The organism is Streptomyces sp. CC228A, assembly GCF_021390935.1.
In the GTDB taxonomy this organism is placed as follows: domain Bacteria; phylum Actinomycetota; class Actinomycetes; order Streptomycetales; family Streptomycetaceae; genus Streptomyces.
In genome coordinates, this window is record NZ_JAJPUI010000011.1 from 54,141 (window position 1) to 169,107 (window position 114,967).

Here is a 114,967-nt window from a genome sequence, read left to right on the forward strand (position 1 = left end):
GGGACACGTCCGACCCGGCGGCGTTCGCGGCCCGGCTCACCGCCGTCGACGGCCGCCGCATCGCCCAGGGCCGCGACTTCGGCCCCGACGGGCGCCTGAAGGGCGCGCAGGTGCTGCACCTCGACGAGGCGAACGCCCGCGCCCTGGCGGCGGCCCTCGCCGACACGGCGTTCAGCGTCCGCTCCGTCGAGTCCAAGCCGTACCGCCGCTCGCCGTACGCGCCGTTCCGGACCACGACCCTCCAGCAGGAGGCCAGCCGGAAGCTCGGCTTCGGCGCCAAGGCGACGATGCAGGTCGCGCAGAAGCTGTACGAGAACGGCTTCATCACCTACATGCGTACGGACTCCACGACGCTGTCCGACACGGCCGTCGCCGCGGCCCGTGCGCAGGTCACGCAGCTGTACGGCGCCGACTACCTGCCCGACGCGCCCCGCACGTACGCGGGCAAGGTCAAGAACGCGCAGGAGGCGCACGAGGCGATCCGCCCCTCGGGTGATCGTTTCCGCACGCCCGCCGAGACGGGTCTGACCGGCGACCAGTTCCGGCTGTACGAGCTGATCTGGAAGCGGACCGTCGCCTCCCAGATGAAGGACGCCGTCGGCAACTCGGTCACGGTCAAGATCGGCGGCCGGGCCGCGGACGGCCGCGACGCCGAGTTCAGCGCCTCCGGCAAGACGATCACCTTCCACGGCTTCATGAAGGCGTACGTCGAGGGGGCCGACGACCCGAACGCCGAGCTCGACGACCGCGAGCGCCGCCTCCCGCAGGTCGCCGAGGGCGACGCGCTGGCCGCCCAGGAGATCACGGCGGACGGCCACGCCACCAAGGCCCCGGCCCGCTACACCGAGGCCACGCTGGTCAAGGAGCTGGAAGAGCGCGAGATCGGCCGCCCGTCGACGTACGCGTCGATCATCGGCACGATCCTGGAGCGCGGCTACGTCTTCAAGAAGGGCACGGCGCTCGTCCCGTCGTTCCTCTCCTTCGCCGTGGTCAACCTGCTGGAGAAGCACTTCGGCCGGCTCGTCGACTACGACTTCACCGCGAAGATGGAGGACGACCTCGACCGGATCGCCCGCGGCGAGGCCCAGGCCGTGCCGTGGCTGCGGCGCTTCTACTTCGGCGAGGGCGAAGGCGCGAGCCCGGGCGGCGCCGCCGACGCCGGCAACGGCGACGGCGACCACCTGGGCGGCCTGAAGGAGCTCGTCACCGACCTCGGCGCGATCGACGCCCGCGAGATCTCCTCCTTCCCCGTCGGCAACGGCATCGTGCTCCGCGTCGGCCGCTACGGCCCGTACATCGAGCGCGGGGAGAAGGACACCGAGAACCACCAGCGCGCCGACGTCCCGGCCGACCTCGCACCGGACGAGCTGTCCGTCGAGTACGCGGAGGAGCTGCTGGCCAGGCCGAGCGGCGAGTTCGAGCTCGGCCACGACCCGCAGACCGGGCACATGATCGTCGCCAAGGACGGCCGCTACGGCCCGTACGTGACGGAGATCCTGCCGGAAGGCACGCCGAAGACCGGCAAGAACGCCGTGAAACCGCGCACCGCGTCGCTCTTCAAGTCCATGTCGCTCGACACGGTGACCCTGGAGGACGCGCTCAAGCTGATGTCGCTGCCGCGCGTCGTCGGCACCGACGCCGAGGGCGTGGAGATCACCGCGCAGAACGGCCGCTACGGGCCGTACCTGAAGAAGGGCACCGACTCGCGCTCCCTGGAGAGCGAGGAGCAGCTCTTCACGATCACGCTGGACGAGGCCCTCGCGATCTACGCCCAGCCGAAGGCGCGCGGACGGGCCGCCGCCAAGCCGCCGCTGAAGGAGCTCGGCAACGACCCCGTCAGCGAGCGCCCCGTGGTGGTCAAGGACGGCCGCTTCGGCCCGTACGTCACGGACGGCGAGACCAACGCGACGCTGCGGTCCGGGGACAGCGTGGAGACGATCACCCCGGAGCGGGGCTTCGAGCTGCTGGCGGAGAAGCGGGCCAAGGGACCGGCGAAGAAGACGGCGGCGAAGAAGACCACCGCCAAGAAGACGCCGGCCAAGAAGACCGCGGCGAAGAAGGCCACCGCGAGCAAGACGGCGGCCAAGAAGACCACCGCCAAGAAGACGGCCACCGCCAAGACGGCCACTGCGGCGAAGAAGACCGCGACGAAGACCGCCGCCAAGAAGACGGCCGCGGCCAGGTCCGCGGGCTCCGAGGACTGACGCGGTACGGCGCCCCGGTGCACGCCGGGGCGCCCGCCACGGGGCGCCCGCCACGGAGCCCCCGCGCCTGAGCCCGCCGCCGTACCCGCCCGAGGGGCGGCGGAGCCCGCCGCCGGTGCACGCCGGGGCCCCGCCGCCGTACCTGCCCGAGGCGGCGGACGGCGCCGGGCTGTCAGCGGGGCCGGATAGGCTGAGGGGATGACGCGAGCCGAGCAGCCAGCCGAGCAGCAGACGGGCCCCGGCGCCCCTCGGGCGCCGACACCGGCGCCGACGCCGCGCTGACCGCGGACTCCCGCGAGCGCGCGGTACGGGCGCTTCTGCGCGACCAGCCGTTGCGGAGACTGTGGAGCGCCCAGGCCGTCAGCGGCACCGCCGACGCCCTCGCCCTGCTCGTCCTGGTGATGCTCGCCGTGCGGGCCGCCGTCACCCAGGAAGCCTTCGGCCCCGGTCTGCGGGGCGCCGCCTTCGCGGTGGCCGCCGCCTTCGGCGCCCGCGCCCTGTCCACTCTGCTCTTCGGCGCCGTGCTTCTCGGCCCGATGACCTCGTTCATCGCACCCGGCGGGCCGCTCGACCGGCGCTGGACCATGATCACCGCTGACGGGCTGCGGGTCGCCCTGCTGGTCGTCGCGCCCCTGTGGATCGTCTGGACTCCCGGTCTGGCGCTTCCCTTCGTCCTCCTCACCGTCTTCCTGAACGGCGCCGCCGAGCGGTTCTGGACCATCGCCAGGGAGAGTGCCGCTCCCGCGCTGCTGCCCGCGCCGCCCCCCGAGGGCGCCGCCGTGCGGCCGCTCCCCGACCACCTGGGCGCGCTGCGCGGGCTGTCACTGCGCACCGCCTTCGCGTGCATCCCGGCCGCCGCGGCCGTCCTGCTCGCCGCGTCCGTCGCCGGCAGGCTCCTCGGGCTCGCCGTGGACTGGTTCCAGGTCCACCAGGCCGCCCTGCCCTCGTACGTCGCGGCCGGCCTCTTCGCCGCGTCCGCGTCCCTGGTGTCCGCCCTGCGGCTGCCCGGCACGCCGACCCCCGGCCCCGCTCCCCGCTGGAGGGCTGCGCCGCCCGACCACCGGGGCGGGCGCCGAGCGGGGCCGCACGGGGGCCGTACCGCTGCTCGTGCCGCCTGCGCCGCAGTCGCCGGAGCGATCGCTTCCGCCGCGTCGATCGCCGTGCTGCACGCCGGTGAGCTGGACGGCGGCCCCGCCGCGTACGCCCTGCTCGTGCTCGCGCTCGTCGGCGGTACGGGGCTCGGCATCCGCGGTGCACGCTCCGTCCTGCCCGCCCTCTCCCGCCGCCGGCTGCTGGCCCTCGCCCTCACGGCGACGGGGGTGGCGCTGCTCGCCATGGGCCTGGTCCCGGACACCACGACGGTGGTCCTGCTGGCGCTCACGGCCGGTGTCGCCGCCGGTGTCGCCGCGCACACCGGCCACACCCTGATCGACCAGGAGACGGAGGAGTTCCGCAGGCCCCGCGTGACCGAGCACCTCCAGGCGGTCGTCAGGCTGGCCATCGGGCTCGGCGCGCTGACCGCGCCGCTGCTCGCCGCCGCCATCGGCGCCCACCGCCTGGCGGTGGGAAGCCTGGTCTTCGCGCACGGCGGGGCGGCCTTCACCCTCATGCTGGTCGGTGCGCTGCTGCTGCCCGTCGCCGCACTGGTGCTGGCCAGGACCGACGACCGGTCCGGAGTGCCGCTCCGCCGGGACCTGCGCGACGCGCTACGCGGCTCCGACCCGGTGCAGGCCCCGGCCCCGACCGGCTTCTTCATCGCACTGGAGGGCGGTGACGGCGCCGGGAAGTCCACGCAGGCCGCCGCCCTCGCCGACTGGATCAGGGCCAAGGGCCACGAGGTCGTCGTCACCAGGGAGCCGGGCGCCACTCCCGTCGGCAAGCGCCTGCGCTCGATCCTGCTCGACGTGTCGTCCGCCGGACTGTCCCACCGCGCCGAGGCCCTGCTGTACGCCGCCGACCGCGCCGAGCACGTCGACTCCCTGGTCCGCCCCGCCCTGGAACGCGGCGCGGTCGTCATCTCCGACCGGTACATCGACTCGTCCGTCGCGTACCAGGGTGCGGGCCGCGACCTGTCCCCGACGGAGATCGCCCGCATCTCGCGGTGGGCCACCGGCGGACTCGTCCCGCACCTCACCGTCCTGCTCGACGTGTCGCCGGAGACGGCGCGGGAGCGGTTCACCGAGGCGCCGGACCGGCTGGAGTCCGAGCCTGCCGACTTCCACCAGCGCGTACGGGCCGGCTTCCTGGCCCTGGCGGCCGCGGACCCCGCCCGGTACCTCGTCGTCGACGCCAGCCAGGAGCCCGAGGCGGTCACCACCGTCGTACGGCACCGGCTCGATCAGATGCTGCCGCTGTCCGAGGCCGAGGTGAAGGCCCAGGAGGAGGCGCGCAAGGCCGCCGAGGAAGAGGCCCGCCGCAAGGCGGAGGAGGAGGCCGCCCGCAAGGCGGAGGAGGAGCGCCTCGAACGCGAGCGGCAGGAGCAGCTCGCCCGGCTGCGCGCCGAGGAAGAGGAGCGCAAGCGGCGCGAGGAGGAGGAAGCCCGGCGCCGCGAGGCCGAACGGCAGGCCGAGGAGGCCCGTCGGCGCGCGGCCGAGGCCCGCCGCCTCGCCGAGGAGGAGCGGCGGCGGCGCGAAGCCGAGGAGAAGGCGCGCCAGGAGGAGCAGGAGCGGCTGCGCAAGGAGGCCGAGGAGGAGGCCCGGCTGCGGGCCGAGGCCGAGGAGCGCCGCCGGGAGAAGCAGCGCAAGGCCGAGGAGGCGCTGCTGCGCGCGGAGGAGGCACGTCGCCAGGCAGCGGCGGAGGCCGAAGCCGCGGCGGCCGCAGCGGCGGCGGCGTCGGCGCCGCCCGTGTCCCCGCACGAGGTCACGGTGCCGACGCCGGTCGTGGACCCGAACGAGCTGACCGTGCCGACGCCGGTCGTCGACCCGAACGAGCTCACGGTGCCCACGCCGGTCGTCGATCCGAACGACGTCACCCAGACCGTGCCGACACCCAGGTTCGACTTCCGCAAGGATCCCGAGGACCCCGCAGGCCCCGCAGGCACCGAAGAAGCCCGGGACGGCTCGGCGGACGCCCGGGCCGCGGAGGATCCGCGCGGTGCCCGCGCCGCCGCACCCGGCACCGGGCCCGACAGCGCACGGGGCCGCCGCGTCGACATGCGCAAGGACGACGCGCGGCCTGCCGGCGCCGTCGGGGAAGCCCGCGACCCGGGACCGACCGCACGGCCCGACGACGAGCCCCAGCGGCCCGACGACGAGACCCAGCGCATCAACCTGCGCAAGGACGACTGGCCGGCGGGCGACCCCGCCGAGACGGCCGTCCTGCCGCCCGTACGGGGCGAGGCCCCGGCCGACCGGGTGCCGCGCGGCTTCTTCCGCGACGAGGCGCACCCGGCGGCGGGCAGCGGGGACAGCGCGCCCGGCGGCGACGACCGGACGCGTGAACTGCCCCGCGTCGGCCACGAGGGCCGCCCGGGGAGGCCCCGCCCCGACTGGGCGGAGGAGACGCCGCTGGACGACCTGCCGACCCTCGCCGACGAACTGCTCGGACCGCACGACGGGGACGACGACCCGGGCAGCCCCCGCAGGGGCGGTGGCCGCCGCTGAGGCCGGGACTGTCAGACCCCTGCCCCACAATGGGAAGCCACGCACGACCCGCAGCCGAGACACGCCCAGGAAGGCGGTGACCCGTGTCCGTATGGGACGACCTGGTCGGCCAGGACCGCATCCGGGCCCAGCTCGCCGCGGCCGCCCGGGACGCGGACGCCCTCGTCACCGCAGAGGCGAAGGGCGAGGCGCCGCTCGACGTCTCGAAGACGACCATGACGCACGCCTGGCTGTTCACGGGCCCGCCCGGCGCCGGCCGGGACACCGCCGCGCGGGCCTTCGCCGCCGCCCTGCAGTGCGTCAGCCCCGACCGGGCCCTCGGCGGCGAGCCCGGCTGCGGGTTCTGCGAGGGCTGCCACACCGCGCTCGTCGGCACCCACGCCGACGTGGAGGTCGTCCGCACCGACCTCCTCTCCATCGGTGTGAAGGACACCCGGGACCTGGTCCGGCGGGCCCAGCTCTCCCCGGCCGGGCGGCGCTGGCAGGTCATCGTGCTGGAGGACTCCGACCGGCTCACCGAAGGCGCGGCGAACGTGCTCCTCAAGGCGGTGGAGGAGCCCGCGCCCCGCACGGTGTGGCTGCTGTGCGCGCCCTCCCTGGAGGACGTGCTGCCCACGATCCGCTCCCGTTGCCGCCACCTCACACTGCGCACCCCGCCGGTGGCCGCGGTAGCGGAGCTGCTGGTACGGCGCGACGGCATCGAGCCGGAGGCCGCCGCGGCCGCCGCCCGCGCCACCCAGGGCCACATCGAGCGGGCGCGCCGACTCGCCACGGACGAGGGCGCACGCGCCCGCCGCGCCGCCGTGCTGAAGGTGCCGCTGCGCGTCCAGGACGTCGGCGGCTGCCTCAAGGCGGCGCAGGAGCTCATCGACACCGCCGCCGACGACGCCAAGCAGCTCGCCGAGGAGGTCGACACCAAGGAGACCGACGAGCTGAAGGCCGCGCTCGGCGCGGCGCAGGGCGGCCGGATGCCGCGCGGCACGGCAGGGGTGATGAAGGAGCTGGAGGACCGCCAGAAGCGCCGCAGGACCCGCACCCAGCGCGACACCCTCGACCTGGCCCTGCGCGACCTGACCGGCTTCTACCGGGACGTCCTCGCCCTCCAGCTCGGCTCCGGCACGGCGATGGCCAACGAGGACGTGCGGGACGCCCTCGACCGGGTCGCCCGCGAGTCGACGGCCGAGAGCACGCTGCGCCGCATCGACGCGGTCCTCGCCTGCCGCGAGGCCCTCGACCGGAACGTGGCCCCGCTGCTCGCGGTGGAGGCGATGACCATGGCCCTGCGCGCGGGCTGAAGCGGCGCGCCGCGTTCTGCGACGGCTCTGCGAGCGAGGTCCCGTCGGCATGCCGCGGGGGCACGGTCGCACGGTCGCGTGCGGGGCCGGTGGACGGGGTAGCACGGTGGCGTGCGGGGGCCGGTGGACCCGGGCGCCTGGTGGGCCGGGACGCCTGGTGGACCGGGGTGCTCGGTGGACTGGGACGCCCGGTGGGCCGGGGTGCTCGGTGGCGGGCGGGGCCGGTGGCCGGTGGGCCGGCCGGGACGCCTGGTGGACCGGGGTGCTCGGTGGCGGGTGGGGCCGGTGGGCCGGATCGCCTGGTGGACCGGGGTGCTCGGTGGGCAGGGACGCCTGGTGGACCGGGACGCCCAGTGGACCGGGACGCCCTGTGGCGGGTGGCGGCCGGTGGAGCGAGGCGACTCAGGGGCCCGGGCGGTCGCGGCCCTTCTCGGCGCGGAGGCCCGCCGCGCCGACCCGCTGATCCCGGCGACGCGCCCGGGCCTTATGCCGCCGATCCCGGCGACGCGCCCGGGCCCTACCCCGCCGGTCCCGCGGCCCCCGCCGACGCAAAGGCAGGCGTCCCCACCCCGCCGGCGCGGAGCCGACGGGCCGCCTCACCCGAACGGACGCCGAAAGCCAACAGCGCGTCAGTGCGCCGTTACGCTCCGGGCATGCCCACACGTCGCCTGCTGCGCACCTCCCTCCTGACGGCCGCCGCGTTCGGACTGCTCCTCGCGGGCTGCGCCGGCAGCTCCCCGGCTCCGACCGCGTCGGCGTCCGCGCCGGGACCCGCCCCGGCCGCCGCGCCCGCCGCCGCACTCAGGCCGTACTACGAGCAGCGGTTGGCCTGGCGCGACTGCGGGGCGCCCGGCTTCCAGTGCGCCACCCTCAAGGCCCCGCTCGACTACGCGAAGCCGCAGGGCGAGCAGGTGCGGCTGGCCGTCGCGCGGGCCGCGGCCACCGGCCCCGGCAAGCGGCTCGGCTCGCTCCTCGTCAACCCGGGCGGCCCCGGCGGCTCCGCGGTGGGCTACCTCCAGGGGTACGCCGGCCTCGCCTACCCGGCGCCCGTGCGCGCCCGGTACGACATGGTCGCCGTCGACCCCCGCGGGGTCGCCCGCAGCGAGCCCGTCGAATGCCTGGACGGCCCGGCCATGGACGCCCACACACAGGTCGACCAGACACCGGACGACACCCGTGAGCAGGACCTGCTCGCCGCCGCGTTCAAGAAGTTCGCGGCGGGCTGCGCCCAGCGGTCCGGGCGGATGCTGCCGCACGTCTCCACGGTCGAGGCGGCCCGCGACATGGACATCCTGCGGGCGGTGCTCGGCGACGAGAAGCTCACCTACGTCGGCGCGTCGTACGGCACGTTCCTCGGGGCTACGTACGCCGAGCTCTTCCCGTCCCGGGTGGGCCGGCTGGTCCTGGACGGGGCGATGGACCCGTCGCTGACCGCCGAGGAGCTGAACCGCGACCAGACCGCCGGCTTCGAGACGGCCTTCCGCTCGTTCGCCGCCGACTGCGTGGAGCGCCCCGACTGCCCCCTCGGTACCACGTCCCCCGAGGACGCCGGGACCCGCCTACGCCGGTTCTTCGCGGCCCTGGACCGCGCCCCTGTCCCCACCGGGGACGCCCGCCCCCTCGGGGAGGCCCTCGCCACCACCGGGGTGATCACCGCCATGTACGACGAGGCGGCCTGGCCGCAGCTCCGCGAGGCCCTGACGCGGGCCATGGGCGGCGAGGGCTCCGCGCTGCTCGCCCTGGCCGACGCCTACTACGAGCGGGGCAGCGACGGCACGTACTCGAACCTGATGTTCGCCAACGCCGCCGTGAACTGCCTGGACCAGCCGCCGGCCTTCCGCAGCACGGCCGCGGTGAGCGCCGCCGTGCCCGCCTTCGAGAAGGCGTCCCCGGTCTTCGGCAAGGGCCTTGCCTGGGCGTCCCTGAACTGCGCGTACTGGCCCGCCGAGGCCACCGGCACCCCGCACCGCATCACCGCCGACGGCGCGCCCCCGATCCTCGTCGTCGGCACGACCCGCGACCCGGCCACCCCGTACAAGTGGGCCCGCTCCCTCGCCGCCCAGCTGTCGTCCGGCACCCTCCTGACGTACGAGGGCGACGGCCACACCGCCTACGGCCGCGGCAGCGACTGCGTCGACACCGCCGTCAACCGCTACCTCCTGGAGGGCACTCCGCCCCCCTCGGACAAGCGCTGCCGCTAGCCGGCGGGGCCCCGCCGAAAGGGTGTGCACGAGCACCCCCGCCACCTGTGTAGACTTGGGGTCGCCGCCGCACCCGCCACGGGTGGAAGCGGCGCGCCACCTTAGCTCAGTTGGCCAGAGCAACGCACTCGTAATGCGTAGGTCGCGGGTTCGAATCCCGCAGGTGGCTCAGCCAAAGGCCAGGTCAGATGCTTTCTGACCTGGCCTTTCTGCATGCCCGTGGAGTGCCGCGCGGCCACGTGCCGTGGGGCGGCACGCGCGAGGGCGGTCGCCGAGTGGTCCAACGCTCGGCCCGCCCGCCGCTTTTCGCCGCCCGCCGCCGGGCCGCCGGCCTTCCCGTCCTCGCCGCCGCGGCGGTCGGTGTCGTGGGCGTGGCCGTGCCGGGCACGCTGCCGCTGAGGGGCCGCGTCGACCCCGAGCTGCTCAGGCGCCACTGACGGCGGCTGTCGGAACGCGGCTGGCAGCGCGACTCGGTGTATGGCCGCCTCCGGCCCCGACCCGCCGCGGCCGGGGAGCCGGGCTCAGAGGGGTGTGGCCGCCCTGAGGATGAAGAAGAGGGTGACCGCCGCGTTGGCGGAGGACAGCGCGGAGGCCGTCGTGCCCGCGGCGGCGGCCCAGGCGGCCAGGCCGGCCGCGGTGAAGACCGGGGGCCACACCCGGGCCGAGGGGGCCGGGCCGAGGAGGGCGGCGACCCGGCGGGGGACGGGGCCGGGGGCCGCGAAGCCGGCGAGGCCCGCGGCGGGGGCGCCGGGGGAGACGAGGGCCGCCTTGCCGACGGCGCGGGCGACCACGCGGCGGCTGCCCACGGCCGCGGCGGCCTCCTCGTCGGCCCAGCGTTCCGCGGTGTAGGCGACGGCCGTGTGCAGCGGCCGCAGGAACGGGTTCGCGCGGGCCGCGAGGCGGACGGCCAGCAGGAACCGGTGGTGGCGGGCCGTCAGGTGGGCCCGCTCGTGGGCGAAGAGGGCGCGCCGCTCGGCGCTGTCGAGGGCGGCCAGCATGCCGGTGGAGACCACGACCGTGTCTCGTGCGCGGTTCCCCGCGGCGGGCAGCGCGTAGGCGTACGGGACGGTGTCGGGCAGCACCGCCACGGCCCGTCGGGAAGCCCCGCGAGCGCCGACCGGGCCCGCAGCCGCACCCGGTGGTGGTGCCAGGCGAGTCGGGCGCAGGCCGCGACCACCGCGATCAGGGCCGGGATGGCGGCCTTGCCCGCGACCTCGTCGTACGGCACGGCTTCCCGTACCTCCGGGTCGGACCAGCCGTCGGGCAGGGGGTTGCCGGGGAGCTGGGCCGTGCCGACGACCATGAGCAGCAGCAGGCACAGGGTGCTGCACACCGCCAGGACGGCCGCCGCGCCGGTCAGCAGCCAGGTGGCGGCGCGCGGGTGGAGGTGCTGTTCGGCGAGCCGGGCCATGGGCCAGGCAGTCAGGGGGAGGACGAGGGGCAGGAAGACGAAGACGCCCATGGCCGTCAGTCTTCGCCCTCGTCCGTCGACTGCGCCAGCAGCCCCCGCAGCAGGCGCTCGTCGCCGCGGGGCAGCGCGGTGACGAAGCTGGTCAGGACCGCCTCGCGGTTCTCCTCGGCGTCGAGGACGCGGCGCATGCGCAGCGCCGCCAGACCCGACGGGTCGACGACGGCGGTCCACCGGAAGGCGCGGCCCGCGCGTTCGCGGGTGACGACGCCCTTGGCGTGCAGGCGGGTCAGGATGGTGATCACGGTGGTGTAGGCGAGGCCGCTGCCGAGGCGTTCCTGCACGTAGGCGACGGTGACCGGCTCCGGCGCCCGGTACAGGACGTCGAGGACCGCGTTCTCCAGTTCCCCCTGGGCGCGCCTGCGGCACTGCCGGCCGTCACCGTCACCGTCACCGTCGTACTCCGTCATGCTGATGCCCTTCCTCCCGCCGACCGCCCGCCATCGTACTGAGGCCGCGGCCGGCGGGCGGGCCGCCGGGCGGGTCAGCGGGTGCCGAAGCGGTGCAGGAACAGGGCGAGGGACAGGGCGGTACGGGACAGCTCGCCGGGCGCCACGCTCTCGTCGGGCGCGTGGATCAGGCAGCTCGGCTCCTCCACGCCCAGAAGCATGATCTCCGCCTTGGGGAACAGCTCGGCGAGGGTGGTGCACAGGGGGATGGAGCCGCCCGCGCCGAGGAGGGACACGTCCTGCCCGTACGCCTCCCGCATGGCGTCGGCCAGGGCGGTGTGGGCGGGCCCGCCGGTCTCCGCCAGGAACGGGGCGTTGGCCTGGCCGCGTTCGATCTCCAGCCTGGCGCCCCACGGTGCCTCCTGCCGCAGGTGCTCGACCAGCGCGTCCTGGGCGCGGACGGGGTCGGTGCCCGGCGGGACCCGCAGGCTGAGGCGGGCCGACGCCCGCGGCGGGACGGCGGCGACCGAGCCCCGCACGGGCGGGCAGTCGATGCCGAGCACGGTGAGGGCGGGGCGCGCCCACAGCAGGTCGGCGACACCGGCACCCCCGCCGAGCAGGTCCACGCCGTCCAGGACCCGGGCGTCGCGGCGGAACTGCTCGGCAGGGTAGGCGCGGCCCGGCCAGGTGCCGTCCTGGTCCAGGCCCCTGACGGCGGTCTGGCCGTGGGCGTCGCGCAGCGTGGACAGGAGCTGGATCAGGGCGGCCAGCGCGTCCGGGGCGGCGCCGCCGAAGACGCCCGAGTGGGCCGCGGAGGCCAGGGTGCTCACGGTGACCACCACTTCGGTGACCCCGCGCAGGCCGATCGTGACGGACGGGACGCCCTCCGCCGCGTTGCCCGTGTCGCAGACCAGCACCGCGTCGGCGCGGAGGTCCTCGGGGTGGCGGCGGGCGTGGTCCTCCAGGCCGCCGGTGCCCTGCTCCTCGGAGCCCTCGCACACCACCTTCAGGTGCACGGGCAGGTCGGCGCCGCATGCGTGCAGCGCGCGCAGGGCGGTGAGCTGGGCGAGGATGTTCCCCTTGCAGTCGGCGGCGCCGCGGCCGTACCAGCGGCCGTCGCGCTCGGTCAGGGTGAAGGGCGGCGAGTGCCAGGCGTCCTCGTCGGGGGCCGGCATGACGTCGTAGTGGGAGTACAGCAGCACGGTGGGCGCCCCGGCGGGGCCGGGGCGGTTGCCGAGGACGGCGAGGCTGCCGTCGCTGGTCTCGGCGAGCCGCGCGTCGTCGAAACCGACCTCGGCGAAGGCGTCCCGCACCCACTCGGCCGCCCTGCGGCAGTCCTCCGGGGGGTGGCTGCGGGGGTCGGCGACGGACGGGATGGCGACCAGGTCGGCCAGGTCGCCGCGCAGGCGCGGCATCAACCGGTCGATCTGGGACGCGAGTTGGTCGCGCATGGATGCTCCGGTGTGGTCCGGTGGGATCTCTGGGACGGTCGTTCGCGGGGCGGTTGTTCGTGAAGGGGGCGTTCGCGGGGCGGTTGTTCGTGGTGGGGTCGTTCGCGGGGCGGGCTGCGGGCTGCGGGCTGCGGGCTGCGGGCCGGCCCCGTACGGGCTGCGCCCCTGCCCGCCCGCGGCCCGTGGCGCCGACCGCGCGGCCCGCGGCCCGCGGCCCGTGGCGCCGACCGCGCGCCGCGGCCCCGCTCCGTGCGCGCACGGAGCGGGGGCCCGGGGGTGTCAGGCCTTCGCGGCCGGGGCCGGCTCCTCGGCCGCGGGGGGCAGTTCCCGCAGGCGGCTGACCGGCGACTTGACCAGCGCCACGACCACGGCGGCCGAGAACACGGCCGCCACGGTGAGGGCGTTCCGGTCGCCCAGCCAGCCGGTGAGCAGGCCCGCCGCGAGACCGCCGAGTGCGCCGCCGCCGAAGAGGAGCGTGCGGAAGCAGGCGGTCATGCGGCTCATCATCGACTGCGGGGTGGTGGTCTGCCGCACGCTGACGATGATGACGTTGGCGATGCCGAGGCCCAGGTACGTGGTGAAGAAGGACACCGTGACCATCGCCACCACCACGGGCGTCGGCCCGCCCGCCAGCACGATCAGCATCGGGCCCAGCAGCAGCGCCGTCTGGGCCACGAAGTAGACCCGCCCGATCGGGAAGCGGCCCACCACCTTGCGGGAGACCAACGCGCCGATGAGGCCGCCGATGGAGGCCGTCGCGAAGATCCCGCCGAGGATGGACGAGCTCAGGTCGAGCACCTTCGACCCGTAGATCAGGAACATGGTCCAGACCGTGATCATGGAGAAGTTGCAGCAGAAGCCGACGAGCGCGAGCCAGCGCAGGATCGGCTTGCCGAACACCCACTGGAGCCCTTCCTTCAGCTCCACCCCGACGTGGCGCTTCGCCGTCGGCTCGGGCCGCTCCTCGCGGGTGCGGACCAGCAGCAGCATGACGGTCGACACCAGGTACGAGAACGCGTTCACCACCAGCGCCACCGGCGCGGTCATCGCCGCGACCAGGACACCCGCCATGCCGGGGCCGGCGACGTCCGACACGGACTGGCTGACGCCCATCTTCTGGCTGGCCTCGACGTAGTGCCGGGGGTCCTTCACCAGCGTGGGCACGAAGGGCATCCAGCTCACGTCGAACAGGCACGACGCGACGCCCAGCGCGCAGGCGATGACCAGCAGCAGCGGCATGTTCAGCACGTCGAGCCAGTGCAGCACCGGGATCAGCGCGATGAGCACCATGCGGACGACGTTCGTGCCGAGCATGACGTTGCGCCGGCGGGACCGGTCCACCCACACGCCGAACACCAGCGCCAGCCCCAGGTACGGGACCAGTTGCAGGAACCGCAGGACACCGACCTGCTCGTCGCTGGCGTTGAACGCGTAGAGCGCGGTCAGCGGCAGGGCGAGGTTGGTGACCTGGGTGCCGAGCAGCGAGATGGTCTCGCCGAACCAGAACTTCATGAAGTCCGGGTTGTGCCACAGGCTCGGCAGCGGCTCCTCCGGCGCGGCGCCCTCCGCCGGGTCCTTCTGCTCCTGCTCAGCCGTCGACAAGGGTCCTCCTAGGCACGGGGCTCCTCACCGTCGGCCGTTCCGCCGCCGTCCGGGGTGCCGGGGGCGCCGTACAGGTCGTCCCGGATGATCCCGTACAGGGCGGGCAGCCGCTCGCCGGTCCAGATGGAGTGGTGGGTTCCGGGGATGGTGTGCTCGCGCAGCCCCGGGATGAGCCGCTTCCACTGCATGTCGGCGGCCACCGACTGCTCCGCCATCACGTGCACCGCGCGCCCGTCGTAGCGGCCCTGGACGTCGATGGCGTAGAAGCCCTCCAGGTGGGCCCGGAAGACCTCGTACTGGCCGGACAGCAGGTAGGAGTCGAACTCCTCGGGCAGGATCCCCGACTCCTCCACGGCCTTGAACACGAGGTCGGGCTCGACATCGGCGGGCCAGCCGGCGAACAGCGTCCTGAGCTCGGCCGGCACCTCCTCCAGGCCCATCATGTCGCGGACGAAGCGGATCAGGATGTCCCGCTCCGGCGGGAGCGGCATCACCACGGGCAGGCCCGAGTCCACCATGATCAGACGGGACACCTCGGCGCCGCCCGCGGTGAGCCGCTTGGCCATCTCGTAGGCGAGCAGCCCGCCCAGGGACCAGCCCAGCAGCCGGTATTCGCCACTGGGCCGGAAGGCGCGGAGGATCTCGGTGTACTCGTCGGCCAGGTCCGGCAGCGACCGCACCGGGGCGCGGTCGTTGTCGAACCCGGGCGCCTCGAAGCCGTACACCGGCTGCTCGTCGCCGAGCAGCCGGGACAGGCCCGCGTAGGAGTACGCCGAGCCGGAGACCGCGTGGACGCAGAAGACGGGCACGCGGTCGCCCTCGGTCTGGAGGGGGACGAGGCGTTCCAGGTCAGGCACCGGCCTTCGCCTCGATCCGCTCGTCGATGACGGCCGAGATGCCGCTGACGGTGGCGTTGCCGTAGAGCAGCCGCACACTGATGCGGATCTTGAAGTGCTTGTTGATCCGGCTGACGACCCGCAGGGCCTGCAGCGAGTTCCCGCCGATGTCGAAGAAGCTGGCGTCGGCGCCGACCCGGGGCAGCGACAGCACCTCGGCGAAGGCCCGGGCGACCTCCTCCTCGGTGGGCGTCGACGGCGCGACGAACGCCCGCTCGTCGTCGTCCTTCGGGTCGGGCAGCGCGTTGCGGTTGATCTTCCAGCCGTCGTTGTTCATCGGGAACTTGTCCAGCGCCATCCACGCCGTCGGCACCATGTAGTCGGGCAGCGACCCGCCCAGGTGCTTGCGCAGCTCGTCGACGGACGGCGGCTCGCCCACCGAGGTGTAGTACGCGACGAGCCGGTTCTCGCCCTGCCGGTCCTTGCGCATCAGCACGACGGCCCGCAGCACGCCCGGGTGGGACTGGAGCACCGTCTCGATCTCGCCGAGCTCGATGCGCAGACCGCGCAGCTTGACCTGGTTGTCCATGCGGCCGAGGAACTCGATCTGCCCGTCCTCGGTCCACCGGACCAGGTCGCCGCTGCGGTAGACCTTGCTCTCCGGGTCGAACGGGTCCTGGATGAAGCGCTCCGCCGTCATCTCCGGCTGGTTCAGGTAGCCGCGGGCGAGCCCGCCCTCCGCGCCGCCGATGAGCAGCTCGCCGTAGACGCCCTTGGGCACCAGGTTGCTCTGCCGGTCCACGACGTACACCTGGCGGTTGAGCTGGGGGCGGCCGATGGGCGGCGGGGTGGTCCACTCCTTCTGCTCGACGTGGTACTCGGTCTGGCCGATCGCGCACTCCGTGGGGCCGTACAGGTTCAGGTACTTGCGGCCCGGCAGGTTCCACTTGTTGACGAGCTCCGGCGGCAGCACCTCGGCGCCGCCCATCACGTACTTCAGGTCCGGGTACGGCTCCGCCTCCATCACCGACTGCATGGCCGGCGGCAGACCGGCGTACGTCACCTTCTGGTCCCGCAGCAGCGCGGTGAGCGCCTCGGGGGACTGGGCGTCCTCGGGGTGGACGGCGACGACGCGCGCACCGACCAGGAAGGCCGTCCAGATCTCGCCCTGCGACATGTCGAAGTTCAGGGCGGGAAGCTGGAGCAGGCGGTCCTGCGGGCCGAAGTCGAACGAGCGGCGGTACGCCTCGCAGAAGAACGACACGGCGCGGTGGGCGATCATCACGCCCTTCGGCGTGCCGGTGGAGCCGGAGGTGTAGAGGACGTACGCCAGGGACTCGCGCGTGGTCCACTCCTCCAGCGGCTCGTCGGCGGGCAGCGCCTCGATCTCCGGCCAGTCGGTGTCGATCAGCACCCGTGCCCAGCCGTTCGGCTCCGGCAGCCGGTCGGCCAGCGGGGAGCGCGTCAGGACGATGGGCGCCGCGGTGTCCTGGATCATGTAGTCGAGGCGGGTCGCGGGCAGCTTCGGGTCCATCATCGCGAAGGCGCCGCCCGCCTTCAGGATGCCGACCATCGCCACGTACGCGTCCACGTCCCGGTCGATCACCGTGGCGACGACCTGGCCGTGCGTGAGGCCGAGGTTCCGCAGGTGCCGGGCCAGCAGGTCGGCGCGCCGGTCGAGCTCGCCGTAGGTGAGCTCGTTCCCGCGGCACACGACGGCCACCGCGTCCGGGGTCTCGCGGGCGATCCTGGCGAAGCCCACGTGCAGCGGGTCCTCGGCGTACTCGGCGGGCTCGCCCTTCCCCAGCGCGAACAGCTCGTCGCGCTCGGCGTCGGTGAGCAGCGGCAGCTGCGAGACCCGCAGCGAGGGGTCCTTCACCGCGGCGGTCAGGACGGTCTCCATGTGCCCGAGCAGGGCCTGTATCCGCCACTCGTCGAAGAGGTCCTTCGTGTACTCGACGACCGCCTTGAGGCTGTCGTCGGTCTCGACGAAGTCGATGGCCATGTCGAAGCGGGAGGCGGCGGCCGGCACGTTGAGCGGCTCGCTCTCGGTGCCCGCGAAGCTGACGCTGCCGCCGGAGTTGGCGGCGCCGAGCAGCTGCATGGACACCTGGAAGAGCGGGTTGCGGCCGGCGACGCGCACCGGCTGGACCCGCTCCACCACCAGGTGGAACGGCACCTCCTGGTGCTCGTAGAGGTCCAGGTTGGCGTCGAGGGTCCGCTCCAGCAGCTCGGTGAACGTCGGGTCGCCCGACACGTCCGAGCGCAGCACCACCATGTTGACGAAGAGGCCGACGACGTCCTCCAGGTCGGCGTCGACCCGGCTGAGCATCGGCACGCCGATGGGGATGTCCTCCTGGCCGGTGTAGCGGCTGAGGACCACGTTCAGCGCGGACGCGAGCACCATGTACAGCGAGGCGCCGTTCTCCTTGGCCAGGGCGCGCGCCTTCTCCAGCAGTTCCGTCGGGTACTCGCGGACGGTGGAGCCGCCGCCGCGGCTGGGGGTGGCGGGCCGCGGCCGGTCCGTGGGGAACTCCAGCGTCGGCAGGTCGGCCAGGCGCTCCGCCCAGAAGTCGAGCTCCTCCTTGAGGACCTCGCCCTGCATGTGGGCGCGCTGCGCCCGCGCGTAGTCGAGGTAGCGGGAGCCCTCGCCCTGGAACTCCGGCTCGCGGCCGGCGAGCAGCGCCTCGTAGGCGAGGGTCAGCTCGGCGTTCACCACGCCGGACGACCAGCCGTCGGTGACGATGTGGTGCAGGTTCTGCACGAACACGTGCTCGTCGTCGGCCAGCTTCAGCACGGAGTAGCGGTAGAGCGGCCCCTCCTGGAGGTCGAAGGGCCTGCCCGACAGCTCGCGCAGGGTCTCCTCCACGACGGCCTGCTGCTCCTCGGGGGGCAGGCCGGTGTGGTCGACGACCGGGAGCTCGACCTCGGAGGGCGGGTTCACCACCTGGTAGGGCGTGCCGTCCTCGGCGTGGAAGGTCACGCGCATGGCCTCGTGCCGGGCCACGACCAGCGTGAGGCTGCGGCGGAGCAGGTCGGTCCGCAGCGGGCCGCGCAGCCGTGACGCGAGCAGGATGTTGTAGGCCGTCGCGCCGGGGGTCAGCTGGTCGAGGAACCAGAGCTGCTCCTGGCCGAAGGACAGCGGCGCTTGGTTACGGGCATCTGAGGACGTGGTCATGTGGGGCGACTCTCTGATCGATGGAACGGCAACCCGATGAAAAGCCACACGGTGGAACGGTCACGCGGTGGAACGCGGTGGAACGGTCACACGGTGGAGCGGCGCCGCAGGGTTCGGCGGCGCGTGGGACGGCGGCGCGGGCGGACCGCGCCACGGGGGCAGCGCGACGGCGGGCACCGCGGCGGCCCCGCCCCGGCAGGGGGAGGCCGACCGCGTTCCCGCGTGGTGGAGCGTCAGGTGGAGGGGCGGCCGGCGCACCGGCCGGCCCGCTCACGCCTTCTTGGTGATGAACGTGTCGTTGACGACGTAGCCGTCGAGACCGTGCTCTTCGCCGTACTTGATGAGGTCACTGGTGGTGTTGATGAACCCGCGGCCGTTGAAGTTCAGCGAGGTGTTGCAGAGGACGCTGAATCCCGTGATATCACGGAAGGCCTCCAGCAGACCGGCGATTCCGGGATTCCGCTCGCGGGTGACCGTCTGCGTGCGGGCGGAGCCGTCGATGTGGGTGACCGCCTTCAGCGCGTCGGTGGTGACGCGGTTGAAGAACAGCATGAACGGGTCCTGGACGGCGCCCACGAACCACTTGTCCGCGTCCTCCTCCAGGCAGATCGGGGCGATGGGGCGGTAGCCCTCGCGGCCCTTGATCTTGTTGAGCCGGACGGTGGTCTCCTCGGTGAACGGGGCGGCCAGGATGGAGCGGTTGCCGAGGGCGCGCGGGCCCATCTCGTAGCGTCCGCGGGCCCAGCCGATGATGTTGCCCTGCTCCAGGAAGCGGGCCACCTCGGCGGCGACCAGGGGGCGGGTGTCGTACTTCGCCGGGTCCGGCGTGACGTCCTCGACGAAGTGCTCGCCGGCGTACACGTCCCAGTCGATGGTCGCCTGGCCGGTGTAGAAGTGCTGCGCGTCGATCGCGGTGCCGAGGGCCGCTCCGCTGTCGTTCGGGCACGGCGGCACGAAGACCGACTCGAACAGGCCGCTCTCGCGGAAGCGGGCGTTCCACTCGCAGTTGAGGCCGCAGCCGCCGGAGATCTGCAGCGGCAGGCCCTCGGTGAGGTTCTTCTGGGCGTAGTCGAAGAACCGCTCGAAGATGGCGTCCGAGTGCTTGCGGGCGGCGTTGCGGTACGCCTGCGAGTCCACCCCGGCGTTGTAGAGGTGGGACCACTTCAGCTCGTCCTTGGACACGCCGAGGACGATGCCGTCCTGCTTGAGGATGAAGTCGATGACCTCCTGCTCGGCCTTGGTCGTCGGGCCCTCCTCGGCGAAGGCGGTGAGCGCCATCTGCTTGCCGGCGTGGCTGTAGTTGAAGTAGCCCTTGCCGGTGGGGTGCTTGGGGTCGGCGAGCGCGAAGAGGTAGGCGTACTTGTTGCCCGGGTCGGTCATCACGTGCTTGAGGTGGGTGACCTGGCCCGCCTCGTCGATCCGGTAGAAGTCGCCGATGTTCCCCTCCCACACGAGCGCGTAGTGGGGCTTGCCCGCGGTGTCCGGCGCCATGCCGTACGCCGTCATGATGTGCGACCGCTCGTGGGTCGACGAGAAGATCCGCACGTCCTTGCCGAACCACTTGCCCGGGTCGTCCTGTATGGAGCCCTCGCCCACGCCGAAGTAGCCGGCGCGCAGCTTCGGTTCGACGGAGTGGAAGCCCTTGACCCAGCCGCTGAGCGAGATGACGTCGGGCTGCCGGTCCAGCATCCCGGCGGCCCTGGTGATCACCTCGGCCGTGAGCCGGTCGTACCGCGGGAAGCTGTCCTTCTCCGCCTCCAGGGCGAAGAGCAGCTTGCCGTCCTCGATCGCGACGACTCCGCCGTCGTGTCCCTCTTTGAAACCCAGGATCAGCATGGGTGAGTGAGCCTTTCTTCCGGGAAATCGGGTTACTGAGTCGCCTGCTGCTCGCCCCGAGGCGAGCCGACGGCGGGTACGCGGCCGAGCACAGGCCCCAGGACGCGATCGAGGTCGGTCAGGGCACGTGACCAGACGTGCGGTGACGGGACGTAGTGGTTGTAGTAGCTGGCCCCTTCGGCGGGCGGCCCGAAGACCGCCACCGCCGGCGGCCGACTGCCGGCCGGCGGGCCGTCCTCCCGCGGCAGGACGAAGCCGTCGCGGTCCAGCCGCAGGGACCCGCCGGGCCCGTGCGCGGCCCAGGCGCGCAGCGAGTCCCCGACCGGGTCGGACCCGGGGCCGGCGGCGGGCCCCTCCAGGTTGGCCCTGACGACGAGGTCGGCGTGCAGGGAGTGCGGGGTGTCCAGCAGCGTCGAGGCGAGGGTCCAGCCGCCGCCCTCCGCCCGCTCCAGCGCCGGGTCCGGGCCGGGGCCGGGCACCACGACGCCCGCGTCCATCAGCTTGAGCAGCTCGTCGATGCGCTCCTTCTGCGGGCCGATGACCGTGCGGTTCACCAGCGCGGTGTAGGCGCCCATGAAGTAGCGGTGGGACTCCTCGGTGAGCCCCGGCGGGTCCAGGGCCGCGCGCAGGCCCTCGCGGTGGTCCCGCAGGACCTCCAGGGCCTCCTTGACGCGGCTCGCCCCCAGCCCCCTCCTGGCCTCGGCCAGGTCCGCGCGGGCCCGCTCCCGCAGCCGCCGCGCGTAGTCCTCGTACGTCGTGCAGCGCTCGGGTCCCTCGTGGTGCGCGGAGAGCTGCCGCTCGACGGCCGCGACCTCCTCCGCCGTCGCCCCCGCCAGCCGGCCCAGGGCCTCGCTGCGGATCAGCGGCTCGACGTCCCGGCGGAAGTCCAGCCGCCGTCGGCGCTCCCTCCCGCAGCCGGGCCACGGCCTCCCGGGTCAGGTGCGCGGCCGGGGCCGGCCGCCGCTCCCGGGTGGTCGTCGGCCGGGCACGGGGCAGCCACCCCGTGCGGTTGACCAGGACGATGCGCGGCTCCCGCCCGGAGGGCCTGTACCCTCGCCGGTGAACTCGCCGCCGCGCCCCACCGTCAGGGCGGCGATGACGTCCATCGCGGTGAGGCCGGTGCCGAGCAGTGCCGCGGTCGCGCCGGCCGGGACGCCCTCCACCTGGTCGGGCAGCGGGTACGGCACGTCGACCAGGTCGCCTGCGGGCGCGGGCGCCTGCGGGGCGGTCAGCCCGTGGCCGGTGGTGACCACGGCGAGGTCGACGTCGAGGCGCGTGCCGTCCGCCAGGGTGACCGCGGCCCCGCCCGAGGCGCCGCCGGAGGGCTCCACCGTGCGCGCGGCCGTGGCGACGTGCCGGACGGTCAGGCGCTGCGGCAGCCGCCCGAGCAGGTCCTCGGCCGCCCACTGGAGGTATTCGGCCAGCAGCCGGCGCGGCAGGAAGTCGTCGAAGGCGGCGGGCACGCCCTGGCCCTCGCACCAGGTGAGGAAGTCGGGGCCGGGGGTCACCGGCGCGCCCGGGACCATCTGCGCGTCCGAGAAGATGGTCAGCTGGGAGGCGATGGTGTTGAGCAGCAGGTAGTCGGGCTGCTTCGCCGGGTGGACGCCGCTGCCCAGCTCGCCCGGCTCGACGAGCACCAGCTCCACCGGGGGGCCGTCGTCCCGCGTGTGGCTGATGACCCGTTCGAGGACGGACAGCCCGCGGGGCCCGACGCCGACCACGGCGATGCGCAGCGGCTGCGCGGTGGGGTCCTCGGTCACCAGCGGCTCGTCTCGCCGAAGAAGTCCGGGACCTCCGTCGCGAGGCCCTGGGCGCGGGCGGTGTCGTGGACGAACTGCCCGACCGCCAGGTCGAGTACGCCGAGGCCGAAGGGGGAGAAGACCAGTCCGCGCTGCCCCTGGGGCTGCGTCCGGCCGCGCAGCACGTCGGCGAGGGTGCCGCTGACGAAGTCGCGGTTGCCGACGGCCTGTTCGGCGAGGTGCGGCGAGGTGTTCGCCTTCATGCAGTGCTCGACGTCGTCGAAGTAGTTCTCCGCGGCGAGGATGACCGACGGCTGGAAGTCCCGCAGCGAGATGTTCAGGACGACCTGCCCGGGGTGCAGGTTCCGGCTGATGTAGGGGGTGCCGGCGGTGGTGGTGGTCACCACGGTCTGCGCGGCCAGCGCGTCGTCGAGGCGTTCGACGGGGCGTGCGTCGATGCCCAGCTCCTCCGTCGCGTACCGGACGAGGCTGGCCGCGGAGTCGGCGTGCAGGTCGTGGACGGCGAGGGTCTCGACCGGGTACGCGGTGGCGGCCAGGTACCGCAGCACCGTACGGGCGATCACGCCGGCGCCGATGAAGGAGACGTGGCCGGTCGGCGGGACGTGCCGGGCGAAGGCGCGGGCGGCCACGGCGGCCGAGGCGGCGGTGCGGGCCGCGCTGATGCTGGCGGCCTCCAGGAGGGCCTTCGGGTAGCCGGTGGCGTAGTCGTTCAGGACCAGCACGGCGGAGGCGCGCGGGATGCCCTCGTGCACGTTGTTCGGGAAGCTGGAGATCCACTTGATGCCGACGGTGTGCTGCTCGGCGAGCTCGATCGCGGCCGGCAGGGCGATGATCCGCGCCTCGGGCTTCTCGGGGAAGCGCAGGAAGTAGCTGTCCGGGTTGACCGTCCGGCCCGAGTCGTGCGCCAGGTAGGCGTCCTCGACCAGCTGGACGATCCGGTCCGCGGAGGTGTCGAGGATGTCCTTGACGGCCTTGCCCGGTATCAGGTCAAACGAGAACATCGAGCTCCCCTATCTGTGACTGCTCGTCAGTGCTTGCCGCCTCGGTGAGCCCCCGGCCGACCACCCAGTCGTCGTCGTACACGGAGGCCAGGTACCGCTCGCCCAGGTCGGGGGCGATGGCCACCACCGTCGCGCCGGGCGCGATGGACGCCGCCTTGCGGCGGACCGCCGCCAGCACCGTCCCGGTCGACCCGCCCGCCAGCAGTCCCGTGTTCCTGGCCAGCCAGCGGCACTCGCGCACGGTCTCCCACTCGGGCACCAGCACGACCTCGTCGGGGACCTCGCGGTCCAGGATCGGGGGCCGCTGGCTGGTGCCGAGGCCGGGCACGTGGCGGATTCCGGCGACGTTCTGGAAGTTCATCGAACCGACCGTGTCGACGGCGGTGATCCGGGTGTGCGGGCTGCGGCGCCGGAAGTAGTCGACGCAGCCCATCAGCGTGCCGCCGGTGCCCACCCCGAGGAACAGGTGGTCGACGCGGTCGAAGGATTTCAGCACCGACGGCGCGGTGGTCTGCTCGTGCGCGGTCGGATTACCCGGGTTCTCGTACTGGTTGAGCCAGTGCAGATGCGGGTCCGCGGCGAGCCGCTGCCTGATGTACGCGAGACGGGTCCCGAGGAATCCGCCGTTGTCGTCGCGCTCGTCGACGATCACCACGTCCGCGCCCAGGGCCCGCATGACGGCGACCGAGGTCGCGTTCGTGTTGGGGTCGGTGACGCAGGTCAGGCGGTACTTCTTCGCGGCGCAGATGGTGGCCAGGGAAATTCCGAGATTCCCCGACGTCGATTCGATGACGTGCAGGTTCGACAGGTCCGCGCCGGAGTGCTCGACCGCCTGGATCAGCCCTCTGGCGGTCTTCATCTTGATGGAGCCCCCGGCGTTGAAACCCTCGACCTTGACGAAGAGCTGCTCGAGGCTTTCCAGACCGTTCACGCGGAGGAAGACATCGTCCAATATGAGGTCGTACACGGTGTCTGCAATCAACGTCATTCCCGGAGGTGGTAGGAATCGTGCCGCCTGGAGCGGGTGGCTGCCGGCGGGACCGGGGGAATCGGCTTTTCGCTCAGTGCGGCCGTTCCGACCCCCTGTGGAGGTGGGCGTGCAGGTCCTGCAGGGCGCCGACCTCGAATTCGAGCCGGTTCCTGGTGCGGATGGCCCGGACCATGGCGAGCAGGGCCGAGGGCGTGGTGACGCAGGGCACGGAGTGCTGGGCGGCCGCCGTGCGCAGCGCCCGGTCGACGCCGCGGTCCGTGCCCGTGGCCAGGAGGCTGACGGCCAGGCTGACCTCGCGGCTCCTGCACCACTCCCGCAGCGCGGCGGGGTCGCCGTCGTGGCGGACGTCCGCGGTGAAGCCGGCCTCGTGCAGCAGGGCGTGGCTCTCCGGGTCGGCGGCGGTCTCGAAGCCCATGCCGCGCAGGGTCCGCAGCGCCGGGACGACGCGCGGCACGTGGCACTCCGCCGCGGAGACGTAGATCCGGCCGGACAGCGGGGGCGGGAAGCCGCCCGCGGTGAGTGCCTTGGCGTAGGCGATGTCGAAGCTGGGCCCGATCCCCATGACCTCGCCGGTGGACTTCATCTCCGGTCCGAGCCGGCTGTCCACACCGTCCCCGTCCAGGGTGCGGAAGCGGTGGAACGGCAGCACCGGTCCCTTGACCGCGCGCGGCGCGCCCGCCCGCTGCCCCGCCCCGTCGCCGTGCGCCGGCAGCAGGCCCTCGGCCCGCAGGCCGGCGATGGTGGCGCCCAGCATGATCCGCGTGCCGGCCTTGGCGAGCGGGACACCGGTCGCCTTGGACACGAAGGGGACGGTCCGGCTCGCCCGGGGATTGGCCTCCAGCAGGTAGTAGGTGGTCCCCTTGAGCGCGAACTGCAGGTTCAGCATGCCCCGCACGCCGAGCGCGGCGGCGATGGCCTCGGTGTGCCGGCGGACGGTGTCGATGTCCTGGGCGTCGAGGGTGTAGGGCGGCAGGACGCAGGACGAGTCGCCGGAGTGCACGCCCGCCTCCTCGACGTGCTCCATCACCCCGCCCAGGTAGACCTCCCGGCCGTCGCAGAGCGCGTCCACGTCGATCTCGATGGCGTCTTCCAGGAACTCGTCGACGAGCAGCGGGTGCTCGCGGGAGACGTCGGCGGCGCGCCGCACGTAGGCGTCGAGGGCCTCCCCGTCGGGGACGATCTCCATGCCGCGCCCGCCCAGCACGTAGGAGGGGCGGACCAGCACCGGGTAGCCGATGCTCTCGGCGACGTCCCGCGCCTGGTCGAGGGAGCGGGCGATGCCGTGGCGCGGCGCCGTCAGTCCGGCGCCGGCCAGCACCTCGGCGAAGGACTCGCGGTCCTCGGCCAGGTGGATGGCCTCCGGGGCGGTGCCCGCGACGGGCAGGCCGGCCGCGGCCAGCCGCCGTACGAGCTTCAGCGGGGTCTGGCCGCCCAGCTGCACCACCACGGCCGCGACCTCGCCGCAGGCGCGCTCCGCGTCGTAGACCTCCAGGATGTCCTCGAAGGTCAGCGGTTCGAAGTAGAGGCGGTCGGAGGTGTCGTAGTCGGTGGAGACGGTCTCCGGGTTGCAGTTGACCATCACCGTCTCGTAGCCGGCCTCCCGCAGCGCCATGGCGGCGTGGACGCAGGAGTAGTCGAACTCGATGCCCTGCCCGATGCGGTTGGGGCCCGAGCCGATGATGAGCACCTTCGGCCGCGGCTCCGGACGGGCGGCCACCTCGGACTCGGCGTCCGGGTCGGCCTCGTACGCGGAGTAGTGGTACGGCGTGGTCGCGGCGAACTCGGCGGCGCAGGTGTCCACCGTCTTGTACACCGGCCGCACCCCCAGCCGGTGGCGCAGCGCCCTGACCTCCTCCTCGCCGCCGAGCTCCGGGCGCAGCGCGGCGATCTGCCGGTCGGAGAAGCCGGAGCGCTTGGCGCGGCGCAGCAGGCCGGCGTCGGGCTCCGGGGCCTCGGCCAGCTCCCGGCGCAGCTCGGTCAGGGCGAGGACCTGGTCGACGAACCAGGGGTCGATGCCGGACGCCTCGTGGACCTCCTGCACGGTGGCGCCGAGGCGCAGCGCGCGTTCGACGGTGTACAGGCGGCCGTCGTGCGGGGCCGCCAGCGCCTCCAGGGCGGCGGCCGGGCCGTCGGCCCCGGCCTCCTCGGGGCCGGTCCAGAAGCCGGCCTCCGCGGTCTCGGCGGAGCGCAGGGCCTTGCCGAGGGCCTCCGCGAAGTTGCGGCCGATGGCCATGGACTCGCCGACGGACTTCATGGTGGTCGTGAGGACCGGGTCGGCGGTGGGGAACTTCTCGAAGGCGAAGCGGGGGACCTTGACGACGACGTAGTCGAGCGTCGGCTCGAAGCTGGCGGGGGTCACCCCGGTGATGTCGTTGGGGATCTCGTCCAGGGTGTAGCCGATGGCCAGCTTCGCCGCGATCTTGGCGATCGGGAAGCCGGTGGCCTTGGAGGCCAGCGCGGAGGACCGCGACACCCGCGGGTTCATCTCGATCACGACGAGCGCGCCGGTCCTGGGGTTGACCGCGAACTGGATGTTGCAGCCGCCGGTGTCCACCCCGACCGCGCGCAGCACGGCGATGCCGACGTCCCGCATGTGCTGGTACTCGCGGTCGGTGAGGGTCATCGCCGGGGCCACGGTGACGGAGTCGCCGGTGTGCACGCCCATGGGGTCGACGTTCTCGATGGAGCAGACCACGACGACGTTGTCGTTGCGGTCCCGCATGAGTTCGAGCTCGTACTCCTTCCAGCCGAGCACGCTCTCCTCGATCAGCACCTCGCCGAGCGGGCTCTCCTTCAGTCCGGCCGCGGCCAGGGTCTCCAGCTCCTCGGGGGTCCGGGCCGTGCCCGAGCCGAGGCCGCCCATCGTGTACGACGGGCGGATCACCACGGGCAGGCCGATCTCCTCGACGGTGGCGCGCACCTGCTCCATCGACCGGCAGACGGCGCTGCGAGGGGTCTCCGCGCCGACGGACGCGACGATGTCCTTGAACCGCTGGCGGTCCTCGCCCCGGGCGATGGCCTCGACGTCCGCGCCGATCAGCTCGACGTCGTACTTCTGCAGCACGTTCCGCTCGTGGAGGGCGACGGCGCAGTTCAGCGCGGTCTGCCCGCCGAGGGTGGCCAGGATGGCGTCCGGCCGCTCCTGGGCGATGATCTTCTCCACGAACTCCGGGGTGATCGGCTCGATGTACGTGGCGTCGGCGAACTCGGGGTCCGTCATGATCGTCGCCGGGTTGGAGTTGACCAGGCTGACCCGGATGCCCTCCTCGCGCAGGACCCGGCAGGCCTGGGTGCCGGAGTAGTCGAACTCGCAGGCCTGGCCGATCACGATCGGCCCGGAGCCGACCACCAGTACGTGCTTGATGTCCTCGCGGCGCGGCATCAGCGGGCCCCTCCCATCAGGTCGACGAACGCGTCGAAGAGCGCGGCCGCGTCATGGGGGCCGGCCGCGGCCTCCGGGTGGTACTGGACGGAGAAGGCGGGTACGTCCAGGCAGCGCAGCCCCTCCACCGCCCCGTCGTTGGGGCAGTGGTGGGAGACCTCCGCGGGCCCGTAGGGGGTGCCGAAGCGCTCCCCCGCCTCGCCCTCCACGGCGAACCCGTGGTTCTGCGCGGTGATGGAGACGCGGCCGTCGGCCGCGCTGACCACCGGGATGTTCACGCCGCGGTGCCCGTAGAGCATCTTGTACGTGCCGCGGCCCAGGGCCCGGCCGAGGATCTGGTTGCCGAAGCAGATGCCGAACAGCGGGATGCGCCGCTCCAGCACCCGGCGGGTCAGCTCCACCACTGCGGCCATGGCCGCCGGGTCGCCCGGTCCGTTGGACAGGAACACCCCGTCCGGCTCGGTCTCCAGGACCTGGTCCAGGGAGCTGGACGGGGGCAGCACGTGCGTCGCGATCCCCCGGTCGGCCAGCATCCGCAGCGTGTTCGTCTTCACCCCGAGGTCGAGGGCCGCCACCCGGAACCTGCGGGTCCCCGCCGCCTCGTGGACGTACGGCCGTACGGTGCCGACCCGGGAGGCCAGTTCGGCGCCGGCCATCGGGGGAGCGGACAGCACCTGCTGGGCCATGGCGTCCCGGTCGGCCAGGGCGTCCCCGGAGAACACGCCGGCGCGCATCGAACCCGCGGCCCGGATCCGCCGGGTCAGGGCCCTGGTGTCGACCTCGGCGATGGCGACGACCCCCTGCCGGGCGAGCTCGTCCCCCAGTTCGCGCCGCGAGCGCCAGTTCGACGCCGTGCGGGAGGGGTCGCGCACCACGTAGCCGGCGACCTGGATGCCGGCGGACTCGTCGTCCTCGTCGTTCCACCCCGTGTTGCCGATCTGCGGGGCTGTCTGGACGACGATCTGACCGTGGTAGGACGGGTCGGTCAAGGTTTCCTGATAGCCCGTCATGCCGGTCTGGAAGACCAGTTCGCCCAGGGTGCGCCCGTGCGCTCCGAAGGCCCTCCCCCGAAACACCGAGCCATCTTCCAGGACCAGCGCAGCCTGCGCCGCGGACGCACTCACGGTTCTCCCTCCGAGCTCCGACAGCCGGGCCCCGAGGCGTCAGGGCCGGACACAGCAGGGTCTGAATCAGCAGGGTCTTGAAACGGCAAGAGCTTGAATCGGACAGGTGTACCTAGGCGGTGGCGCATCGGGGACGGCCACGGAGCGTGCCGTGGCGGGCCGCGTCGCTCAGCGGGCGGCGGCGGAGACCGGCCCGGCGACGTTCCAGCCGACGTCGTGCAGCGACTGGACGGCACTGGCGGAGGGCGAGGCGGACAGGCCGCCCGAGGCGGGGGCGGCCGCGGCGGGGCCGGCGGTGAACGCCGAGACGAGCAGAGCGGAGAGTACGCAGAAGGAGGAAGGGGCGGAAAGAATCATCATTCTGTTGCGGCTCATGATTGTCCTGAATTCATCGATAGGAGGTCTGGACGATCGCTCGGCAGTTATGGACATTCACCGTCATGGCATGCCGCTGGGCAGCCCGCACCGCGGAATGGGATGGGGCGTGCCGGGGCGCTTCGTCGACGGCGCCCGGGCCGCTCTCGGGGGTGCTCCCCCTCGCCTGCTGGCGTTTCCGGCACGTGGGGTGCCGGATCGCAGGTGGCAGGCGTGTCAGCCGACGGCGCGGCAGGGACACGCGGTTCCGTGCACACGGGCACGGAAGCGCTGAAATCGGCCATCGTGCGCCGAAAATCTACGCGACATCAGAGGTCCCCCGCAGACGTGATCTGGTTCGTGCGTTTCGCCTCGGTCCCCCGCCTCGGCGTCCCTCAGGGAGTCTTCATTACGGATCGATGAAGCAAAAGGTCCTTGATGGTTCAGGTAATCGCATTGCTAAGATTGGAAGTGTGCGATGAGGCGCAAGAGCTGACAAATGGGGCTCTTGGGGGGGTGGGCCCGGGGGAGTGCTGAGATGGCAGGCTTGACCGATGAAGTCGCTCCGGGGGCCGGTTCCGGTTCCGGCCGGGAATCGGACGCCGCGTCCGATGGTGCGGAACCCTCCGCTCCCCCCTCGCTCTGGGCGGTCGCGGAAGCACTCGACCATCTGTCGTGCCAGGTCCGGCAGCAGGCCCACCACGTCTACCGGTCGGCGAAGGAAGCGTCCTGGTCCACCGCGGCGTCCGGGCGGGGCGAGGGCGGGGGCGCCGATCCGGGAGTGCGGAGGCTGCACGGACTGCCGGAGATCAACGCGGCGATCCGCGAGGCCCTGGACGGGGCCGGGACCGAGATCCTCACCGCCCAGCCGGACGGCCCCCGCCCCAAGGAGGTGCTGGACACCGCACTCGACTCGGTCCGCCGCCAGATAGCCCAGGGCGTCAGCATGCGGACGATCTACCAGCACTCCGCCCGCTTCGACGAGGCGACCAAGTCGTACGTCCGCACGGTGACCGACTACGGCGTCCAAGTGCGCACCCTCACCGAGTTCTTCGACCGGATGATCATCATCGACCGGTGCACGGTCTTCATCGCGGCCAACCCGGAGCGCACCGATGCCTCCATGATCACGGAACCGTCCGTCGTGCGGTTCCTGGTCGACGTCTTCGAACGCTCCTGGGACCGCGCAGGACCGTTTCCCTTCGTCCCCAACCACGCCGCCCGCGCGGCACCCGAGGTGATCCCCCCGATCCGGCAGGCGATCCGGCACATGCTGACCGAAGGCCACTCGGACAAGGTCGTCGCCCGCCGGCTCGGCATCAGCGAGCGCTCCCTGCAGGCCCATATCGCCCGCATCAAAGAGGAGTTGGGGGCGAAGAACCGCACCCACCTCGGCTACCTCCTGGGCCTCGGCGCGCCCAAGGACTGACCCGCCCCCGCCTCGGGCGGCGGGCGCCCGTGCCGTCGCGTGCGCCACTGCAACGCCCCTTGCCCAGGGGCCGGTGCCTCCCGCGGCACGCCCGACTGCGGTTTCCCGAAGGCCCGGCCGGCCCGCTGCCCCGTCGAACCAGGCCCCGCAGAGGGCTTGTCGACCGTGCGGACCGGCCCGCTCGTACGCGGACCGGCCCTTCCGCACGGGTGGGCGCCCGGTGCGGGCCCCGCCGTTGACGTGCCGCGCCGCTGCGGGCCCCGCCGTTGACGTGCCGCGCCGCCTTCTCCTGCGCTGACGGCCCCGGCTGCTGCCGCTCCGCGGGCGCTCCGTTCAACCGGCGAGCAGGCCGTCCGGAGAGCTGCGGGCCAGCGCGGCCAGCGCCGCCAGGGCGCGGTCCAAAACGTCGAGGGGCGGCGACGCGAGACCCAGGCGGACCGCGCGGGGCGCGCGGTGCGGGTCGGCGGCGAAGGCCGCTGCCGGGGTCACCGCCACGCCCTGCCGGGCCGCCGCCGCCACGAAGAGGTCGGCGCGCCAGGCGGGCGGCAGCTCCCACCAGCAGAAGCACGACCGCGGGTCGGTCCGCACCGCGAAGCCGTCCAGGTGGCGCCCGGCCACCTCCTGGCGCCGGGCCGCCTCCCGGCGCTTGGCCTCCACCACGGCCCGTACGGTCCCGTCGGCCTGCCAGCGGACGGCCGCCTCCAGGGCGAACCGCGAGGGGGCCCAGCCGCCGGAGCGGACCGCCGCCTCCACCCGCGGGGCCCACACGTCGGGCGCCACGGCGAAGCCTGCGGTCAGCCCCGGGGCCAGCCGCTTCGACAGGCTGTCCACCAGCACCGTCCGCTCGGGCGCCAGGGCCGCGAAGGGCTCGGCGTCCCCGTGCAGGAAGCCCCAGACGGCGTCCTCCACCACGGGGATGCCGCAGCGGCGCAGTACCGCCGCCAGCGCGGCCCTGCGGGCCTCGGGCATGGTGAGCGAGAGGGGGTTGTGCAGGGTCGGCTGGAGGTACACCGCGTGCAGCGGCGCCCCCCGGTGCGCGGCCTCCACGGCTTCCGGCCGGACGCCCTCCGCGTCCATGCCCAGGGGGACGACGGTGACGCCGAGCCGGGACGCCAGGGACTTCAGCACCGGGTACGTCAGCTCCTCGGCGCCGAGCCGGCCGCCCGCCGGGACCAGGGCGGCCACCGCGGCGGAGAGTGCCTGACGGCCGTTTCCGGTGAACAGCACCCGCTCCGGGCGGGGCCGCCAGCCGCCGCGGGCCAGGAGGTCAGCGGCCGCGGCGCGGGCCGCGGCGGTGCCGCCGCGCCGACGGGCCGCAGCGCGGACTCCAGGACGTCCGGCCGCAGCAGCGGTTCGAGCCCTCCCGCCAGCAGTGCCGCCTGCTCGGGGACGGCGAGGTGCGCGAACTCCAGGTTCACCGGCCGGTCGGGCGGCTCGCTCAGCGCGGGCGACGCGGCCGCCGCGTCGGCGGCCCGTACGAAGGTGCCGCGGCCGACCTCGCCCACGGTCAGCCCGCGGCGGGCCAGCTCGCGGTAGACGCGTGCCGCCGTGGATGCCGCGATGCCGTGCTGCCGGGCGAACCGGCGCTGCGGCGGCAGCCGGTCGCCCGGCCGCAGCCGCCCGTCCGCGATCTGTGCGGCGACGGCGTCCGCCACGCGCTGATACTCCGCCAGGTCCGTCAAAGCAGCCCCCACACTTCCATCCATTGCACCGAGAGCAATGTTCTTATTGCTCCGAGGTAATGCTGTCAATATGCTCGCTTCGAGGCGGCGTTGCGGGACCGTCCGGTCAGGGCGCCGCGGAAGGGGGAGGGTCGATGGTGGAGGCGAGCGCCCTGCTGGGCATGGTCGCGGTGGGGCTTGGCATGGTCCTCACCCCGGGACCGAACATGATCTATCTCGTCTCCCGGTCCGTCACCCAGGGCCGGCGCGCGGGCGTCGTCTCGCTCGCCGGGGTCGCGGTGGGCTTCCTCGTCTACCTGGTGGCCACGAACCTCGGCCTGTCGGTGCTGTTCGTCGCCGTGCCCGAGCTGTACGCGGTGGTGCGGCTCGCGGGCGCGGGCTACCTCGCCTGGCTGGCGTGGAACGCGCTGCGGCCCGGCGGCGTGTCGGTCTTCGCCCCCCAGGAGGCGGCCCCTGCCCCGCCCCGCCGGCTCTTCGTGATGGGGCTCGCGACGAGCCTCCTCAACCCCAAGATCGCCATCATGTACCTCTCGCTGATCCCGCAGTTCATCGACGTGGAGGCGGGCAGCACCATGGCGCAGGGGTTCGTCCTCGGGGCGGTCCAGGTGGTGGTGAGCGTGAGCGTGAACCTCGCCATCGTCCTGGCCGCGGGGACCGTCTCCGTCGTCCTGGCCCGCCGCCCCGGGTGGCTGCGCGCCCAGCGCTACGCCATGGGCGGAGTGCTCGGCGGGCTCGCCGCGGCCCTGGCGCTCGACGCCAGGACCCCGGCCGCGGCCACGAGCTGAGACGCGCGGACGGCCCGCGCCGCCGTCCGGCCGGGGGTACGGGAAAAGGGCCCGGTCCGCGCCGACGGCGCGGACCGGGCCCCCTCGGGTGCCGGGCTCAGCCCGTCCAGAAGTCCCACCACCGGGTCAGCACCAGCATGCCGATCACGCCGAGGTGCAGTACGGGCGGCGCCCACGCGAACTCGTCCAGGAAGCGGCGCACCCCCGCGGGCGCGGGCAGCATCCCGTGGCGCACCGTGTGCGCGGTCACGGACCAGAAGAGGACGATGGTCGCGACCCACGCCAGACAGCACCACAGGCACAGCGAGTTGATGACGTACAGCGACTGCTGCATCAGCCAGGTGCAGAAGCCCACCCCGAACAGGCAGCCGGCGTTCAGCCCCAGCCAGTGCCAGCGCCGGTGGCGCGCCCCCGCCAGCAGCCCCGCCCCGACGGCGGCGACCATGCCGTAGGCGACGAGGCCGAGCATCGGGTTCGGGAAGCCGAACACCGACGCCTGGGCGCTCTCCATGACGCTGCCGCACGACACGACCGGGTTCAGGCTGCACCCCGGCACGTAGTCGGGGTCCTCCAGCAGCCGGAACTTGTCCAGCGTGATGACCCACGCCGCCAGCAGCCCCGCCGCGCCCGTCGCCACCAGGGTCCAGGCGAGCCCGCGGCCCGCCCCGGCCCCGTCCGGCGCGGGGACGGCGCCGCCGGGCCGGGCCGGGGCGGCCCCGTGCGCCGCGTCGGCCCCGTGCGCCCCGTAGGTGTCGCGCGTCGTCGTCGCCATGTCAGGTACGCACCCTCAGCACGGGCGCCAGGCAGTGTGCGCTGCCCTCCAGCATCCCCTCGCCGTTGACGAAGTCCCGCAGGGTCTCGGCGGGGACCTCCTTGCCGGGCACCGCCTCCGGCCACGGCCGCACCGCGAAGATCAGGTACACCTGGCCCTTGGTGTGCGCCGCCCTCTCCCACTCCGGCGGCACCGGGCACTGCACCTTCATGAACGGCAGCGTCAGGACGGCCTGCTCGGCCTCCACCAGCAGCGTGACCGGGATGCGGCTGTCCCGGCCCAGGTCGACCAGCCGCTCCCCGATGGACAGGCCCAGCTTCTCCAGCTGCGCCCGCAGCGCCTCCTCGACGGCCTCGGGGCCCTCAGGGCCGTCCCCGAGCGAGTAGACCATCAGCATGGGGTTGCCGGGGTCTTCGGGGGTGGGCTCGCTGACCCACGGGATGACGGTGAGCGTTCCCACAAGGGAACGCTTCTGCTCGGGGGATACGGCGGTGGAAGAGGTCATGGCGCCGGATACTAGTGGGGCCGAACGGGCCGTCCGGCCGCGATTCCACCCGTTCGGCCCACCGGCGGACCGCCCGGCTCACCTGATCGTGTCAGGGCGCGGCCAAGGGAGCGGATTCGCACTCAGGAACGGTTCCGGAACGGTTCTCGTACGGCGTCGTTGTGCCCGGCGGGAGGGAGACCACCGCCCGCGCGACCCGTACGGGAGATCACCTCATGATCGGCAAGAGTCAGCAGCCCCCCACCGACCGCCGCTTCCCCCGCCTGCGCGGGGCCGTTCTGCGCCGCGGCGCACTGAGGACCCTGTTCAGCCTCGGAGCGGCGGCGTTCAGCGGCGGCGCGCTCGCCCGCGTGGCCGCCGCGCCCCGCGGCGGCGCCCGGAGCCCGCCGCCCCGCGGCGCCCGAGGCAGCGCTGGCACGGCGGCTTCGACGAGATGTACCGCGGCCGCCGCATCCAGGCCGCCCCGTGCCGGCGGACGCCGCCGAGTGCCAGGCCCTCGTCGACGGCCGCCCCCTGCACCTCATGCGCTGCGCCGACGGCGGCTACGTCAGCCTGGTCGACCACTACCAGGCGTATCCGACGCCGCTCGCGGCCACCCGCGCGGCCGTCGACGAGCTGGGCGCCGCCCGGCTGGCGCCCGCCGCCGCCGCGCACGGCGGCGCGCTGCGGGGCCGGACGCACCAGGGAACGGGAGGGCAGCGCGGTGCACACGCGTAAGGACCAGCGCGACCTGACCGCGGCCGAGCGCCGCCGCTTCGTGGCCGCGGTCCTCGAACTGAAGCGCGCCGGACGGTACGACCGGTTCGTCCGCACCCACATCGACTACTACAAGGCCGACGGCGCCACCGGGCTGCGGGCCGCGCACATGGCGCCGTCGTTCCTGCCGTGGCACCGCCAGTACCTGCTGGAGTTCGAACGGGAGCTGCGCGAGGTCGACCCGGCCGTCACCGTGCCGTACTGGGACTGGACGCGGGACCGGTCGCCGGTGGGGCCGCCCTGGGGGGAGGACTTCATGGGCGGCAACGGGAGGCGCGGAGACCTCCAGGTGACCACCGGCCCCTTCGCGTACGCCGCGGGGAACTGGACGGTCTCCGTCGGCGTCACCGAGGACCGCTTCCTCACCCGCGACCTCGGACGCCCGAAGGACCCGCTGGACCTGCCCACGCGGGAGGAGCTGGCCTGGGCGACCGGTGAGGCGGTGTACGACACGGAGCCCTGGAACTCGACGAGCCGGGGCGGCCTGCGCAACCGGCTGGAGGGCTGGGGGCAGGGCCGTGGCAGCGCCCGCTGGCGCAACCACAACCGGGTGCACCGCTGGGTGGGCGGCCACATGCTCGGCGGGGCCTCGGTCAACGACCCGGTGTTCTGGCTGCACCACGCCTTCGTTGACCTGGTGTGGTCGCGCTGGCAGCGGCGCAACCCGGGGGCGCCCTACCTGCCCGCCGCGCAGCCGCCGGCCGGCTCGGCGCAGCGGGGCCGCGTCGTGGCGCGCGACGAGCCGATGCCGCCGTGGGACGTCACGCCCGCGCAGCTGGAGGACCACAGCGGGCTCTACCGCTACGGCTGAGCGCGCGGCCGTCCGGTGCGGACATGGCTGCGGCCCCCGGTGCGTGAGCGCCGGGGGCCGCAGCCGTAGGGAGGGAGTCCCTGGCGGGGCGTCAGTCGCCGTAGCCGCCGGGCTCGCCGCCGTTGTCACCGCCCGGGTGGCCGGGGTGGCCGGGGTGGCCCGGGTGCTCGGGGCCGTGGCTGCCGCCGTTGCCGTGGTCGCCGCCGACGTTCAGGCAGGCGTTGCCGAACGCCGGGTTCAGCAGTCCGGCGAGGTTGGCCGTGTTGCCGCACAGGTTGATCGGGACGTTGACCGGAACCTGGATGAGGTTGCCCGAGAGGACACCGGGGGAGTTGGCGGCGACGCCGCTGGCCCCCGCGTCGGCAACGGCCAGGCCGGCGCCGCTCAGGGCGACGGCACCCGTGCCGACGAGGACGGCGGCGGCCTTCGCGATGCGAGACATCAAATCTCCTTGTGCGTGTAAGAGACGTGGGACCGCGGACCGCGGTCGTCACGCCCTTCAACGCCGCGGGACACCGCGGGTCACGGGCGCGCCGGGGCTCTCACACCAAGAGCGCAACGCGGCCCGGAGGGCGCGCCGGCCGCGCGGCCGGACGCACGGGAACGGCCCGTGGCACCGCGGGGGCGACGACGCCGGCTGCGTCGTCGCCCGGTGCGGTACCACGGGCCGGTGACCTTGCGACAAGCCGCCGGGTCCAACGAGCGGTCGCCGTGCGGGTGGCGGGATGAATGCTTTCTTCACTCCTGCGCGGGCGGGCCTGGTCAGGAATCGGAGCCGCTGAGGCCGAGGTCGGTGTCCAGCGCCCCGGACAGCGCGGGCGCCAGCAGCGCCGCCTTCGGCAGCTGCACGCCCGGCAGGCCGGACTGCCCGCCCTGCGGCGCGAGGGACAGCGGCTCGCCCAGCGAGGCGCCGGGCGCCGAGGTGCTCATGTCGGACCGGTCGGAGGTGAGCATCGCGGTGCCGAGCGGGCGGCCGCCGAGCAGGCCGGGCAGCGGCGCCTCCAGGGAGGTCTCCGGCAGTTCGGCGCCGAGCGGCGTGCGCGGCAGGAGCAGCAGCTCCGGCAGCCCGCCCTCCGTGGTGCGGCCGAGCCCCTCGGGCGCACCCGGCATGAGGAGCGGCACGCCCGTGCTGAGGGAGGGCGGCGCCATGGGGAGCACGGCACCCAGGGGCTGGAGCGGCACCTCCACGGGTGCCTCGGCGGCGGCCGCGGGCGCCGCCATGGCCGCGGCGGCCGCGGACACGAGACAGGCGGCGAGGAGGCCCGTACCGGCCTGGGACTTCACGTTCATTTCTGCGTACGCCTTCCCGGACGTGTGACTGCGAGGGGTGGAGGTGGGGACGTGTGGGCGTGCTGCGGGGTGCCGCTGCCTGCATGAACGAGCGTGCGCCGGGAGGGGCGCGCCGGTTCGCCTGCTTGCAGCAGTGCCGGTGCGGGGGAACGAGACGGCGGGGCGGGAGCGGCGACCACCGCTTCCGCCCCGCCCGTGCCCGCGTGCCGCTACTTGCCGAGCGGCAGGCCGCCGAGCAGCGGCGCGGCCTGCTCGGAGGTGTCCAGGTCGCTCGCGGTGTCCGACACCTTGCCGACCAGGTCGCTGTCGGTCACCGTCTGCACGGCGTCGCCGGGGACCGCCTCGTGCAGGGCGTGTGCGCTCAGCACGTCGACCGCACCGGTGAGGCTGGTGGGGGCCGCGCTGCCGGCGGCGAGGGCGGGGGAGGCCGCGCCCATGGCCATCACGGAACCGGCGACGACGGCGGCGACCTTCGTGGGCTTCATCGGGGGAGAGTCCTTCCTGAAAAGGCGTCCGTGTCCTACGCCTTCTGTAACGACGTCCCCCGCGCGGCGGAAACTCGGAAAGCCGGGAATTTCTCGACAGCACCCGAACGATGTGCTGCGCCGGTCGGATTCTCGGACCAGTGTGAAATATCGGAAAGAAAGCAAAGCCCAGCAATGCCGGAGAGGCGGCGAGGGGACGCGGGCACGCGGGCGGGCCGGGTCCGCTCGGTCGGTCGAGGGGGCCCGGCCCGGTGCCGCGGGCGCCTGCGCGGCGCGCGGAAGGGTCAGGAGCGGGGGCGGCGGCCCCGGCGGGCAGGGCGGGCAGGGTGACGGCCGACTGCGGCTGCTCGGTCGCGGTGCCGGTCGCGGACGGGGCCGTGCCGGTGTCCGGCAGGTCCCAGGACTCGTCCCACACGCCGTCGAAGTCCTCGGCCACGGCGGAGGTGTCGAGCACGCCGGACACGTCCGAGGGGCCGGTGACCGCGGGGGCCTCCATGGCGGGGACGTTCGGCACGGCGGGGATCTCCGGCGCGGCGGGGATCTCCGGCAGGGCGGGGAGTGTGGTCGCGGGGAGCGTGGTCGCGGGAATGCCGGGGGCTTCCGGCACCTGCGGTACCTCGGGGACCTGAGGGATGTCGGGAAGCTCCGGCAGCGTGATCTCCGGCAGCGTGATCTCCGGCAGCTCGATGTCGGGGAGGAGGCCGCTGATCGTGTCGAGAAGGGACTGCAGGGTCTTGTCGAGGTCGGCGAGGAGGCCGTCCAGCGTCTCCTGGACGGAGTCGAGGACGCTCGCAGGGTCGGGTGCCGCGATCTGGGCCGGGCGGGCCTGCGGGGCGGCGGCGGCCGCGGGTCCCGCCGCACCGAGCGTGAGCGCGACGCAGACCGCGGCGGTCGCGGCACGACGGGATGTCAGGAGGCGCATGCGTGGGTTCTTCCTTCCGGTGCACGTCGGACTGGTGACAACACGCTGCGGCCGGCCCTGCGGCCCCGCAAACGCGTGATGTACGCAGGGTGACTGCGCCCAACGGGTGGCCCCACCGCTCCGACCTGCTTCGACGGCCCGCGACACGCGCGGGCGGCGGCGTGCGCGGTCACGCCGCCAAGAGGGTGGCCGCACACGAAACGGCGCCGACGCCCGGGGGAGTCCCGGAGCGGCGGCGCCGTACCGTGGGGGTGCGAAGCCCGGCTGAGCCGACGTCAGTCGTTGACGCAGACGTTTCCGAAGGTCGGGTTCAGCAGGCCGATGACGTCGATGGTGTTGCCGCAGACGTTGACGGGGACGTGGATCGGCACCTGGAGGGCGTTGCCCGAGCCGACACCGGGGGAGTTCACGGCGGCGGCCTCCGCGCCGGCGTCGGCGTTCGCGACGCCGGCGGCACCGGCCATGGACGCGGCTACGGCGGTGGTGAGAACGGCAGCCTTCGCGATACGGGACATGGTCGAGCACTCCTAGCAGGTCGGTGTGAAGCAGTGCGGCCGACGCGGCCGACTCCTTCAAGAACGCGTGAGCCGAGCTCTGGTTTCGCTACCGAACGGGTGAATGGGCGCCGCGCTCGAACGCCCGCGCAGGACCGTTACGGCATCCGGTGAACAGATCAGAAAAATGCGCGTGTTGATCCGGCCATGTGTCAAATGTCTCGTGTTTTGCTCGTGTGGTCATCGTCTGCCCCCTCCCGTTGTCGGCTTCTCTTCGCGCTGTTCCCCCACTCCTCAAAGCGGAGAACCTGTATGCGGAATCCCGTGGTTCCTGCCGTGCGGCGCGGCCTGGTCTGCCTCCTGTCGTGCGCGGCGCTGGCCGCCGCGCTCCCCGCGGTGGCCGCCGCGCCCCCGTCGGCCCGCGCTCCGCGGGTGAAGGAGCAGGACCGTATTCCTTTCACCCAGCGGTACTACGCCGTCCAGCGGGGCGGAATCGCCCGCGCCGCGAATTCCGCCATCACCTGCCGGGAGTCCGCCGCCCGCGACGGCGCCGCGGTGATGCCGTGCGTCACCGCCCGCACCGGGAAAACCCCGCAGGGCGGAAAGGGGCGGCAAGGCGCGGGGGACGGGAAGAGCCGTCCGGCCGCGGTGCCCGCGGTCGTCGCCAACCACGGGTACGACATGTTCTACACGGACGTGGACGACGACCCGAACACGTTCAACTCCAGCCGCGCCGAGCTGGCCCTGCCCAAGGACGCCCAGGTCACCTACGCCCGGCTCTACTGGGGCGGCAATCTCCTGGTCAGCGAGCAGAAGCCGCACAAGGACAACGGCCGGGTCCTCGTGGCCGAGCCCGGCGGGGCCTACAAGGAACTCCTCGCCGACTCCGTCATCGGGCACCGCACCGCCGACGGCGCCGACGCCTTCCAGGCCACCGCGGACGTCACCGACCTCGTCCGGAACTCCGGGCCGGGAATGTACACGGTGGCGCAGATCAACGTCGCCATGGGACGCACCAGAGTCGGAGCGTGGGGCGGCTGGACCCTGGTCGTCGCCTACGCGAAGAAAGGCGCCCCGCTACGGCACCTGTCCCTCTGGGACGGATTCGACACGGTCACCGCGGAGCACCGCGCACTGCGCCTCGATCTCGGCCGGATGCGTATTCCGGTCGGCGGATACGGACGGCTCGGAATGGTCGCGTACGACGGGGACCGCGGTATCACCGGGGATTCCCTCACGTTCGAACCGCACGGTGCGCGCCGGGCCGTTCCGCTCACCGACCCCGCGAATTCTGCCGACGACGTCTTCAATTCCAGCATCACCGATTCCGGACGCGACCGGATCCGCCGGGAACCGGCCCACCGGAACACCCTCGGATACGACTCCGACGTGTTCGACCTGCGCCGGGCCCTGCTGACCGGAGCGGACGACATCGGCGTACGCATCCGCACGGAGCGGGACTTCCTGTGGCTCGGCGCGCTGTTCCTGGAGGCCGACGCCGGCTGACCCGTACCGCCTGGCCCCGCCACCCGCGCCCGCGCCCGCCGCCGGCACCGCCCGTCCGACCTCACCACCGCTGAGAAGAAAGGGGCACCCGTGCGTCCTCCCTTCACCGCCCTGCACGTCGTCCAGCCGGGCGACGGCGGCGTGGCCAGAGTGGTCACCGACGTGGTCGGCGCCCACGTGGCGCGCGGCATGCGGGTGGCCGTCGCCTGCCCGCCCGGCACGCCCCTCGCGGCGGCCGCCCGCGCGCGGGGCGCCGAGGTCTACCCGTGGCGGGCGGCCGGGACCCGGGGCCCGGGGTCGTCGCGGAGAGCCGGGACGTCGCCCGCATCGTCGAGCTGGTGCGCCCCGACCTCGTGCACGCGCACAGCGCGAAGGCCGGGCTGGCCGCCCGGATGGCGGTGCGGGGCCGGGTGCCGACCGTCTATCAGCCGCACGCCTGGTCGTTCGAGGCGGTGGACGGGGTGACCGCGCGGCTCGCCCGGCGCTGGGAGCGCTGGGCCGCCCGCTGGACCGACCGCGTGATCTGCGTCAGCGAGGCGGAGCGCCGCAGGGGCGTGCAGGCGGGGGTGCGGGCCTCCTGGACGGTCGTCCACAACGGTGTGGACACGGGCCGGTTCGCGGGCGCCGCCTCCGGCGCGGAGCGGGCCGCGCTGCTGCCGGGCGTGGCCGCCACCGCCCCCGTCGTGGTGTGCGTGGGGCGGCTGTGCCGGCAGAAGGGCCAGGACGTGCTGCTGCAGGGCTGGCCGGCGGTCGCCGAGCGGGTGCCGCAGGCCCGGCTGGTGCTCGTCGGTGACGGGCCGTCGGCGGACGCACTGCGCGGCACGGCGCCCCCGTCCGTGGTCTTCGCCGGTGCGGTGGCGGACGCCGCGCCCTGGTACCGGGCCGCCGACCTCGCCGTCCTGCCGTCCCGCTGGGAGGGCATGGCCCTCGCCCCGCTGGAGGCCATGGCCTCCGGCCGCCCGGTGCTCCTCACGGACGTCGACGGGGCCCGCGAGAGCCTGCCCCCGGGCACGCCGCGCACTGCCTCGTACCGCCCGGCGACGCCGACGCGCTGGCCGCGGCGCTCGCCCGGCTCCTCCGGCGGCCGGTCCTGCGGCAGGCCCTGGGCCGCCAGGCCCAGCAGCACGTACGGACGCGATTCGACGTGCGCCGCGCGGGCGCCGCCATCGCGGACGTGTACCGCGAGGTGGCGGCGGCACCGCGCCACCGCGAGCTCGGAGAGCCGATCCCCCAGTGACCACGGACAGCGCCCACACCGCCCCCCGCACCACCCCCACGGCCCGGCCCGCACGGCCGGTACGACCCCGCCGCCGCTCCCCGCAGCGGCGCAGGGCCTCCCGCAGGCACCCGCCTCCTCGGCACCCCGGCCGGGCCCGGCGGCGTCCACGGCGGCCGCGGGCCCGGCCGGCCCGGCGGCCCCGAGGTGTCCGCCGGGCCCGCGGGACCCCTGGCGGCGGCCGTCCCGGGGCGTCCTCGGGCCTGGCGGCGTCCGGGGTGCCGGCGGCCCCGGCACCGGAGGCGGCCGCCGGCCCTCGGCTCCGGCAGGCGCCCCCGGGACGCCTCCGCCGCCGGCGCACCCGTCCGGCCCGGCGGGCTCCTCCGGCCCGTGCGCGGGCCCACCGGCCGGGCCCGCCGCGGGCGCCTCCGGGGCGGATGCCCCCGGCACGGCGGACACCCTGGGCGGTCCGGCGGGCGCACCGGGCGGCGCGGACCGCCCCGCCGCACACCCCGGCGGCGCCGGGGTCGCCCGCCCGCGCAGGACCGCGGACCGGCCCCGACGGGCCGCCGCCCCGGCCACCGGCGGGCCGGAGCCCCGCGCGAGGCGCCGTTCGCCGTGGCGCTCGCGGCCGCCGACTGCGCGGCCCTCCTGCCCGCCGCCCTCGTCCTGGCACCGGGCCAGCGGTCCGCCGCGCTGCTGCTCCCGCTCGCTGTCCTCGCCGTCGCCCTGCACGCGTCCGCCGGGCTGTACCGGGCCGCGAGGCCCCCGCCGCGCTCCTCGACGAACTGCCCGCGCTCGCCGGCCGGGTCGCCGTGGCCTGGCTGGCCGCCGCCGCCCTGCTCGCCGCCCGGGAGCCCGCCCTCGCCCTCGGACCCGGCACGCTCGCCGCCGGGTACGCCGCCCACCTCGCGGCCCTGGCCGTGTGCCGCGCGGCCGTCCACCACGGGCGCCGCCGCGCCGCCCGCAACCAGCCGCGCTCCGCGCTCGTCGTCGGGCCCGCCCCCGCCGCCCAGCGGCTGGCCGCGCTGCTGCACCAGCATCCCGAGTACGGCGTGCGGCCCGTCGGCGTCGTCGGCACCCCGGCACAGGACATCCCGCAGCCCGCGGCGGCCGATCCGGGCACGGCCCGGGCACCCCTGCCGCTGCTCACCACCCCCGAGGAGATCCAGCGGGCCGTCATCCAGAACTGCGTCCGCGACGCCTTCCTCGTCGCCGCGGACGACGGCCCGGCCCGCGGCGGCACCGAACTCGCCGCCCTGCTGCGCCGGCACGGCTGCGCCACCTGGCTGGTCGGGCCCGCCCACGGCGGCGGCCACGTCCCGATGCACCGCCACCTGTGGGGGTACGAGCTGCGCGCCCTGCCCGCCCCCGGCGCCCCGCGCCGCGGCCGCCTCCCCAAGCGCGCACTGGACCTGGCGCTCGCCGTGCCGCTGCTCGTCGCCGCCGCGCCCGTCCTGCTGCTGTGCGCCGCCGCCGTACGGCTCTCCGACGGCCCCGGCGTCCTCTTCCGTCAGGAGCGCGTCGGCGAGGACGGGCAGCTCTTCACCCTCCTCAAGTTCCGCACCCTGCGGCCCGCCGACGCCAACGAGGCCGCCACCCGCTGGAACGTCGCCGACGACGAACGGCTCGGCGCGGTCGGCTCCTTCCTGCGCCGCACCTCCCTCGACGAGCTCCCCCAGCTGTGGAACGTGCTGCGCGGCGACATGAGCCTGGTCGGGCCGCGCCCCGAACGCCCCTACTTCGTCGAGCGGTTCAGCCGCATGCACCCCGGCTACGCGGCACGCCACCGGATGCCGGCAGGCCTCACCGGGCTCGCCCAGGTGCACGGGCTGCGCGGCGACACCTCCATCGAGGACCGCTGCCGCTTCGACAACCACTACATCGACCACTGGTCGCTGTGGCAGGACGTGTGCATCCTGCTGCGCACGGCGGCGACCCTGATCCGACCGGCGGGTGGCTGATGTCCGCGCTGTCCTTCCCCCTCGCACGGCCCGGCGGGGCGCCGCCCGCCTGGGCCCGCCGGCTGCTGCCGCCCCGGGCCGCGGGAGCGCGGCGGGCGCCGCTGCCCCTGCACCTGGCGCCGCTGCTCGCCGTCGTCGCCCTGCTGGCCCTGCCGCCCGCGGGCGGCCCCGGCGGCGGTGCCACGCTCGCCGACGCCGCGTCCGGGCTCCTCGTGCTGTGGTGCGCGATCCGCCTCCTCCGCACCCGGGCCCGGCCGCTCACCCCCTCGCCGCGGCCGTGCTCGGCCTGCCGGTGCTGGGACTCTGCGCCGCCGCCGCGGCCTCCCACGACCCCGCGGCGAGCCTGCCGGGACTGGTGCGCTACCTGCAGGTCTTCGTGCTGGTCCCGGCGGCCGTGGTGCTGACCGTCCGGGACCGCCGCGACCTGGCCGCCGTCGCCTGGGCGTTCGTGGGGCTCGCGCTCGTGCAGGGCGGCATCGGCGTCGTCCAGTACGCGACCGGCACCGGGGCCTCGTACATGGGCGAGGACATCCGCGCCGTCGGCACCTTCGGGCCGACCGACGTGATGGGCATGGCGACGGTCGTCGCGTTCGGCATCGTCGCCGCCGTCGGCCTGGCGCTCGGCGGCCGCGGGACCCGCGCCCGGGTGGTGGCGCTCGGCTGCGCGGCCCTCCTCACCGTGCCCCTGGTGCTGTCCTTCAGCCGCGGCGCCTGGATCGCGACCGCCGCCGCGTGCGGGGCGCAGCTCCTGCTGACCGGGGTGCGGCGCGCCGCCGCTGCCGCCCTCGCCGCCGCGGCGGCCGGTGTGGTGCTCGTGGGCGGCTTCGGCATCGGCTCCGCGATGGTGGAGGAGCGCCTCGTCAGCATCACGCAGGTGGCGGACGCGCCCGACCGGTCCGTGAGCGACCGCTACACCATGTGGGCGGCCGCCGTCGGCATCTGGCGGGACTCGCCGGTCACCGGGGTCGGCCTGAAGGGCTTCCCGCAGTACCGCGACGGCCACGCCTCGCTGGCGCTGTCGTCCGGCAGCGAGACGGCCGGCGCCGGCATGGGCTACCAGCGGCAGCCGCTGCTGTCCCCGCACAGCATGTACCTGCTGGTCCTCAGCGAGCAGGGCCTGCTCGGGCTGCTGGCGCTCGCCGGCGGGTGGCTGGCGCTGGCCGTGTGCGCGGTGCGGCGGCTGCTCGCCGTGCGCCGCGGGCGCGGGACCGGCCTCGACTGCGGCCTGGTCGCCGTGGGCCTGCTCACCTGGCAGCTGGTCGACTTCCTGTACGCGGACATCGGCGGACCCTCCACGGTCCTGACCGCCGTCCTGCTGGGCGTCGCCGCCTGGTGGGCCGTCGGCCCCGGCGCGGAGCCGGCGGAGGCCCGCCGTGCCTGAGGAGCGTGCGGGGGGTTGCCGGCCCGGGACCCGGCAGGAGCGTGCAGGGGACCGCGCGGCCGGGACCCGGGAGGATGCGCGGGGCTCCCGGACCGGGGCCCGGGAGGAGCATGCGGGGGCCGCCATGGCTGAAGTCCGGGAGGAGCGGACCCCGCGCCCGCCCGCCCCCACGTGCGGGAGCCCGCCGCCGAGGGAGAGCCCCCGGCGCGGCGGCGACCGCACCAGGCCCCGGCGACCTGCCCCGGGACACCCGCGGACGCGGCCCGGCGGCGCGGCGCGGCGCGGGCGGGCCGCTGGCCCGCGCCGCCCTCGTCACCGCGGGGCTCACCGCCGCCGGGGCGCTGCTCGGGCTGGTGCGCGACCAGTTGCTGGCCCGGACCTTCGGCGCGGGGCCGGAGACGGACGCGTTCCTCGTCGCCTGGACTGTGCCGGAGTTCGCCTCCACGCTGCTCATCGAGGACGCCATGGCGCTGCTCCTCGTCCCGGCCTTCAGCCGGGCCCTCGCCCTGCGCGCCGCCCCCGGCCCCGGGCCCGACCCCGTACGCGGCCTCGTCCGCACGACGCTGCCGCGGACCGTCCTCGGCGCCGCCGCGGCCGCCGCGCTGCTCGCGGCGGCCGCGCCCGCGCTCGTACCGCTGCTGGCGCCCGGCCTGCCCCGGCAGGAGCTGGCCGTCGACTGCACCCGGCTCACCGCCACCTGCGTGCTGTCCTTCGCCCTCGCCGGGTACTTCAGCGCCGCCCTGCGCGCCCACGGCCGCTTCCTCGCACCGGCCGCCATCTACGTCGCCTACAACGTCGGAATCATCACCGCCGTCGTCCTGCTCGGCCCCGGCTGGGGCGTACGGGCGGCGGTCGCCGGCGTCGCGGTCGGCGGGGTGCTCATGGCGCTCGTCCAGGGGCCGTCTCTGGTACGGCGGTTGCGGGCGGGCCGGCACGAGGCCGCCGCGCCCGGGGACGAGCGCGGCGCACCGGTGGGCGCGGAGGACGTCAGCGGCGCACCGGCGCCCGGGGACGGGCGGGGCGGCGCACCGGCGGGGCCGGAGGACCGGGGCGGCGCACCGGCGGCGGACGGCGACCGGGGCGGCGTACCGGCGGCCGGGGCCTTCGTCCTCGCGCTCGTCGCGCCCGTCATCGTCTTCGCGGTCGCCCGCCAGTCGCAGGTCCTCGTCGAGCGGTTCCTCGCCGCGCCCCTGCCCGCCGGGGCCATCTCGCACCTCAACTACGCCCAGAAGGTCGCCCAGCTCCCCATGGTGCTGTCGCTGATGCTGTGCACCGTCAGCTTCCCGGTCGTCGCCCGGGCCATCGCGGCGGGCGACCTGGCCGCCGCCCGCCGCCGGGCCGAACGCGACCTGCTCTTCGCCGGGGTCGTCGTGCTCGCCGGCACCGCCACCGTCATCGCGGCCGCGCCCCAGATCGTGGAACTGCTCTTCCAGCGCGGGGCGTTCCACGCCGGCGACACCGCCGCGACCGCCTCCGTCATGCGGGTCTACGCCCTGGGCCTGCTCGGCCACGCCCTGGTCGGCGCCCTGGTGCGGGTGTACTTCTCCGGTTCCCGGCCCCTGTGGTTCCCGGCCGGGGCGATGCTCCTCGGGGTCGGTGTGCACGCCGCGCTCGGCGCGCTGTGGGTGGGCTCGCTGGGTGCCGCCGGGATCGCGCTCGCCAACGCCGCCGGGATCACCGCGGCCGCCGCCCTGCTGCTCCACGGCGTACGGCGGCACGGGATCCCGCTGTCGGCCCGCCGGGTCGCCGGGGGCCTCGCGCGGCTGGCCGTCGCCGCCGTCGCCGCGACCGCTGCCGGGGGCCTCGCCGCCGCCCGGACCGAGGAGGCCCCGCCGCTGCCGGGGGTGCTGCTCGCCGGGTCCGTCGCGGTCGCCGTGTTCCTGGCGGCCGCCCGGGCGGTACGGGCCCCCGTGGTGCCGGACCTGCTCCGGGCAGCCAGGCGCCTGGCCCCGGTCCTGCCCGCCCGCACCGCCCGCCTCGTCGGCTCCGCCGCGCGCACCCGGTTCCGCGGCGGAGCGGTCCGGGGCACCGGTGCGGGTGCCGGTGCCGGTGCGGGTGCCGGTGCCGGTGCGGGTGCTGCGCCCTCCGCGCCCGCCGGCCGCGCCGCCTCCGCTGGCGCCGGGTCGGCACCCGCCGCCCCCGGCCCCGTCCCGCCCGAAACCACCGGCTCCGCACCCCCAATCCGCCTTCCGCACCCCCAGTCCCCCTTCCGCGCCCCCGGCTCCCCCTCCGCGCCCGCCGGCCCGGACGACGCCGGCGGCTCCCGCCCCGCCCGCTCCGCACAGTGAAGGCTCAGCCATGACCGGCCGCACACCGCCTCCCTGGATCGCGATGTACCACTCGGTCGACGACGACAGGGACGACCCCTACGAGGTGACCGTCACCCCCGGCCGGCTCGACGCCCAGCTCCGCTGGGTGCGCGCCCGGGGGCTGCGCGGCGTCAGCGTGCGCGAGCTGCTCGACGCCACCGCCCGCGGCGCCGCACACGACCTCGTCGGGCTCACCTTCGACGACGGGTACGCCGACTTCCTCCACCAGGCCGTCCCGCTGCTGCACCGGCACGGCTGCACCGCCACCGTCTTCGTGCTGCCCGGCCGCCTCGCCGAGGACAACGCGTGGGACGAACTCGGCCCCCGCAAGCCGCTGCTGACCGCCCCCGACCTGCGCCGCTGCGTCGACGCCGGGATGGAGGTCGCCTCCCACGGCAGCCGCCACACGCACCTGACCCGCGCCGACGACACCACCCTGCGCGCCGAGGTCCACGGCAGCCGGGAGCAGCTGCGCGTCCTCACCGGCCAGGCACCGGCCGGCTTCTGCTACCCGTACGGGGAGGTGGACGCCCGCGTCCTGGCCGCCGTGCGGGACGCGGGCTACGCGTACGGCTGCGCCATCGACCCCGGCGCCGAGCTCGCCGGCGTCCTCGCCCTGCCCCGCGTCCACGTCGGGCAGCGCGACACCGCCTGGCGGCTCGCCGCGAAGCGCCGCCTGCACCGGCTGCGCCGCCGCGCCCCCGCGAACCTCGCGCAGACCCCGGCGGCCGTGTCGTGAGGGTCCTGCACATCATCACCGGCCTCGGCATCGGCGGCGCCGAGCAGCAGCTGCGGCTGCTCGTCGGCCACCTGCCGGTGCACAGCAGCGTCGTCACGCTGACCAACCCGGGCGCCGTCGCCGACGCCCTGCGCGCCGACGGCGTCCCCGTCGCCCACCTCGGCATGCGCGGCAACCGCGACCTGTCCGCGCTGCCCCGGCTCACCGGCCTCATCCGCCGCGGCCGGTACGACGTGGTGCACACCCACCTCTACCGGGCCTGCGTGTACGGGCGCCTCGCGGCCCGGCTCGCCGGGGTGCGGCGCGTCATCGCCACCGAGCACTCGCTGGGCGCTACGCAGATCGAGGGCCGGCCCCTCAGCGCCGGGGCCCGCGCTCTGTACCTCGCGACCGAGCGGCTCGGCCACGCCACGGTCGCCGTGTCCGACACGGTGGCCCGCCGGCTCGCGGACTGGGGGTGCGCCCCTCCCGCGTCCGCGTCGTACCCAACGGCATCGACGCGGCCCGGTTCGCCCACGACGAGGCGGCCCGGCACGCCACCCGGCGGCGGCTCGGGCTCGCCCCGGACGCGTACGTCGTCGGGGGCGTCGGCCGTCTCGCTCCCGGCAAACGCTTCGACACCCTCATCCACGCGCTGCCCGAACTGCCCCCGGACGTCCGGCTGCTCCTGGTGGGGGAGGGCGCCGAGCGGGCGCGGCTCGAACGCCTCGCGCAGTCCCGCGGCGTCACCGGCCGGGTGGTGTGGGCCGGCGCGGTGGGCGCCGGGGAGCTGCCGGGGCTGCTGTCCGCCATGGACGTGTTCGTGTCGCCGTCGGCGGACGAGGCGTTCGGCCTCGCCGTCGTCGAGGCGCTGGCCGCGGGGCTGCCCGCGCGGTACGTGGCCTGCCCGGCCCTCGACGACCTGCCGCCCGGGGAGGCCCCCGGCGCGCGGCGGATCGGCGGCACCGCCGCCGACGTGGCGGCCGCGGTGCGCGAGGCCCGCGCGGAGGGCGCCCGCCGCCTCCCGGTGCCGCCGGCCGCCCGCCGGTACGACATCGCGTGCAGCGCCCGCCAGTTGATGACCCTCTACAGCGAACCCCTCCCGAGACTCACCAGAGAAACGAGTGACCGATGACCAGCCCGCGACCGACCCCGCGCACCTTCCTGCCGCTGAGGCGCCGCCTCGCCAGGCTCAGCCGCCGCGTCGCCCGCCGCCTGCCGCGCGCGGAGCGCCTGCGCAGGCCCGGCCCGGCCTGGATCGTCCCCGGCGCGGTCCTGCTCGGCCTGGCCGCCGGCGGCGGCTACGGGCTGCTGAAGACCCCTCAGTACGCGGCGACCAGCTACGTGGTGGTGGTCCCCGCGGAACGGTCCGACCCGGCGGGGGCGATGGGCCTGGCGCAGGCGTACGGCCGGGTCGCCACCGACATCGCCGTCGCCGGCGACGCCGCGGTGTGGGCCCGGGTGTCACCCGCCGTGCTGCGGGCGAGCGTGCAGGCGGCGACCTCGCCGGACGCCCCGATGATCTCCCTCACCGCGCGCTCGACCCGCCCCGCCACGGCGGCCGCCATGGCCGACAGCGTCGCGCGGGCCCTGGTGCAGAAGGGCAGCCACGCGGAGACCAGCACGAATGTGCGCGTGGTCCAGTTCGCCCGGGCCACCCGGCCCACCAGCCCCGTGTCGCCGTCGCCCGCCCTGGCGGCCCTGGTCGGGGCCAGCGCGGGCGGTCTCCTCGGCGGCCTGGCCCTGCTGGTCCGCCCCCGCCGCAAGGAGGGCGCGGCGGACACCGCCCCCGGCACCGCCACCGTCCCGGCCCCGAGCCCGGCCGCGCAGCCCCAGCCGGAGTCCGTGTGAGCGCGGCGGACACCCTCAGGAAGCCGCCCGCCGCGGACCGCACGGCCCCCGCCGTCACCGTCTGCCGCGACGCGGAGCAGTTCGCGGCGCTGGCCCGCGACTGGCAGGACCTGCACGGGCGGTGCCGCACCGCCACGCCGTTCCAGTCGCACGCCTGGCTGTCGTCGTGGTGGCTGTCGTACGGGATTCCCGGGCGGCTGCGCGTGGTGCTCGTGCGGGACGCGGCCGACGGGCGGCTCCTCGCCGCCGCCCCGCTGTGGCTGGCCCCCGGGCCCGTACCCGCGCTGGTGCTGCTCGGCGGGGCCATCACCGACTACGGCGACGTGCTCGTCGACGACGACCGGCCCGAGGCGGCGGCCGCGCTCGCCGGGGCGCTCGCCGCACTGGCCCGCACCGCCGTGATCGACCTGCGCGAGGTGCGGCCCGGCGCCGCCGCCGAGCGGCTGCACGCCCTGTGGACGGGTCCGCGCCGGCGGCTGCCCGACTCCGTGTGCATGGAGCTGCCCGCCCGGCCCGTCGACGAGCTGGCGGGCCGCCTGCCCGCGTCCCGCGCCCAGCGGGCCCGGGCGAAGCTGCGCAAGATCGACCGCGAGGGCGTCGTCCCGCGCACGGTGCCCGCGGCGGAGGTGCCGCAGGCCGTGGCCCGCCTCCTCGACCTGCACCGGCGGCAGTGGGCCGGGCGGGCGGTGACCCGCGAGCACCTGACGCGGCGGTTCGCGGAGCACCTCGGCCGGGCCGTGGCGGCCATGGCGGAGACGGGCCAGGCCCAGGTGACGGAGTTCCGGCTGCGCGGCGACGCCGAGCGCGGTGTGGTGGCCGTGGACCTCACGCTGATGTCACCCCGGCTGTGCGGCGGGTACCTGTACGGCGCCGACCCGGTGCTGCGGTCGCTGAAGGTGGACATCGCGACGCTGCTGCTGCGCACGTGCGCCGGGGCGGCCGCCGGCAACGGGCAGGGCACGCTGAGCCTGCTGCGCGGCGAGGAGCCCTACAAGCACCACTGGCGACCGGAGCCCGTGGCCAACCAGCGGCTGCTGCTGGCCCGCCGGCGGACGGCGCCGGCGCTGTGGCTCCGGGCGGGGTACGCCCGCTGCCGCCGCCTCGCCGCGGACCGCCTGCGGGACCGCGGCTGGGTGCGGCGGCTGCGGGGCGGTGGCGGCACGGGGCGGTGAGGCCGCCCGTACCCCGCCGCCACCGCGGCGGCCGGCCGGGGTCAGGACCAGAGGCGCTCCCACCAGTCCCAGCGGACGCAGACCGGTTCGTCGAGCCACTTCTGGACCCACGGGCCGAGGTCGATCGGCGTGCACGGCGGCTCGTCGGGCCGCTGGGCGGCTGCTCCGGCACCGGCTCGGGCTCCGGCTCGGGCACGGGCCACGCGGGGTCGGCCGGCCACGTCGGCTCCGCGGGCACCGTCGGCTCCACCGGCTCGGTGGGGTCGACGGGCTCACCCGGCTCGACCGGCTCACCCGGCTCGCCGGGCTCCGTGGGCTCCACCGGCTCCAGGGGCTCCAGGGGCCCCGTCAGGCCGTACAGCTCCGACCGGAAGACCTCCGAGGACCGCGGGTTCGCGCGGCACTGCCACACGCCGTGCGGGCAGTAGTCGCTGATGGAGTGGTACACCGGTTTGTGCTCGTTGATCCATTCGAGCATCCGGCGCATGTACTCCGGATTGTCGCCGTTTCGGAACAGGCCCCACTCCGGATAGGAGATAGGCTTTCCGTGGGCCGCGGCGAATTCCACGTGATGCCGCAACCCGTACGGTTCGTTCGCCTGCTCGTCGAAAGTCCGGCCCGGCGGCTGGTCGTAGGAATCCATCCCCACGATGTCCACGACGTCGTCACCCGGATAGCACTGCGTCCACGGAATGGCGTCCCGTCCGCGATTGGGGGCGAAGTCGAACCGGAACTCCTGGCCGGGCACCTCGCGCATGGCGGTGACGATGCGTTTCCAGTACCTCTTCCACGCGTCCGGATCCGGCCCGCAGCGGTGGCTGTACGTCGAGCCGTTCATCTCCCAGCCGAGGACGATGACGGTGTCGGGCGCCCCCATCCCCACCAGCCGCTCGGCGAGCGCGCGGAAGTGGTGGTCGAACAGGCCGTCGGCGCCACGCCGCAGCAGCGCCCGCACCAGACCGTCCGGCAGCCGGCTCTCGTTGCGCTCCAGCATCGGCACGTTGAGCACCAGCAGCCGGTCCTCACGCTCCCGCCGCCACTGCGCCCACGCTTCCAGGAAGCCCGCCTTGCCCGCGATGTTGGACCACCGGTCGCCGGGCAGGTAGGTGTGGCCGACCCGCAGCTCGGTGCCGCCGAGCCACTCCTCCAGCTCCGCCATGCGCCGGATGCCGCCCGGGCCGTAGTCGAGGTAGGCGCCCAGCGCCGTCTCCCCGGTGGCCACCGGGTCCCGGGCCGCGGGGAAGTCCGCCGCGTGGCCGGGAGCCGACACCACGGAGCAGGAGACCAGCAGGCCGGCGGTGAACACCCCCAGCCAGGTACACGTCGCCCGTCCGCCGTTCCGCATCACCGTCTCCTTCCTCGTGCCGCCGTCCGGCCCGTCGGCGGGCCGGCGAGGCGGCGGACCCGCCGGAGGGGCGCCGGCCCGTCGGCCCGCCGGCCCCGACCGCCTTTTCCGTCCGGCGGCCGGGCGGCGCCGGAATTCCTCCGGTCCCGCCGCCGCGTCCGCCAGCCGGGTCCGCCGGTCCCGCCGTGTCCGCGCAATCCGTCGTCCCCGTCGGATCCCCGCGGCGGTCCCGCCTTTTCCGGGCAGTGTGCGCACCGCGTGGACCAAAAGTATTCCTATTGATCCGACCGGGACGTCCGTCCCGCATTTTCCTAGGCCATCAGTGGAGTTCATCGCCCGGTTGGGGCACTGACACGAGGACATTCCGTGCCGCTCTTCGACACCCGCGTCGCCGCCGTGCTCCTGCGGTGCGACCGCAACCCCTTCCACCACGGCACGCTGGGGGCCGTACGCTCACTGGGCCGGGCCGGTGTGCCGGTCCACGTGGTGACCGGCCGGCCCGCGGGACCGGTGGCCCGCTCCCGCTACGTGCGCCACTGGCATCCCGGGCCTGCCACCGCCGGGCTGACGGACCTTCGGCGGACGCTCGCGGGCGTCGCCGAGCGGCTCGACGGCGCACCGGCCCTGCTGCTGGCGATGGACGACGTCACCGCCGTCGCCCTGGACGCGCTGCGCCGGGAGCCCGCCGGGCCCGCCGCCCGCTTCCTCCTGCCCGACCAGCCGTCAGGTCTGGCCGCCCGCGTGGCCGACAAGGCGTCCCTCGCCGCGACCTGCCGGCGCCTCGGCGTCCCCCACCCCCGCACCCTCGCCCCGGCCGACGCCGAGGAGGCCGCCGCCATGGCCGCGGCCCTGGGCCTGCCCGTCGTCGCCAAGTGGAGCCGCCCGTGGCTGCTCCCGCCCGGCACCGGACTGCGCAGCACGGTCCTGGCCCGGTCGGTCGCCCAGGTCCGCGAGCTGTACGGCCGCCGCGCCGAGGCCGGCAGCGCCCTCCTGCTCCAGCAGTACCTGCCCGCGGGCCGCGACCTGGACTGGTTCTTCCACGCGTACTGCGACCGCTCCGGCGCCTGCGGGGTCGCGGCGACCGGCCGCAAGGTGCGCTCCTGGCCGGACGGCGCGGGCCTGACCGCGGCCGGGGTCTGGGCGCCGAACCCGGCCGTCGAGCGGACCGCCCGCGACCTGGTGTCCGCCCTCGGCTACCGCGGCATCGCCGACCTCGACTTCCGCCTCGACCCGGGCACCGGCACCTACCACCTGCTGGACTTCAACCCCCGCCCCGGCGCGCAGTTCCGGCTGTTCGCCGACGCCTGGGGGCTCGACGTGGTCCGCGCGCAGCACCTGGACCTGACGGGGCGCCCGGTGCCCGACCTGGTCCGCTCGTACGGCCGCCGGTTCGTCGTGGAGAACTACGCCGCCCTGTCCCTGCTCGCGTCGCCCCGGCCCCGCGCCCGCACGGGCACCGGGCTGTGGGGCGGCGGCGGGGCGCGGAGCGGGCCTGGTACGCGTCGGACGACCCCGTGCCCGCGCTCGCCATGGCCCGCGCGTGGGCTGCCCACCTGGCGCGGCGCGCCTGGGCGGTGCTGCGCCGGGCCTGGCGGGGCCGGGTGCCGGGCCGGCCGGGCGCGCGGATCCCCGCGCAGCAGCGCCCCCTCCCGGCGCAGGACTCCCCCTCCCCCCGACCGTGACGAAGGAAGGACGACAGAGGTGGCCTCGAAGCACGACGACGTGGACCTGGTGATCGTGGGGGCGGGCCCGTACGGACTGTCCGTCGCCGCCCACGCGGCGGCCCGCGGACTGTCCCTGCGGGTCTTCGGCAGGCTGATGGACTCCTGGAAGCGCATGCCGCCCGGCATGCTGCTCAAGTCGGAGCCGTGGGCCTCGGACCTGTCGGACCCCGCCGGGCTGTACGGCCTCTCCGCGTACGCCGCCACCCGCGGCGTGCGCGCGGAGCACGGCAGGCCGCTGCCGGTCGGGTTCTTCGCCGCGTACGGCGAGTGGTTCGCCCGGCAGGCCCTGCCGGTCCCCGTGGACCCGCGCACGGTCGCGGCCGTCCACCCGCGGCCCGACGGACGGTTCGCGGTGACCGCGGCCGACGGGGAGACGGTCGGCGCCCGCACGGTCGCGCTCGCGCTCGGCAGCCGGCCCTTCGCGTACGTACCGGCCGAGCTGAGGCACCTGATGCCCCGGCAGGTGACGCACAGCAGCCACCACGCCGGCTTCGCGCGCTTCGCGGGCCGGGACGTGACGGTCGTCGGCGCCGGCCAGGCGGCGCTGGAGACCGCCGTGCTGCTCGCGGAGGCGGGCGCGCACGCCCGGGTGGTGGCCCGCTCGGAGCACCTGGTGTGGAACACGGCGCCGCCCGCGCTGCGGCGCGGCCGCCTGGAGGCGGCCAGGGCCCCGCACACCGGCCTCGGCTGCGGCTGGCAGAACCTCCTCTACGCCCGCACCCCCGGGCTTTTCCGGCGGCTGCCCGCCCCGACCCGGGAGCGGCTGTTCGGCACCGCGCTCGGGCCCGCCGGCGCCTGGTGGCTGCGGGAGCGGTTCGAGGCGGTCCCCGACGTGCGGCTCGGCCGCACGGTCGTGGCGGCCGAGGCGACAAACGCGGGCGGTGACGCCCGGGTGCGGCTCACGCTCACCGCTGGGCCGGGGACGGAGCCCGTCACCCTGGACACCGACCACGTGGTCGCCGCGACCGGGTTCGCCCCCCGGCTCGACCGGGTGCGGCTGCTGGGGGAGGAGCTGCGGGAGGAGCTGCGCACCACCGGCGCGCTGGGCGCCCCGGAGGCCGGTGCGTGCTTCGAGTCGTCCCACCCGGGGCTCTTCCTCGCCGGGCTGCTCACCGCTCCGTCGTACGGCCCGGCGATGCGCTTCGTGTACGGCGCCGGCTACACGGCCGAGCGGCTGGTGCGGGGTGTCGAGCGGCGGCTGCGGGAGCCCGGGCTGCCGGAGGTGCCGGCGGCCCGCCCGCGCCCCGCGCCGACCGGCGCGGCGCCGCTCGCGACCTGACCGGGGACCGGCGGTGGCCCCGCACGGCACGCGGCGGGGCCCGGCCGGTGGACGCGGAAGGGGGCGTCTCCGGGTCCGGGCCGGCGGTCAGGCGGGGAGCCGGGCGGGTATGCGCGGAGGCCGGCCCCGGAGCGTCCTCCGGGGCCGGCCTCGCCGCTTGCGGTGCGCGGTGTCAGTCGTTGATGCAGACGTTGCCGAACGTCGGGTTCAGGCCCGCGATGAGGTTCAGGCTGTTGCCGCAGACGTTGATCGGCACGTGGATCGGGATCTGGACGACGTTGCCGGACAGCACGCCCGGGGAGCCCACCGCGGCGCCCTCGGCACCCGCGTCGGCGACCGCCGGAGCGGCGGCGCCCATCGCCATGACGATACCGGCAACGGCCACAGCGGCCTTCTTGCACTTCATTTCTCGGCTTCCTTTCCGCAGCGGAAGTCAGTCTTGCCACGGATTTCGTGACCCACGAGCCCCGGGTGAGGCCCCGCTGCCGCCGCGAATACCACAACGAATGCGTAACCGAAAAGACACCTGCTGAACTCGCGGGGCTTTTGATTCACTCGAACGCCAACGGCCCGGCGGGCGTGGCCAGTAGACGGGTTCAACGCCGCGGCCACACCGGCCGGCGCACCAGCGCGTCCCATTCGTGGTCCCTCGCGCCCGGCACGGCACGGCCCTGGGCCCGCCACTCGCGGGCGAGCGAGGAGAAGAGCGGGACGGAGTCGGCGGCGCGCGCCGGACCGGGCGTCCGGGTGCCGGCGGCCGTCCCCCCGTGACCGGTCCAGGCGGTCGCGGTCCCGGTCTGCGGAGGGGGAGGCACGCGCTCCCACTTTCCGGCGCCAGAGGCCATGCCAACCCTTCCGTTCACAGCGTGTGGCGGGGCTTTCGCATGATGTCACAGCCGTCCCGTACGCACCGGTACGTACGGACATGCGTACGGGGGTCGTGCGTCAGTGCGGCAGTACGGCGAACCGCAGCCCGAAGTGGTCGAGGGTGCGCGGCAGCGGCCGGTCGGGGCGCAGCCGGCCGGGCCGCTCCGGCAGGTAGGCGTGGCGTTCCAGCAGCGCGGCGAGCAGCGTGGAGGTCGCGAACAGCGCCACGTCCTCGCCGGGGCATGCGCCCGGTCCCGCGCTGAAGGGGTACAGGCCGGCGGTGTCCTCCGCGGTGCCGTCGAGCCAGATCTCCGGGGTGAAGCGGTCGGAGTAGGGCAGGGGGCCGCCGCGCTGGAAGAGCGGCGTGTAGATCAGGAACTCCGTACCGGCCGGCAGCGTCCCCTCGCCCCAGGCGGTCTCGCGGACGGCCTCCCGCAGCAGGAAGGGCGTCGTCGGCCAGAGCCGTACGGACTCCAGGACGCAGGCCCGGGTGTAGGGCAGCGGGCGCGGCTCGGTCAGGTCCGTGACGGCGAGCTCGTTGCGCACCTGCGTGGCCTGCGGGGCGTGGGTGGCGAGCAGGGCGAGCGCCCGGTAGGCGGCGATGCCCGCCGCGTCGAACCCGGACAGCCAGTGCGGCACCTGCCCGACGGGGTCGGTGCCGGGGGCCGCCGTCGTCGAGGCGAGCGCGGCGGCGAGGCTGCCCGCCTCCGCCCGCTCCACGTGGGCGCGCAGACGACGGTCGAAGGGGTCCCGCAGGCGGGCCCGGCCGGGGAGGCCGGGGGCCGGTCGGCGGCGGTGCGCAGCCGCCCCAGCATGGCGGTGAGGGCGGTGTCGTCCCGGGCGCCGTCCCCGAGGACGAGCCGGCGGACCGCCGCGGCCCAGGCCCCGGAGAACCGGTCCCACCGCAGCTCGCCCTCGCTCGCGGAGACGCCCGCCAGGAGCAGCCCCGCCTCCTCCCGCACGGCCCGGAGCATGCGGGGCGCCAGGCTGTGGAGCTGGTTGCCGGTCTCCAGCGCTGTCTCGTCGAGGGTCCGCCGCGCGGCCCGCTCGTCGCCGCGGGAGACCAGCACGCCATGCGGCTGGAACCGCTCCAGCGCGGCCCGGTTCTCGACGGTCGAGGGGGCGTACGGGTCGGGCGTGCCGGCCAGTACGGCCTGCGCGTCCGCGGCGTCCAGGAGGACGGCGAAGCGCCGCCCGGCGAGGTCGACCCGCAGCGGCCCGGGTCCGTAGCGCCGCCGCAGCTCGCCGAGCAACCGGACCGCCCGCCGGTCGGCCGCGTACCGCTCCGCCAGCGCCATTCCCGTACGGCGCCGCAGGACGAGCCCCGCGGCGAGGGCGGGGGCGACCACCACCGCACCGAACCGGGCGGCGTCCCGCGCGGAGGCGGTGCGCGGCGCGCCCTCTGCTTCCGTCATACCGCCCCGAGTCCCCCCGCCCCCGTGGCGCATGCCCCTCGGTCCGCGCCCCCGTCGGGGCTGCGCGGCGTGCCGGGGCGCAGGCGGCGCGGCCCCCGGGCCTGGAGGGGAAGAGGGCCCGGGGACCGCACGCGCCGCCGGGGTCAGCCGCCGGTCATCGGCCCGCCGCTGCCGAAGCCGCCGCTCTGGGAGCCGCGCCACTTCTGCTCGTCCTCGGACAGCGGCGACGTGTCGGGTTCGGTCGGTTCGTGCTTCAGCTCGTACGGCATGAGCCGCCGCTCGCCCTGCGGCACCTCCGCGGGCTTGCGGTGGCCCTCCACCTCGCCGGGCAGACCGGCGTCCGGTGGCCGGTGCGGCTGCTCCTCGGGCTTCGGCGGGGCGGCCTCCTTCACCCAGATGCGCCGGCCCAGCCAGAAGGCGCCGATGATGAAGCCGACGAGCAGGATCCCCGCGATCAGCTGCCCGAGTCCGTGCCGTACGAACGTGGGCGCCGCGAATTCCGCGCTGAGGTAGACGAAACCATTCATAAAATAGGAGTACCCGCCGGAGCGGCCGTCATACGCCGCCGGTCGCAGCGGCCCGGACGTCAATGCCGTCGGGATGATCGTCGTAAGAATTCTCAGCCTGTATTCGCTGATTGCGCTCTTCGGGTGACCTCGCGGAACCTAAACCGCGCCGCGGTGTTGGTCAGAGCGACCCGAGACCGGGTTCTCGACGAGAAGGATCACAAATGATCAAGAAGGCTCTGGCGTCCGCGGGCGTCGCCGCGGCCGTGCTCGGCGCGGGCGCCCCGATGGCCGCCGCCACGGGTGACCACGGTGTGGACACCCAGAACGGCAACTTCGCCTCTCAGCACTACGGCAACACGACGACGGGCGGCTACATGAGCCCGCAGATCGGTCTCATTCAGGGCTCGTTCAACAAGCCCTGTGTCGGTCTGCCGGCCCAGGTCGACGTCCAGAACATCCTGGCGCTGGTCAACGTGGGTGTTCAGGACATCCTCAACGACACGCAGAACCAGCAGTGCGCGGAGAACTCCACCGCGGTCAAGGGCGACAGCGCCCTGTCGCACATCCTGGAGAACGTCCTCTCCGAGAACGGCTCCGTCGCCGTCCGCTGACGGACCGCGCCACCCGGCCCGCGCGGTCTCGCGCCGTGCGGGCCGGTTCCTCGCTTCATCTCTCTCCCCATGCGCCCCACCTGCGGGTGGCGGCAGACGACCCGTACGCCGGGTCTCTCGACGATAAGGATCGACCATGATCAAGAAGGTTCTGGCTGGTGCCGGTGTCGCCGCGGCCGTCCTGGGTGCGGGCGCGCCGATGGCCGCCGCCACGGGTGACCACGGGGTCGACACCCAGAACGGCAACTTCTCGAAGCAGGCCTACGGCAACACGGTCACCGGCGGGAAGATGAGCCCGCAGATGTCCCTCGTGCAGGGCACCCTGAACAAGCCGTGCCTCGGCATCCCGATCCAGGCCGACGTCCAGAACATCGTCGCCCTGGTCAACGTGGGCGTCCAGGACATCCTGAACGACACCCAGGACCAGCAGTGCGTGGAGAACTCCACCGCGGTCAAGGGCGACAGCGCCCTGTCGCACATCCTGGAGAACGTCCTCTCCGAGAACGCGTCCGCGGCCGTCCGCGGCTGACGTCCCGCCGCCGGAGCGCATGGGCGGGCCCGCAGCGGGGGCGCCGGGCCGGACCGCGGAAAGCGGTGTGAAACATTTCCCGGGCGCCACCGCGTCAGTGAGGTGAGGCGTCGTCGGCGCGAGGGGGAGGGCATGGGACGGACCGGCACGGACGGGTTCCCGGAGTTCGCCCGGGGGAGGGCCGGCCACCTCTTCCGCTCGGCGTGCCTCCTCACCAGCGGCGACACCCATCTCGCCGAGGACCTGGTGCAGGAGACCCTGGGGCGGATGTACGTGCTGTGGGGCCGCACCGGGCTGTTCGGGCGCGCCGTACGGATCGACGACCCGGCGGCGTACGCGCAGACCGTCCTCGTCCGCGCCTTCCTCACCCACCAGCGGCGCAGGTCGTCCACGGAGCGGCCGCTCGGGGCGCTGCCGGAGGCCGCGCAGCCGCCCGCCGCAAACGACGACCCGGCTCTGCGGGTCGCGCTCCTCGGTGCGCTGGCGGAGCTGCCGCCCAAGGACCGGGCGGTCGTCGTGCTGCGGTACTGGGAGGACCGCAGCGTGGAGGAGACCGCCCGGGCGCTGCGGGTCAGCTCCGCCGCCGTGCGCACCCGGTCCGTGCGGGCGCTGGGCAGGCTCAGGCAGCGGCTCGGCGGGGGCATCGCCGAGTACGCCCGCTGAAACGTTCGTTCATACCCATGCACACCGCGACACGCAGTTGGGGGCTGGAATGCCGGAAGACGAGCGGTTCGAGGACGACCTCGTGGTCGCCCTGCGCCGCACGGGTGACACCTTCGCGCCGGACGGCGACGCACTGGTGGCGGGCGGAACGGCCCGCGGGCGGCGCCGTGTGGTGCGGCGGCGGGCCGGAGCGGTCACCGGAGGGTGCTGGCCCTCGCCCTGGTGGGCGTCGGCGGCACCTACGCGGCGGGCGCGCTGGGCGGCGGGGCGGCACGGCGGACGCGGCCGCCGACCGGGGGACGGGGGTCCTCCGGTCGCGGCCGTGCCGCCGGGGCCCAGCGCCGCGGCCGACCGGGGGGACGGGGTCCCCGGTCGCCGCCGTGCCGCCGCCCAGGGTGGAGGACGGCGAGGTCGGCGCCGCGGAGGTGCTCAGGACGTTCCGGGCGCTGCTGCCGGGCGGCGAGCTGACCGAGCCCGTCGCGCAGGGCACGGCCGAGGGGCCGATGGCCTCCGGGGTGTTCGACGACGGCAGGGGCAGGGCCGCGGTCGGTATCGCGTTCTTCCGCGGGCCCCGGGGGGACGGCGACTACAGCCGCTGCCCGGACGCGGCCGTCGTCCCGTACGACGACTGCACCACCGAGACCCTGCCCGGCGGCGCCCGGCTGATGGTCCTCAAGGGGTACGAGTACCCCGACAAGCGGGAGGAGACGAAGAACTGGCGGGCGTCGCTGGTCCACCCGGACGGCCTGGTCGTCGACCTGAACACCTGGAACGCGCCCGCCCAGAAGGGCTCCGCAGCCTCCAGGGCCGAACCGCCCCTCACCCCGGCGCAGATGAAGGCCGTCGTCTCGGCCGACGCCTGGAAGCCGGTCCTCGACCACCTCCCCGACCCTGCGGGGCAGCAGGACGGGCCGGACACGTCCGACGGGAGAGCGGGCACCGGCACGGGAGGCGGCGGTGCCGGCCCGGACGAGACGGCGGGCAGCGGCGGCTTCGACGCGGCCGCGGTGAAACCCCTCTTCCTGTCCCTGCTGCCGGAGGACCTCACCCGGGTGCGCACCGGCGGTGAGGGCGCGTACGCGTACGCCGTCGTCGACGACGGGAGGGGCCGCAGCCTGGTGCAGGTGAACGCCCAATCCCGCATGGGCGGCGAGGAGTCCGCCCTCTTCCCCGCGGGCTCGTACACGACCCTGCCCGACGGCACCAAGGTCCGTGCGGTCCGGCAGGCCGGGGAGAAGGGCGGCAAGGACGTGGTGTGGTGGAGCGTCGACACGCTCAGGCCGAGCGGCTACCGCGTCGTGGTCTCCGCCTTCAACACCGCGGCGCAGCACGAGGACGCCACCCGCGCCCTGCCCGCGCTCGACATGGAGCAGCTGCAGGCCCTCGCCACCAGCGACAAGTGGCGGGAGCTGACGGAGTGACCCGCCGGACGGCCCCTCACTTCGCGTCCGCGTAGCACTCCACCGCCGCCGTCGTGAACGGGAAGCGCACCGGCGTGTCACCGAACGCGATCCGCCCGGCCAGGTCGCCGGCCGCGCGGATCGCCTCCGTGACCGCCTCCGCCTCCTCGGCGGGGCAGTGCACGATCACCTCGTCGTGCTGGAAGAACACCAGCTCGGCCCGCATCCCCGCGGTCGCCCGGCGCAGCGCGGCCAGCATGAGCAGCGCCCAGTCCGCCGCACTGCCCTGCACCACGAAGTTCCGGGTGAACCGGCCCCGGGCGCGGGCGTCGAGGGAGGCGTACCCCGGGGTGTACCCGTCCGCGTCCGCCTCTCGGGCGCCCTCGCCGGCCTCCTGGGGCAGCCCCGCCTCGCCGGTGTCCCCGGCGCCGGCGGCGGGCGGGCTCGTACGCCCCAGCCAGGTGCGCACCAGCCGGCCCTCCTCGCCCGCCCGCGCCGCGTCGTCCACGTACGCCACCGCGCGCGGGAACCTGCGCCGCAGCGCCGCCAGGTTCTTCAGCCCGTCCCCGCTGGTCTGCCCGTACACCGCGCCGAGCAGCGCCAGCTTCGCCTCCTCCCGGCCGCCCGGGAACGCCCGGTCCGACAGCCGCGTGTACAGGTCGCCGCCGTGCCCGGCGACCTCCATGAACCCCGGGTCCCGGGAGATCGCCGCCAGTACGCGCGGCTCCAGCTGGTCCGCGTCCGCCACCACCAGCCGCCAGCCGTCGTCCGCGACGACGGCCCGCCGGATCACCTTCGGGATCTGCAGCGCGCCCCCGCCGTTGGTGGTCCACCGGCCGCTGACCGTGCCGCCCGGCACGTACTCGGGCCGGAACCGCCCGTCCCGCACCCAGTCCTGCAGCCACGCCCAGCCGTGCGCGGTCCAGATCCGGTACAGCGTCTTGTACGCGAGCAGCGGCCCGACCGCCGGGTGGTCGACCTCGGCCAGCTCCCAGCGGCGCGTCGACCGCAGCCGGATCCCCGCCTGCGCGAACGCCTTCACCACGTCGGCCGGCAGGTCGGGCCGCACCCGCCGGCCGAACGCCGCCGACACCTCGTCCGCCAGCTCCGCGAGTCGGCGCGGCTCGCCCCCGCCCGCGTACCGCCCGCCCAGCAGCTCGTGCAGCACCTGCCGGTGCACGTCCGCCCGCCACGGCAGCCCCGCCCGGTGCAGCTCGGCCGCCACCAGCGCCCCGGCCGACTCGGCCGCCGTCAGCAGCCGCATGCGGTCCGGGTGCTCGGCGGCACCGTGCCGCCGCTGCTGCGCGGCGTAGACCTCCAGCAGCCCCTCGAACGGCACCTCGGGACCGGTCGGCCGCGCCTCGAACAGCGAGGACTGCGCGCCGGGCTCCGGCGTCCTCGCCGGAGGGTCCGGCGGTACGGGGCGGCCGTGCAGCCGCGCCCACGCCGCCGCCGCCGACCGGGGCTCCCCGAGCCGCCCCTCGTGGCCGAGCAGCAGCTGCTCCGCCGCCTCCAGGTCGTAGCACCGCTCCACCCGCACCCCCGCCGCCAGCAGCCGCGGGTACACCTCGGCCGTGGACCGCCACACCCACCGGCCGACCGAGGGACGGGACCGCACCGCCTCCACCAGGTCCGGTTCCTCCCGCACCGGCCCGGCGGGCAGGCCGTCGGGACCGAGGGGGACCAGCCGCGCCCCGCCCCCTTCGACCCCGTGCAGAGCCCACCGTTCGCTCACGTCTGCGAGTGTCGCACCCGCCACTGACAGCGGCCGGGAAGCGGTGCGCCGGGCCGCGGCGCACCGCCGTTCGGCCCGGCTGGACACCCGTACGGCCAGGCGGGCGGCAGTTCCGCTGCGGTGGGACGGCACGGCCTCGCCGGCGGCCGTACGGCCAGGCGGACGATGGCCGGCGGTCGGCGGTCGGCGGTCGGCGGTCGGCGGTCGGCGGTCGGCGGTCGGCGGGCGGCGGGTGGCGGGTGGTCGGGCGGACGGGGCCGCGGCGGCCGGGCATGCGTCACGCGTGGCTGCCGTGCCCGGCGGGCGGCGGCCGGCGGGCGGCGCTCGGAGGGGCCGGACGCGCGGTCGGGCGGACGGCCGCGGGGGCCGGCACGCGGACGGGACGCCCGGGGAAGCCGGTCGCCGGGGCCCGCTACGCCGCCGCGTGGAACAGCGCCGCCGCCTCGCCCCGCGACCCCACGCCCAGCTTCGTCAGGATGTTCGCCACGTGGAACTTCACGGTGGACTCGCTGATGTGCAGCTCCTGCGCGATCACCCGGTTCCGCCGGCCCTGCGCGAGCCGCGCCAGCACCTGGAGCTCCCGTTCGCCCAGCACGGTCAGCGGCTGCGGCGCAGGGTCCGGGGCCGCGCCGCCCAGCGGGACGACCGCCGTCACCGTCGTCCCCCAGCCGGGCACCGCCTCCACCTCGACCCGCCCGTCCAGGACCCCCAGCCGCTCCCGCACCCGGTCCCCCTCCAGGTCGGCCGGTGTCAGGGTGCCCGGCCCGTCGTCCCGTACCGTCGCGTGCAGGTCCCCCTCGGCGAACCGCCAGCCCACGTGCACGCGGTCCACGCCCTCCTGCTCCAGCACCCGCATCAGCACCGCCCGCACCGTCGCCCGCGCCGCGTGCGCCACGTCGGCCGGCAGGGACCGCGTCGAACCGGGGCCGGCGAACGCCAGCCGCACCGGGCTGTAGCGCACCAGGGGCCGCAGCGACTCCGCGAGCCGCTCGAAGGCGCGGTCGGCCGGCTCCTCCGCGATCTGCTGGTCCCGCTCCGCCTGCGCCCGCAGCTCCACCAGCGCCGACACGGCCAGGTCCGTGGCGGCGGCGCGCGCCGCGGCGTCGTCCAGGTGGCGGCTGCGCAGCACCCCGAGCAGTCCCGTCAGGGCCGCCGCGTGCGCCTCGCCCAGCTCGGCGATGACCCGCGCACGGGTGCCGGCAGCCGCCACCGACCGGGCCAGCGCGCCCGGCTCCGCCTCCACGGCGAACCGCTCGAAGTGGCCCGTCACGAGGTCCCACAGCGCCTGCACCACCGCCAGCGCCTCCGGCCCCACGGGAGAGCCGTCCGGCCGTACGAGGAGGAGCACCGCGCCGCGGGGGGTGGCGTCGCTCGTCACGGTCAGCACCGGGTGCTCCGCGCCCGCCAGGTCGAGCGTGCCCTGCCAGGGGCGGCCGGGCACACCGGAGGCCAGCAGGGGGGCCAGGTCGGCCGTGGTGATCCGGGCGGTGAGCCCGGGCTCGCCGTGCGTCTTGAGCGGCGAGTGCGCGCAGTGCGTCGACAGCTCGGCGGCCGCCCGGTGCGGGACCGTCGCGGCCAGCACCTCCGAGAGGCGCGGCAGGATCGCGCCCAGCGGCTGGCGGATCACGTCGTACGCGGCGGTCAGTGCGGCCACCGCCGTGGAGTCCGGCATCACGTCCATGGGCCCAGCCTAGGGACGCGCGCGCAGCGGGCGCCTGTCCTTCCGGCCAGGTCGAACTGGCCGACAGATCAGCCCGGTTGGTACGGGCGGCGGTCCACGATGGAGCCGTACACCGGAAACGATCACAGGGAGTCACGTCATGCGGATGCGCGCCGTCGTCCACCACGAGTTCGGCGGGCCGGACGTCCTCGGCCTCGGCACCGCCGGCCTGCCGGAGCCCGGCCCCGGCCAGGTCCGGGTCCGGGTCGTCGCGGCCGGCGTCAACCCGGCCGACTGCCAGATCCGCAGCGGCCTGCTCCAGGAGTTCTTCCCGACGACGTTCCCCGCCGTGCCCGGCCTGGAACTCGCCGGCGTCGTCGACGCGGTCGGGCCCGGCCGCACCGACGTGGCCGTGGGGGAGGAGGTGTTCGGCTTCGCCGCGACCGGCTCCTACGCCGAGTACGCCCTGTCCGGCGCCTTCGCCCGCAAGCCCGCCGGGGTGTCGTTCGAGGCGGCCGCCGCCCTGCCGGTGGCCACGGAGACGGCACGGCGCGTGCTCGACCTGCTCGCCGTCCGGGAGGGCGAGACGCTGCTGCTGCACGGCGCGGCGGGAGCCGTGGGCCAGGCCGCCGTGCAGCTCGCGGCGCTGCGCGGTGCCACCGTCGTCGGCACCGCCTCCCCGGCCAACCACGCCTACCTGCGGGACCTGGGCGCGGTGCCCGTCGCCTACGGGGAGGGGCTGGCCGACCGGGTGCGGGACGCCGCGCCGCAGGGCGTCGATGCGGTGTTCGATGCGGCCGGGCGGAACGCGCTGCCCGTGTCGATCGAGCTGCGCGGCGGCACCACGGACCGGATCGTCACCATCGCCGACCACGGCGCCGCCGACCACGGGGTCCCGTTCTCCCCGGGCGGCACCCCGCCGGAGGTGGCCGCCGCGTGGTTCGCGGAGCACGCGCAGCTCGCCGCCGAGGGCCGCCTCACCGTCCCCGTCGTCGAGACCTTCGCCCTCGCGCACGCCGCCAAGGCGCACGCGCTGAGCGAGGGCGGCCACGTGCGCGGCAAGCTGGTCCTCACGGTCTGAGCGGCCGCCGACGGACGAGCAGCATCGAGAAGCCCCCTTCCACGAGGTTCGGTCCGTGGTCCCGTTCGCTGCGACCATGGGGTGCGCGGGCACGGCGCGCGCGTAAGGAGGCACTTTCGATGTCGGTGGGGCACACCGGGGTAACCACGGAAGCCGGGCTGAGCTGCGCGGAGGACTGCGGCGTCCGGGACGTCCAGGACCGCCTCGGCGACAAGGCGACCGCGCACGTCGTGGTCGGACCCGCGGGCGGCATACGGCGCTTCAGGGAGCTCCAGCGGCTCGCCCCCGGCATCTCGCAGCGCACGCCGACACTCACCCCGCGCCGCCCGGAACGCGACGGGCTGGTCACCCGGACCGTGCACCCCGTGGCGCCGCCGCAGGGCGAGTACGTGCTGACGGAGACCGGCCGCAGCATGACCGGGCCCATCAAGGCGCCGGCCGACCGGTCGCTCGCCCACCGCGGGGTCATCGCGGAGGCCCGCCGCGCCTGCGACGAACGGCAGGGCACCCCGTGAGCGCCACGGTGGACCGCGCCCTCGCTGCCGCCCTGTACCGGGACGACGACGCCTCCCTCGACACGGGCGCCTCCCTGCTCGCCGCCGACCCCGGCGCGGACGCGGCGCTGGCCCGGCACGGCGAGGAAGCTGCTCGCGCGGGCGTGGCGGCGCGGCTGGCAGCCCGCCGACGTGGTGCGGCTGGCCGGACGGCATCTGGAGGACCGGCACGTACGGCTCCTCTCCGCGCTGATCGGCGCCGAGACGGCCCGGTACGGGCAGCTGCCGCCGCGCTGGCGGGAGCAGGTGGAGGAGCTGGCCGCCCTGGCGCCGTGGTCGGCGGACCGCTTCTCGTACGCGACGGCCGTCCTGGAGGTGTACCGGCTGCTCACGCGGCTGCCCGCGCTGGAACCGGTGGGTCCGCCCCCGGGGGGCGCGCCGGTGACGGTGCCGGTGCCGGGGGACTCCCGGACCCTCGCGCGCATCCGGGCGCTGCTCGCCAAGGCGGAGGCCACCGGATACCCGCAGGAGGCGGAGGCGTTCACCGCGAAGGCGCAGGAGCTGATGGCCCGCCACCGCCTCGACGAGGCCGCGCTCGCCGGCCGGGCGCGCACGGCCGACGAGCCCGCGGCGGTACGGATCGGGGTCGACCCGCCCTACGAGGCGGCGAAGGCGATCCTGCTGGACGCGGTCGCCGCCGCGAACCGCTGCCGCGCGGTGTGGAACGAGGCCTTCGGCTTCTCCACCGTGGTGGGTTTCCCCGCCGACCTGGAGGCGGTGGAGGTGCTGTACACCTCGCTCCTGGTGCAGGGCGACACCGCGATGACGGCCGCCGAGGCGGCCCAGCGGAAGGGCGGCCGGAAGCGCACGAAGACGTTCCGGCAGTCCTTCCTGCTGGCCTACGCGCACCGGCTGGGCGATCGGCTGGCGTCGGCGTCCCGGCGGGTGTCCGCCGAGGCGCCGACGCTGCTGCCGGTGCTGGCCGCGCGTGACGTGGCCGTGGCCGCGCGGGCGGACCGGATGTTCCCCGACACGGTGAGCACCCGGGTCCGGGGCGCCACGGACCGGGCGGGCTGGGACCACGGCACGGCCGCCGCGGACCGCGCCGCCACCGGCCCTGACCGTGCGGCGCTCCCGGACGGCTGAGCGTTGCGCGCCCTGGGGGGCGGCGGCGGTGCCGCCTGGTTCCGCCGACGAAGGCCCCGCCCATGGCGACCGGCCAGGCGGCGCCGCAGAGCGCCCACGTGGTGGCCGCAGCGACTGCCGCCGCACCGACTGCCGCCGCGCGGCGTTCGGCGCCGCTGACGGCTGACGGCTGACGGCTGACGGCTGACGGCTGACGAGCGGGGTTCCGCCTCTGGAGGCCGTGTTTCCGAAGCGGCTGCTTTCCGGCGCCGCGCCCTGCCGTGGGAAGCTGTACTGCCGTACGGCTGCCGTACGGCTCGGCTGCGCCGATGCGGCCCCCGCTGACGCGCCCCTTCCGGTCCGCCCCCGCGGCGCCCCGCTCACGAGGGCGCCGTGCTTACGAGGGCGCCCCGCTCACGAGGGCGCCGTACTTACGAGGGCGCCCCGCTCACGAGGGCGCCGCGCTTACGGGGTGGGCGGGAGGGAGGGGAGCGGAGGCACCGACGGGAGCCCCGACGGGAAGTCGGTCGGGATGTCCGAGGGCAGGCCCGTCGGCGCCGCGTCGGGGGCCTTGGCCAGCGTGTCCCGGGTGCCGGACTCCCACACGACGACGAGCTGCTTGCCGTCCGCCGACTCCACCACGCCCTTCGTCCGCTTCGCGGCACCGCCCTGGCAGGACAGCGCGAGCTCCACGTGCTCGGCCTGCGTGGCCGTGCCCTGGCAGATGCTGCCCTCGGCCAGCATGACGGCCTGCCCCTGGCCGATGGTGAGGCTGACGGGCTTGCCGTCCGCCGCCCCGTTCCAGGTGCCCTCGACGTCCGCGAGGGCCACGTCGTGGCCGCCGTGGCCGCCCGGGGCGGAGGCGGACGGGCTGCCGGACGCGGGGCCGTCGGCCGGTTCGGCGCTCTTGCCGGAGTCCGAGCCGCAGGCGGTGAGCGCGGCGGCCGCGGCGAGCGCGGTCACGGCCGCCGCACCGTTCCTGATGAGCGTACGCACGATCAAGTCCCCCTCCACGGTTGCAAAGACCGCGCCAAGCTATCAGGGGCCGCCGCGCGCGGCCGTCCTACCAGGAGGACTTGCGCACCCCGGGCAGGAAGCCCGCGTGCGCGGACTCGCGGACCCGGACCCGGGACATCCCGAACTGCCGCAGGTGGCCGCGCGGCCGGCCGTCCACGCTGTCCCGGTTGCGCACCCGGGTCGCGCTGGCGTCGCGCGGCTGGCGGCGCAGCTCGGCCTGGGCGGCGAGGCGCTCGGCCTCCGGCGTGCCGGGGCGGCGGATCAGCTCCTTGAGCTCCGCGCGGCGGGCGGCGTACCGCTCGACGACCGCCTTGCGGTGCTCGTTGCGTGCGATCTTGCTCTTCTTCGCCATCAGACCTTCCCCCCTCGGCCGCGGATCCGGGCCACGGCGGCCTCGATGCCGATGACGTCGACGGTCTTGATGCCCTTGGTGCTGAGCGTGAGGCGCACGTACCGGCCCTCGCTGGGCAGCCAGTAGCGCTTGCGCTGGATGTTCGGGTCGAAGCGGCGCGGGGTGCGCCGGTGGGAGTGCGAGATGCGGTTGCCGAAGCCGGGTTGGGCGCCGGTCAGCTGGCAGTGGGCGGACAAGGGTGACCTACCTCTCGTGGACGGGCTTGGTAATGGAAACCATTTCCATTTATCTTAGCCGCATGGCCCGCAACGAACTGCGCCCGATCATCAAGCTCCGGTCCACCGCCGGAACCGGCTACACCTACGTCACCCGCAAGAACCGCCGGAACGACCCCGACCGCCTGACCCTGCGCAAGTACGACCCGGTCGTCGGCCGGCACGTCGACTTCCGAGAGGAGCGCTGAGCCCCGTGAAGCCCGGAATCCACCCCCCGTACGGCCCCGTCGTCTTCCGCGACAAGGCCGGCGGCCTCGCCTTCCTCACGAGGTCGACCATGACCAGCGACAAGACGATCGAATGGGAGGACGGCCGCACCTACCCCGTCGTCGACGTCGAGATCTCCTCCGCGAGCCACCCCTTCTACACCGGGCAGGCCCGCGTCCTCGACACCGCGGGGCGCGTGGAGCGCTTCGAGAAGCGTTACGGGCAGCGCGGGGTGCGCTGATGCCCTCCGTCCCCCTGTCCGTCGCGATCGTCGGCGGGCTGCACTCCGACGCCCGCAGGGCCGCCGTCGAACGGCTCCTGGCCACCGTCCCGGGCAGCGTGGCGCTCCACCACGACCTGTCCGCCGCCGCCGAGCGCGGCGCGGTCCTCCGCACCGTCCGGGACGCCACCGGCGTGCTCTCCGGCGGAGAGACGCCGCTGGTCAACGACTGCGCGTGCTGCGCCCTGCGCGAGGACCTCGTGCCCGAGCTGGAGCGGCTCGCCGACGCGGGCCTGACCCGGCTCGCCGTCGTCGAACTGTGGGACTCCGTCGAGCCCAAGGCGATGGCCGAGGTCGTCGCCGCCGCCGGGCTCGACCTCACCGGGGTCGTCACCGCCGTGGACCCCGCGCTGGTCCTGCCGTACCTCGGCAACGGCGACGACCTGGCGGACGCCGGCCTCGCCGCCGCGCCCACCGACCAGCGGACCGTCGCCGACACCTGGGCGCGCCAGCTGGAGTACGCGCCCGTCCTCGCCGTCCTGGAGAGCGAGGAGGCCGACGACGAGGACCGCGAGCTCCTCGCCCAACTGCACCCCACCGCCCGCCGCGTGGCCGTGCCGGACGGGGACCTGGCCGCCGCCGTGCTGGCCGGGTTCGACGTGGAGGCCGCGGCCGCCGCCCAGCACCCGGCCTGCGCCCTGCTGCCGCAGGAGGCCGACGCCGCCGGCGTCGCCACGTACGTGTGGCGCAGCCGCCGCCCCTTCCACCCGGAGCGGCTGTACGCGGCGCTGGAGGACCTGACCTGCGCCGCCGCCCGCAGCCGCGGCCGGTTCTGGCTCGCCGACCGGCCGGACACGCTGCTGCACTGGGACGCCGCCGGCGGCGCCCTGTGCGTGGAGAGCGCCGGGCCGTGGCTGGCCTCGCTGCCGGACGCCGCGTGGGAGATGGTCCCGCCGGTGCGCCGCGCCGCGGCCGCCATGGACTGGGACCCCGAGCACGGCGACCGCTGCCAGCACCTGGTCTTCGTCTCGCCCGGACTGGACCGCGAGGGGCTCGCCGAACTGCTCGACTCCTGCCTGCTCACCGACGCGGAGTACGCCGCCGGCCGCTCGGCCTGGAAGCTGCTCCCGCCCGCCTTCGACGCCCTCCTGGAGGTCTGAACCATGTCCCCGCGCCGCTCCGGCGACCGGAAGCCCGCCAAGTCCCGCCCCAACCCGCTGGACCGCGACGGCATCACGTACATCGACTACAAGGACACCGACCTGCTGCGGAAGTTCATCTCCGACCGCGGCAAGATCCGCAGCCGCCGCGTCACCCGCGTCACCGCACAGCAGCAGCGGCAGATCGCCCGCGCCGTCAAGAACGCCCGCGAGATGGCCCTGCTGCCGTACGGGTCCTCACCCCGCTGACCCGTCGTTTCCGGCTCGGATCCATGTGACCTGGATCCGCCGGGTCCCGGACGTCCTCCCCGCCGGGGCCCTCCCGGGGCCCTCACCGTGTCCGCCGCGGTGAGGGCCCCTTTTTTGCCTCCTGTGCGCCCGCCGGTCGGCGGGCGTTTTCCGTATGGGTACAAGTGGAGGGAGCCTGGGGGGCTTCTCGCGCGTCTGTGTAGTCGGAGGACCACCCCCCGTGCACGTGCATCTGCTCATGCACCTGCAAGTGAACGCGACTATGATCCCGGATAGTTGACTAGTGCAACATCAGTGACTCAAGGCAACTCATGCAACTCATGTGACTCGGGGAGCGTCCTGTGCACCACGTGTACAACGGCATGGCAGCCACAGAGCTTCATGGGGTCGTCTGGCAGAAGAGCCGGCACAGCAACTCCCAGGGCTCGTGTGTGGAGTTCGCGAAACTGCCCGGAGGCGGCGTGGCCGTGCGCAACTCCCGGTTTCCCGACGGGCCGGCGCTCGTCTACACGCCCGCGGAGATCGAGGCGATGCTGCTCGGCGTGAAGGACGGCGAGTTCGACCACCTCGTCGACAGCTGAACCGCGGGCGGGCCGAGCCGCGCGGGGCGGGTGGCGCGGTGCGCGGCTGGCCGCGCACGGTGCACGGCTGCCCTCGCGCTGTGCGGGCTCATCCCTCGCGTGCGGTCCTCCGCCGGGTGCGCGGCGGCCCCTCCACGGGCGGCCAGTCCGGCTTCCGACGCAGGCCGCGCGCTCGGCGTGCGGCCGCCCCTGCGGGTGTGGACTGCGCCTGCTTGGTGTGCGGGTGCCCCTGCGGTGTGGGCTGCGCCTGCCTGGTGTGCGGCTGCCCCTGCGGTGTGGGCTGCGCCTGCCCGGTGTGCGGGCGTCCGCTCGCTGCGCCGCCGTCTTCGCGGGGTGGGGCCGCCGCCCGGTGTGTGCCGCCAGGTGTGTGCTCGCCCGGTGTGTGCTCGCCCGCTGTGCGCGGCCGGACCGCGCGCGGGCAGTCGGTCGTGCGCGGCGGCGCATACGGCAGCCTGCGTGGACGGCGGCGCCCGTGGGCGCGCCGCCGCCCGGGTGGCGGCCCCGCGCGTACGGCGGCCCTCACGCGCCGATGCGTACGCCCGCGGCGGCCGTGGCGCCCCGCGGTCCGTGCCGGGTCCGACCGGCGTGACCGGGGCCCGGTCCGGACACGGGAAAGGGGCCCCGCTGCGGGGCCCCTCGCGGTCGCGGCGCCCGTGCGCCCGCCGTGCGTACGCCTACGGGCGGTCCGGCAGCCGGAACAGCGCCCAGACCACCTTGCCGTGCAGCGTCCCCGCCAGCGGGTGCCAGCCCCAGCTGTCGCTGAACGACTCGACGAGGAACAGTCCGCGCCCCGACTCCGCCGAGAAGTCCTCCTCGGCCGTCCGCGGTTCCGGCGTCCGCGGCGTCTGCGGGCTCGGGTCGCGCACCGCGCACACCAGGCGGCTCGCCCAGCGCATGAGGTGCAGCCGGACCGGCGGGTCGTGCGCGTGGTCCCGCGGGGTGTCGGCGGGCAGCGCGTGCCGCAGGGCGTTGGTGACCAGCTCCGAGACCACGAGCGCCACGTCGTCGAACCGGTCGCTCAGGTTCCACTGCGCCAGGGTCGTGTCGGTGAACTGGCGGGCGCCGCGCACGGCCTCGTACCGGGCGGGCAGCGCGCAGGACGCGGAGCTGGACACGGACGCGGCGTCGATCGGAGGAAGCCCCTGCCTTAACGGCGCGAGCATGGTCGATCCATTCGTCCCCATGCGAGGCACTCCCCGATTTCGCGGCTGTGGTGCTACAACACGAACGGCTACGCAGGTGCGCGGGGACCATCGTTCCGAAAGGCAGGGGCAGATGCAAGGGCAGATGCACGTGCACGCGCCCGACGTGTCCCAGCCCACGGAGTTTCTGGCCATATCTTCCCCGGGCCCAACTTCCGGCTGTGGCCGAAGAGTTGCTCACTCTGTAACCGTTCGCGTACGGGCTGAAGCGTTTTGGTGGCAGAATCCGCTTCCTCGGGGCTTGGGGGCGCTCCGTCGTACACACCAGCGATGGGGAGGGTTGGAAAGGTGACCGCGAAGGAATCGGGCGGCTCCCTCGTACGCCGCATACTGCTGGGCTCCCAGCTCCGGCGACTGCGCGAGTCGCGCGGCATCACGCGCGAGGCCGCGGGATACGCGATCCGCGCGTCCGAATCCAAGATCAGCCGTCTGGAGTTGGGCCGGGTGAGCTTCAAGGCGAGGGACGTCGAAGACCTGCTGACGCTCTACGGCGTCACCGACGAGCAGGAGCGCGAGGCGCTGCTCGGCCTCGTCCGCGAGGCCAACATCGCGGGCTGGTGGCACAGCTACGGCGACGTGCTGCCCGGATGGTTCCAGACCTACATCGGCCTCGAAGGGGCCGCCTCCCTCATCCGCATCTACGAAGTGCAGTTCATCCACGGACTGCTCCAGACCGAGGCGTACGCCCACGCCGTCGTCGCCCGCGGCATGCCCGGCGCACCCGAAGCCGAGATCGACCGCCGGGTCGCACTCCGGCTGGAGCGGCAGAAAGTCCTCGTGTCCGAACGCGCCCCGCAGTTCCACGCCGTTCTCGACGAGGCGGCGCTGCGCCGCCCGTACGGCGACCGGGCCGTCATGCGGGAGCAGCTCAAGCACCTCATCGAGATCTCCGAGCAGCCCAACGTCACCCTCCAGGTGATGCCGTTCAGCTTCGGCGGGCACTCCGGGGAGAGCGGCGCCTTCACCATGCTGCGGTTCCCCGAGTCCGACCTCTCCGACATCGTCTACCTGGAGCAGCTGACGGGCGCCCTGTACATCGACAAGCCCGAGGAGGTCGCCCAGTACGAGCGGGCGATGGACCGGCTGCGCGAGGACAGCCCGGACCCCGAGGGGAGCCGCGACGTCCTCAGGGGACTGCTCCAGCTGATCTGAGCCGCAACCACCGGTTCATCTGCCGGAGACCCCCAACTCGTGCGCCACACACGTAGGATGACGTCCCATCACAGGCGCTCGGCGCAGCCGGCTCGGAGGGCCGCACCCCGGCCCTTCCGCCGGCCTTCGGAAGGGATGGCATGTCCTACTTCACAGATCTGGCCCTGCAGTACATCGACGGTGAGTGGCGGCCCGGCGGCGGCTCCTGGGACATCATCGACGTCAACCCGTACAACGAGGAGAAGCTCGCCTCCATCACCGTCGCCACCGTCGACGAGGTGGACCAGGCGTACCGCGCCGCCGAGAGAGCACAGCGCGCCTGGGCCGCGACCAACCCCTACGCCCGGCGCACCGTCTTCGAGCGCGCGCTGCGGCTGATCGAGGACCGCGAGGCGGAGATCACCGAGGCGATCGTCGCGGAGCTGGGCGGGACGCGCCTCAAGGCCGGCTTCGAGATCCACCTCGCCAAGGAGTTCATACGCGAGTCCATGAGCCTCGCGCTGCGGGCCGAGGGCCGCATCCTGCCCTCGCCGATCGACGGCAAGGAGAACCGGGTCTACCGCATCCCCGCCGGTGTCGTCGGGGTGATCAGCCCCTTCAACTTCCCCTTCTTCCTGTCGATCAAGTCCGTCGCCCCGGCCCTGGCCCTCGGCAACGGCGTCGTGCTCAAGCCGCACCAGAACACCCCCGTCCTCGGCGGCACGCTCATCGCCAAGATCTTCGAGGACGCGGGCCTGCCGCCCGGCCTGCTCAACGTCGTCGTGACCGACATCGCGGAGATCGGCGACGCACTGCTGGAGCACCCGGTGCCGTCGGTCATCTCCTTCACCGGCTCCGACCGGGTCGGCCGGCACGTCGCAGGGGTCTGCGCCGCCCACTTCAAGCGGGCCGTGCTGGAACTCGGCGGCAACAGCGCCCTCGTCGTCCTCGACGACGCCGACCTCGACTACGCCGTCGACGCCGCGGTCTTCAGCCGGTTCGTGCACCAGGGCCAGGTCTGCATGGCCGCCAACCGCGTCCTCGTCGACCGCTCCGTCGCCGAGGAGTTCACCGAGAAGTACGTCGCCAAGGTGAAGACCCTCAAGGCCGGCGACCCCGCCGACCCCGAGACCCACGTCGGCCCCCTCATCAGCTCCGCCCAGGCCGAGGCGGTCACCTCGATCGTGGAGCAGGCGGTCGCGGCGGGCGCCACCGCACTGGTACGCGGCCGCACCCAGGGCAACGTGGTGCCCCCGACCGTCCTCACCGACGTGCCGGCCGGCGCGGCCGTCCTGTCCCAGGAGATCTTCGGCCCGGTCGCCCTGATCATCCCGTTCGACGGGGACGACGAGGCCGTACGGATCGCCAACGACACCCCGTACGGGCTCAGCGGCGCCGTCCACACCGGCGACATCGAGCGCGGGGTGCGACTCGGCCGGCGGATCCGCACCGGCATGATCCACATCAACGACGGCACCGTCCACGACGAGCCCATCGTCCCCTTCGGCGGGGAGAAGCACTCCGGCGTCGGCCGCCTCAACGGCGAGGCGACGGTGGACGCCTTCACCACCTACAAGTGGATCTCCATCCAGCACCAGCGCAGCGGATTCCCGTTCTGATCCGCGAACCCGCGGTAAAGCGGACAGGATCTGACCTCCTGGATCCGTAGCGTGGGACACGTCAGGTCGGCAATGCGACGGCGCGGACGCCGGGTCGCACCGGCCGACGGGGTGTGCCGCCGGATCGGCGGCACACCGGTACCGAACGAAAGGCGGACCCGGTCATGGTTGCTCTTGTCCCCGCGGAGGCGCACGGCGACGAGCGCGGCGCACTGCTCTCCTTCGTCGCGGCGCAGCGCGACGCGCTCCGCCGCGCGGCGCTCGGCCTCACCGAGGAGCAGGCGGCGAGCCGCCCCAGTGCCAGCGAACTGTCCCTGTCGGGCCTGCTCAAGCACGCGGCCGAGGTGGAGCTGAACTGGCTCCGCCTGGCCCAGCAGCGGCCCAACGAGCGGCAGCGCACACAGGACACCTGGCAGGAGGCGTTCCGGCTCGCCGGCGACGAGGACGTCCCCGGCGTGCTCGCGTTCTGGGACGGCGTCGTCAAGGAGTTCGAGGAGTTCGTCCGGTCGGTGCCGAGCCTCGACGACACCTTCCCGCTGCCCGAGGCGCCCTGGTTCCCCAAGGACGGCCGGGTCTCCGTGCGCTGGCTCGTCCTGCACCTGGTGCAGGAGTTCGCACGGCACGCCGGCCACGCCGACATCATCCGCGAGTCCCTGGACGGCAGGACGTCGTTCGAGCTCATCGCCCTGGAGCAGGGCGGGCAGGCGTCGTAGCGGACACGGCATGCCCGTACCCTCGTCCCACAGCCCATGGCAGGCGCGAAGGGACGGTGCGGGCATGTCGGCGATCCGGCTTCTGGTCCTCGGGGCCGTACGCCAGCACGGGCGGGCACACGGCTACCAGGTCCGCAACGACCTGGAGTACTGGGGCGCCCACGAGTGGTCGAACGCCAAACCCGGGTCGATCTACCACGCCCTCAAGCAGATGGCCAAGCAGGGCCTGCTGCGGGCCCACGAGACCGCGCCCAGCACGGCCGGGGGCCCGCCGCGCACCGAGTACGAGATCACCGGCAAGGGCACCGAGGAGTACTTCAGGCTCCTGCGGGAGGCGCTGACCGCGCACGACCAGAAGCCCGACAGCCTCACGGCTGCCCTGGGCTTCCTGGCCGACCTGCCGCGCGAGGAGGTCGTCGCCCTGCTGCGGCGCCGCGTCGAGGGACTGGAGCGGTGGCGGACGACGGTCACCGAGGAGTACATCCCCGAGGGCGGCGCCGAGCAGCTCGGCCACATCGGCGAGATCATGCACCTGTGGCTGCACCAGGCGGACGCCGGGGCGGCCTGGACCCGCGGCCTCATCGACCGCATCGAAGGCGGCGCGTACACCTTCGCGGGCGAGGGCGAGCCCTTCCGGGGCGTCCTCGCCGACGGCCAGGACAACCCGTACGCGACCGGCGCGACGCACCCCGGCGACCGCACCTGACACCGGCCCGGCTTTCCGGCTTGCACCTCACGTCGCGTGAGGACCCAGGCTTGAGGGCGTACCGAAGGAAGGGAGCGGGACGGCCATGAGCTATTCCGTGGGACAGGTCGCCGGATTCGCCGGGGTCACGGTGCGCACCCTGCACCACTACGACGAGATCGGGCTGCTCCGCCCGAGCGGCCGCAGCGCCGCCGGGCACCGCCGCTACGAGGACGAGGACCTCGACCGGCTGCAGCAGATCCTGTTCTACCGGGAGCTCGGCTTCCCGCTCGACCAGGTCACGGCCCTGCTCGACGATCCGGGTGCGGACCCGCAGGAGCACCTGCGGCGCCAGCACCGCCTGCTGACCGCGCGGATCGACGAACTGCAGAAGATGGCCGAGGCCGTCGAACACGCCATGGAGGCCAGGAAGATGGGCATCAACCTCACGCCCGAGGAGAAGTTCGAGGTGTTCGGGGACCACGACCCCGAGCAGTACGCCGAGGAGGCCGAGCAGCGCTGGGGCGGCACCGACGCGTACAAGGAGTCGCAGCGCCGCACCTCCCGCTACACCAAGGAGGACTGGCAGCGCGTCCAGGACGAGGCGAAGGACTGGGGCGAGCGCTACGCGGCGCTGATGGAGGCCGGCGAGGAGCCGACCTCCGAACGGGCCATGGACATGGCCGAGGAGCACCGGCAGAGCATCAACCGCTGGTACTACGAGTGCCCGTACGAGATGCAGCGGTGCCTCGCGGACATGTACGTGCAGGACGAGCGCTTCAAGGCGTTCTACGACGCCATCCGCCCCGGGCTCGCCGAGCACCTGCGCGCGGCGATCCACGCCAACGCGGACCGCAGGACCGCCTGAGGCGCGCCTGTGCGCGGCGCCTGCCGCGTCCGGGCCGTGTCGCCAGGGCGCGGGCCGCGCGGCACTCACACTGTGCGGTGCCCGGTGCCCGGTGCCCGGTGCCCGGTGCCCGGTGCCCGGTGCCCGGTGCCCGGGGAGGGCGGTGCGGCGTCGGAGCGGGGCGGTGTCCCGCGCCGCGGGGCGCCCGGTGCTTGGTGCGGGGCGCCGGAGTCGGGCGGTGTCCCGCCCGGTGCGGGAGCTGCGCGGCTCCCCGCCCCGCGCCGGACCGGCAGCCCCGCTGGTGCCGGCGCCGCGCATCCCGCTCGGTGCCGCACGCCGGCGGAGCCGTCCCGCGTCCGCAGGGGAGGCGCGGGATCCGCAACGGTCGGCCGCCCGCCCCGGGCGACCGGGGCGGCCGGACCGCCCCGGTCCTCCGTACACAAGCGCGGCGCCGCCCGGCCCCCTCTCCGGGGTGCCGGGCGGCGCCGCGCCCGCCGTCGGACGGGCCTCAGCCCCTGCGGGCTCCGTCACCGGCGTACTGCTGGTCCGCCTCCGGCGCCGGCACGCGCGCGTGCCGCCCGCGCCCGGCCGGGACGGCCACCGCGCGGGCCTTCACCCGGTGCTCCACCACCAGGACGGCGACCACGACAAGGGCGCCGATCGCCGCGAGCCCGAACGTCAGGGCCACCTCGCCGCTCGGCGCGAGCAGCGTGCGGTCCTCCTCCTGCCACGGCCACAGGGCCCGCAGCGAGCCCGCCATGAGACCGGTCATGACCACCAGCGTGATGTGGTGGTAGTTCTCCAGCAGCCACTTCAGCAGCTTCACGAACAGCGCCAGACCGATCACGCAGCCGAACGCGAACGCCCCGAGGTGGCCGAAGTCCCGCTCGTTGACCGCGTCGATGGTCGGCTCGTACAGGCCCAGCGTCAGCAGCAGGAAGGAGCCGGACACCCCCGGCAGGACCAGCGCGCAGATCGCCACGGCACCCGCCGCGGCGACGATCACCGGGTGCGTGGGCACCTGCGCGGGCGGCAGCCCCGTCAGCACGAAGGTCCCGGCGGCCACCGCCAGCCCCAGCACGTAGTCCAGCGGGCGCCAGCGCTGGCCCGAGCTGGCGTACGGCACGTACAGCGACGCCAGCACCAGCCCGAAGAACACCGCGTACGCGTACTGCGGGTGCTCCTTGATCAGCGGGGCGAGCAGCCTGGCGGCCACCACCAGCGCCGCGCCCATGCCGATCAGCAGCGGGACGACGACCTGCCAGTCGACCTTCCCGGCCTCGGCGCGCGCCCTCGCCACGCCCTTCCCGCGGGGAAGGTCCGACGCGGCGATGCGCACCGCGCTCGTCAGATGGCCCGCACCGCCGATGAGCTTCTCGTACACGCCCGTGATCAGGGCGACGGTGCCGCCGCTGATGCCCGGAACGGCCTCGGCCGCCCCGATGAGCGAGCCGCGGAACGCGTTGAACAGGTGGGGGCCGGCCAGCTTAGCCATGGTCTCCCGGTTTCGTAGCGGGACGGCGCAAGCGCGCACCGTCCTGGAGGCGGGTGGGGGTGGGTGGCAACCATCCTAGGAGGTCGACCTGTCGGCCCTCCCAGGCCCGTCGGCACCCCGGCCCGGCAGCCGCACCCCCACCGACACCCGCCGACACCCGCCGGGCGCCCACCCGCTCCCACGGCCACCCCGACCCCCGGCACACACGGCCACCCCGGACCGCCGCAAGCCCACCGCGCCCACCCGCGCCCGCCGCCACCCCGGTCCGCCGGCAGCCGACCCGCGCCCGCGCCCACCCGCGCCCGCCGCCACCCCGGTCCGCCGGCAGCCGACCCGCGCCCGCGTCCACCCGAACACGCGGCCACCCCGGTCCGTCGGCAGCCGACCCGCGCAGGCAGCCGACCCGCGCACGGCGGCCACCCCGGGCCGCCGGGCGCCCGCCCGCACCCGCGGCCGTGCCGTGTGTCAGAAGCCCCTTGTCCGCTTCGCCGCCCGGCGCGCCGCCGCCGACCCCGGCGCCCGCAGGAACATCCGCGCCAGCTCACCGCCCAGGTTCACACCGATCGCGATGGCCAGCGCCAGCGCGGCCGCCCGCGCCAGCGACGCGAAACCCGCGTCGATACGGTTCTGCGCAATGTTCAGCACGCCGTAGTACGTCGCCGAACCGGGCAGCAGCGGCCCGATCGCCGCCGTCACGTACGGCAGCGACGACGTGTGCTCGTAGCGCGCCCTCAACTGCCCGAAGAGCCCCACGAGCCCGGCCGCCACCGCCGTCGCCAGCACCGCCGACCCGTTCGCCGTCATCGCGATCGCGGCGAACACCACCCACGCCACCGCGCCGTTCAGCATCGCGAACAGCACCGTGGACCGCTCCTGCTGGAGCAGCACCGCGAACGTCAGCGACAGCACCATCGCCGCCGCGATCTGCACCCCCGGCCGCTCCACCGGCGCGACCGTGCCCTCCGGGTTCAGCTTCGCGCCCAGATGCACCCCCACGTACAGCGCCGTCAGCACCCCCACCACGATCGCGACGAAGAAGTACGCGACCTCCAGCAGCCGCGCCGACGCCGTGATGTAGAAACCCGTCAGCCCGTCCTGCACCGCCGCCACGAGAGCCCGCCCCGGGATCAGCGCGAACAGCCCACCGGTGATCACCGCCGACGGCCGCAGGTCCCAGTGCAGCAGGCTCACCGCCACGCCCAGCGCCGCCGGCGGCACCGCCGCCACCGCGAACTGGTAGAACTCCGGCAGCCCGCGCCCCGCCGCCAGCCAGGCCAGCCGGTCGCCCAGCATCGCCCCGGCCGCCGCGATCAGGAACACCCACAGGCCGCCGCCCAGCAGCACCGACGCCGCCCCGGCCAGACCGCCCGCCGCGGTCGTCAGCGCCCACCCGGGGTACGGGTGCCGGTTGCGGCGTATCAGCGCCAGCCGCCGGTACGCCTCCTCCAGCGTCACGTCGTGATCGGCGGCGCTGATGTCCGCGACCAGCTGGTAGACCGCGGTCAGCCGGGTGTAGTCCGTGCCCCGCCGCCGCACCGTCCGGCTCGCCGTCACCGGGTCGTCCACCAGCGACGGCTGGTGCGTGACCGACAGCAGCGTGAACGTCACCGTGGGCTCGCAGCGGTCCAAGCCGTACGCCTGGCAGATCGCGAACATCGCCGCTTCGACGTCCTCGGCGCCCTCACCGCCCGCCAGCAGCAGCTCCCCGATGCGCAGGGTCAGGTCCAGCACGCGCGGCACCGCGGGCCCGCTGCCCTCCTCCTGCCGCTGGATCGCCTCGGGCACCGGCCGGTCACCCACCGGCATCCGCAGCATCGTCCGCATCCGGTCCTGCCACGGCGCGTCCTTCGACAGCCGCACCGCGGGCCCGCCCTGCGCCGGCGTGTACGCCGGATGGGCCAGACGCGCGTCGAACGTGGCCGTCGTCCAGGTCGACGGCGGCGCGAACGCCGACCTCTCCGGCTCGTCCGCCTGCTCGGTCAGCCCCTCCAGACCCTCCGGAAGGGCGAACTCCGACGTCGGATGGTCGTCCTCAGGCAACCCGGGGGCCTGCACCCCGGCAGGCGGCGTGAAGGCGCTGTGCGCCTCGTCCGACTGCGGCTTGCGGTCCTCCTCGTCACCGTGCGGCTGCTCCGCCACCACTCGCGCCCTGCCCTCACTTCCGCTGCCCGTCCGGTCGCCCCCGTCCCCCTCGTATGCCCCCCGCCCCGCCCAGTATGGGCACGGAACCGCGCCGCAACGCGAGGCGGGCGGCGCACCTCACAGGTGCACCGCCCGCCGCACGGACGAAGAGGACCGGCTCAGTGAGCGCTGCCCTGCGCCGCCAGGCGCTTCACGGACGCCTCGATCTCGGCCTCGGCCTCGGCGCGGCCCACCCAGTTCGCGCCCTCGACCGACTTGCCGGGCTCCAGGTCCTTGTACACCTCGAAGAAGTGCTGGATCTCCAGGCGGTCGAACTCCGGCACGTTGTGGATGTCCTGCAGGTGGTCCATCCGCGGGTCGCCCGCCGGGACGCACAGCAGCTTGTCGTCGCCGCCGGCCTCGTCCGTCATGCGGAACATGCCGATGGCGCGGCACTTCACCAGCACGCCGGGGAAGGTCGGCTCGTCGAGGATGACGAGCGCGTCCAGCGGGTCGCCGTCCTCACCCAGGGTGCCCTCGACGAAGCCGTAGTCGGCCGGGTAGACCGTCGACGTGAACAGGTGGCGGTCGAGACGGATACGACCGGTCTCGTGGTCCACCTCGTACTTGTTCCGCGAACCCTTCGGAATCTCGATGCAGACGTCGAACTCCACGGGTGGCTCCTCCAAGGATCAGCACAGTGTCGGGTGACGGGACGGACGCGACCCGGCGCCGAAGGCACCGGCAGGTCGTGAGCGCGGCCCAGCTCGGTGGTTAAGTGTCCCTCACGCCACCACGTGCTCGCGAAAGGGGCTGGTCAGCCGTGCCGGAGCGGAAGGTCCTGCGCCTGACGGCGGGCTCCGCCGTCCTCGGACTGGTCCTGGCCGCCACGGCGGCCGGACTGGCCGGGCCCTGGGACGGGGGCCAGCGTACGGCCGAGCGGCTCCGCGCGGCCGCCCCCGCCCCCACAGGTGGCGCACATCACGGGCCCGCCTCGCCCTCCCCGGCACCCGCACCGCCCCGCCCCGCGCCGGCACCCGCCCCCAGCGCACCCCCGGTCCTCACCGCCCTCACCCCCTCACCGGGCCCGCCGCGCCCGCCGCGACCGCAACCCCCGGCGACGCGACCGCAGCCCCCGACGCCGGCCTCGCCGCCGCCCTCGGCCCGCTGCTGCACGACCCGGGCCTCGGCCCCCTGCGCACCGCGTCCGTCGTCGACGCGACCACCGGCCGCCCGCTGTACGGCAGCGGCGACACCACCCCCATGACCCCCGCGTCGACCGTCAAGCTCGCCACCGCGGCCGCCGCCCTCGCCGCCCTCGGCCCCGACCACCGGCTCACCACGACCGTCACCGCCGACCCCGCCCACCCCCGGCGCCTCACCCTCGTCGGCGGCGGCGACCCCACCCTGGACCGGACCCGCCTCACCGCACTCGCCCGGGACACTGCCCGCGCCCTGCGCACCGCCCACCCGGACGGCACGAAAGCACCCGCGGCCGCCGCCCTCACCTACGACACCTCCCTCTTCCCCGGCCCCACCCGCCACCCCATCGGCGTCAACGCGAACCTCGCCCCCGTCACCGCGCTCATGACCAGCGCGGCCCGCCTCGACGGCTCCACCCACGGCCCCGCCCCCGCTCCGCCGACCCGGCAGGCGACACCGCCCGCGCCTTCGCCGCGCTGCTGCGCGCCCAAGGCGTCGCCCTCACCGGCACCCCCACCGCCGCCCGCAGCCCCGAAAACGCCACCACCCTGGCCCGCACCCGCTCCGCGCCGCTCTCCACCCTCGTCGAACGCACCCTCACCCACAGCGACAACGACCTCGCCGAAGCCCTCGCCCGGCACACCGCCCGCGCCACCGGCCACCCCGCCACCTTCACCGGCGCCGGCGCCGCCGTACGCGCCGAACTCGGACGGCTCGGCATCCCCCTCGACCACACCCGCATCACCGACGGCAGCGGCCTCGACCGCCGCACCCGCCTCACCGCCCGCCTCCTCACCACCCTCCTCGTACGCGCCGCCGACCCCCGCCACCCCGCCCTGCGCCCCGTCCTCACCGGCCTCCCCGTCGGCGGCTTCAGCGGCACCCTCAAGGAGCGCTACGCCCCCGACTCGCCCGCCGCCGGCCTCATCCGCGCCAAAACCGGCACCCTCACCGGCGTCAACACCCTCTCCGGCCTCGCCGCCACCGCCGACGGCCGCCTCCTGGCCTTCGCGTTCCTCGCCTCCGACACCCCCTCCCCCCACACCGCCCAACCCGCCCTCGACGCCCTCGCCACCGCCCTCACCGCACCCGCCCCGCGCGCGTAGAACCCCCACCAGCCGTACTCCGCCCGCCCGCGCGCCCTCACCGATGCGGCGCCGAGCACGTACGGTTGACGCATGACGAGCATCGGTGGTGCCGCTTCTTACGGGATGGTCGACTGGAACCTCGCCGTCGCGACCGCGACCCGCTTCGTACGCCCAGGACCCGAGGTCAGCCGCGACGAGGCCCGCCAGGTCGTCGCGGAGCTGCGGCGCCACGCCAAGGCGTCCGAGGAACACGTCCGCGGATTCACCCGCATGATCCCCGACGGCCACGAACCCGCCGACACCCCCGTCCTCGTCGTCGACCGCCCCGGCTGGATCCGCGCCAACGTCGCCGGCTTCCGGGAACTCCTCAAACCCCTCCTCGACAAAATGGCAGAACGCCGCTCCGGCACACCCGGCGGCGCCGTCGCCGGAGCCGTCGGCGGCAAGGTCACCGGCGTCGAACTCGGCATGCTGCTGTCCTTCCTCGCCTCCCGCGTCCTCGGCCAGTACGAGACCTTCGCCCCCGCCACCGGCGAACTCCCCACCGGACCCGACGGGGCCGGCCGACTCCTCCTCGTCGCACCGAACATCGTCCACGTCGAGCGGGAGCTCGCCGTCGACCCCCACGACTTCCGCCTCTGGGTCAGCCTCCACGAAGAGACCCACCGCACCCAGTTCACCGGCGTGCCCTGGCTGCGCGACCACCTCCAAGGCGAGATCCAGTCCTTCCTCGGCGCCACCGACGTCGACCCGGCAACCGTGCTGGAACGCCTCCGCGAGGCCGCCCAGGCCCTCACCGGCGCCCGCCCAGAAGACGACGGCGACGACGGCGGCCGCTCCCTCGTCGACCTCGTCCAGAGCCCCGAGCAGCGCGAGATCCTCGGCCGCCTCACCGCGGTCATGTCCCTCCTCGAAGGCCACGCCGACTACGTGATGGACGGAGTGGGACCCCAGGTCGTGCCGTCCGTACTGGAGATCCGCGAGAAGTTCCAGCAGCGCCGCGCACGCGGCGCCTCACGCCTCGACCAGGCCCTGCGCAAGCTCCTCGGCCTCGACGCCAAACTCCGCCAGTACCGCGACGGCGAGCGCTTCGTCCGCGCGGTCGTCGAAGACGTCGGCATGGACGGCTTCAACCGCGTCTGGACCTCCCCGAACACCCTCCCCACCAAGGCGGAGATCGCCCGACCGGAGGACTGGATCACCCGCGTGCACCGCCGGGCGGACTGACCACCCCCCCGGGGTGCCGACAACGAGCAGAATGTGGAGGGCCGGATTCCGATCCAGGACCGCAGAAACACCGCCAATCACCCATCCGAGGGACCCTGGGCGAAGGATAGGCGTGCGATCCTCGGGAAACGGCCCTGTTCTGTCACCATCGACGCACTCTGCGTGACGAAGTGAGTGACCGAACCCCCCGTTCCGACCGTTAAGACTCCGACCGAGGCACCCCCCAACTCCACGAAGGGCACCGGACATGGGTCCCCATCCTGCGGTCGCGGCGATACGCCTGGCGGTTCGCCGCGTACTCCACGACGTCCTCACCGAACACCCCACAGCCACCGGCGACGACCGACACCCCCTCGTCCTCGTCGCCTGCTCCGGCGGAGCCGACTCCATGGCCCTCGCCTCCGCCCTCGCCTTCGAGGCCCGCAAACTCGCCGTCCGCGCCGGCGGCATCACCGTCGACCACGGCCTCCAACCCGGCTCCGACCTCCGCGCCACCGAGGTCGCCTCCCGGCTCACCGCCCTGCGGCTCGACCCGGTCGAGGCCGTCACCGTCACCGTCGGCCGCCAAGGCGGACCCGAAGCCGCCGCCCGCGACGCCCGCTACGCCGCCCTCGACGAAGCCGCCGACCGCCTCGGCGCCGCCGCCGTCCTCCTCGGCCACACCCGCGACGACCAGGCCGAAACCGTCCTCCTCGGCCTCGCACGCGGCTCCGGCATCCGCTCCCTGTCCGGCATGGCCGCCGTCACAGGAACCGCCCGCCGCTACCGCCGCCCCTTCCTCCAGCTCGACCGGCAGACAGCCCGCAAAGCCTGCCTCGTACAGTCCCTCCCCGTCTGGGACGACCCCATGAACACCGACCCCGCCTACACCCGGTCCCGACTCCGCCACGAAGGCCTCCCCGCCCTCGAGAAGTCCCTCGGCAAAGGCGTCGTCGAAGCCCTCGCCCGCACCGCCCAACTCTGCCGCGACGACGCCGACGCCCTCGACACCTGGGCCGCCCAGGCCGAGACGACCGTCCGGGACGAAGCAGGCCGCCTGGAGTGCGCCAAACTCCACGCCCTGCCCCCCGCCGTCCGCCGCCGCGTCCTGCGCCGCGCCGCCATCGCCGAAGGCGCCCCCGCCGGCTCACTCTTCGCCCGCCACGTCGAGGAACTCGACCGGCTCATCACCGCCTGGCGCGGCCAGGGAGCCATCAATCTGCCCGGCCGCGTCGTCGCACGCCGCCAGGGTGGCAGACTGGTCATCCGGCAAGGCTGACCGAAGGCCGCCGCAGGCCGCAACGAAAGTGACCCGGGTGAACCAGAACGACATGGGCGCCGACCTCGCGTCGGTGCTCATCACCAAGGAAGAGATCGACGCGAAGCTCGCCGAGCTGGCCGCCAAGATCGACGCCGAGTACGCCGGCAAGGACCTGCTCCTCGTCGGCGTCCTCAAGGGCGCCGTCATGGTGATGGCGGACCTGGCCCGCGCCCTGTCCACCCCCGTCACCATGGACTGGATGGCCGTCTCCTCGTACGGCGCCGGCACCCAGTCCTCCGGGGTCGTCCGGATCCTCAAGGACCTGGACACCGACATCAAGGGCAAGCACGTCCTGATCGTCGAGGACATCATCGACTCCGGACTGACCCTGTCCTGGCTGCTCTCCAACCTCGGCTCGCGCGAGCCCGCCTCCCTCGAGGTCTGCACCCTGCTGCGCAAGCCCGAGGCGGCCAAGGTCGCCATCGACGTCCAGTGGATCGGCTTCGACATCCCCAACGAGTTCGTCGTCGGCTACGGACTGGACTACGCCGAGAAGTACCGCAACCTGCCGTTCGTCGGCACCCTGGCACCGCACGTCTACGGCGGCTGACACACGGTGCGGCACCCCCGCGGACCCGGCACCGCCCGCGGCCCCGCCGGCCGCGGGCCCACCGGGAACCCTGACCGCACCCCCGGCGTTGGACCAGGGGAAAGCATCCATGACGGCCGCGCTGGGGTACCGTCCGAAGAACAGCTATCCCCCACACCAGTGCTGAACCTGACAGCACCGCTTACTCTCACAGCAGCATTTACCTACGGGCAGGAGGGACGGGGCGGCATCGCTCCGTATGGATGGACGTGAAGCGATACTTCCGTGGGCCGGTCATGTGGATCGTGCTGGCCGTCCTCGCCGTGGTCGTGTTGATGCAGGTCGTCGGCTCGGGCACTGGCTACGAGACGGTGGACACCGGCAAGGTCGTCCAGGCGATCGACAGGAACCAGGTCGAGCAGGTCAAGCTCACCACCGGCGACGAACAGATGATCAAGGTCGACCTCAAGGACGGCCAGAAGATCGACGGCAAGGACAAGGTCCAGGCCAGCTACATCGGAACCCAAGGCTCCGACCTGGCCGCCACCCTGCAGCAGAAATTCGAAGCAGGTGAGATCGAAAAGGGCTACACGATCTCCCCGACGAAGCAGAGCACCTTCGTCTCCGTCCTGCTGTCCCTGCTGCCGTTCGTCCTCATCGTGCTGGTCTTCCTCTTCCTGATGAACCAGATGCAGGGCGGCGGCTCCCGCGTCATGAACTTCGGGAAGTCCAAGGCCAAGCTGATCACCAAGGACACCCCCAAGACCACCTTCGCCGACGTCGCCGGCTCCGAAGAAGCCGTCGAGGAACTCCACGAGATCAAGGAATTCCTCCAGGAACCCGCCAAGTTCCAGGCCGTCGGCGCCAAGATCCCCAAGGGCGTCCTGCTCTACGGCCCCCCCGGCACCGGCAAGACACTCCTCGCCCGCGCCGTCGCAGGCGAAGCCGGCGTCCCCTTCTACTCGATCTCCGGATCCGACTTCGTCGAGATGTTCGTCGGCGTCGGCGCCTCCCGCGTCCGCGACCTCTTCGAACAGGCCAAGGCCAACGCCCCCGCCATCGTCTTCGTCGACGAGATCGACGCCGTCGGCCGACACCGCGGCGCCGGCCTCGGCGGCGGCCACGACGAACGCGAGCAGACCCTCAACCAGCTCCTCGTCGAAATGGACGGCTTCGACGTCAAGGGCGGCGTCATCCTCATCGCCGCCACCAACCGCCCCGACATCCTGGACCCGGCACTCCTGCGCCCCGGCCGCTTCGACCGCCAGATCGCCGTCGACCGCCCCGACATGCAGGGCCGCCTCGAAATCCTCAAGGTCCACCAGAAGGGCAAGCCCGTCGCGCCCGACGTCGACCTCGCCGCCGTCGCCCGCCGCACCCCCGGCTTCACCGGAGCCGACCTCAGCAACGTCCTCAACGAGGCCGCCCTGCTCACCGCGCGCAGCGACAAGAAGCTGATCGACAACCAGATGCTGGACGAGGCGATCGACCGCGTCGTCGCAGGCCCGCAGAAGCGGACCCGCATCATGTCGGACAAGGAAAAGAAGATCACCGCCTACCACGAAGGCGGACACGCCCTCGTCGCCGCGGCCTCCCCCAACTCCGACCCCGTCCACAAGATCACCATCCTGTCCCGCGGCCGCGCCCTCGGCTACACGATGGTCCTCCCGGACGAGGACAAGTACTCCACCACCCGCAACGAGATGCTCGACCAGCTCGCCTACATGCTGGGCGGACGCGCCGCAGAGGAACTGGTCTTCCACGACCCCACCACCGGCGCGGCCAACGACATCGAGAAGGCCACCGCCACGGCCCGCGCGATGGTCACCCAGTACGGCATGACCGAGCGCCTCGGCGCGATCAAGTTCGGCGGCGACAACACCGAGCCCTTCCTCGGCCGCGAGATGGCCCACCAGCGCGACTACTCCGAAGAGGTCGCCGCACTGGTCGACGAAGAGGTCAAGAAGCTCATCGAAACCGCCCACAACGAGGCCTGGGAAATCCTCGTCGAGAACCGCGACGTCCTCGACAACCTCGTCCTCGCCCTCCTGGAGAAGGAGACCCTGGGCAAGGAGGAGATCGCCGAGATCTTCGCCCCCATCGTGAAGCGCCCGCCGCGCCCCGCGTGGACCGGCTCCTCACGGCGCACACCGTCGACCCGCCCGCCGGTGCTCTCCCCGAAGGAGCTCGCCCTCACCAACGGCGCGACCCCGTCGACCGCCACCGCCGCCTCGGCCACCACGGTGGACACCACCAAGGCCGCCCCCGAGCCGGCCCCGGAGGAGCGCCCCGAGGGCTGACCTCGCAAGCCGCGACCCGGAATGGATGCCGCGCACCCCAGGTTCTAGCCTGTGGGGGCGCGGCATTCCTGCACTCCCAGGCACTTCATGCAAGACGGAACGAGGCACACATGACCGACCCGGTGACGCTGGACGGCGACGGCACGATCGGCGAGTACGACGAGAAGCGCGTCGAGAATGCCGTACGCGAACTGCTCATCGCGGTCGGAGAAGACCCCGACCGCGAGGGCCTGCGGGAAACGCCCGCGCGCGTGGCGCGGGCATATCGGGAGCTTTTCGCGGGGCTTTGGCAGAAGCCTGAGGAAGTTCTGACCACGACATTTGATATCGGGCATGATGAAATGGTGCTCGTCAAGGACATTGACGTCACAGCGACCTGTGAGCATCATCTCCTACCATTCCATGGTGTAGCTCACATTGGTTATATCCCGGCCGAATCGGGCAAAATTACCGGACTGTCGAAGCTGGCCCGTCTGGTCGATGTCTTCGCCCGGCGGCCGCAGGTGCAGGAGCGGCTGACGACGCAGATCGCCGATTCCCTGATGGAAATCCTGGAAGCGCGCGGCGCCATCGTCGTGATCGAGGCCGAGCACATGTGCATGTCGCTGAGGGGCGTCCGCAAGCCGGGGGCGAAGACGACGACGTCCGCAGTGCGCGGACAGTTGCGGGATTCTACGACGCGCGCCGAGGCGATGTCTCTGATACTGGCCAGATAGGCAGGTAAAAGGGCCGCTTGTTGCCGGTGCCCCATATCGTCTTGACCAGTGGAGCGGATCGCTGGTCAAGGGGGTTGTGCGATATGGGGTACGGGCTTACCAGCAAGCAATTGGTGAATCTCGTCGGTGGGTGCGCCCAGGCCAAGACGGTCACCGAAGGGCAGGCCCTGTGGACGTTGAATGGCATGCGGACCGTACCGACCACGGTGGTGAACGTGACGGCCGTCAAGGCCAGGGACGCCGTGGAGGTGGTGACGGGCAAGGCGGCCTTCCTCGCCAGCCCCGATCTGCTGCTCGCGACGCCTTACGGCTGGGTCACCGCTCGCGACGCCGCAGGGCTGCCCGTTGCATGGACGCCGGCGCGGAAGCTGTGCCGGGAGCGGCTCACGATCAAGCCGGGCTACGCGTTCGGCTATTTCGTCGGCGCCCTGTGCGCCGACGGGACGGTCGGCAAGAACTACGTCTCACTCATCGTGAACGAGGAGGATTTCGCCTCCCGCTTCGCGGCCGCTACGACGGCTTGTTCAGGACTGCCTGCGCGCTTGGAGAGCGTGACGCGGCCGTCCGGGTATCTCCGGCGCGACGTGCCCGGTTTCCGGGTCCGGGTGGTGTCTTCCTACCTGTCCGATCTGGTCAGGCAATATGTGGGCGGGGATCCGCATCATATGCGGCAGTACTTCCCCCGAGTGGTGCTGCGGGATCCCGAGACCTTCGCGGGTTTCATGGACGGCTACGTTGACGGCGACGGCTGCGAAATCAAGCGGCCCTCAGGAGGGCGTGTCGTGGTGAGCGCCAATGTTCCGTTTCTCCGTGAATGGGCCGCGATTATCGGAGCGCGTTTCACGCCCAGCAAGGTGCGAGGGCGGGCATCGCGGCTCTACATCTCCGACCGCTGGGCAAGCCGCGGCACCTTCGTGCCCGAGCAGCACCCGCTGCACCTGCATGAGTCCACCTGGGTGCAGGTGCGAGAAGTAGGGCCCCGCCCCTCCCTGGGGGCGAAGCCGTTCACCTTCTACAGCTACTGGCTCGACCCGCATCCCGGTTTCCTGGTGAACGGGCATCTGGTGCGGCAGCCCTGGTAGCGGGGGGCGCTCACGCCCTTGTGGGGGAGGCGCCGGGGGGCTCGTCGTCCTCGGGGAGCTTGCAGACGCGTTCCAGGTACAGGGCGGCCGCGATGACCGCGATGCCGGCGGCGACGGCCAGTCCGGCGTAGAGGGCCTGGTCGCGGCGGGCGGGGACGTCCAGGAAGCCCAGCAGGAAGACGCCCACACCGCCGTACATGCCGCTGACCACGGCTGTGACCAGGGCGCTGGCCTGGCCGAAGACGACCGCGCGGGCCGCCATGAGGGGTTCGACGCCCTTGGCGCCGGGGCGGCGCTCGCGCTGTGCCTTCAGCCGGGCGCGCAGGGACAGCGCCGTGGCGAGGAGGACCGCGGCGATGGCTGCGAGGACGATCGGCGCGGCCAGGGGGACGCTCGGCAGGGTGCCGACGGCGTCCCACAGGCGCGCGCCGCCCCAGGACAGGAGGCCGGCTGCGAGGAACAGTCCGGCCAGTACCTTGACCCGCAGTTGCTTCACCGGTGTCCTTTGCGTGCGTTGCGTGGGGTGCTGTCGATGTGCTGGGGGCAGCGGTCAGTCGGGCAGTCGGAGTTCCAGGTCGCCTCGGGCGACGACGCCCGTCTCGCCCACGCCTGCCAGGAGGTCCGCGACGGGGCCGGCGCCGGGGAGGGTGGCGTCGGGTTCCACGTCGAGCCAGGGGCGCAGGACGAAGGCGCGCTCGCGGGCGCGCGGGTGGGGGAGGGTGAGGGCGGGGTCGTCGGAGGTCTCGTCGGCGTAGGCGACGATGTCGACGTCGATGGTGCGGGCGCCCCAGCGGTCGGTGCGGACGCGGTGGAAGGCTTCTTCCACGGCGTGGGCGCGCTCCAGGAGGGAGGAGGGGGGCAGGGTGGTCTTCACGATCACGACGGCGTTGAGGTACGACGGCTGGGATCCGGGTTCGACGCCCCAGGGCTCGGTCTCGTAGACGGGGGAGACGGCTTTGACGCGGACGCCGGGGGTGTCCTCCAGGGCGTCGATGGCGCCTTGGAGGTTTTCCAGGCGGTTGCCGAGGTTTCCGCCGAGGGAGAGTACGGCGCGCTTGGGGTTGGAGAGGGTGGTGTCGGCGGCGTCGACCTGGGCGGTCACGGATGCGGGGACCGGCTGGACCGTCGGGTCGCTGGGTGTGCGGTTCATGCGCGGCTCCGGGTGATCGTGATGGTGACGTCGTCGAAGGGGACGGTGATGGGGGCGTCGGGCTTGTGGACGCAGACCTCCACCTCTTGGACGCCGTCGTGCTTGAGGCACTGCTGGGCGATGCGTTCGGCGAGGGTTTCGATCAGGTCGACCGGTTCGCCCTGGACGACGTCGACGACCTCTTCGGCGACGATGCCGTAGTGCACGGTCTTGGCCAGGTCGTCGTCGGCGGCGGCGGGCCGGGTGTCGAGGCCCAGCACCAGGTCCACGATGAACGTCTGGCCCTCTTCCCGCTCCCTGGGGTAGACGCCGTGGTGCCCGCGGGCCCTCAGGCCGCGCAGCGCGACACGATCCACGCGAATCACTCCTGCTGTCGTAGGTCTGCTGGGCGCCCGGCCGGGTGCGGACGGTTCGGGTGCCACGGGTCGAATCTACCTTCGGGCACTGACAGGGTCCGTGCGCGGGCCCGGCCGCGGGCCCCTAAGGCTTCGCTTACCCACTCGGGGCGGTGGCAGCGCGTGGTTCACACGGTGTCCTCGTCGTCTTCTTCGTCGTCGGATTCGGCGAGGACGGGGGATCCGTGGTGGGACCAGACCTTCCAGCCGTCGGGGGTGCGGCGGAAGACGTTGGTGGCGACGACGAGCTGGCCGACGAGGGGTCCGAGTTCGGCTCCGTCTTCTGCGGGACCGCCGCTGAGGATGTTCTCGGTGCAGGTCACGACGGCGGTGTCGGTGGCCACGGAGACGTTCACGTCGGTGAGGAAGAACTGGATGTACTCGGTGTTCGCCATGATCAGCGCGTAGGAGCGGAGGACCTCTCCGCGGCCGGAGAGCACGGGCCAGCCGGGGTGGACGCAGGAGACGTCGCCGTGGCGGTCGTCCAGCCAGAGGTCGGCGACCTCTTCGAAGTCGCCGCGTTCGACGGCGTCGTAGAAGGCGGTGTTGGCCTGTTCGACGGCCTCGGTGTCGGTGCGTGCCTCGCTCACGGGGCGGCGCCCTCGATGGCGCGGGCGACGCGGACGGCGTCGGCGGTCGCGCGTACGTCGTGGACGCGGACGGCCCAGGCGCCTTCGTGGGCGGCGATGGCGGAGACGGCGGCGGTGGCGGCGTCCCGTTCGCGTGCGGGGGGCGGGGCGTGGCCGTCGCTTCCTGCGAGGACGCGGCCGAGGAAGCGTTTGCGGGACGCGGCGACGAGGAGGGGGTGGCCGAGTGCGCGGAGTGCGTCGAGGCGGGCGAGGAGGGCGAGGTCGTGGTGGGCTTGTTTGGCGAAGCCGAGGCCGGGGTCGACGATGAGGTTTTCGGGGGCGATGCCGCCGGTGATGACGGCTTCGAGGCGGGTGCGGAGTTCGGTGACGACGTCGGTGACGACGTCGTCGTAGACGGCGAGGCTGTTCATGTTGTCGCTGAAGCCGCGCCAGTGCATGACGACGAAGGGGGCGCCGGTGGCGGCGACGGTGGGGATCATGTCGGGGTCGGCTTGCCCGCCGCTGACGTCGTTGACGAGTGCGGCGCCGGCTTCGACGGCTTTGCGGGCGACGTGGGCGCGCATGGTGTCGACGGAGAGGGTGACGCCTTCGGCGGCCAGGCCCCGTACGACGGGGAGGACCCTGCGTAGTTCTTCTTCTTCGTCCACTCGGGTGGCGCCGGGGCGGGTGGACTCGCCGCCGACGTCGATGAGGTCGGCGCCTTGGGCGACGAGTTCCAGGCCGTGTTTGATGGCCGCGGTGGTGTCGAACCAGCGGCCGCCGTCGGAGAAGGAGTCGGGTGTCACGTTGACGACGCCCATGACCGCACAGCGGTCCCATTCCGGGAGGCCTGGGACTGTGCCCCGTGCACGCAGCGTACTCATGTCCCCAGCCTAGGCCCGTGGGCCGCCGGGGGCGCCGCGGGTGGGCGGCGTGGGGTGGGCGGCGGGGTGGGAGCGGCGGGTCAGGCGGCGCGCATGTGTTCGCCGGGCGGTGGGGTGATGTGGGGGCAGGGCCGTGCGGGCCTGGGGTGCTTGCGGCGGAGGGGGCGGGGTGGGGTGAGGTCCACGAAGCCTTCGGCCTGCATGGCGGCCAGGCCGATGCGGGGCAGGTCGCCGGTGCGGCGGTAGACGACGAAGCGGGGTTCCCAGCGTGGCTGGAACTTGGCGTTGAACTTGTAGAGGGATTCGATCTGGAACCAGCGGGAGAGGAAGACGAGCAGGCCACGCCAGATGCGCAGGACGGGGCCGGCGCCGAGTTTCTCGCCGCGGGCGAGGGCGGAGCGGAACATCGCGAAGTTGAGGGAGACGCGTTCGACGCCGAGCTGCGGGGAGGCCTGGAGGGCGGCGACGATCAGCAGCTCGTTCATGCCGGGGTCGGCGGTGCGGTCGCGGCGCATGAGTTCCAGGGACATGCCGTCGGTGCCCCACGGTACGAAGTGGATGACGGCTTTCAGGTCGCCGTAGGGGGAGGTGTCGGTGTGTTCGTCCGTCTTGTGGGCGGTGGCGATGACGGCGTCGCCGTCCTGGGGGTCGCCGATGCGGCCGAGGGCCATGGAGAAGCCGCGCTCGGTGGTGGTGCCGCGCCAGCCGGCGGCGGCCTGGCGGATGTGTTCCATTTCGGTGTCGGGGATGTCGCGGGCGCGTCGGACGCGGGTGTGGTAGCCGTTGCGTTCGATGCGTTTGACCATTTGGCGTACGTTGCGCATGGCGCGGCCGGAGAGGGAGAAGCCGGGGACGTCGACGACTGCTTCGTCGCCGAGTTCCAGGGCGTCGAGGCCGGTCTCGCGGGTCCAGACGTGGCCGCCGGTCTCGGAGCAGCCCATGACGGCGGGGGTCCAGGAGTGGGCTTTGGCTTCGTCCATGAAGCGTTCGATGGCGCCGGGCCAGGCTTCGACGTCGCCGATGGGGTCGCCGCTGGCGAGCATGACGCCGGAGACGACGCGGTAGGTGACGGCGGCCTTGCCGCTGGGGGAGAAGACGACGGCTTTGTCGCGGCGGAGCGCGAAGTGGCCGAGGGAGTCGCGGCCGCCGTGCCGGGCGAGGAGTTCGCGTAGGCGTGCCTCGTCGTCCTCGGTGAGTCGGGCGACGGGGTGCTCGGGGCGGAAGGCGAGGTAGATGGTGGTGATGGCGGTGAGGAGGCCCAGGGCGCCGAGGGAGTAGCCGACGGTCCAGGAGACGCTGCCGCTGTAGGAGACGGGTCCTTCGGTGCCGAAGAGGCCGAGGAGGACGTGGGTGAGGCGGTCGGTGAGGCCGGGGTCGCCGATGATCTTGCCGGGGTGGGCGCTGACGATGATCAGGCCGAGGCCGATGGAGCCGGCGCCCATGAGGACGAAGTTGGCGAGGGCCCGCCATCGGCTGCGGGGGTCGGGTAGGGCGGCGAACTCCTTGCGGTGGTGGAGCAGGAGGGCGAGGAGGGCGAGGGAGAAGAGGGCGCCGAGGACTGAGTGGCGGTAGGTGAACTGGGCGGCGGCGCCGAGGGGCAGCAGGATGACGGCGGCCTGCCAGGCGCGTCGTTTGTGGCGCTTGAGTCCGTGGGCGAGGAGGAGCAGCAGGACGCCGACGCTGAGGGAGAGTGCCGCTGACAGGGGTCCGAGGGTGCCGGGGAGGAATTCGACGAGGTCGTGGACGCGGCTGGTGCGGAACCGGGGGAACACGCCGGCGGCGATGTCGACGAGGCCGATGAACGTGCAGGCCGTGCCGACTATTGCGGGCACCTTCTCGGGGCGTGGGCCCCGCAGGATCCGGCGCATGCGATGCGGAACCGATCCTGATTTATCCCCATCTTGCGTGACAGACATGGCTTCCCGTGGCTCTGCGAGAGGTCGTGGTGTCCCTGGCGTCCGGGAGCCGCTCGGTTGCGGCTCCGGTGCGGGACGACCGGACGGTGTGCGCCCTTTAGGACGACGCGTCCGCGGCTCGGGTTCATCGGCCCGCCGGAAAAATCTCGCCCCCTTCCGATTCGACAGGAAAGCTTGACGACGCATGGGTCTCACCAGCAACAAGGTTCTGGCCCTGGCCACTGTCGTGGCCGTGGCGCTGTTCGCGGTGACGGTGTGGCTGTGGCCGCGGCTGTCGGGACGGGGTTGGCGGGTGCTGCTGGGCAGGGTGGGGCTGCTGGTGGCGACGCAGCTGTCGTTGTTCGCGGCGGTGGGTCTGGCGGCGAACAACTACTTCCTGTTCTACGGGTCCTGGGCCGACCTTTTCGGCCAGGAGCAGGAGATGGGGGTGGTGGTCGACCATTCGGCGGGCAGCAGAAACGTCACTGTGCTGGAGCGGCGGGGCCTGGAGGTGCCGGGTGGGCAGCGGCCGGAGGTCGGCGGGGAGATCCAGAAGGTGGTGGTGTCGGGCGAGCGGTCGGGCATCGACAGCCCCGCCTACGTCTACCTGCCGCCCGAGTACTTCCGGCCGGAGAACGCGCAGCGGACGTTCCCGGCGGCCGTGGTGCTGACGGGGTACCCGGGCACGGCCGAGAACCTGCTGAAGGGGCTGCGCTACCCGCGCACCGCGTACGAGCAGGTGAAGGCGGGGAGGATGCAGCCGATGGTGCTGGTGATGCTGCGGCCCACCGTGGCGCCGCCGCGGGACACGGAGTGCGTGGACGTGCCGGGCGGGCCGCAGACGGAGACGTACTTCGCGAAGGACCTGCCGGAGGCCGTGTCGGAGGCGTACCGGGTCGGGAGCGCGCCGCGGAACTGGGGCTTCATCGGGAACTCGACGGGCGGCTACTGCGCGCTGAAGATTGCGCTGCACCACCCGGAGCGGTTCGCGGCCGGCGCGGGCCTGTCCGCGTACTACAAGGCGGCCGAGGACGTGACGACGGGTGATCTGTTCCGCGGCGACGACGCGCTGCGCAAGCGGTCGGACCTGCTGTGGAGCCTGGACAACGTGCCGCTGGGGAAGTCGTCCTTCCTGGTCGCGTCGTCGCGGCAGGGGGAGGGGAACCTGAAGGGGACGCTGGAGTTCATCGAGAAGGTGAAGTCCCCCGCACGGGTCTCGTCGATCATGCTGGACAGCGGGGGCCACAACTTCGGCACGTGGAACCGGGAGATCCCGCCGGCGCTGGTGTGGATGAGCGGCCGCCTCAGCGCGGCGTGACGGCGGGGGCCTCGGCGCGCACGGAGTCGCGCAGGGCCTCGTGGAGCCGCTCGGGGGTGAGGACGCCGAGGTAGCGCCCGCCGTCCCGGCCCTGCGAGTCTTGGCCCTGCGGGTCCCGGCCCTGCGAGTCCCGGCCCTGCGGGTCCGGGCTCTGCGGGTTCCGGCCGCCCGGTGTCAGGCTCTTCGGGGTCCGGCCCTCCCGGTCCCGGCTCTGCGGGTGCCGGCCGTCCGGGTCGGGCTCGACGACGGCGACCCAGCCCGCGTCGTCCTGCAGCAGCGCGGCAAGCGCCTCCTTGAGGGAGGCGCCGAGCGGCACGCGGGCCTGTGCGGGGCGGGCGCGGTCCCGTACGCCGCCGGCGGTGCCCGCGCTGCCCGCCGGGAGCCATCCGTACGGCCGGCCCGCCGCGTCGAGCACGACGGCCGGGCCGTCACCGGGCGCGGCCGCCAGCGGGTCGTCCAGGGTCACGGTGGGCGGCTGCTCCAGGTGGGCCTTCCGCACGGGGGTGACGGCGAGCCGCTTGAGGGCGCGGTCGGCGCCGACGAACTCGGCGACGTAGGGGGTGGCGGGGGCGCCGAGGACGGTGGCGGGCGTGTCGAGCTGCTCGATGCGGCCCTGCCCGTAGACCGCCATGCGGTCGCCGAGCCGGACCGCCTCCTCCAGGTCGTGGGTGACGAACAGCACCGTCTTGCGCATCCGGGACTGGAGCCGGAGGAACTCGCTTTGCAGCCGCTCCCGGACGACGGGGTCGACGGCGCCGAACGGCTCGTCCATCAGCAGGACGGGGGGGTCGGCGGCGAGCGCGCGGGCGACGCCGATGCGCTGGCGCTGGCCGCCGGAGAGCTGGTGGGGGTAGCGGTCGCCGTAGGTGGCGGGGTCCAGGCCGACCAGGTCGAGCAGTTCGGCGGCGCGGGCGCGGGCCTTGGCCTTCGCGGTGCCGAGGAGGCGCGGTACGGTCGCGGTGTTCTCCAGGACGGTGCGGTGGGGGAAGAGGCCCACCTGCTGGATGACGTAGCCGATGCGGCGCCGCAGTTCCACGGGGTCGGTGTCGGCGATGTCGCGGCCGGCGACGCGGATACGGCCGGAAGTGGGCTCGACGAGGCGGTTGACCATCTTCATCGTGGTGGTCTTGCCGCAGCCGGACGGGCCGACGAGGGTGACCAGTTCGCCTTCGGCGACCTCGAAGGTCAGGTCGTCGACGGCGCGTGTGCCGTCGGGGTAGAGCTTGGTGACGTTCTCGAACCGGATCACTGTTCCCCCTTGTGGCCCTTGGTGACCTCTGGTGAGGCTGGGGCCTATGGTGCCTCTTCGGGGCGTCGGGCGGTGAATGTCAGTGCCGGGGCGTAGGGTCGTTTCGGGTCGAACACCGCTGCGAAGGGGCGCGGGTGACGCCCTGTCGTCGTCACTCCGGGGGAGGTGGGGGAGCAGTGAGCGGTGCGGGTCCGGCGGTGCTCGCCGCTGACGGCGCGGCCGGTGCCGCCGCGGGCGGCGGATGCCTGGCGGCCAACGACTGGGTCTGCGGGGAGTACGTGCGCTCCCGCGCTCCGGAGCTGCTGGAGGCGACGGGGGAGCACGTGTGGCTCACGGTCGTCTCGGTGCTGATCGGGCTCGCCGTGGCGTTCCCGCTGGCGCTGCTGGTGCGGGCGCGGCCCGGGTTCGCGGGTCCGGTGCTGGGCCTGACGACGCTGCTGTACGCGGTGCCGTCGCTGGCGATGTTCTCGCTGCTGCTGCCGGTGTTCGGGCTGTCGGCGGCGCTGGTGGTGACCGGTCTGGTGCTGTACTCGCTGACGATCCTGGTGCGGAACATCCTGGCGGGTCTGGCGGCGGTGCCGGAGGAGACGCGGGAGGCCGCCCGGGGGATGGGCTACGGGCCGGGCCGGCTGCTGTGGGAGGTGGAGCTTCCGCTCGCGCTGCCCGCGCTGATGGCGGGGGTGCGGATGGCGACGGTGTCGACCGTGGCGCTGACGACGGTGGGTGCGCTGGTGGACCACGGCGGACTCGGGACGCTGATCACGGGCGGGCTGCAGAGCTTCTTCAAGGCGCAGGTGCTGACCGCGTCGGTGCTGTGCGTGCTGCTGGCCGTGACCGCCGACGTCCTGCTGCTGGGGGTGCAGCGGCTGCTCACGCCGTGGGCGCGGAGTTCGGCACGGCCGGGTCGGCCGCGGGGCCGGGCGGGTGCGCGGGCGCGGGCCGCGGGGGAGGCGGGTTAGGCGATGGGTGTGGTGTCGGACGCGCTGGGCTGGTTGGGTACGGGGGCCAACTGGCAGGGCGAGTCGGGGGTGTGGAACAGGCTCGGGGAGCATCTGTGGTTCAGCGGTGTGTGCCTGCTGCTGTCGTGTCTGATCGCGCTTCCGGTGGCGTTCTGGCTGGGGCACGTCGGCCGGGGCGGGGCCCTGGCGGTGAACGTGTCGAACGTGGGGCGCGCGGTGCCGACGCTGGCGGTGCTGGTGCTGCTGACGCTGACCCCGCTGGGGCGGTACGGCGGTGTCCCCACGATCGTCGCGCTGGTGCTGTTCGCGGTGCCGCCGCTGCTGACCAACGCGTATCTGGGGGTGCGCGAGGTGGACCGGGCGGTGGTGGAGGCTGCTCGCGGCATGGGGATGTCGGGGGGCCAGTTGTTCCGCACGGTCGAGCTGCCGCTCGCCCTGCCGCTGGTGCTGACGGGGCTGCGGCTGGCGGCCGTGCAGGTCGTCGCGACCGCCACGCTGGCGGCCATGGCCGGGGAGGGCGGTCTCGGCCGGATCATCACCGCGGGTTTCCACACGTACGACACCGCGCAGGTGTTCGCGGGGGCCCTGCTGGTCGGCGCGCTGGCGCTGCTGGTGGAGGGGGCGCTGGCCGGTGTGAGCCGGGCGCTCGTGGGCCATGGACCGAAGAGACGGAGAAGACCATGATGCCGAGGAACAACAGGGGTGCGCGGACGGCCGGTGCCGTGGCGGGCGCGCTGGTGCTGACCGCCGTGCTGGGCGCGTGCGGCGGCGAGAGCCTGGAGGAGAGCGGCGGCGGATCCTCGCAGCCCGGCAAGGGGGAGCTGGTGGTGGGGTCCGCGGGCTTCACCGAGTCCAAGGTGCTCGCTGAGCTGTACGCGCAGGTGCTGGCGGACGCCGGGTACCGGACCACCATCAGAACGGTGGAGAACCGGGAGCTGTACGAACCGTCGCTGGAGAAGGGCGAGATCGACGTCGTACCGGAATACGCGGCTACGCTTGCGGAATTCCTCAACGCGAAGACGAACGGCCCGAAGGCGCCCGAGGAGAAGCCGGTCGCGTCCAGCGATGTGGCGGCGACCGTGGCGGCCTTGGAGAAGCTGGCGGAGCCGCGCGGACTGAAGGTGCTCCCGGCGGGTGAGGCGGTCGATCAGAACGCTTTCGCGGTGACCCGGGAATTCGCCGACAAGAACAACCTGAAGACGCTTTCCGACCTCGGCCGGTCCAAGCTGAAGGTGAAGATCGCCGCCGGTGACGAGTGCACCGTGCGGCCGTTCTGCGCGCCGGGGCTGAAGTCGGTGTACGGAATCGACGTGACCGGTGTGGACCCCAAGGGCGTCGGCACCCCGCAGGCCAAGCAGGCGGTGAAGGACGGCATCGACCAGCTCGTGCTGACCACGACCACCGACGCCACGCTCGACGCCTTCGGCCTGGTGCTGCTGGAGGACGACAAGAAGCTGCAGAACGCGGACAACGTGCTGCCGGTCGTCAATGCGCGCGATGCGGGCTCCGCGGAGATCGCCGCCGCCCTCGCCAAGGTCACGGAGGCCCTCACGACGGCGGATCTGGTGGAGTTGAACAGGAAGGTGGACGCGGAGCGGGCGAAGCCCGTCGACGCGGCGAAGAGTTACCTGGTCGAGAAGGGGCTGATCCGGAAGTAGCGGCACCCTCCCGAACTGCACCGGGAGCACGGCCGCGTGGGGTGGTTGACGGGGAAACGGAACGCGTGGGCAAAACATTGCCGGGCCGACACCCCAGAGACCCCCTACGCACGGTAAATTTCAGGCCATGCCACGTGGACGCCACCGCCATTCCCCTCCTCTGCACCGGCTTCTTCCGCCCACCGCGGTGGCCGGAGCATCCGTTCTGTGCGCCGGAGGGGCCTGGCTCCTGGCCGACCCCCTGGTGCTCCGCCTGCTGGTCGCCGCGGCGGCCGCCGCGGCCGTCACCGGCGCCGTCCTCATGCGCAGCTGGGACCGCACCGCGGGCCGCCGGGTCGCGGAACTCACGCGTGCCCGCGCCAGCGACGAGTGGCGCACCGAGGAGCGCATAGCCGAGCTGGAGGCCGACCTGGAGGAGGCCCGGGACCTGCGGGCCAAGCTGGACGCGAAGCTGCGCGCCAAGCGCGTGGAGCTCGCCAAGCTGCGCAACGAGCACGCCGGGCTGTTGCGCCGCTACGCCACCGCGGAGACGGAGCGGGCCAGCGCCCTGGAAGGCCGCCGCCAACTGGCCCTCGGAGCCACCGCCTCCACCGGCGACCCCGCAGTCCCCGGCTCGGCGGGGCCGGGGACGGCAGGCGGCTCCACCGGTGCCGAACTCGCCGTCGCCACCACCGCGCCCACGGCCGGCGACTACCTGCGCGCGGCCCGTGCCCTGCAGAACCTCACCCGCAACGCCGCCGCGCAGGAGGCCCGCCGCATCGCCGAGGCCGCGCTGCGCAAGGCGCCCGGCTCCACCGCGTCCGCCGCGTCCGCCGCGTCCGCGATGCGGCACGTGCCCGCGGCGGCCGCCATCGTGCCGCCGGCGCCGCAGCGCCGCTCGGCGCCCCGCCCCGAGGGCAGCTTCGACTTCTTCGGCATGGAAGGGGAGAAGGCGCTGCGCAAGCAGGGCGGCAAGCAGCTCACGGCGAAGCAGCCCGTCCCCGCCATCGAGGCCGTGCAGCAGGAGGACCTGGCCGACGTCGTGGGCGAGGAGGCACTCGCCCAGGCGGAGATCCAGGCCGGAGCACAGGCCGCGACCCCGGCCGAAGTACCGGCCGAGATGCAGCCCGAGGTCCAGGTGGAGATGCAGTCCGGGGTCCGGGCTGAGGCTCAGGTGGAGATGCAGTCCGAGGCGCAGGCGGAGGCCCAGGCGGGCAGCCCCGTGGACGCCCGGGCGGAGGACCCGCCGCCGGTCCGGCCGCGCGGCGCCGAGCACGCCGTCGGCGAGGTCATCGACCTCACCGCGCACGACGAGACCGAGCAGATCGACGTCGCCGGGCTGCGGAACGCCGTCAGCTCCTGACCGACGGGGACACCACCGGTGAGGGCCGGGGCGCACGGCGCCCCGGCCCTCACTTGTCGATGTCGCCCACGACGAAGAAGAACGAACCGAGGATCGCCACCATGTCGGACACCAGCGTGCCCGGCAGCAGCTCGGTCAGCACCTGGATGTTGTTGTACGACGCCGAGCGCAGCTTCAACCGGTAGGGCGTCTTCTCGCCCTTCGACACCAGGTAGTAGCCGTTGACGCCGAGGGGGTTCTCGGTCCAGGCGTACGTGTGGCCCTCGGGCGCCTTCAGCACCTTCGGCAGCCGCTGGTTGATCGGGCCCGGCGGCAGCTCCGCGAGCCGGTCCAGGCATGCCTCGGCCAGCTCCAGCGCGTTGTGCGTCTGCTCCAGCAGGCACTCGAACCGCGCGAGGCAGTCGCCCTCCTGCCGGGTGACCACCTTCAGGGCGCCCGCCAGCTCCCCGTACGCGAGGTACGGCTCGTCGCGCCGCAGGTCGAAGTCGACGCCGGACGCCCGCGCGATGGGCCCGCTCACCCCGTACGCGCGGGCCAGCTCCGGCGACAGGACGCCGACGCCCCTCGTACGGCCCCGGAAGATCTCGTTGCCGAGGACCAGCCGGTCGTACACGTCCATCCGGGACGTGACGGAGGCGACGGCCTCGCGGGCGCGGCCGAGCCAGCCCGCCGGGAGGTCCTCCTTCAGCCCGCCGACCCGGTTGAACATGTAGTGCATCCGGCCGCCGGAGACCTCCTCCATCACGTGCTGGAGCTCCTCGCGCTCCCGGAAGGCGTGGAAGATCGGCGTGATGCCGCCCAGCTCCAGCGGATAGGAGCCGAGGAACATCAGATGGTTCAGGACCCGGTTCAGCTCCGCCAGCAGCGTCCGCGTCCACACGGCCCGCTCTGGCACCTCCATGCCGAGCATCCGCTCGACGGCCATGACGACGCCCAGCTCGTTGGAGAACGCCGACAGCCAGTCGTGCCGGTTGGCCAGCATCACGATCTGCCGGTAGTCCCGGGCCTCGAACAGCTTCTCGGCGCCCCGGTGCATGTAGCCGACCACCGGTTCGGCGTGCCGGATCAGCTCGCCGTCCAGGACCAGGCGCAGCCGCAGCACCCCGTGGGTGGACGGGTGCTGGGGGCCGATGTTCAGCACCATGTCGGTGCTCTCGGCGGCGCCTCCGATGCCGACCGTGGTCTCCCTGGGCCGAGGGGCCTGCGTCTGCGTCATGCCGGACAGTATCCCTCTCCCGGCACCCGCTGGAGCAGCCAGGTGAAGTCGCCCAGCCCGCCGCGGGCGGTCAGCTCGGCGGCCTCGCCGGCGGCGGCCAGCGCCCGGACGTAGCCGGCCGGGTCGCGGGAGGCGAGGGCCAGCGGCGGGCGCCCGCCGGACACGCCCAGCCGGTGCAGGGCCTCCCGCTGGCTGGTCAGCTCGGCGGCCGCCCCGGGCACCGCGGCCGCCGCCGCGCACGCGTCCAGGGCGACGTGTGCGGTGATGTCGCAGGTGCCGTCCGGCACCGGCGGCACCTCGCGCCCCTCCCGGAACCCGGTCAGCGTCCCGTACGGAGGCCGTGACTCCGCCCGGTGCGCGTAGTCCACCGCGACCGCGAGCCCGGCGGACAGCGTGCCGGCGGCGGCCGCCCACGCCTCGTCGCGGGGCCGGCCGATCTCCGCCCGCGTCCCCGGCTCCCGCAGCGGCCACCAGCGCTCCAGCCACGCGGCGTCCGCCCCGGTCACCGGCGCGCCGAGCCGCTCGGTGCCGTCCTCCCGCACCTCTACGCGGCGCGCGGTGCCGGCCTCATCGGCCTGGGCGACGTCGACGGGTACGTTGTCCAGCCACTCGTTGGCGAACAGCAGCCCCCGCACCCCCTCCGGCGGGAGGCCGGTCCATTCCACGCGCGGGTCGAGCCCCTCCGGCCGGGCGGCCCGCTCCACGGCGTACGCCCGGACCCGCAGCCCCGCCGGCACGGCCGCCAGCACACCCGCCGCCAGCTCGCCCCGGCCCGCGCCCATGTCGACGAACGCGACCTCGTCCGTGCCGAGCTCCCGCGCGGTGCGCTCCAGGAGGCGGGCGACGGCGGAGGCGAAGAGCGGGGAGGCGTGCACCGACGTACGGAAGTGGCGGCGGGCCCTTCCGGGCGCAGGTAGAAGCCGCCGGGCCCGTACAGCGCGGCCTCAGCGGCCTCCCGCCACCCCCGCCAGCCCTGCGGCGGGGGCGCGGCCGGTGCGCCGCGGGGGACGGGATCCGGTGCCGCTTGCCGGCCCGGTGTGGGCGTCCGGTGGGGTGCGGGGCCTTGGCCGGGGGGTGGTGCCGGCGTCTGGTGGGGTGCGGGGTCCTGGCCGGGGGGCGGTGATGCCGTCTGGTGGGGTGCGGGGTCTGGTGCCGGGTCCGGTGTCGGCGTCCCGTGGGGTGCGCGGCTCGGTGCCGGTTCCGGTGTCGCGTCCGTCTCATCCGTCACGTGCCCAGTGTCCACCTTGGGGAGTAGGGCGGTTTCCCCTGGATCGCACTCCCGGTTGACCCGGGCACCTGTCAGCCTTCCCTACGCTGGGTTACGTGCAGCGCCTCTACGACTTCCTCCGCCAGCACCCGACGGGCGTCGACAGCTTCTGGGCCGTGATGCTCCTCGGCCTGGCTGCGGTGTCCATGTCCGGCATGTCGGGAAACTTGGTCGTCAACGTCGTCATCGTGCTGCTGCTCTGCCTCGTCGTGGCGCTGCGCCGCCGGGCCCCCCGCAAGATGCTGCTCCTCGCGGCGGCCCTCGGGGTAGCGCAGCTCGTCCTGGACGTGCGGGTCAATCCGGCCGACTTCGCGATGCTGGTGATCATCTACACGGTCGCCGCCGACGACGGACCGCGCTGGGCCTCGCGGTTCGCGCTGGCCGGCGGGCTGGTGGCCGCGCCGCTGGCGGGGCTGCGCTGGCCGGGGCCGGACCTGTCGCTGTTCGGCGTGGTGGCGTTCACCGTGTTCATGACGGTGCCGTTCGTGCTGGCCTGGGTGCTCGGCGACTCGATGCGCACCCGGCGCGCGTACTTCGCGCAGCTGGAGGAGCGGGCGGCCCGCCTGGAACGGGAGCGCGAGGCCCAGGCCAAGGTGGCGGTCGCCGCGGAGCGGGCCCGTATCGCCCGGGAGCTCCACGACGTCGTCGCCCACAACGTGTCCGTCATGGTCGTGCAGGCCGACGGCGCCGCCTACGTCCTGGACGCCGCGCCGGACCAGGCCCGGCAGGCCCTGGAGACCATCTCGTCCACCGGCCGGCAGGCGCTCGCCGAGATGCGCAGGCTGCTCGGCATCCTCCGCACCGGTGAGCACGAGGAGGCGGGCGAGTACGTGCCGCAGCCCGACGTCGGCCAGATCGAGGACCTGGTGGAGCAGGTGCGCACCGCCGGCCTCCCCGTCGACTTCAAGATCGAGGGAACCCCCCGGCCCTTGCCGAGCGGTGTCGAGCTCACCGCGTACCGCATCGTGCAGGAGGCGCTCACCAACACCCGCAAGCACGGCGGCCCGGACGCCGGCGCGAGCGTCCGGCTGATGTACTTCGACGACGGGCTGGGCCTGCTCGTCGAGGACGACGGCCGCGGCGCGGCCCAGGAGATGTACGAGGACGGCGGCGCGGACGGCAGCGGCCACGGCCTGATCGGCATGCGGGAACGGGTCGGCATGGTCGGCGGCACACTCGACGCGGGACCCCGCCCGGGCGGCGGATTCCGGATCAGCGCCCTCCTGCCCCTGAAGCCCGCACCGTGAGCGCCCCGTGCGCCACGCCCCCCATCACCCCAGGAATGAGGCCCCATGACCATCCGTCTGATGCTGGTCGACGACCAGGTGCTGCTCCGTACCGGCTTCCGCATGGTGCTCGCCGCCCAACCGGACATGGAGGTCGTCGCGGAGGCGGGTGACGGGGTGGAGGCCCTTCAGGTCCTGCGGTCGACACCGGTCGACGTGGTCCTCATGGACGTCCGCATGCCGAAGCTGGACGGCGTGGAGACCACCCGCCGCATCTGCTCCGAGCCGGGCGCCCCGCGCGTCCTCATCCTCACGACGTTCGACCTGGACGAGTACGCGTTCTCCGGCCTGAAGGCAGGCGCCAGCGGCTTCATGCTCAAGGACGTGCCGCCCCACGAGCTGCTGGCCGCGATCCGGGCCGTGCACAGCGGGGACGCGGTCGTGGCGCCGTCGACGACGCGGCGGCTGCTGGACCGCTTCTCGTCCATGCTGCCGTCCGGCGCCACCGGGCAGCCGCAGCACAAGGCGCTGGACCGGCTCACGGACCGGGAACGGGAGGTCATGCTCCTGGTGGCCCAGGGCCTGTCGAACGGCGAGATCGCCGCACGGCTCGTCCTGTCCGAGGCGACCGTCAAGACCCATGTGGGGCGCATCCTCACCAAGCTGGAGCTGCGCGACCGTGTGCAGGTCGTCGTCCTCGCCTACGAGACCGGCCTGGTCCGCGCGGGCGGCGGAGCGCGGCCCTGACATGCTGCTCTGGCTCAACGGCCCCTTCGGCGGCGGCAAGACGCAGACCGCGTACGAGCTCCACCGGCGCCTGCCCGACAGCGTCGTCTGCGACCCGGAGGAGGTCGGCTTCGGCCTGCACCGGATGACCCCCCGGCCGCTGCGCGGCGACTTCCAGGACTTCGCTGCCTGGCGACTGGGGGTGCGCGAGGTGCTGGACCTCGTCCTGCGGCGGCACGAGGGCGGCGGACCCGTCATCGCACCCATGACCCTCGTCGAGCCGGGGTACTTCGCCGAGATCATCGGCGCCCTCCGCGACGGCGGCCACGACGTCCGCCACTTCGCGCTCCTCGCCCCTCGGGAGACGGTGCTGCGCCGCCTCGCCGAGCGCGGCCTCGGCCTCGGCCGCGGCCTGCGACGGGAGAGCTTCGCCGTCGCCCGGCTCGACCACTGCCTGGAGCGGTTGGCCCTCCCGGACTTCGCACAGCACGTCCGTACGGACCGGTCGACCGTCCCGGAGGTGGCAGAGGCCGTCGCCGCCTCCGCGGGCCTCACCCTGTTGCCGAACACCTACGGCCCCCTTCGACAGCGCCTGCGGCGGGCCCGCGTCGGCCTCCACCACCTGCGTCGAGGGTGACCCGGCGCGACGCGGGGACAGGCCCAAGGCACGATCGTGCGGCGAGGGCTTCACGAAGAGCGGTCGGGTGGTCGAGCGGTTGAGCGGTTGAGGGGTCGGGCGACCGCCGTGGCCGGTGTCTGGCCGCTGGTAGCCGAGGGTTAACGGTCAGGGCTGGGGGCTGGGGGCTGGGGGCTGAGGGGTGAGGGCTGGGGGCTTGGGGGCTGGGGGGTGGGGGTGAGGGGTGAGGGCTGGGGGCTTGGGGGCTGGGGCCGGCGGCTGGTGGCTGGTGGTCGCTGGTCGGGGCGTCTCGGGTGGAGCGGCCGGCCCGGCCTGCTCGGTGGCCCGGCAGCCGCTTCGGCCCGGGTCGTCACCGGAGGACGGTTTCGAGGAAGTCGCCGCCGATGCGGGCGACAGCCGCCACGTCGAGTTGGTGGAGGACGTAGCGGCCCCGGCGCCGGACCGTCACAAGATCCGCCTTCTTCAGTACCGACAGATGGCGGGACACCTCGGGGGACGTGATGCCGTAGATGTCGGCCAGCTCGCTCGTCGTATACGAACCGCGCGCCAGCTGCCGGCACAGCCGCATCCGCAGCGGGTGGGCCAGGGCCTCCATGCGCCGCTGCAGCAGCTCCACCGATGCGGCGCCGGGCACCCCCGGCACCCCGACCGGGTAGTGGACGACGGGCCGCCAGCGCGGCGCGTGCAGCACCAGCAGGTGCGGCCAGCCGAACCTGGACGGCACGAACAGCACTCCGGGCCCGAGCTCGGACTCCACGGCCGAGGTGTGGCCCTGCGCCATCTTGTCCACGCGGATCCGGCGGCGCCCGTCCTCCTCGGCGACCGTCACCGCCGGCGACACCGCCCGCACGGCCTCCTCCACCCCCTTGTGGCGGAGCAGAGCGCCCTTCTCCCGGGCGTCGGCGGCCAGCGTCGGCAGGACGCGCCGCCAAGTGTCCGCGAAGAACGCCTCGTCGCAGTCCTCGAACAACCGCCGCAGCCACGCCCGCACCCCGCTCGGATCGTCCAGCAGCCGACGGGTGAACTCCAGCTGCCGGGGGCCTCGGCCCGCGGCCAGTTCCAGCGCCCGGGCCGGCCGGCACACCTCCTCCGTCACCTGTGCCACGGAGCAACTGAACTCCAGGGCGGCCGCGACGAACCGCTCCTCGTCGAGCCGGTCCAGCAGGTCCAGCTCCTCCGCGAGCGTGGCACCGGGCTGCCCGTCCCCGTCGCGGAGACCGGCGTACGGCAGGAACACGTCCGACAGCGAGCTCGTCCACAGGAAGTTCGCCTCGTGGAGCCGGTCGGCCAGGTCGGGCTTCAGTCCCGACGCGGTGGCCGTCGCCCAGCCGTGCAGCCCCGGGTGATGAGCAGGCTCGGCCAGCGCGTGCAGGGCCGTCGCCAGCTCCGCGAGTGGCGAGAGGGCGAAGACGACGCGCTCTGCCGGCAGTCCCGTGATGTCTATGGTCACGCTCACGTTCTCATCCTGAGGTACCTCCCACCGGGGCTTGCGCCCGCTTGACGATCTCTGTCAATCCACGCCGGTCGGCCCGGTCGGCCCGGTCGGCCCGGTCGGCCCGGTCGGCCCGGTCGGCCGGGTCAGCGCCGTCAGCCCAGCCGGGCCCGCCGACCCAGTGAGGTCCGTCAGCCCAGCCAGGCCCGTCAGCCCAGCCCGGCCCAGCCTCGCCGCACCGCCGGGCCCGGCCACTCCCGCACCCGTCGCGGTACCGAGTGCCGCCGCGCCGCCACCGCTGGTGGCCCCATCACCGCGGCGCCCCCGCCGTAGCCGGCCACTGCTGCACCGCGGCCGGAGCCGTCAGCTGCCCGCCATCGGACGCTGCCGCACCCGCCCGCTGTGCCCTGGGGCAACCACGCCCCCGTGCAGGCCGGACCGCGTGCGAACCGGACCCCGCGCGAACCGGCCCCCCGTGCCGACCAGGCCCCCGTACCGAACCCGCCCGGCCGTGCCCACTCGCCCGTCCCGCCGGCGGCGCCATGCCGCCACAGGGGCGAGTCGGCGATCACGCCTCCTGTGCCACCTGTCGAACGAACTCCATGAACCTCCCCGCAGCCTCCTTCACGTCATCCGCCGTCCAGGCCAGACCCGGTGCCGTCACCGACACCTCGGTGTAGGCGATGCCGGGCGGACCGGCGGGGCCGCCGCCGAACCAGCGGTGGAACAGCGTCACCCCCGTCCGCTCGGACTGCCGCAGAGCCGCCTCCGCCAGTACGTCCGGCGGATACGGCAGCCACACGCGGAACTCATGTGTGTGCGGCCGCTCCGGCTGGAGCCGGAGCCACGGCACCCCGGCGGCCTCCAAGCCCTCGCGCAGCGCCCCCGCCACCACCGCGGCCTGCGCGACGTACTCCGGCAGCCTGGGCAGCTCCCGCTCCAGCCCCGCCAGCGCGGCCAGTGCCGCGGGGTGCTGCTGGAACACCGAGCCGCCGTAGCGGTGCCGCCACACCCGGGCCTCGTCCACGAACGCCTCGGGCCCCACCAGCGCCGCCCCGGACAGTCCGCCCAGCGACTTGTAGAACGACACGTACACACTGTCCGCGAGTCCCGCGATCTCGCTCAGCCCCCGCCCGAAGCGCGACGTGGTCTCCCACAACCGCGCACCGTCGAAGTGCACGAGCGCGTCACGTTCCCGTGCTGCCTCCACCACCTCCACCAACTCGTGCCACTCCGGCAGGACGTATCCCGCGTCCCGCAGCGGCAGCTCCAGCATCAGCGTCCCGAACGGCTCCTCCAGGGCCCGCACCTCGCTCGCCGTCGGCAGCCGCGGCTCGCGGGTCGGATGCACCGTGCGCAGCCCGCTCACCGCAGTCAGCGCATCCCTCTCGTGCAGCTCCGGATGTGCCACCGGGTGCAGCGCCACCACCGGGTTCCCGCTCCGCCCGGCCCAGCAGCGCAGCGCCACCTGCTGCGCCATCGTTCCCGTCGGGAAGAACACCGCCGACGGGAACCCGAGCAGCTCCGCCACCCGCCGCTCCAGCTCCGCGACGACCCCGTCCCCGTACAGGTCGACGGACTCGGCCAGGTCGTACACCTCCTCCGCGTCGCGCACCAGCTCCGTCAACCGCTCCCGCAGCGTCCTCTCACCCGGTCTCCGCGTCAGCGTCCGGCCGGCGCCCCGCCACGCCACCAGCCTGCGCCGCTGCTGCCCGTCGCTTGGGCAATCACCACCGCCTTCCTGCTGCCCGTCGCTTCGGCATTCACCATGTCCTTCCTGCTGCCCGTCGCTTCGGCACTCACCACTTCCTCCCTGCTCCGCGTCCCCGTGCCCCGCGGCACCGCGGCGCGCCTCGTCGCGCCGGCCGCCACCGGGCCGCACGTCCTGCTCGGGCTTCGAGCCCTCCGCCATTGCACCAGTCATGCGGGGATCATCGCCGTGCTGCTTCCACAGGGGCGCGCGATTATCAGACCGGGTGCCGCTGCCTGTGGACAGCGCGGAAGGCGCGCGAAACGCTGGCGTAGCATGACGAGGAATCGTCCGGTACCCCCCGCGGACTGGAACGGAAGGCCGTCGCCACGTGAATCCACCACCAGAACCCCGCCCCGCCCGGCTCACCGTCGGCGTCGTCGGCGCAGGCAGGGTCGGCCCCGCCCTGGCCGCGTCGCTGCAGCTCGCCGGCCACCGCCCCGTCGCGGTGTCGGGTGTGTCCGACGCGTCGCGGCGGCGCGCCGCGGAGCTGCTGCCGGGGGTGCCGGTCGTACCGCCGGCGCAGGTGCTGGAGCGGGCCGAGCTGGTGCTGCTGACCGTGCCGGACGACGTGCTGCCGGGACTGGTCGCGGGCCTGGCGGAGACCGGGGCCGTGCGGCCTGGTCAGCTGATCGTGCACACGTCGGGGCGGTTCGGGGCGGCGGTGCTCGATCCGGCGCGGCGCGCCGGAGGGCTGCCGCTGGCCCTGCACCCGGCGATGACGTTCACCGGGACGCGCGTCGACGTGGACCGGCTGGCCGGGTGCTCCTTCGGGGTCACCGCCCCGGAGGAACTGCGGCTGGCCGCCGAGGCCCTGGTCATCGAGATGGGCGGCGAGCCCGAGTGGGTCGCCGAGGAGTCCCGGCCGCTGTATCACGCGGCCCTCGCCCTGGGGGCCAACCACCTCGTCACCCTGGTGGCGCAGTCCATGGAACTGCTGCGCACCGCCGGTGTCGCGGCGCCCGACCGGATGCTCGGCCCGCTCCTGGGTGCCGCGCTGGACAACGCGCTGCGGTCCGGGGACGCCGCCCTGACCGGGCCCGTCGCGCGGGGCGACGCGGGGACGGTGGCCGCGCATGTGGCGGAGCTGCGCAAGCACGCGCCCGGCACCGTAGCGGGCTATCTCGCGATGGCCCGCACGACCGCCGACCGCGCACTCGCACACGGCCTGCTCAAGCCCGAGCTCGCCGAGGACCTGCTCGGCGTCCTCGCAGCTGACCAGAACACCGGGGCCCGCCCCGCCAGTGGCGACGACGACGGTGCGGAAGGAGACAGCAGCCGATGAGCCAGACGTCCTCCCACAGGACCGGAGCGTCCTCTTCCGGGACGTCTCCCCACGGGACCGGCGCGTCCTCCCACGGGACCGGCGCGTCCCACGGGACGCCCGCCTACGGGGCGTCGTCCTCCCACGGTCCCGCGACTCCGCCCGGAGGCACCGGAGGCACGGACCTCCCACGCCGCGCGCACGGTACGACGCCCGGCGCGACGGGGAAGGCACCCGGGCCGACGGCAGCCGCCACCTCCGCCTCGACGTCGACCGGAGCCGCGACGGCCTCGATAGGAGAGGCGTCGACGTCGACCGGAGCCGGGAGGGCCTCGACCCCGACCGTGACCGGAGCCGCGGCGTCGACCGCGGCCGGGGGCCGGAGCGCTGCCGGCGGGGGCGTGACCCTCGTCCGTACCCGGCAGGATCTGGACGGGTTCCTGGCCCGCGGCCGCGAGGAGGCCCGCACGGGCGAGACGGCTGGCGGCGGTGAGAAGGGCCGCTCCGGGGCCGGCCGGGTCGCGGTCGTGATGACCATGGGCGCGCTGCACGAGGGCCACGCCACCCTCGTGCGCACCGCCCGAAGCCACGTCGGGCACGACGGCGTCGTCGTCACCACCGTCTTCGTCAACCCGCTGCAGTTCGGCGCGGGTGAGGACCTGGACCGCTACCCGCGCACTCTCGACGCCGACATGCAGGTCGCCGCCGCGGCCGGCGCCGACGCGGTCTTCGCGCCGTCCGTCGAGGAGGTCTACCCGGGCGGGGAGCCGCAGGTCCGTATCGCGGCAGGCCCCATGGGGGAGCGCCTGGAGGGCGCGTCCAGGCCCGGGCACTTCGACGGGATGCTCACCGTCGTGGCCAAGCTGCTCCACCTGACCCGCCCCGACGCGGCGTTCTTCGGCCAGAAGGACGCCCAGCAGCTCGCTCTGATCCGCCGGATGGTGCGGGACCTGAACTTCCCCGTCGAGATCGTCGGCGTGCCGACCGTGCGGGAGGACGACGGTCTGGCGCTGTCGAGCCGCAACCGCTACCTGTCGTCGCCCGAGCGGCGCACCGCACTCGCGCTGTCCGCCGCGCTGTTCGCGGCCCGCGACCGGCTGGCCGCCCAGGAGGCCCTGCGCGCCCGTGCCGCCTCGGCGCCCGCCACGCAGAGCCGCGCCGACGCCCTGTCCCGGTTGGGCGAGTCCCGTGCGGCCGCCGACGCCCACGCGGTGGCGCAGGCCGCGCACGTGGCGGGTGGCGGCGCCCACGCGGTACGTGCCGCCGCCCGGGTCGTGCTGGACGAGGCGGCCCAGGCGGATCCGCCGCTCCGGTTGGACTACCTGGCGCTCGTGGACCCGTCCGACTTCACGGAGGTACGCGACGACCACACCGGCGAGGCGATCCTGGCCGTCGCCGCCCGGGTCGGTACCACGCGGCTCATCGACAACCTGCCGCTGACCTTCGGCCCGGGTATCGCACCGGCGCGAACCGGCGGCGAGGCCACCACCGTTGAGCCGCGCTCCGCCACCCCCGCCGCACCCGCCCACCCCGCCGATCATGCGGACCCCGTCGACCCCACCCGCCCCACCGACCACGGAGCCTCCGCATGACCGGTACCGGTATACGCCTCCAGGCCCCCGCACCGGGCTGGGCCATCGACGCGGACGTGGTCGTCGTCGGCTCCGGTGTGGCCGGGCTGACCGCCGCCCTGCGCTGCACGGCCACCGGACTCCGTACGGTCGTCGTCACCAAGGCGCGCCTCGACGACGGCTCCACCCGCTGGGCCCAGGGCGGTATCGCCGCCGCGCTCGGCGAGGGCGACACCCCTGGCCAGCACATGGACGACACGCTCGTCGCGGGTGCGGGGCTGTGCGACGAGGACGCCGTGCGCGCCCTGGTGACCGAGGGCCCGGACGCCGTGCGTCGGCTGATCGCCACCGGCGCCCGCTTCGACACGGACGACACCGGCACCATCGAGCTCACCCGCGAGGGCGGCCACCACCGGCGCCGTATCGCGCACGCGGGCGGTGACGCCACCGGTGCCGAGATATCCCGCGCTCTCGTCGACGCCGTGCGCGACCGGGCCGTGCGGACCATCGAGAACGCCCTCGTGCTCGACTTGCTGACCGACGCCGACGGCCGCACCGCGGGCGTCACCCTGCACGTCATGGGCGAGGGCCAGCACGACGGCGTCGGCGCCGTCCACGCCCCGGCCGTCGTCCTGGCCACCGGCGGCATGGGCCAGGTCTTCTCCGCGACCACCAACCCCGCGGTCTCCACCGGCGACGGCGTCGCGCTCGCCCTGCGTGCCGGGGCCGAGGTCAGCGACGTGGAGTTCGTCCAGTTCCACCCCACCGTCCTGTTCCTGGGACGGGACGCCGAGGGCCAGCAGCCACTGGTCTCCGAGGCGGTACGGGGAGAAGGCGCCCACCTCGTCGACGCGGACGGCGTCCGCTTCATGGTCGGGCAGCACGAGCTGGCCGAGCTCGCTCCGCGCGACATCGTCGCGAAGGGCATCATGCGGCGCATGCGGGAGCAGGGCGTCGACCACATGTACCTGGACGCGCGGCATTTCGGCGCGGCCATGTGGGAGTCACGCTTCCCGACGATCCTCGCCGCCTGCCGCACGCACGGGTACGACCCGGTGACGGAGCCCATCCCGGTGGCACCCGCCGCGCACTACGCCTCCGGCGGTGTCCGTACCGACCTGCGGGGACGGACGACCGTGCCGGGCCTCTACGCGTGCGGAGAGGTGGCCTGCACAGGTGTGCACGGGGCCAACCGCCTCGCCTCCAACAGCCTCCTCGAAGGACTCGTCTTCGCCGAGCGCATCGCCGACGACATCGCGGCGCACCGGGGGCGGGCCGGTGCGCCCGTCCCGCACCCCGCGCCCCGGGCGCTGCCCCTGCTCGCCCCGTCCAGCCGGTCCCGTATCCAGCACGTGATGACCGCGGGCGCCGGAGTGCTGCGTTCCGCCGCCAGCCTGGCGGCGGCCGCCGAGGCACTGGACGCCATCCACGCCGAGGCCGCGGGCGACACCGGTTCCGGTGAGCACAAGGCCGGTGTGCCGGGCGTCGAGTCCTGGGAGACCACCAACCTGCTGTGCGTCGCCCGGGTCCTGGTCGCCGCCGCCCGCCGCCGTGAGGAGACCCGCGGCTGCCACTGGCGGGAGGACCACCCCGACCGCGACGACGCGGCCTGGCGCCGCCACCTCGTCGTACGGCTGGAGCCGGACCGGAGCCTCGACGTCCGCGCCACCGCCACACACGACTTCCCTCCGACGGATGCGGACGCGGGCGCGGGCGCGGCCGGGCAGGCACCGGATGCCACGCGGGCGCCCGGAGCCGCAGAGGCCCGCACAGCCCCGGCGACACCCTCGACCACAGAGGCCCCCGCCGACGCAAGCGCACCAGCAGCCGTCAAACCAACCGAGGCCGCCGAGGCACCAGCAGCCACCGAGGCGACAGCAGCCGCCAAGGCGACAGCAGCCACCGAGGCACCAGCAGCCGCCAAGGCACCAGAAGCCGCAGCCGAAGCAGCCGCAGCCGAAGCGACCCCAGCCCCTACCAC

At 74.3% G+C, this 114,967-nt stretch carries 91 protein-coding genes, 1 tRNA gene and 10 pseudogenes (2 of these 102 only partly in view); 56 read left to right on the plus strand and 46 right to left on the minus strand.

The annotated features are described in order from the left end of the window. From topA to L6E17_RS26290, 6 genes and pseudogenes are all read left to right on the plus strand, one after another. A protein-coding gene (topA, locus tag L6E17_RS26260; RefSeq protein WP_236243178.1) for a type I DNA topoisomerase crosses the window boundary here: on the plus strand, positions 1-2,204 show its 3' portion. Its footprint begins 670 nt before the window's first position; the window shows 2,204 of its 2,874 coding nt (coding positions 671-2,874); its start codon lies off the left edge, out of view; it ends in the stop codon at positions 2,202-2,204. A 198-nt stretch (positions 2,205-2,402) separates the two neighbouring features. Next, positions 2,403-5,806, plus strand: a pseudogene (gene tmk, locus L6E17_RS26265) (dTMP kinase). An 83-nt stretch (positions 5,807-5,889) separates the two neighbouring features. Further along, complete coding sequence (locus L6E17_RS26270) at positions 5,890-7,101, plus strand: DNA polymerase III subunit delta' (protein WP_236243179.1); 1,212 nt, start codon at positions 5,890-5,892, stop codon at positions 7,099-7,101. A gap of 653 nt (positions 7,102-7,754) precedes the next feature. Further along, positions 7,755-9,302: an alpha/beta hydrolase gene (locus tag L6E17_RS26280; protein WP_236243180.1), complete on the plus strand. Its 1,548-nt coding sequence runs from the start codon at positions 7,755-7,757 to the stop codon at positions 9,300-9,302. Positions 9,303-9,397: 95 nt separating this feature from the next. Beyond that, positions 9,398-9,471 (plus strand) — tRNA-Thr (locus L6E17_RS26285). 106 nt (positions 9,472-9,577) lie between these two features. Continuing rightward, on the plus strand, positions 9,578-9,739 hold the full coding sequence (locus L6E17_RS26290; RefSeq protein ID WP_236243181.1) for a hypothetical protein: 162 nt from the start codon (positions 9,578-9,580) through the stop codon (positions 9,737-9,739). An 84-nt stretch (positions 9,740-9,823) separates the two neighbouring features. On the opposite strand, the pseudogene L6E17_RS26295 reads toward L6E17_RS26290, so the two are convergent. From L6E17_RS26295 to L6E17_RS26360, 14 genes and pseudogenes are all read right to left on the minus strand, one after another. Continuing rightward, positions 9,824-10,764 (minus strand): annotated as a pseudogene (locus tag L6E17_RS26295) (M56 family metallopeptidase). A 5-nt stretch (positions 10,765-10,769) separates the two neighbouring features. After that, on the minus strand, positions 10,770-11,180 hold the full coding sequence (locus L6E17_RS26300; protein WP_236243182.1) for a BlaI/MecI/CopY family transcriptional regulator: 411 nt from the start codon (positions 11,178-11,180) through the stop codon (positions 10,770-10,772). A 74-nt stretch (positions 11,181-11,254) separates the two neighbouring features. After that, positions 11,255-12,610: a dipeptidase gene (locus tag L6E17_RS26305; RefSeq protein ID WP_236243183.1), complete on the minus strand. Its 1,356-nt coding sequence runs from the start codon at positions 12,608-12,610 to the stop codon at positions 11,255-11,257. Positions 12,611-12,889: 279 nt separating this feature from the next. Next, the gene (locus tag L6E17_RS26310; protein WP_236243184.1) at positions 12,890-14,212 is read right to left on the minus strand and encodes an MFS transporter; all 1,323 of its coding nucleotides are present in this window, start codon (positions 14,210-14,212) and stop codon (positions 12,890-12,892) included. 8 nt (positions 14,213-14,220) lie between these two features. Continuing rightward, entirely contained in the window at positions 14,221-15,069 is an 849-nt protein-coding gene (locus tag L6E17_RS26315; RefSeq protein WP_236243185.1) for an alpha/beta fold hydrolase, read from the minus strand. Further along, positions 15,062-18,226: an amino acid adenylation domain-containing protein gene (locus L6E17_RS26320; RefSeq protein WP_236243186.1), complete on the minus strand. Its 3,165-nt coding sequence runs from the start codon at positions 18,224-18,226 to the stop codon at positions 15,062-15,064. The genes L6E17_RS26315 and L6E17_RS26320 overlap by 8 nt, the downstream gene beginning before the upstream one ends. Positions 18,227-18,496: 270 nt before the next feature. Further along, on the minus strand, positions 18,497-20,062 hold the full coding sequence (locus L6E17_RS26325; RefSeq protein ID WP_236243187.1) for a carbamoyltransferase C-terminal domain-containing protein: 1,566 nt from the start codon (positions 20,060-20,062) through the stop codon (positions 18,497-18,499). A gap of 32 nt (positions 20,063-20,094) precedes the next feature. Further along, positions 20,095-20,637 (minus strand): hypothetical protein, encoded by a 543-nt coding sequence (locus tag L6E17_RS26330; RefSeq protein ID WP_236243188.1) that lies wholly within the window; start codon positions 20,635-20,637, stop codon positions 20,095-20,097. A gap of 360 nt (positions 20,638-20,997) precedes the next feature. After that, complete coding sequence (locus L6E17_RS26335; RefSeq protein WP_236243189.1) at positions 20,998-21,822, minus strand: FAD/NAD(P)-binding protein; 825 nt, start codon at positions 21,820-21,822, stop codon at positions 20,998-21,000. Continuing rightward, positions 21,819-22,823, minus strand: a complete 1,005-nt coding sequence (sbnB, locus tag L6E17_RS26340; protein ID WP_236243190.1) for a 2,3-diaminopropionate biosynthesis protein SbnB — start codon at positions 22,821-22,823, stop codon at positions 21,819-21,821. Before sbnB ends, L6E17_RS26335 begins: the two co-directional genes overlap by 4 nt. After that, on the minus strand, positions 22,810-23,811 hold the full coding sequence (sbnA, locus tag L6E17_RS26345; protein WP_236243191.1) for a 2,3-diaminopropionate biosynthesis protein SbnA: 1,002 nt from the start codon (positions 23,809-23,811) through the stop codon (positions 22,810-22,812). The genes sbnB and sbnA overlap by 14 nt, the downstream gene beginning before the upstream one ends. Before the next feature lie 73 nt (positions 23,812-23,884). Further along, positions 23,885-27,196 (minus strand): carbamoyl-phosphate synthase large subunit, encoded by a 3,312-nt coding sequence (gene carB / locus L6E17_RS26350; protein WP_236243192.1) that lies wholly within the window; start codon positions 27,194-27,196, stop codon positions 23,885-23,887. Further along, complete coding sequence (carA, locus tag L6E17_RS26355; RefSeq protein ID WP_374109154.1) at positions 27,196-28,344, minus strand: glutamine-hydrolyzing carbamoyl-phosphate synthase small subunit; 1,149 nt, start codon at positions 28,342-28,344, stop codon at positions 27,196-27,198. Before carA ends, carB begins: the two co-directional genes overlap by 1 nt. Positions 28,345-28,488: 144 nt before the next feature. After that, complete coding sequence (locus L6E17_RS26360; protein WP_236243194.1) at positions 28,489-28,695, minus strand: hypothetical protein; 207 nt, start codon at positions 28,693-28,695, stop codon at positions 28,489-28,491. 526 nt (positions 28,696-29,221) lie between these two features. On the opposite strand from L6E17_RS26360, the gene L6E17_RS26365 reads away from it, so the two are divergent. Further along, positions 29,222-30,103: a LuxR C-terminal-related transcriptional regulator gene (locus L6E17_RS26365; protein WP_236243195.1), complete on the plus strand. Its 882-nt coding sequence runs from the start codon at positions 29,222-29,224 to the stop codon at positions 30,101-30,103. A 333-nt stretch (positions 30,104-30,436) separates the two neighbouring features. Here L6E17_RS26365 and L6E17_RS26370 read toward each other — a convergent pair. Further along, positions 30,437-31,809, minus strand: a pseudogene (locus L6E17_RS26370) (PLP-dependent aminotransferase family protein). A gap of 110 nt (positions 31,810-31,919) precedes the next feature. Between L6E17_RS26370 and L6E17_RS26375 the strand changes: the two are divergent. After that, on the plus strand, positions 31,920-32,570 hold the full coding sequence (locus tag L6E17_RS26375) for a LysE family translocator (RefSeq protein ID WP_236243196.1): 651 nt from the start codon (positions 31,920-31,922) through the stop codon (positions 32,568-32,570). A 97-nt stretch (positions 32,571-32,667) separates the two neighbouring features. Here L6E17_RS26375 and L6E17_RS26380 read toward each other — a convergent pair whose 3' ends face one another. Then, the gene (locus L6E17_RS26380; RefSeq protein WP_236243197.1) at positions 32,668-33,342 is read right to left on the minus strand and encodes a vitamin K epoxide reductase family protein; all 675 of its coding nucleotides are present in this window, start codon (positions 33,340-33,342) and stop codon (positions 32,668-32,670) included. A 1-nt stretch (position 33,343) separates the two neighbouring features. Next, positions 33,344-33,847: a DUF5949 family protein gene (locus L6E17_RS26385; RefSeq protein ID WP_236243198.1), complete on the minus strand. Its 504-nt coding sequence runs from the start codon at positions 33,845-33,847 to the stop codon at positions 33,344-33,346. A 411-nt stretch (positions 33,848-34,258) separates the two neighbouring features. On the opposite strand from L6E17_RS26385, the gene L6E17_RS26390 reads away from it, so the two are divergent. Both L6E17_RS26390 and L6E17_RS26395 read left to right on the plus strand, forming a co-directional pair. Beyond that, the gene (locus L6E17_RS26390; RefSeq protein ID WP_268985688.1) at positions 34,259-34,564 is read left to right on the plus strand and encodes a tyrosinase family oxidase copper chaperone; all 306 of its coding nucleotides are present in this window, start codon (positions 34,259-34,261) and stop codon (positions 34,562-34,564) included. Further along, a complete protein-coding gene (locus tag L6E17_RS26395) occupies positions 34,551-35,414 on the plus strand; it encodes a tyrosinase family protein (RefSeq protein WP_236243200.1) in 864 nt (287 codons plus the stop codon). The genes L6E17_RS26390 and L6E17_RS26395 overlap by 14 nt, the downstream gene beginning before the upstream one ends. A 91-nt stretch (positions 35,415-35,505) precedes the next feature. On the opposite strand, the gene L6E17_RS26400 is transcribed toward L6E17_RS26395, so the two are convergent. The 3 genes from L6E17_RS26400 to L6E17_RS26410 form a co-directional block, all read right to left on the minus strand. After that, a complete protein-coding gene (locus L6E17_RS26400) occupies positions 35,506-35,856 on the minus strand; it encodes a chaplin (protein ID WP_236243201.1) in 351 nt (116 codons plus the stop codon). A gap of 320 nt (positions 35,857-36,176) precedes the next feature. Beyond that, positions 36,177-36,704 (minus strand): hypothetical protein, encoded by a 528-nt coding sequence (locus tag L6E17_RS26405; RefSeq protein ID WP_236243202.1) that lies wholly within the window; start codon positions 36,702-36,704, stop codon positions 36,177-36,179. Positions 36,705-36,913: 209 nt separating this feature from the next. Beyond that, on the minus strand, positions 36,914-37,189 hold the full coding sequence (locus L6E17_RS26410; protein WP_236243203.1) for an aldehyde dehydrogenase family protein: 276 nt from the start codon (positions 37,187-37,189) through the stop codon (positions 36,914-36,916). Between the two features lie 326 nt (positions 37,190-37,515). Between L6E17_RS26410 and L6E17_RS26415 the strand changes: the two genes are divergently transcribed. Further along, entirely contained in the window at positions 37,516-37,818 is a 303-nt protein-coding gene (locus tag L6E17_RS26415) for a hypothetical protein (RefSeq protein ID WP_236243204.1), read from the plus strand. Between the two features lie 568 nt (positions 37,819-38,386). On the opposite strand, the gene L6E17_RS26420 is transcribed toward L6E17_RS26415, so the two are convergent. Continuing rightward, positions 38,387-38,626: a chaplin gene (locus tag L6E17_RS26420; protein ID WP_236243205.1), complete on the minus strand. Its 240-nt coding sequence runs from the start codon at positions 38,624-38,626 to the stop codon at positions 38,387-38,389. A gap of 291 nt (positions 38,627-38,917) precedes the next feature. Between L6E17_RS26420 and L6E17_RS26425 the strand changes: the two genes are divergently transcribed. From L6E17_RS26425 to L6E17_RS26465, 9 genes and pseudogenes are all read left to right on the plus strand, one after another. Next, positions 38,918-40,111 carry a DUF3344 domain-containing protein gene (locus L6E17_RS26425; protein ID WP_236243206.1) on the plus strand — a complete coding sequence of 398 codons (1,194 nt, stop codon included), beginning with the start codon at positions 38,918-38,920 and terminating at the stop codon, positions 40,109-40,111. A 90-nt stretch (positions 40,112-40,201) separates the two neighbouring features. Further along, positions 40,202-41,348: pseudogene (locus L6E17_RS26430) on the plus strand (glycosyltransferase). 794 nt (positions 41,349-42,142) lie between these two features. Continuing rightward, a complete protein-coding gene (locus L6E17_RS26435; protein WP_308315939.1) occupies positions 42,143-43,291 on the plus strand; it encodes a sugar transferase in 1,149 nt (382 codons plus the stop codon). Continuing rightward, positions 43,291-44,672, plus strand: a pseudogene (locus tag L6E17_RS26440) (O-antigen ligase family protein). Before L6E17_RS26435 ends, L6E17_RS26440 begins: the two are co-directional and overlap by 1 nt. Positions 44,673-44,782: 110 nt before the next feature. Further along, positions 44,783-46,960, plus strand: a complete 2,178-nt coding sequence (gene murJ / locus L6E17_RS26445; protein WP_236243207.1) for a murein biosynthesis integral membrane protein MurJ — start codon at positions 44,783-44,785, stop codon at positions 46,958-46,960. Positions 46,961-46,970: 10 nt separating this feature from the next. After that, a complete protein-coding gene (locus L6E17_RS26450; RefSeq protein ID WP_236243208.1) occupies positions 46,971-47,720 on the plus strand; it encodes a polysaccharide deacetylase family protein in 750 nt (249 codons plus the stop codon). Continuing rightward, positions 47,717-48,834: pseudogene (locus L6E17_RS26455) on the plus strand (glycosyltransferase). The gene L6E17_RS26450 and the pseudogene L6E17_RS26455 overlap by 4 nt, the downstream one beginning before the upstream one ends. Further along, on the plus strand, positions 48,831-49,550 hold the full coding sequence (locus L6E17_RS26460) for a lipopolysaccharide biosynthesis protein (protein WP_236243209.1): 720 nt from the start codon (positions 48,831-48,833) through the stop codon (positions 49,548-49,550). Before L6E17_RS26455 ends, L6E17_RS26460 begins: the two are co-directional and overlap by 4 nt. Beyond that, entirely contained in the window at positions 49,547-50,722 is a 1,176-nt protein-coding gene (locus tag L6E17_RS26465; protein WP_374109151.1) for a GNAT family N-acetyltransferase, read from the plus strand. Before L6E17_RS26460 ends, L6E17_RS26465 begins: the two co-directional genes overlap by 4 nt. A gap of 41 nt (positions 50,723-50,763) precedes the next feature. On the opposite strand, the pseudogene L6E17_RS26475 reads toward L6E17_RS26465, so the two are convergent. Continuing rightward, a pseudogene (locus L6E17_RS26475) lies at positions 50,764-52,067 on the minus strand (glycosyl hydrolase). A 366-nt stretch (positions 52,068-52,433) separates the two neighbouring features. Here L6E17_RS26475 and L6E17_RS31220 point away from each other — a divergent pair. After that, positions 52,434-55,070 carry an FAD-dependent oxidoreductase gene (locus L6E17_RS31220; protein ID WP_308315940.1) on the plus strand — a complete coding sequence of 879 codons (2,637 nt, stop codon included), beginning with the start codon at positions 52,434-52,436 and terminating at the stop codon, positions 55,068-55,070. Between the two features lie 172 nt (positions 55,071-55,242). On the opposite strand, the gene L6E17_RS26490 is transcribed toward L6E17_RS31220, so the two are convergent. The 4 genes from L6E17_RS26490 to L6E17_RS26505 form a co-directional block, all read right to left on the minus strand. Then, complete coding sequence (locus L6E17_RS26490; protein ID WP_236243210.1) at positions 55,243-55,476, minus strand: chaplin; 234 nt, start codon at positions 55,474-55,476, stop codon at positions 55,243-55,245. A 539-nt stretch (positions 55,477-56,015) separates the two neighbouring features. Continuing rightward, positions 56,016-56,483 carry a cytochrome P450 gene (locus L6E17_RS26495; protein WP_236243211.1) on the minus strand — a complete coding sequence of 156 codons (468 nt, stop codon included), beginning with the start codon at positions 56,481-56,483 and terminating at the stop codon, positions 56,016-56,018. Further along, the gene (locus L6E17_RS26500) at positions 56,453-57,352 is read right to left on the minus strand and encodes a hypothetical protein (protein ID WP_236243212.1); all 900 of its coding nucleotides are present in this window, start codon (positions 57,350-57,352) and stop codon (positions 56,453-56,455) included. The genes L6E17_RS26495 and L6E17_RS26500 overlap by 31 nt, the downstream gene beginning before the upstream one ends. Before the next feature lie 143 nt (positions 57,353-57,495). Beyond that, entirely contained in the window at positions 57,496-57,879 is a 384-nt protein-coding gene (locus L6E17_RS26505) for a DUF6479 family protein (RefSeq protein WP_236243213.1), read from the minus strand. Between the two features lie 203 nt (positions 57,880-58,082). On the opposite strand from L6E17_RS26505, the gene L6E17_RS26510 reads away from it, so the two are divergent. The 4 genes from L6E17_RS26510 (at position 58,083) to L6E17_RS26525 (ending at position 61,085) form a co-directional block, all read left to right on the plus strand. Beyond that, positions 58,083-58,472 (plus strand): rodlin, encoded by a 390-nt coding sequence (locus L6E17_RS26510; RefSeq protein WP_236243214.1) that lies wholly within the window; start codon positions 58,083-58,085, stop codon positions 58,470-58,472. A 136-nt stretch (positions 58,473-58,608) separates the two neighbouring features. Then, positions 58,609-59,001 (plus strand): rodlin, encoded by a 393-nt coding sequence (locus L6E17_RS26515; RefSeq protein ID WP_236243215.1) that lies wholly within the window; start codon positions 58,609-58,611, stop codon positions 58,999-59,001. A gap of 132 nt (positions 59,002-59,133) precedes the next feature. Further along, a complete protein-coding gene (locus L6E17_RS26520; RefSeq protein ID WP_236243216.1) occupies positions 59,134-59,664 on the plus strand; it encodes a SigE family RNA polymerase sigma factor in 531 nt (176 codons plus the stop codon). A gap of 380 nt (positions 59,665-60,044) precedes the next feature. Next, positions 60,045-61,085 (plus strand): hypothetical protein, encoded by a 1,041-nt coding sequence (locus L6E17_RS26525; protein ID WP_236243217.1) that lies wholly within the window; start codon positions 60,045-60,047, stop codon positions 61,083-61,085. A gap of 16 nt (positions 61,086-61,101) precedes the next feature. Here L6E17_RS26525 and L6E17_RS26530 read toward each other — a convergent pair whose 3' ends face one another. Both L6E17_RS26530 and L6E17_RS26535 read right to left on the minus strand, forming a co-directional pair. Beyond that, positions 61,102-62,799, minus strand: coding sequence for a bifunctional 3'-5' exonuclease/DNA polymerase (locus L6E17_RS26530; RefSeq protein ID WP_236243218.1), 1,698 nt, complete (start codon positions 62,797-62,799; stop codon positions 61,102-61,104). A gap of 412 nt (positions 62,800-63,211) precedes the next feature. Beyond that, complete coding sequence (locus L6E17_RS26535; protein ID WP_236243219.1) at positions 63,212-64,480, minus strand: LuxR C-terminal-related transcriptional regulator; 1,269 nt, start codon at positions 64,478-64,480, stop codon at positions 63,212-63,214. 145 nt (positions 64,481-64,625) lie between these two features. On the opposite strand from L6E17_RS26535, the gene L6E17_RS26540 reads away from it, so the two are divergent. From L6E17_RS26540 to L6E17_RS26550, 3 genes and pseudogenes are all read left to right on the plus strand, one after another. Then, positions 64,626-65,540: an NADP-dependent oxidoreductase gene (locus L6E17_RS26540; protein ID WP_236243288.1), complete on the plus strand. Its 915-nt coding sequence runs from the start codon at positions 64,626-64,628 to the stop codon at positions 65,538-65,540. A gap of 119 nt (positions 65,541-65,659) precedes the next feature. After that, complete coding sequence (locus L6E17_RS26545) at positions 65,660-66,055, plus strand: helix-turn-helix domain-containing protein (protein WP_236243220.1); 396 nt, start codon at positions 65,660-65,662, stop codon at positions 66,053-66,055. Continuing rightward, a pseudogene (locus tag L6E17_RS26550) lies at positions 66,052-67,180 on the plus strand (DUF2786 domain-containing protein). The gene L6E17_RS26545 and the pseudogene L6E17_RS26550 overlap by 4 nt, the downstream one beginning before the upstream one ends. A 444-nt stretch (positions 67,181-67,624) precedes the next feature. On the opposite strand, the gene L6E17_RS26555 reads toward L6E17_RS26550, so the two are convergent. From L6E17_RS26555 to rpmB, 3 genes are all read right to left on the minus strand, one after another. Beyond that, positions 67,625-68,155: a hypothetical protein gene (locus tag L6E17_RS26555; RefSeq protein ID WP_236243289.1), complete on the minus strand. Its 531-nt coding sequence runs from the start codon at positions 68,153-68,155 to the stop codon at positions 67,625-67,627. Positions 68,156-68,222: 67 nt separating this feature from the next. Then, complete coding sequence (gene rpsN / locus L6E17_RS26560; protein WP_071272990.1) at positions 68,223-68,528, minus strand: 30S ribosomal protein S14; 306 nt, start codon at positions 68,526-68,528, stop codon at positions 68,223-68,225. Further along, positions 68,528-68,764, minus strand: a complete 237-nt coding sequence (gene rpmB, locus L6E17_RS26565) for a 50S ribosomal protein L28 (RefSeq protein WP_236243221.1) — start codon at positions 68,762-68,764, stop codon at positions 68,528-68,530. The genes rpsN and rpmB overlap by 1 nt, the downstream gene beginning before the upstream one ends. 62 nt (positions 68,765-68,826) lie before the next feature. Here rpmB and rpmG point away from each other — a divergent pair, with 62 nt between their 5' ends. From rpmG to L6E17_RS26590, 5 genes are all read left to right on the plus strand, one after another. Continuing rightward, complete coding sequence (gene rpmG, locus L6E17_RS26570) at positions 68,827-68,991, plus strand: 50S ribosomal protein L33 (protein WP_026252351.1); 165 nt, start codon at positions 68,827-68,829, stop codon at positions 68,989-68,991. A gap of 5 nt (positions 68,992-68,996) precedes the next feature. Next, positions 68,997-69,251: a type B 50S ribosomal protein L31 gene (locus L6E17_RS26575; protein WP_236243222.1), complete on the plus strand. Its 255-nt coding sequence runs from the start codon at positions 68,997-68,999 to the stop codon at positions 69,249-69,251. After that, positions 69,251-70,390 carry a GTP-binding protein gene (locus L6E17_RS26580; protein WP_236243223.1) on the plus strand — a complete coding sequence of 380 codons (1,140 nt, stop codon included), beginning with the start codon at positions 69,251-69,253 and terminating at the stop codon, positions 70,388-70,390. The genes L6E17_RS26575 and L6E17_RS26580 overlap by 1 nt, the downstream gene beginning before the upstream one ends. A gap of 3 nt (positions 70,391-70,393) precedes the next feature. Next, on the plus strand, positions 70,394-70,639 hold the full coding sequence (gene rpsR / locus L6E17_RS26585; RefSeq protein ID WP_236243224.1) for a 30S ribosomal protein S18: 246 nt from the start codon (positions 70,394-70,396) through the stop codon (positions 70,637-70,639). Between the two features lie 341 nt (positions 70,640-70,980). Continuing rightward, positions 70,981-71,220 (plus strand): DUF397 domain-containing protein, encoded by a 240-nt coding sequence (locus L6E17_RS26590; protein WP_236243225.1) that lies wholly within the window; start codon positions 70,981-70,983, stop codon positions 71,218-71,220. Positions 71,221-71,894: 674 nt separating this feature from the next. On the opposite strand, the gene L6E17_RS26595 is transcribed toward L6E17_RS26590, so the two are convergent. Continuing rightward, positions 71,895-72,404 (minus strand): ATP-binding protein, encoded by a 510-nt coding sequence (locus L6E17_RS26595; protein WP_236243226.1) that lies wholly within the window; start codon positions 72,402-72,404, stop codon positions 71,895-71,897. Between the two features lie 288 nt (positions 72,405-72,692). On the opposite strand from L6E17_RS26595, the gene L6E17_RS26600 reads away from it, so the two are divergent. The 5 genes from L6E17_RS26600 to L6E17_RS26620 all read left to right on the plus strand — a co-directional run bounded on the left by L6E17_RS26600 (position 72,693) and on the right by L6E17_RS26620 (position 77,438). Beyond that, positions 72,693-73,574 carry a helix-turn-helix transcriptional regulator gene (locus tag L6E17_RS26600; RefSeq protein WP_236243227.1) on the plus strand — a complete coding sequence of 294 codons (882 nt, stop codon included), beginning with the start codon at positions 72,693-72,695 and terminating at the stop codon, positions 73,572-73,574. 140 nt (positions 73,575-73,714) lie between these two features. Then, on the plus strand, positions 73,715-75,172 hold the full coding sequence (locus L6E17_RS26605; protein WP_236243228.1) for an aldehyde dehydrogenase family protein: 1,458 nt from the start codon (positions 73,715-73,717) through the stop codon (positions 75,170-75,172). Positions 75,173-75,336: 164 nt separating this feature from the next. Beyond that, positions 75,337-75,885 (plus strand): DinB family protein, encoded by a 549-nt coding sequence (locus L6E17_RS26610; protein WP_236243229.1) that lies wholly within the window; start codon positions 75,337-75,339, stop codon positions 75,883-75,885. Between the two features lie 64 nt (positions 75,886-75,949). Then, the gene (locus L6E17_RS26615) at positions 75,950-76,591 is read left to right on the plus strand and encodes a PadR family transcriptional regulator (protein ID WP_236243230.1); all 642 of its coding nucleotides are present in this window, start codon (positions 75,950-75,952) and stop codon (positions 76,589-76,591) included. 85 nt (positions 76,592-76,676) lie between these two features. Next, positions 76,677-77,438, plus strand: a complete 762-nt coding sequence (locus L6E17_RS26620) for a MerR family transcriptional regulator (protein ID WP_236243231.1) — start codon at positions 76,677-76,679, stop codon at positions 77,436-77,438. A 487-nt stretch (positions 77,439-77,925) separates the two neighbouring features. On the opposite strand, the gene L6E17_RS26625 is transcribed toward L6E17_RS26620, so the two are convergent. From L6E17_RS26625 to L6E17_RS26635, 3 genes are all read right to left on the minus strand, one after another. After that, positions 77,926-78,912 carry a DUF368 domain-containing protein gene (locus tag L6E17_RS26625; RefSeq protein ID WP_268985664.1) on the minus strand — a complete coding sequence of 329 codons (987 nt, stop codon included), beginning with the start codon at positions 78,910-78,912 and terminating at the stop codon, positions 77,926-77,928. Between the two features lie 465 nt (positions 78,913-79,377). After that, the gene (locus tag L6E17_RS26630) at positions 79,378-81,054 is read right to left on the minus strand and encodes a threonine/serine exporter ThrE family protein (RefSeq protein ID WP_236243232.1); all 1,677 of its coding nucleotides are present in this window, start codon (positions 81,052-81,054) and stop codon (positions 79,378-79,380) included. Between the two features lie 158 nt (positions 81,055-81,212). Next, positions 81,213-81,707, minus strand: a complete 495-nt coding sequence (locus tag L6E17_RS26635; protein ID WP_236243233.1) for an inorganic diphosphatase — start codon at positions 81,705-81,707, stop codon at positions 81,213-81,215. Between the two features lie 149 nt (positions 81,708-81,856). Here L6E17_RS26635 and dacB point away from each other — a divergent pair. From dacB to L6E17_RS26680, 7 genes and pseudogenes are all read left to right on the plus strand, one after another. Next, positions 81,857-83,342: pseudogene (dacB, locus tag L6E17_RS30730) on the plus strand (D-alanyl-D-alanine carboxypeptidase/D-alanyl-D-alanine-endopeptidase). A gap of 72 nt (positions 83,343-83,414) precedes the next feature. Next, positions 83,415-84,551, plus strand: coding sequence for a zinc-dependent metalloprotease (locus tag L6E17_RS26655; protein ID WP_236243234.1), 1,137 nt, complete (start codon positions 83,415-83,417; stop codon positions 84,549-84,551). A gap of 247 nt (positions 84,552-84,798) precedes the next feature. Continuing rightward, positions 84,799-85,809, plus strand: coding sequence for a tRNA lysidine(34) synthetase TilS (gene tilS, locus L6E17_RS26660; RefSeq protein WP_236243235.1), 1,011 nt, complete (start codon positions 84,799-84,801; stop codon positions 85,807-85,809). Between the two features lie 52 nt (positions 85,810-85,861). Further along, positions 85,862-86,401 (plus strand): hypoxanthine phosphoribosyltransferase, encoded by a 540-nt coding sequence (gene hpt, locus L6E17_RS26665; RefSeq protein ID WP_236243291.1) that lies wholly within the window; start codon positions 85,862-85,864, stop codon positions 86,399-86,401. 242 nt (positions 86,402-86,643) lie between these two features. Then, complete coding sequence (ftsH, locus tag L6E17_RS26670; protein WP_236243236.1) at positions 86,644-88,680, plus strand: ATP-dependent zinc metalloprotease FtsH; 2,037 nt, start codon at positions 86,644-86,646, stop codon at positions 88,678-88,680. A 110-nt stretch (positions 88,681-88,790) separates the two neighbouring features. Next, positions 88,791-89,396, plus strand: a complete 606-nt coding sequence (gene folE, locus L6E17_RS26675; RefSeq protein WP_236243237.1) for a GTP cyclohydrolase I FolE — start codon at positions 88,791-88,793, stop codon at positions 89,394-89,396. A 113-nt stretch (positions 89,397-89,509) separates the two neighbouring features. Beyond that, positions 89,510-90,478, plus strand: a complete 969-nt coding sequence (locus L6E17_RS26680) for a hypothetical protein (RefSeq protein ID WP_236243292.1) — start codon at positions 89,510-89,512, stop codon at positions 90,476-90,478. Positions 90,479-90,488: 10 nt separating this feature from the next. Here the strand turns inward: L6E17_RS26680 and L6E17_RS26685 are convergent, their stop codons facing one another. The 6 genes from L6E17_RS26685 to L6E17_RS26710 form a co-directional block, all read right to left on the minus strand. Next, positions 90,489-90,974 carry a DUF3180 domain-containing protein gene (locus tag L6E17_RS26685; RefSeq protein WP_236243238.1) on the minus strand — a complete coding sequence of 162 codons (486 nt, stop codon included), beginning with the start codon at positions 90,972-90,974 and terminating at the stop codon, positions 90,489-90,491. A gap of 54 nt (positions 90,975-91,028) precedes the next feature. Then, on the minus strand, positions 91,029-91,628 hold the full coding sequence (gene folK, locus L6E17_RS26690) for a 2-amino-4-hydroxy-6-hydroxymethyldihydropteridine diphosphokinase (protein ID WP_236243239.1): 600 nt from the start codon (positions 91,626-91,628) through the stop codon (positions 91,029-91,031). Then, entirely contained in the window at positions 91,625-91,984 is a 360-nt protein-coding gene (gene folB, locus L6E17_RS26695; protein ID WP_236243240.1) for a dihydroneopterin aldolase, read from the minus strand. Before folB ends, folK begins: the two co-directional genes overlap by 4 nt. A 167-nt stretch (positions 91,985-92,151) precedes the next feature. Next, positions 92,152-92,613, minus strand: a complete 462-nt coding sequence (locus L6E17_RS26700; RefSeq protein WP_236243241.1) for a nuclear transport factor 2 family protein — start codon at positions 92,611-92,613, stop codon at positions 92,152-92,154. Next, positions 92,610-93,476, minus strand: coding sequence for a dihydropteroate synthase (gene folP / locus L6E17_RS26705; protein ID WP_236243242.1), 867 nt, complete (start codon positions 93,474-93,476; stop codon positions 92,610-92,612). Before folP ends, L6E17_RS26700 begins: the two co-directional genes overlap by 4 nt. Positions 93,477-93,556: 80 nt before the next feature. Beyond that, positions 93,557-95,392, minus strand: coding sequence for a phosphatidylglycerol lysyltransferase domain-containing protein (locus tag L6E17_RS26710; protein WP_236243243.1), 1,836 nt, complete (start codon positions 95,390-95,392; stop codon positions 93,557-93,559). Between the two features lie 184 nt (positions 95,393-95,576). Here L6E17_RS26710 and L6E17_RS26715 point away from each other — a divergent pair, with 184 nt between their 5' ends. Further along, positions 95,577-96,689 (plus strand): esterase family protein, encoded by a 1,113-nt coding sequence (locus tag L6E17_RS26715; RefSeq protein ID WP_236243244.1) that lies wholly within the window; start codon positions 95,577-95,579, stop codon positions 96,687-96,689. Here the strand turns inward: L6E17_RS26715 and L6E17_RS26720 are convergent. Beyond that, positions 96,676-97,938: an ABC transporter ATP-binding protein gene (locus tag L6E17_RS26720; RefSeq protein ID WP_236243245.1), complete on the minus strand. Its 1,263-nt coding sequence runs from the start codon at positions 97,936-97,938 to the stop codon at positions 96,676-96,678. The two genes, L6E17_RS26715 and L6E17_RS26720, sit on opposite strands and share 14 nt — an antisense overlap. Positions 97,939-98,135: 197 nt before the next feature. On the opposite strand from L6E17_RS26720, the gene L6E17_RS26725 reads away from it, so the two are divergent. From L6E17_RS26725 to L6E17_RS26740, 4 genes are all read left to right on the plus strand, one after another. Beyond that, a complete protein-coding gene (locus L6E17_RS26725; protein ID WP_236243293.1) occupies positions 98,136-98,897 on the plus strand; it encodes an ABC transporter permease in 762 nt (253 codons plus the stop codon). A 3-nt stretch (positions 98,898-98,900) separates the two neighbouring features. Next, positions 98,901-99,581: an ABC transporter permease gene (locus L6E17_RS26730; RefSeq protein ID WP_236243246.1), complete on the plus strand. Its 681-nt coding sequence runs from the start codon at positions 98,901-98,903 to the stop codon at positions 99,579-99,581. Continuing rightward, positions 99,578-100,555 carry an ABC transporter substrate-binding protein gene (locus tag L6E17_RS26735; protein ID WP_236243247.1) on the plus strand — a complete coding sequence of 326 codons (978 nt, stop codon included), beginning with the start codon at positions 99,578-99,580 and terminating at the stop codon, positions 100,553-100,555. Before L6E17_RS26730 ends, L6E17_RS26735 begins: the two co-directional genes overlap by 4 nt. Positions 100,556-100,682: 127 nt before the next feature. Beyond that, the gene (locus L6E17_RS26740; protein WP_236243248.1) at positions 100,683-101,897 is read left to right on the plus strand and encodes a hypothetical protein; all 1,215 of its coding nucleotides are present in this window, start codon (positions 100,683-100,685) and stop codon (positions 101,895-101,897) included. A gap of 49 nt (positions 101,898-101,946) precedes the next feature. On the opposite strand, the gene L6E17_RS26745 is transcribed toward L6E17_RS26740, so the two are convergent. After that, a complete protein-coding gene (locus L6E17_RS26745; RefSeq protein ID WP_236243249.1) occupies positions 101,947-103,113 on the minus strand; it encodes an NADH-quinone oxidoreductase subunit D in 1,167 nt (388 codons plus the stop codon). Then, positions 103,110-104,050: pseudogene (locus tag L6E17_RS26750) on the minus strand (SAM-dependent methyltransferase). Before L6E17_RS26750 ends, L6E17_RS26745 begins: the two are co-directional and overlap by 4 nt. Before the next feature lie 386 nt (positions 104,051-104,436). Between L6E17_RS26750 and L6E17_RS26755 the strand changes: the two are divergent. From L6E17_RS26755 to L6E17_RS26765, 3 genes are read left to right on the plus strand one after another with little or no spacing between them, the layout of a single operon-like run. Next, on the plus strand, positions 104,437-105,627 hold the full coding sequence (locus L6E17_RS26755) for a sensor histidine kinase (protein ID WP_236243250.1): 1,191 nt from the start codon (positions 104,437-104,439) through the stop codon (positions 105,625-105,627). Positions 105,628-105,672: 45 nt separating this feature from the next. Further along, a complete protein-coding gene (locus L6E17_RS26760; protein WP_236243251.1) occupies positions 105,673-106,353 on the plus strand; it encodes a response regulator transcription factor in 681 nt (226 codons plus the stop codon). 1 nt (position 106,354) lies between these two features. Next, entirely contained in the window at positions 106,355-106,969 is a 615-nt protein-coding gene (locus tag L6E17_RS26765; RefSeq protein WP_236243252.1) for an AAA family ATPase, read from the plus strand. A gap of 349 nt (positions 106,970-107,318) precedes the next feature. Here the strand turns inward: L6E17_RS26765 and L6E17_RS26770 are convergent, their stop codons facing one another. Both L6E17_RS26770 and L6E17_RS26775 read right to left on the minus strand, forming a co-directional pair. Further along, positions 107,319-108,419 (minus strand): DUF5937 family protein, encoded by a 1,101-nt coding sequence (locus L6E17_RS26770; protein WP_236243294.1) that lies wholly within the window; start codon positions 108,417-108,419, stop codon positions 107,319-107,321. Between the two features lie 550 nt (positions 108,420-108,969). Beyond that, positions 108,970-110,325, minus strand: a complete 1,356-nt coding sequence (locus L6E17_RS26775) for a low specificity L-threonine aldolase (protein WP_236243253.1) — start codon at positions 110,323-110,325, stop codon at positions 108,970-108,972. A 157-nt stretch (positions 110,326-110,482) separates the two neighbouring features. Here L6E17_RS26775 and L6E17_RS26780 point away from each other — a divergent pair, with 157 nt between their 5' ends. The 3 genes from L6E17_RS26780 to L6E17_RS26790 all read left to right on the plus strand — a co-directional run. Next, positions 110,483-111,436, plus strand: a complete 954-nt coding sequence (locus L6E17_RS26780; RefSeq protein WP_236243254.1) for a Rossmann-like and DUF2520 domain-containing protein — start codon at positions 110,483-110,485, stop codon at positions 111,434-111,436. 419 nt (positions 111,437-111,855) lie between these two features. After that, on the plus strand, positions 111,856-113,007 hold the full coding sequence (gene panC / locus L6E17_RS26785) for a pantoate--beta-alanine ligase (protein ID WP_236243295.1): 1,152 nt from the start codon (positions 111,856-111,858) through the stop codon (positions 113,005-113,007). Beyond that, positions 113,004-114,967 carry the 5' portion of an L-aspartate oxidase gene (locus tag L6E17_RS26790; RefSeq protein ID WP_236243255.1) on the plus strand. The gene runs 28 nt beyond the window's last position, so 1,964 of the gene's 1,992 nt are visible here — the first part of the coding sequence; it begins with the start codon at positions 113,004-113,006; its stop codon lies beyond the right edge, outside the window. The genes panC and L6E17_RS26790 overlap by 4 nt, the downstream gene beginning before the upstream one ends.

What these genes read in the sequence shown, in the direction of transcription:
- L6E17_RS26320 (WP_236243186.1), bottom strand. Translation starts at nt 18,226, where the DNA reads ATGACCACGTCCTCAGATGCCCGTAACCAAGCGCCGCTGTCCTTCGGC.
- L6E17_RS26425 (WP_236243206.1), top strand. Translation starts at nt 38,918, where the DNA reads ATGCGGAATCCCGTGGTTCCTGCCGTGCGGCGCGGCCTGGTCTGCCTC.
- L6E17_RS26760 (WP_236243251.1), top strand. Translation starts at nt 105,673, where the DNA reads ATGACCATCCGTCTGATGCTGGTCGACGACCAGGTGCTGCTCCGTACC.
- L6E17_RS26410 (WP_236243203.1), bottom strand. Translation starts at nt 37,189, where the DNA reads ATGAAGCCCACGAAGGTCGCCGCCGTCGTCGCCGGTTCCGTGATGGCC.
- hpt (WP_236243291.1), top strand. Translation starts at nt 85,862, where the DNA reads ATGGGCGCCGACCTCGCGTCGGTGCTCATCACCAAGGAAGAGATCGAC.
- L6E17_RS26715 (WP_236243244.1), top strand. Translation starts at nt 95,577, where the DNA reads ATGGGTCTCACCAGCAACAAGGTTCTGGCCCTGGCCACTGTCGTGGCC.
- L6E17_RS26300 (WP_236243182.1), bottom strand. Translation starts at nt 11,180, where the DNA reads ATGACGGAGTACGACGGTGACGGTGACGGTGACGGCCGGCAGTGCCGC.
- L6E17_RS26600 (WP_236243227.1), top strand. Translation starts at nt 72,693, where the DNA reads ATGGGGAGGGTTGGAAAGGTGACCGCGAAGGAATCGGGCGGCTCCCTC.
- L6E17_RS26540 (WP_236243288.1), top strand. Translation starts at nt 64,626, where the DNA reads ATGCGCGCCGTCGTCCACCACGAGTTCGGCGGGCCGGACGTCCTCGGC.
- L6E17_RS26730 (WP_236243246.1), top strand. Translation starts at nt 98,901, where the DNA reads ATGGGTGTGGTGTCGGACGCGCTGGGCTGGTTGGGTACGGGGGCCAAC.
- L6E17_RS26595 (WP_236243226.1), bottom strand. Translation starts at nt 72,404, where the DNA reads ATGGGGACGAATGGATCGACCATGCTCGCGCCGTTAAGGCAGGGGCTT.
- L6E17_RS26775 (WP_236243253.1), bottom strand. Translation starts at nt 110,325, where the DNA reads ATGACTGGTGCAATGGCGGAGGGCTCGAAGCCCGAGCAGGACGTGCGG.
- rpsN (WP_071272990.1), bottom strand. Translation starts at nt 68,528, where the DNA reads ATGGCGAAGAAGAGCAAGATCGCACGCAACGAGCACCGCAAGGCGGTC.
- L6E17_RS26765 (WP_236243252.1), top strand. Translation starts at nt 106,355, where the DNA reads ATGCTGCTCTGGCTCAACGGCCCCTTCGGCGGCGGCAAGACGCAGACC.
- folK (WP_236243239.1), bottom strand. Translation starts at nt 91,628, where the DNA reads ATGAACCGCACACCCAGCGACCCGACGGTCCAGCCGGTCCCCGCATCC.
- L6E17_RS26520 (WP_236243216.1), top strand. Translation starts at nt 59,134, where the DNA reads ATGGGACGGACCGGCACGGACGGGTTCCCGGAGTTCGCCCGGGGGAGG.
- L6E17_RS26305 (WP_236243183.1), bottom strand. Translation starts at nt 12,610, where the DNA reads ATGCGCGACCAACTCGCGTCCCAGATCGACCGGTTGATGCCGCGCCTG.
- L6E17_RS26330 (WP_236243188.1), bottom strand. Translation starts at nt 20,637, where the DNA reads ATGGGCGCCTACACCGCGCTGGTGAACCGCACGGTCATCGGCCCGCAG.
- ftsH (WP_236243236.1), top strand. Translation starts at nt 86,644, where the DNA reads ATGGACGTGAAGCGATACTTCCGTGGGCCGGTCATGTGGATCGTGCTG.
- L6E17_RS26655 (WP_236243234.1), top strand. Translation starts at nt 83,415, where the DNA reads ATGACGAGCATCGGTGGTGCCGCTTCTTACGGGATGGTCGACTGGAAC.
- murJ (WP_236243207.1), top strand. Translation starts at nt 44,783, where the DNA reads ATGCGGGGGCCGCCATGGCTGAAGTCCGGGAGGAGCGGACCCCGCGCC.
- L6E17_RS26405 (WP_236243202.1), bottom strand. Translation starts at nt 36,704, where the DNA reads ATGAACGTGAAGTCCCAGGCCGGTACGGGCCTCCTCGCCGCCTGTCTC.
- L6E17_RS26615 (WP_236243230.1), top strand. Translation starts at nt 75,950, where the DNA reads ATGTCGGCGATCCGGCTTCTGGTCCTCGGGGCCGTACGCCAGCACGGG.
- folP (WP_236243242.1), bottom strand. Translation starts at nt 93,476, where the DNA reads ATGAGTACGCTGCGTGCACGGGGCACAGTCCCAGGCCTCCCGGAATGG.
- L6E17_RS26620 (WP_236243231.1), top strand. Translation starts at nt 76,677, where the DNA reads ATGAGCTATTCCGTGGGACAGGTCGCCGGATTCGCCGGGGTCACGGTG.
- L6E17_RS26325 (WP_236243187.1), bottom strand. Translation starts at nt 20,062, where the DNA reads ATGCTGATCCTGGGTTTCAAAGAGGGACACGACGGCGGAGTCGTCGCG.
- tilS (WP_236243235.1), top strand. Translation starts at nt 84,799, where the DNA reads ATGGGTCCCCATCCTGCGGTCGCGGCGATACGCCTGGCGGTTCGCCGC.
- L6E17_RS26545 (WP_236243220.1), top strand. Translation starts at nt 65,660, where the DNA reads ATGTCGGTGGGGCACACCGGGGTAACCACGGAAGCCGGGCTGAGCTGC.
- L6E17_RS26400 (WP_236243201.1), bottom strand. Translation starts at nt 35,856, where the DNA reads ATGTCTCGCATCGCGAAGGCCGCCGCCGTCCTCGTCGGCACGGGTGCC.
- L6E17_RS26510 (WP_236243214.1), top strand. Translation starts at nt 58,083, where the DNA reads ATGATCAAGAAGGCTCTGGCGTCCGCGGGCGTCGCCGCGGCCGTGCTC.
- L6E17_RS26745 (WP_236243249.1), bottom strand. Translation starts at nt 103,113, where the DNA reads ATGACGCAGACGCAGGCCCCTCGGCCCAGGGAGACCACGGTCGGCATC.
- L6E17_RS26500 (WP_236243212.1), bottom strand. Translation starts at nt 57,352, where the DNA reads ATGACGGAAGCAGAGGGCGCGCCGCGCACCGCCTCCGCGCGGGACGCC.
- L6E17_RS26490 (WP_236243210.1), bottom strand. Translation starts at nt 55,476, where the DNA reads ATGAAGTGCAAGAAGGCCGCTGTGGCCGTTGCCGGTATCGTCATGGCG.
- carB (WP_236243192.1), bottom strand. Translation starts at nt 27,196, where the DNA reads ATGCCGCGCCGCGAGGACATCAAGCACGTACTGGTGGTCGGCTCCGGG.
- L6E17_RS26375 (WP_236243196.1), top strand. Translation starts at nt 31,920, where the DNA reads ATGGTGGAGGCGAGCGCCCTGCTGGGCATGGTCGCGGTGGGGCTTGGC.
- folE (WP_236243237.1), top strand. Translation starts at nt 88,791, where the DNA reads ATGACCGACCCGGTGACGCTGGACGGCGACGGCACGATCGGCGAGTAC.
- L6E17_RS26385 (WP_236243198.1), bottom strand. Translation starts at nt 33,847, where the DNA reads ATGACCTCTTCCACCGCCGTATCCCCCGAGCAGAAGCGTTCCCTTGTG.
- rpsR (WP_236243224.1), top strand. Translation starts at nt 70,394, where the DNA reads ATGTCCCCGCGCCGCTCCGGCGACCGGAAGCCCGCCAAGTCCCGCCCC.
- L6E17_RS26280 (WP_236243180.1), top strand. Translation starts at nt 7,755, where the DNA reads ATGCCCACACGTCGCCTGCTGCGCACCTCCCTCCTGACGGCCGCCGCG.
- sbnB (WP_236243190.1), bottom strand. Translation starts at nt 22,823, where the DNA reads ATGTTCTCGTTTGACCTGATACCGGGCAAGGCCGTCAAGGACATCCTC.
- L6E17_RS26505 (WP_236243213.1), bottom strand. Translation starts at nt 57,879, where the DNA reads ATGAATGGTTTCGTCTACCTCAGCGCGGAATTCGCGGCGCCCACGTTC.
- L6E17_RS26625 (WP_268985664.1), bottom strand. Translation starts at nt 78,912, where the DNA reads ATGGCTAAGCTGGCCGGCCCCCACCTGTTCAACGCGTTCCGCGGCTCG.
- L6E17_RS26710 (WP_236243243.1), bottom strand. Translation starts at nt 95,392, where the DNA reads ATGTCTGTCACGCAAGATGGGGATAAATCAGGATCGGTTCCGCATCGC.
- L6E17_RS26380 (WP_236243197.1), bottom strand. Translation starts at nt 33,342, where the DNA reads ATGGCGACGACGACGCGCGACACCTACGGGGCGCACGGGGCCGACGCG.
- L6E17_RS26360 (WP_236243194.1), bottom strand. Translation starts at nt 28,695, where the DNA reads ATGAGCCGCAACAGAATGATGATTCTTTCCGCCCCTTCCTCCTTCTGC.
- rpmG (WP_026252351.1), top strand. Translation starts at nt 68,827, where the DNA reads ATGGCCCGCAACGAACTGCGCCCGATCATCAAGCTCCGGTCCACCGCC.
- L6E17_RS26735 (WP_236243247.1), top strand. Translation starts at nt 99,578, where the DNA reads ATGATGCCGAGGAACAACAGGGGTGCGCGGACGGCCGGTGCCGTGGCG.
- L6E17_RS26580 (WP_236243223.1), top strand. Translation starts at nt 69,251, where the DNA reads ATGCCCTCCGTCCCCCTGTCCGTCGCGATCGTCGGCGGGCTGCACTCC.
- L6E17_RS26535 (WP_236243219.1), bottom strand. Translation starts at nt 64,480, where the DNA reads ATGGACGTGATGCCGGACTCCACGGCGGTGGCCGCACTGACCGCCGCG.
- L6E17_RS26450 (WP_236243208.1), top strand. Translation starts at nt 46,971, where the DNA reads ATGACCGGCCGCACACCGCCTCCCTGGATCGCGATGTACCACTCGGTC.
- L6E17_RS26740 (WP_236243248.1), top strand. Translation starts at nt 100,683, where the DNA reads ATGCCACGTGGACGCCACCGCCATTCCCCTCCTCTGCACCGGCTTCTT.
- L6E17_RS26420 (WP_236243205.1), bottom strand. Translation starts at nt 38,626, where the DNA reads ATGTCCCGTATCGCGAAGGCTGCCGTTCTCACCACCGCCGTAGCCGCG.
- L6E17_RS26460 (WP_236243209.1), top strand. Translation starts at nt 48,831, where the DNA reads ATGACCAGCCCGCGACCGACCCCGCGCACCTTCCTGCCGCTGAGGCGC.
- L6E17_RS26515 (WP_236243215.1), top strand. Translation starts at nt 58,609, where the DNA reads ATGATCAAGAAGGTTCTGGCTGGTGCCGGTGTCGCCGCGGCCGTCCTG.
- L6E17_RS26605 (WP_236243228.1), top strand. Translation starts at nt 73,715, where the DNA reads ATGTCCTACTTCACAGATCTGGCCCTGCAGTACATCGACGGTGAGTGG.
- sbnA (WP_236243191.1), bottom strand. Translation starts at nt 23,811, where the DNA reads ATGACGTTGATTGCAGACACCGTGTACGACCTCATATTGGACGATGTC.
- L6E17_RS26610 (WP_236243229.1), top strand. Translation starts at nt 75,337, where the DNA reads ATGGTTGCTCTTGTCCCCGCGGAGGCGCACGGCGACGAGCGCGGCGCA.